The organism is Thalassobellus sediminis, assembly GCF_044386045.1.
Lineage (GTDB): Bacteria > Bacteroidota > Bacteroidia > Flavobacteriales > Flavobacteriaceae > Thalassobellus > Thalassobellus sediminis.
The window spans coordinates 1,038,085-1,153,427 of record NZ_JBISCD010000040.1 but is presented as its reverse complement, the minus strand read 5'-3'; the positions used below and the strand labels follow the sequence as shown (position 1 = coordinate 1,153,427).

At 31.2% G+C, this 115,343-nt stretch carries 109 protein-coding genes (2 of these 109 only partly in view); 51 read left to right on the top strand and 58 right to left on the bottom strand.

Annotation, left to right across the window (positions count from 1 at the left end; translation table 11 throughout):
• A protein-coding gene (locus tag ACH5TW_RS11615; RefSeq protein WP_439336674.1) for a hypothetical protein crosses the window boundary here: on the bottom strand, positions 1 to 92 show its 5' portion. 316 nt of this gene lie to the left of the window's left edge; only the first 92 of its 408 coding nucleotides appear in the window; it begins with the start codon at positions 90 to 92; its stop codon lies off the left edge, out of view.
• A gap of 192 nt (positions 93 to 284) precedes the next feature.
• Here ACH5TW_RS11615 and ACH5TW_RS11610 point away from each other — a divergent pair, with 192 nt between their 5' ends.
• The 4 genes from ACH5TW_RS11610 (at position 285) to ACH5TW_RS11595 (ending at position 6,997) form a co-directional block, all read left to right on the top strand.
• The gene (locus ACH5TW_RS11610) at positions 285 to 1,001 is read left to right on the top strand and encodes a tRNA1(Val) (adenine(37)-N6)-methyltransferase (protein ID WP_439336673.1); all 717 of its coding nucleotides are present in this window, start codon (positions 285 to 287) and stop codon (positions 999 to 1,001) included.
• Between the two features lie 98 nt (positions 1,002 to 1,099).
• Positions 1,100 to 2,278 (top strand): acyl-CoA dehydrogenase family protein, encoded by a 1,179-nt coding sequence (locus tag ACH5TW_RS11605; protein ID WP_439336672.1) that lies wholly within the window; start codon positions 1,100 to 1,102, stop codon positions 2,276 to 2,278.
• Positions 2,279 to 2,487: 209 nt separating this feature from the next.
• On the top strand, positions 2,488 to 5,934 hold the full coding sequence (locus tag ACH5TW_RS11600) for a PPi-type phosphoenolpyruvate carboxykinase family protein (RefSeq protein WP_439336671.1): 3,447 nt from the start codon (positions 2,488 to 2,490) through the stop codon (positions 5,932 to 5,934).
• 160 nt (positions 5,935 to 6,094) lie between these two features.
• The gene (locus tag ACH5TW_RS11595) at positions 6,095 to 6,997 is read left to right on the top strand and encodes a metallophosphoesterase family protein (RefSeq protein ID WP_439336670.1); all 903 of its coding nucleotides are present in this window, start codon (positions 6,095 to 6,097) and stop codon (positions 6,995 to 6,997) included.
• On the opposite strand, the gene ACH5TW_RS11590 is transcribed toward ACH5TW_RS11595, so the two are convergent.
• Complete coding sequence (locus ACH5TW_RS11590; protein ID WP_439336669.1) at positions 6,994 to 7,323, bottom strand: 2Fe-2S iron-sulfur cluster-binding family protein; 330 nt, start codon at positions 7,321 to 7,323, stop codon at positions 6,994 to 6,996. The genes ACH5TW_RS11595 and ACH5TW_RS11590 overlap by 4 nt on opposite strands.
• Positions 7,324 to 7,558: 235 nt before the next feature.
• Here ACH5TW_RS11590 and ACH5TW_RS11585 point away from each other — a divergent pair, with 235 nt between their 5' ends.
• The 10 genes from ACH5TW_RS11585 to ACH5TW_RS11540 all read left to right on the top strand — a co-directional run bounded on the left by ACH5TW_RS11585 (position 7,559) and on the right by ACH5TW_RS11540 (position 17,863).
• Positions 7,559 to 7,987: a SoxR reducing system RseC family protein gene (locus ACH5TW_RS11585; RefSeq protein ID WP_439336668.1), complete on the top strand. Its 429-nt coding sequence runs from the start codon at positions 7,559 to 7,561 to the stop codon at positions 7,985 to 7,987.
• 5 nt (positions 7,988 to 7,992) lie between these two features.
• A complete protein-coding gene (locus ACH5TW_RS11580; protein WP_439336667.1) occupies positions 7,993 to 8,913 on the top strand; it encodes a Fe-S cluster domain-containing protein in 921 nt (306 codons plus the stop codon).
• On the top strand, positions 8,906 to 10,234 hold the full coding sequence (gene rsxC, locus ACH5TW_RS11575; protein WP_439336666.1) for an electron transport complex subunit RsxC: 1,329 nt from the start codon (positions 8,906 to 8,908) through the stop codon (positions 10,232 to 10,234). The genes ACH5TW_RS11580 and rsxC overlap by 8 nt, the downstream gene beginning before the upstream one ends.
• A gap of 2 nt (positions 10,235 to 10,236) precedes the next feature.
• A complete protein-coding gene (locus tag ACH5TW_RS11570) occupies positions 10,237 to 11,247 on the top strand; it encodes an RnfABCDGE type electron transport complex subunit D (RefSeq protein WP_439336665.1) in 1,011 nt (336 codons plus the stop codon).
• Between the two features lie 2 nt (positions 11,248 to 11,249).
• Positions 11,250 to 11,846, top strand: coding sequence for an RnfABCDGE type electron transport complex subunit G (locus ACH5TW_RS11565; protein ID WP_439336664.1), 597 nt, complete (start codon positions 11,250 to 11,252; stop codon positions 11,844 to 11,846).
• A gap of 5 nt (positions 11,847 to 11,851) precedes the next feature.
• A complete protein-coding gene (locus ACH5TW_RS11560) occupies positions 11,852 to 12,457 on the top strand; it encodes an RnfABCDGE type electron transport complex subunit E (protein ID WP_439336663.1) in 606 nt (201 codons plus the stop codon).
• A 3-nt stretch (positions 12,458 to 12,460) separates the two neighbouring features.
• The gene (locus ACH5TW_RS11555; RefSeq protein WP_439336662.1) at positions 12,461 to 13,036 is read left to right on the top strand and encodes an electron transport complex protein RnfA; all 576 of its coding nucleotides are present in this window, start codon (positions 12,461 to 12,463) and stop codon (positions 13,034 to 13,036) included.
• 107 nt (positions 13,037 to 13,143) lie between these two features.
• The gene (locus tag ACH5TW_RS11550) at positions 13,144 to 13,494 is read left to right on the top strand and encodes a 4Fe-4S dicluster domain-containing protein (RefSeq protein WP_439336661.1); all 351 of its coding nucleotides are present in this window, start codon (positions 13,144 to 13,146) and stop codon (positions 13,492 to 13,494) included.
• A 371-nt stretch (positions 13,495 to 13,865) separates the two neighbouring features.
• On the top strand, positions 13,866 to 17,396 hold the full coding sequence (gene nifJ / locus ACH5TW_RS11545; protein WP_439336660.1) for a pyruvate:ferredoxin (flavodoxin) oxidoreductase: 3,531 nt from the start codon (positions 13,866 to 13,868) through the stop codon (positions 17,394 to 17,396).
• Positions 17,397 to 17,488: 92 nt separating this feature from the next.
• On the top strand, positions 17,489 to 17,863 hold the full coding sequence (locus ACH5TW_RS11540; RefSeq protein ID WP_439336659.1) for a HEPN domain-containing protein: 375 nt from the start codon (positions 17,489 to 17,491) through the stop codon (positions 17,861 to 17,863).
• 78 nt (positions 17,864 to 17,941) lie between these two features.
• Here the strand turns inward: ACH5TW_RS11540 and ACH5TW_RS11535 are convergent, their stop codons facing one another.
• From ACH5TW_RS11535 to trmB, 5 genes are all read right to left on the bottom strand, one after another.
• Positions 17,942 to 18,187, bottom strand: a complete 246-nt coding sequence (locus ACH5TW_RS11535) for a NifU family protein (protein ID WP_439336658.1) — start codon at positions 18,185 to 18,187, stop codon at positions 17,942 to 17,944.
• 3 nt (positions 18,188 to 18,190) lie between these two features.
• Complete coding sequence (locus tag ACH5TW_RS11530; RefSeq protein WP_439336657.1) at positions 18,191 to 19,327, bottom strand: Mrp/NBP35 family ATP-binding protein; 1,137 nt, start codon at positions 19,325 to 19,327, stop codon at positions 18,191 to 18,193.
• 194 nt (positions 19,328 to 19,521) lie between these two features.
• Complete coding sequence (locus tag ACH5TW_RS11525) at positions 19,522 to 19,851, bottom strand: MGMT family protein (RefSeq protein WP_439336656.1); 330 nt, start codon at positions 19,849 to 19,851, stop codon at positions 19,522 to 19,524.
• Positions 19,852 to 19,853: 2 nt separating this feature from the next.
• The gene (locus ACH5TW_RS11520; protein WP_439336655.1) at positions 19,854 to 20,483 is read right to left on the bottom strand and encodes a lysine transporter LysE; all 630 of its coding nucleotides are present in this window, start codon (positions 20,481 to 20,483) and stop codon (positions 19,854 to 19,856) included.
• Positions 20,484 to 20,485: 2 nt separating this feature from the next.
• Positions 20,486 to 21,160, bottom strand: coding sequence for a tRNA (guanosine(46)-N7)-methyltransferase TrmB (trmB, locus tag ACH5TW_RS11515; RefSeq protein ID WP_439336654.1), 675 nt, complete (start codon positions 21,158 to 21,160; stop codon positions 20,486 to 20,488).
• 197 nt (positions 21,161 to 21,357) lie between these two features.
• On the opposite strand from trmB, the gene ACH5TW_RS11510 reads away from it, so the two are divergent.
• Positions 21,358 to 22,413, top strand: coding sequence for a glycosyltransferase (locus ACH5TW_RS11510; protein WP_439336653.1), 1,056 nt, complete (start codon positions 21,358 to 21,360; stop codon positions 22,411 to 22,413).
• On the opposite strand, the gene ACH5TW_RS11505 is transcribed toward ACH5TW_RS11510, so the two are convergent.
• Both ACH5TW_RS11505 and ACH5TW_RS11500 read right to left on the bottom strand, forming a co-directional pair.
• Positions 22,387 to 23,430 carry a sensor histidine kinase gene (locus tag ACH5TW_RS11505; RefSeq protein ID WP_439336652.1) on the bottom strand — a complete coding sequence of 348 codons (1,044 nt, stop codon included), beginning with the start codon at positions 23,428 to 23,430 and terminating at the stop codon, positions 22,387 to 22,389. The genes ACH5TW_RS11510 and ACH5TW_RS11505 overlap by 27 nt on opposite strands.
• Complete coding sequence (locus ACH5TW_RS11500; RefSeq protein ID WP_439336651.1) at positions 23,430 to 24,110, bottom strand: response regulator transcription factor; 681 nt, start codon at positions 24,108 to 24,110, stop codon at positions 23,430 to 23,432. The genes ACH5TW_RS11505 and ACH5TW_RS11500 overlap by 1 nt, the downstream gene beginning before the upstream one ends.
• A 294-nt stretch (positions 24,111 to 24,404) precedes the next feature.
• Here ACH5TW_RS11500 and ACH5TW_RS11495 point away from each other — a divergent pair, with 294 nt between their 5' ends.
• The 3 genes from ACH5TW_RS11495 (at position 24,405) to ACH5TW_RS11485 (ending at position 26,286) form a co-directional block, all read left to right on the top strand.
• Positions 24,405 to 24,749, top strand: a complete 345-nt coding sequence (locus tag ACH5TW_RS11495; protein WP_439336650.1) for a T9SS type A sorting domain-containing protein — start codon at positions 24,405 to 24,407, stop codon at positions 24,747 to 24,749.
• A gap of 73 nt (positions 24,750 to 24,822) precedes the next feature.
• Positions 24,823 to 25,803, top strand: coding sequence for a LuxE/PaaK family acyltransferase (locus ACH5TW_RS11490; RefSeq protein ID WP_439336649.1), 981 nt, complete (start codon positions 24,823 to 24,825; stop codon positions 25,801 to 25,803).
• A 36-nt stretch (positions 25,804 to 25,839) separates the two neighbouring features.
• Positions 25,840 to 26,286, top strand: a complete 447-nt coding sequence (locus ACH5TW_RS11485) for a YHS domain-containing (seleno)protein (protein WP_439336648.1) — start codon at positions 25,840 to 25,842, stop codon at positions 26,284 to 26,286.
• A 126-nt stretch (positions 26,287 to 26,412) separates the two neighbouring features.
• Here the strand turns inward: ACH5TW_RS11485 and tyrS are convergent, their stop codons facing one another.
• A complete protein-coding gene (gene tyrS, locus ACH5TW_RS11480; RefSeq protein ID WP_439337511.1) occupies positions 26,413 to 27,708 on the bottom strand; it encodes a tyrosine--tRNA ligase in 1,296 nt (431 codons plus the stop codon).
• A gap of 86 nt (positions 27,709 to 27,794) precedes the next feature.
• Here tyrS and ACH5TW_RS11475 point away from each other — a divergent pair, with 86 nt between their 5' ends.
• Positions 27,795 to 28,805 carry an NAD-dependent epimerase/dehydratase family protein gene (locus ACH5TW_RS11475; RefSeq protein ID WP_439336647.1) on the top strand — a complete coding sequence of 337 codons (1,011 nt, stop codon included), beginning with the start codon at positions 27,795 to 27,797 and terminating at the stop codon, positions 28,803 to 28,805.
• Here ACH5TW_RS11475 and ACH5TW_RS11470 read toward each other — a convergent pair.
• The 3 genes from ACH5TW_RS11470 to ACH5TW_RS11460 are packed head-to-tail and all read right to left on the bottom strand — an operon-like array spanning position 28,765 to position 31,396.
• Positions 28,765 to 29,325: a DUF4296 domain-containing protein gene (locus tag ACH5TW_RS11470; RefSeq protein WP_439336646.1), complete on the bottom strand. Its 561-nt coding sequence runs from the start codon at positions 29,323 to 29,325 to the stop codon at positions 28,765 to 28,767. The two genes, ACH5TW_RS11475 and ACH5TW_RS11470, sit on opposite strands and share 41 nt — an antisense overlap.
• Positions 29,322 to 30,668 carry a dihydroorotase gene (locus ACH5TW_RS11465; RefSeq protein ID WP_439336645.1) on the bottom strand — a complete coding sequence of 449 codons (1,347 nt, stop codon included), beginning with the start codon at positions 30,666 to 30,668 and terminating at the stop codon, positions 29,322 to 29,324. The genes ACH5TW_RS11470 and ACH5TW_RS11465 overlap by 4 nt, the downstream gene beginning before the upstream one ends.
• A gap of 5 nt (positions 30,669 to 30,673) precedes the next feature.
• On the bottom strand, positions 30,674 to 31,396 hold the full coding sequence (locus tag ACH5TW_RS11460; protein WP_439336644.1) for a polyprenol monophosphomannose synthase: 723 nt from the start codon (positions 31,394 to 31,396) through the stop codon (positions 30,674 to 30,676).
• Between the two features lie 119 nt (positions 31,397 to 31,515).
• Here ACH5TW_RS11460 and ACH5TW_RS11455 point away from each other — a divergent pair, with 119 nt between their 5' ends.
• Complete coding sequence (locus ACH5TW_RS11455) at positions 31,516 to 32,163, top strand: DUF4271 domain-containing protein (protein ID WP_439336643.1); 648 nt, start codon at positions 31,516 to 31,518, stop codon at positions 32,161 to 32,163.
• Positions 32,164 to 32,184: 21 nt separating this feature from the next.
• Positions 32,185 to 32,931 carry a uroporphyrinogen-III synthase gene (locus ACH5TW_RS11450; RefSeq protein WP_439336642.1) on the top strand — a complete coding sequence of 249 codons (747 nt, stop codon included), beginning with the start codon at positions 32,185 to 32,187 and terminating at the stop codon, positions 32,929 to 32,931.
• Between the two features lie 56 nt (positions 32,932 to 32,987).
• On the opposite strand, the gene pckA is transcribed toward ACH5TW_RS11450, so the two are convergent.
• Positions 32,988 to 34,604 (bottom strand): phosphoenolpyruvate carboxykinase (ATP), encoded by a 1,617-nt coding sequence (gene pckA / locus ACH5TW_RS11445; protein WP_439336641.1) that lies wholly within the window; start codon positions 34,602 to 34,604, stop codon positions 32,988 to 32,990.
• Between the two features lie 58 nt (positions 34,605 to 34,662).
• Positions 34,663 to 35,064: a DUF423 domain-containing protein gene (locus tag ACH5TW_RS11440; protein ID WP_439336640.1), complete on the bottom strand. Its 402-nt coding sequence runs from the start codon at positions 35,062 to 35,064 to the stop codon at positions 34,663 to 34,665.
• 111 nt (positions 35,065 to 35,175) lie between these two features.
• On the opposite strand from ACH5TW_RS11440, the gene ACH5TW_RS11435 reads away from it, so the two are divergent.
• Together ACH5TW_RS11435 and ACH5TW_RS11430 are read left to right on the top strand one after the other, a co-directional pair.
• A complete protein-coding gene (locus ACH5TW_RS11435) occupies positions 35,176 to 36,540 on the top strand; it encodes a saccharopine dehydrogenase family protein (RefSeq protein ID WP_439336639.1) in 1,365 nt (454 codons plus the stop codon).
• Positions 36,541 to 36,669: 129 nt separating this feature from the next.
• Positions 36,670 to 37,140: an Lrp/AsnC ligand binding domain-containing protein gene (locus ACH5TW_RS11430; protein WP_439336638.1), complete on the top strand. Its 471-nt coding sequence runs from the start codon at positions 36,670 to 36,672 to the stop codon at positions 37,138 to 37,140.
• 100 nt (positions 37,141 to 37,240) lie between these two features.
• On the opposite strand, the gene ACH5TW_RS11425 is transcribed toward ACH5TW_RS11430, so the two are convergent.
• Positions 37,241 to 38,782 carry a glycine--tRNA ligase gene (locus ACH5TW_RS11425; protein WP_439336637.1) on the bottom strand — a complete coding sequence of 514 codons (1,542 nt, stop codon included), beginning with the start codon at positions 38,780 to 38,782 and terminating at the stop codon, positions 37,241 to 37,243.
• A 381-nt stretch (positions 38,783 to 39,163) separates the two neighbouring features.
• Between ACH5TW_RS11425 and ACH5TW_RS11420 the strand changes: the two genes are divergently transcribed.
• The 5 genes from ACH5TW_RS11420 (at position 39,164) to ACH5TW_RS11400 (ending at position 43,265) form a co-directional block, all read left to right on the top strand.
• Positions 39,164 to 39,793 (top strand): class I SAM-dependent methyltransferase, encoded by a 630-nt coding sequence (locus ACH5TW_RS11420; protein ID WP_439336636.1) that lies wholly within the window; start codon positions 39,164 to 39,166, stop codon positions 39,791 to 39,793.
• A 91-nt stretch (positions 39,794 to 39,884) separates the two neighbouring features.
• On the top strand, positions 39,885 to 40,466 hold the full coding sequence (locus ACH5TW_RS11415) for a hypothetical protein (RefSeq protein ID WP_439336635.1): 582 nt from the start codon (positions 39,885 to 39,887) through the stop codon (positions 40,464 to 40,466).
• 17 nt (positions 40,467 to 40,483) lie between these two features.
• The gene (locus tag ACH5TW_RS11410; protein ID WP_439336634.1) at positions 40,484 to 41,575 is read left to right on the top strand and encodes a glycosyltransferase; all 1,092 of its coding nucleotides are present in this window, start codon (positions 40,484 to 40,486) and stop codon (positions 41,573 to 41,575) included.
• A 12-nt stretch (positions 41,576 to 41,587) separates the two neighbouring features.
• Positions 41,588 to 42,388, top strand: a complete 801-nt coding sequence (locus ACH5TW_RS11405; protein ID WP_439336633.1) for a glycosyltransferase domain-containing protein — start codon at positions 41,588 to 41,590, stop codon at positions 42,386 to 42,388.
• Positions 42,378 to 43,265 (top strand): hypothetical protein, encoded by an 888-nt coding sequence (locus tag ACH5TW_RS11400; protein WP_439336632.1) that lies wholly within the window; start codon positions 42,378 to 42,380, stop codon positions 43,263 to 43,265. The genes ACH5TW_RS11405 and ACH5TW_RS11400 overlap by 11 nt, the downstream gene beginning before the upstream one ends.
• Here ACH5TW_RS11400 and ACH5TW_RS11395 read toward each other — a convergent pair.
• The 5 genes from ACH5TW_RS11395 to ACH5TW_RS11375 all read right to left on the bottom strand — a co-directional run bounded on the left by ACH5TW_RS11395 (position 43,255) and on the right by ACH5TW_RS11375 (position 49,218).
• Entirely contained in the window at positions 43,255 to 44,553 is a 1,299-nt protein-coding gene (locus ACH5TW_RS11395) for an HlyD family secretion protein (protein ID WP_439336631.1), read from the bottom strand. The genes ACH5TW_RS11400 and ACH5TW_RS11395 overlap by 11 nt on opposite strands.
• Entirely contained in the window at positions 44,546 to 46,759 is a 2,214-nt protein-coding gene (locus ACH5TW_RS11390; RefSeq protein WP_439336630.1) for a peptidase domain-containing ABC transporter, read from the bottom strand. The genes ACH5TW_RS11395 and ACH5TW_RS11390 overlap by 8 nt, the downstream gene beginning before the upstream one ends.
• 129 nt (positions 46,760 to 46,888) lie before the next feature.
• Positions 46,889 to 47,140 (bottom strand): hypothetical protein, encoded by a 252-nt coding sequence (locus ACH5TW_RS11385; protein ID WP_439336629.1) that lies wholly within the window; start codon positions 47,138 to 47,140, stop codon positions 46,889 to 46,891.
• Between the two features lie 79 nt (positions 47,141 to 47,219).
• Positions 47,220 to 48,812, bottom strand: a complete 1,593-nt coding sequence (locus ACH5TW_RS11380) for a cysteine peptidase family C39 domain-containing protein (protein ID WP_439336628.1) — start codon at positions 48,810 to 48,812, stop codon at positions 47,220 to 47,222.
• 163 nt (positions 48,813 to 48,975) lie between these two features.
• Positions 48,976 to 49,218, bottom strand: a complete 243-nt coding sequence (locus tag ACH5TW_RS11375; protein ID WP_439336627.1) for a hypothetical protein — start codon at positions 49,216 to 49,218, stop codon at positions 48,976 to 48,978.
• 473 nt (positions 49,219 to 49,691) lie between these two features.
• On the opposite strand from ACH5TW_RS11375, the gene ACH5TW_RS11370 reads away from it, so the two are divergent.
• On the top strand, positions 49,692 to 50,369 hold the full coding sequence (locus tag ACH5TW_RS11370; protein ID WP_439336626.1) for a ComF family protein: 678 nt from the start codon (positions 49,692 to 49,694) through the stop codon (positions 50,367 to 50,369).
• A gap of 230 nt (positions 50,370 to 50,599) precedes the next feature.
• Complete coding sequence (locus tag ACH5TW_RS11365) at positions 50,600 to 52,210, top strand: Ig-like domain-containing domain (protein ID WP_439336625.1); 1,611 nt, start codon at positions 50,600 to 50,602, stop codon at positions 52,208 to 52,210.
• On the opposite strand, the gene ACH5TW_RS11360 is transcribed toward ACH5TW_RS11365, so the two are convergent.
• Both ACH5TW_RS11360 and ACH5TW_RS11355 read right to left on the bottom strand, forming a co-directional pair.
• Entirely contained in the window at positions 52,194 to 52,976 is a 783-nt protein-coding gene (locus ACH5TW_RS11360; RefSeq protein ID WP_439336624.1) for an amidohydrolase, read from the bottom strand. The two genes, ACH5TW_RS11365 and ACH5TW_RS11360, sit on opposite strands and share 17 nt — an antisense overlap.
• Positions 52,977 to 52,978: 2 nt before the next feature.
• Positions 52,979 to 54,124: a methionine aminotransferase gene (locus tag ACH5TW_RS11355; protein WP_439336623.1), complete on the bottom strand. Its 1,146-nt coding sequence runs from the start codon at positions 54,122 to 54,124 to the stop codon at positions 52,979 to 52,981.
• A 78-nt stretch (positions 54,125 to 54,202) separates the two neighbouring features.
• On the opposite strand from ACH5TW_RS11355, the gene ACH5TW_RS11350 reads away from it, so the two are divergent.
• Positions 54,203 to 56,293 (top strand): S46 family peptidase, encoded by a 2,091-nt coding sequence (locus tag ACH5TW_RS11350; protein ID WP_439336622.1) that lies wholly within the window; start codon positions 54,203 to 54,205, stop codon positions 56,291 to 56,293.
• A 46-nt stretch (positions 56,294 to 56,339) separates the two neighbouring features.
• Here the strand turns inward: ACH5TW_RS11350 and ACH5TW_RS11345 are convergent, their stop codons facing one another.
• The 6 genes from ACH5TW_RS11345 to ACH5TW_RS11320 all read right to left on the bottom strand — a co-directional run bounded on the left by ACH5TW_RS11345 (position 56,340) and on the right by ACH5TW_RS11320 (position 65,533).
• On the bottom strand, positions 56,340 to 58,109 hold the full coding sequence (locus ACH5TW_RS11345; protein ID WP_439336621.1) for a MutS-related protein: 1,770 nt from the start codon (positions 58,107 to 58,109) through the stop codon (positions 56,340 to 56,342).
• 77 nt (positions 58,110 to 58,186) lie between these two features.
• Complete coding sequence (locus tag ACH5TW_RS11340) at positions 58,187 to 59,758, bottom strand: hypothetical protein (RefSeq protein WP_439336620.1); 1,572 nt, start codon at positions 59,756 to 59,758, stop codon at positions 58,187 to 58,189.
• Between the two features lie 118 nt (positions 59,759 to 59,876).
• Positions 59,877 to 60,575 (bottom strand): zinc metallopeptidase, encoded by a 699-nt coding sequence (locus ACH5TW_RS11335; RefSeq protein ID WP_439336619.1) that lies wholly within the window; start codon positions 60,573 to 60,575, stop codon positions 59,877 to 59,879.
• Positions 60,576 to 60,730: 155 nt separating this feature from the next.
• The gene (ald, locus tag ACH5TW_RS11330) at positions 60,731 to 61,831 is read right to left on the bottom strand and encodes an alanine dehydrogenase (RefSeq protein WP_439336618.1); all 1,101 of its coding nucleotides are present in this window, start codon (positions 61,829 to 61,831) and stop codon (positions 60,731 to 60,733) included.
• A gap of 216 nt (positions 61,832 to 62,047) precedes the next feature.
• Entirely contained in the window at positions 62,048 to 62,299 is a 252-nt protein-coding gene (locus tag ACH5TW_RS11325; protein WP_439336617.1) for a SemiSWEET family sugar transporter, read from the bottom strand.
• Positions 62,300 to 62,560: 261 nt separating this feature from the next.
• The gene (locus ACH5TW_RS11320) at positions 62,561 to 65,533 is read right to left on the bottom strand and encodes a leucine--tRNA ligase (RefSeq protein WP_439336616.1); all 2,973 of its coding nucleotides are present in this window, start codon (positions 65,531 to 65,533) and stop codon (positions 62,561 to 62,563) included.
• Positions 65,534 to 65,746: 213 nt separating this feature from the next.
• Here ACH5TW_RS11320 and ACH5TW_RS11315 point away from each other — a divergent pair, with 213 nt between their 5' ends.
• From ACH5TW_RS11315 to ACH5TW_RS11305, 3 genes are all read left to right on the top strand, one after another.
• Positions 65,747 to 66,661, top strand: a complete 915-nt coding sequence (locus ACH5TW_RS11315; RefSeq protein ID WP_439336615.1) for a DMT family transporter — start codon at positions 65,747 to 65,749, stop codon at positions 66,659 to 66,661.
• Positions 66,662 to 66,744: 83 nt separating this feature from the next.
• Positions 66,745 to 67,623: a cell division protein FtsX gene (locus ACH5TW_RS11310; RefSeq protein WP_439336614.1), complete on the top strand. Its 879-nt coding sequence runs from the start codon at positions 66,745 to 66,747 to the stop codon at positions 67,621 to 67,623.
• Positions 67,624 to 67,695: 72 nt separating this feature from the next.
• Positions 67,696 to 67,950, top strand: coding sequence for a DUF3098 domain-containing protein (locus ACH5TW_RS11305; RefSeq protein ID WP_439336613.1), 255 nt, complete (start codon positions 67,696 to 67,698; stop codon positions 67,948 to 67,950).
• On the opposite strand, the gene ACH5TW_RS11300 is transcribed toward ACH5TW_RS11305, so the two are convergent.
• Entirely contained in the window at positions 67,951 to 68,985 is a 1,035-nt protein-coding gene (locus ACH5TW_RS11300; protein WP_439337510.1) for a glycerate kinase, read from the bottom strand.
• A gap of 173 nt (positions 68,986 to 69,158) precedes the next feature.
• Here ACH5TW_RS11300 and ACH5TW_RS11295 point away from each other — a divergent pair, with 173 nt between their 5' ends.
• From ACH5TW_RS11295 to ACH5TW_RS11285, 3 genes are read left to right on the top strand one after another with little or no spacing between them, the layout of a single operon-like run.
• Positions 69,159 to 69,953: an undecaprenyl-diphosphate phosphatase gene (locus tag ACH5TW_RS11295; RefSeq protein WP_439336612.1), complete on the top strand. Its 795-nt coding sequence runs from the start codon at positions 69,159 to 69,161 to the stop codon at positions 69,951 to 69,953.
• Positions 69,954 to 69,955: 2 nt separating this feature from the next.
• Positions 69,956 to 70,648: a tRNA pseudouridine(55) synthase TruB gene (truB, locus tag ACH5TW_RS11290; RefSeq protein WP_439336611.1), complete on the top strand. Its 693-nt coding sequence runs from the start codon at positions 69,956 to 69,958 to the stop codon at positions 70,646 to 70,648.
• 51 nt (positions 70,649 to 70,699) lie between these two features.
• Positions 70,700 to 71,416: a hypothetical protein gene (locus tag ACH5TW_RS11285; protein ID WP_439336610.1), complete on the top strand. Its 717-nt coding sequence runs from the start codon at positions 70,700 to 70,702 to the stop codon at positions 71,414 to 71,416.
• On the opposite strand, the gene ACH5TW_RS11280 is transcribed toward ACH5TW_RS11285, so the two are convergent.
• Positions 71,400 to 72,017, bottom strand: coding sequence for a thioredoxin family protein (locus ACH5TW_RS11280; RefSeq protein WP_439336609.1), 618 nt, complete (start codon positions 72,015 to 72,017; stop codon positions 71,400 to 71,402). The two genes, ACH5TW_RS11285 and ACH5TW_RS11280, sit on opposite strands and share 17 nt — an antisense overlap.
• Positions 72,018 to 72,121: 104 nt before the next feature.
• Here ACH5TW_RS11280 and ACH5TW_RS11275 point away from each other — a divergent pair, with 104 nt between their 5' ends.
• Complete coding sequence (locus tag ACH5TW_RS11275; protein WP_439336608.1) at positions 72,122 to 72,685, top strand: DNA-3-methyladenine glycosylase I; 564 nt, start codon at positions 72,122 to 72,124, stop codon at positions 72,683 to 72,685.
• A gap of 29 nt (positions 72,686 to 72,714) precedes the next feature.
• Here ACH5TW_RS11275 and aat read toward each other — a convergent pair whose 3' ends face one another.
• Positions 72,715 to 73,338, bottom strand: coding sequence for a leucyl/phenylalanyl-tRNA--protein transferase (aat, locus tag ACH5TW_RS11270; protein ID WP_439336607.1), 624 nt, complete (start codon positions 73,336 to 73,338; stop codon positions 72,715 to 72,717).
• Positions 73,339 to 73,473: 135 nt separating this feature from the next.
• Entirely contained in the window at positions 73,474 to 73,851 is a 378-nt protein-coding gene (locus ACH5TW_RS11265) for a DUF3127 domain-containing protein (RefSeq protein WP_439336606.1), read from the bottom strand.
• Positions 73,852 to 74,156: 305 nt separating this feature from the next.
• Here ACH5TW_RS11265 and ACH5TW_RS11260 point away from each other — a divergent pair, with 305 nt between their 5' ends.
• Positions 74,157 to 75,359, top strand: a complete 1,203-nt coding sequence (locus ACH5TW_RS11260) for a sensor histidine kinase (RefSeq protein WP_439336605.1) — start codon at positions 74,157 to 74,159, stop codon at positions 75,357 to 75,359.
• Positions 75,349 to 75,702: a hypothetical protein gene (locus ACH5TW_RS11255; RefSeq protein WP_439336604.1), complete on the top strand. Its 354-nt coding sequence runs from the start codon at positions 75,349 to 75,351 to the stop codon at positions 75,700 to 75,702. The genes ACH5TW_RS11260 and ACH5TW_RS11255 overlap by 11 nt, the downstream gene beginning before the upstream one ends.
• Here the strand turns inward: ACH5TW_RS11255 and ACH5TW_RS11250 are convergent.
• Positions 75,697 to 76,086, bottom strand: coding sequence for an HIT family protein (locus ACH5TW_RS11250; protein WP_439336603.1), 390 nt, complete (start codon positions 76,084 to 76,086; stop codon positions 75,697 to 75,699). The genes ACH5TW_RS11255 and ACH5TW_RS11250 overlap by 6 nt on opposite strands.
• Positions 76,087 to 76,203: 117 nt before the next feature.
• Positions 76,204 to 76,677 (bottom strand): transcription elongation factor GreA, encoded by a 474-nt coding sequence (greA, locus tag ACH5TW_RS11245; protein ID WP_439336602.1) that lies wholly within the window; start codon positions 76,675 to 76,677, stop codon positions 76,204 to 76,206.
• Between the two features lie 146 nt (positions 76,678 to 76,823).
• On the opposite strand from greA, the gene ACH5TW_RS11240 reads away from it, so the two are divergent.
• On the top strand, positions 76,824 to 77,261 hold the full coding sequence (locus ACH5TW_RS11240; RefSeq protein ID WP_439336601.1) for a Rieske (2Fe-2S) protein: 438 nt from the start codon (positions 76,824 to 76,826) through the stop codon (positions 77,259 to 77,261).
• A gap of 10 nt (positions 77,262 to 77,271) precedes the next feature.
• Here ACH5TW_RS11240 and pnuC (ACH5TW_RS11235) read toward each other — a convergent pair whose 3' ends face one another.
• From pnuC (ACH5TW_RS11235) to pnuC (ACH5TW_RS11205), 7 genes are all read right to left on the bottom strand, one after another.
• The gene (gene pnuC / locus ACH5TW_RS11235) at positions 77,272 to 77,844 is read right to left on the bottom strand and encodes a nicotinamide riboside transporter PnuC (RefSeq protein ID WP_439336600.1); all 573 of its coding nucleotides are present in this window, start codon (positions 77,842 to 77,844) and stop codon (positions 77,272 to 77,274) included.
• Entirely contained in the window at positions 77,844 to 78,620 is a 777-nt protein-coding gene (locus ACH5TW_RS11230) for a 2OG-Fe(II) oxygenase family protein (RefSeq protein ID WP_439336599.1), read from the bottom strand. Before ACH5TW_RS11230 ends, pnuC (ACH5TW_RS11235) begins: the two co-directional genes overlap by 1 nt.
• Positions 78,621 to 80,753 carry a TonB-dependent receptor gene (locus ACH5TW_RS11225; RefSeq protein ID WP_439336598.1) on the bottom strand — a complete coding sequence of 711 codons (2,133 nt, stop codon included), beginning with the start codon at positions 80,751 to 80,753 and terminating at the stop codon, positions 78,621 to 78,623.
• Positions 80,754 to 81,012: 259 nt separating this feature from the next.
• Positions 81,013 to 81,420 carry an alternative ribosome rescue aminoacyl-tRNA hydrolase ArfB gene (arfB, locus tag ACH5TW_RS11220; RefSeq protein WP_439336597.1) on the bottom strand — a complete coding sequence of 136 codons (408 nt, stop codon included), beginning with the start codon at positions 81,418 to 81,420 and terminating at the stop codon, positions 81,013 to 81,015.
• Between the two features lie 2 nt (positions 81,421 to 81,422).
• The gene (locus ACH5TW_RS11215) at positions 81,423 to 82,970 is read right to left on the bottom strand and encodes a DUF4301 family protein (protein WP_439336596.1); all 1,548 of its coding nucleotides are present in this window, start codon (positions 82,968 to 82,970) and stop codon (positions 81,423 to 81,425) included.
• Positions 82,970 to 83,536: an AAA family ATPase gene (locus ACH5TW_RS11210; protein ID WP_439336595.1), complete on the bottom strand. Its 567-nt coding sequence runs from the start codon at positions 83,534 to 83,536 to the stop codon at positions 82,970 to 82,972. The genes ACH5TW_RS11215 and ACH5TW_RS11210 overlap by 1 nt, the downstream gene beginning before the upstream one ends.
• The gene (pnuC, locus tag ACH5TW_RS11205) at positions 83,497 to 84,129 is read right to left on the bottom strand and encodes a nicotinamide riboside transporter PnuC (protein WP_439336594.1); all 633 of its coding nucleotides are present in this window, start codon (positions 84,127 to 84,129) and stop codon (positions 83,497 to 83,499) included. Before pnuC (ACH5TW_RS11205) ends, ACH5TW_RS11210 begins: the two co-directional genes overlap by 40 nt.
• A 248-nt stretch (positions 84,130 to 84,377) precedes the next feature.
• Between pnuC (ACH5TW_RS11205) and ACH5TW_RS11200 the strand changes: the two genes are divergently transcribed.
• The 3 genes from ACH5TW_RS11200 (at position 84,378) to ACH5TW_RS11190 (ending at position 92,301) form a co-directional block, all read left to right on the top strand.
• Positions 84,378 to 86,585, top strand: a complete 2,208-nt coding sequence (locus ACH5TW_RS11200; protein ID WP_439336593.1) for a rhamnogalacturonan lyase family protein — start codon at positions 84,378 to 84,380, stop codon at positions 86,583 to 86,585.
• 72 nt (positions 86,586 to 86,657) lie between these two features.
• Positions 86,658 to 89,498: a DUF8487 domain-containing protein gene (locus ACH5TW_RS11195; protein ID WP_439336592.1), complete on the top strand. Its 2,841-nt coding sequence runs from the start codon at positions 86,658 to 86,660 to the stop codon at positions 89,496 to 89,498.
• A 28-nt stretch (positions 89,499 to 89,526) separates the two neighbouring features.
• Positions 89,527 to 92,301, top strand: a complete 2,775-nt coding sequence (locus tag ACH5TW_RS11190) for a beta-galactosidase (protein WP_439336591.1) — start codon at positions 89,527 to 89,529, stop codon at positions 92,299 to 92,301.
• Here the strand turns inward: ACH5TW_RS11190 and ACH5TW_RS11185 are convergent.
• Complete coding sequence (locus ACH5TW_RS11185) at positions 92,291 to 93,025, bottom strand: phosphoglycerol geranylgeranyltransferase (protein WP_439336590.1); 735 nt, start codon at positions 93,023 to 93,025, stop codon at positions 92,291 to 92,293. The genes ACH5TW_RS11190 and ACH5TW_RS11185 overlap by 11 nt on opposite strands.
• A complete protein-coding gene (locus ACH5TW_RS11180; RefSeq protein ID WP_439336589.1) occupies positions 93,026 to 93,652 on the bottom strand; it encodes a 4'-phosphopantetheinyl transferase family protein in 627 nt (208 codons plus the stop codon).
• 135 nt (positions 93,653 to 93,787) lie between these two features.
• Here ACH5TW_RS11180 and ahcY point away from each other — a divergent pair, with 135 nt between their 5' ends.
• The gene (gene ahcY / locus ACH5TW_RS11175) at positions 93,788 to 95,104 is read left to right on the top strand and encodes an adenosylhomocysteinase (RefSeq protein ID WP_439336588.1); all 1,317 of its coding nucleotides are present in this window, start codon (positions 93,788 to 93,790) and stop codon (positions 95,102 to 95,104) included.
• A gap of 226 nt (positions 95,105 to 95,330) precedes the next feature.
• On the opposite strand, the gene ACH5TW_RS11170 is transcribed toward ahcY, so the two are convergent.
• The 3 genes from ACH5TW_RS11170 to ACH5TW_RS11160 are packed head-to-tail and all read right to left on the bottom strand — an operon-like array spanning position 95,331 to position 97,225.
• A complete protein-coding gene (locus tag ACH5TW_RS11170; RefSeq protein ID WP_439336587.1) occupies positions 95,331 to 96,101 on the bottom strand; it encodes a hypothetical protein in 771 nt (256 codons plus the stop codon).
• 6 nt (positions 96,102 to 96,107) lie between these two features.
• On the bottom strand, positions 96,108 to 96,908 hold the full coding sequence (locus tag ACH5TW_RS11165; protein ID WP_439336586.1) for a hypothetical protein: 801 nt from the start codon (positions 96,906 to 96,908) through the stop codon (positions 96,108 to 96,110).
• Between the two features lie 44 nt (positions 96,909 to 96,952).
• A complete protein-coding gene (locus ACH5TW_RS11160) occupies positions 96,953 to 97,225 on the bottom strand; it encodes a hypothetical protein (RefSeq protein WP_439336585.1) in 273 nt (90 codons plus the stop codon).
• A gap of 165 nt (positions 97,226 to 97,390) precedes the next feature.
• On the opposite strand from ACH5TW_RS11160, the gene ACH5TW_RS11155 reads away from it, so the two are divergent.
• A complete protein-coding gene (locus ACH5TW_RS11155) occupies positions 97,391 to 97,864 on the top strand; it encodes a DUF1569 domain-containing protein (protein ID WP_439336584.1) in 474 nt (157 codons plus the stop codon).
• Positions 97,865 to 97,915: 51 nt separating this feature from the next.
• On the opposite strand, the gene ACH5TW_RS11150 is transcribed toward ACH5TW_RS11155, so the two are convergent.
• The 5 genes from ACH5TW_RS11150 to ACH5TW_RS11130 all read right to left on the bottom strand — a co-directional run bounded on the left by ACH5TW_RS11150 (position 97,916) and on the right by ACH5TW_RS11130 (position 103,201).
• Positions 97,916 to 98,932: a phytase gene (locus tag ACH5TW_RS11150; RefSeq protein ID WP_439336583.1), complete on the bottom strand. Its 1,017-nt coding sequence runs from the start codon at positions 98,930 to 98,932 to the stop codon at positions 97,916 to 97,918.
• Between the two features lie 9 nt (positions 98,933 to 98,941).
• Positions 98,942 to 101,761, bottom strand: a complete 2,820-nt coding sequence (locus ACH5TW_RS11145) for a TonB-dependent receptor (RefSeq protein ID WP_439336582.1) — start codon at positions 101,759 to 101,761, stop codon at positions 98,942 to 98,944.
• 232 nt (positions 101,762 to 101,993) lie between these two features.
• On the bottom strand, positions 101,994 to 102,254 hold the full coding sequence (rpmA, locus tag ACH5TW_RS11140) for a 50S ribosomal protein L27 (RefSeq protein ID WP_072400165.1): 261 nt from the start codon (positions 102,252 to 102,254) through the stop codon (positions 101,994 to 101,996).
• A gap of 42 nt (positions 102,255 to 102,296) precedes the next feature.
• Positions 102,297 to 102,932, bottom strand: a complete 636-nt coding sequence (rplU, locus tag ACH5TW_RS11135; protein WP_439336581.1) for a 50S ribosomal protein L21 — start codon at positions 102,930 to 102,932, stop codon at positions 102,297 to 102,299.
• Positions 102,933 to 103,009: 77 nt separating this feature from the next.
• Positions 103,010 to 103,201 carry a hypothetical protein gene (locus tag ACH5TW_RS11130; RefSeq protein WP_439336580.1) on the bottom strand — a complete coding sequence of 64 codons (192 nt, stop codon included), beginning with the start codon at positions 103,199 to 103,201 and terminating at the stop codon, positions 103,010 to 103,012.
• Between the two features lie 432 nt (positions 103,202 to 103,633).
• Between ACH5TW_RS11130 and ACH5TW_RS11125 the strand changes: the two genes are divergently transcribed.
• The 3 genes from ACH5TW_RS11125 to ACH5TW_RS11115 are packed head-to-tail and all read left to right on the top strand — an operon-like array spanning position 103,634 to position 107,515.
• Positions 103,634 to 104,974 carry a M16 family metallopeptidase gene (locus tag ACH5TW_RS11125; protein WP_439336579.1) on the top strand — a complete coding sequence of 447 codons (1,341 nt, stop codon included), beginning with the start codon at positions 103,634 to 103,636 and terminating at the stop codon, positions 104,972 to 104,974.
• A 12-nt stretch (positions 104,975 to 104,986) separates the two neighbouring features.
• Positions 104,987 to 107,065 carry a M16 family metallopeptidase gene (locus ACH5TW_RS11120; protein ID WP_439336578.1) on the top strand — a complete coding sequence of 693 codons (2,079 nt, stop codon included), beginning with the start codon at positions 104,987 to 104,989 and terminating at the stop codon, positions 107,063 to 107,065.
• Positions 107,066 to 107,125: 60 nt separating this feature from the next.
• Positions 107,126 to 107,515: a heavy-metal-associated domain-containing protein gene (locus ACH5TW_RS11115; protein ID WP_439336577.1), complete on the top strand. Its 390-nt coding sequence runs from the start codon at positions 107,126 to 107,128 to the stop codon at positions 107,513 to 107,515.
• Positions 107,516 to 107,585: 70 nt separating this feature from the next.
• Here the strand turns inward: ACH5TW_RS11115 and gldD are convergent, their stop codons facing one another.
• From gldD to mutY, 4 genes are all read right to left on the bottom strand, one after another.
• Positions 107,586 to 108,170: a gliding motility lipoprotein GldD gene (gene gldD / locus ACH5TW_RS11110; RefSeq protein WP_439336576.1), complete on the bottom strand. Its 585-nt coding sequence runs from the start codon at positions 108,168 to 108,170 to the stop codon at positions 107,586 to 107,588.
• On the bottom strand, positions 108,170 to 109,474 hold the full coding sequence (locus ACH5TW_RS11105; RefSeq protein WP_439336575.1) for a gliding motility-associated protein GldE: 1,305 nt from the start codon (positions 109,472 to 109,474) through the stop codon (positions 108,170 to 108,172). The genes gldD and ACH5TW_RS11105 overlap by 1 nt, the downstream gene beginning before the upstream one ends.
• Before the next feature lie 56 nt (positions 109,475 to 109,530).
• Positions 109,531 to 109,977, bottom strand: a complete 447-nt coding sequence (locus tag ACH5TW_RS11100; protein ID WP_439336574.1) for a single-stranded DNA-binding protein — start codon at positions 109,975 to 109,977, stop codon at positions 109,531 to 109,533.
• 90 nt (positions 109,978 to 110,067) lie between these two features.
• A complete protein-coding gene (mutY, locus tag ACH5TW_RS11095; RefSeq protein ID WP_439336573.1) occupies positions 110,068 to 111,108 on the bottom strand; it encodes an A/G-specific adenine glycosylase in 1,041 nt (346 codons plus the stop codon).
• Positions 111,109 to 111,248: 140 nt separating this feature from the next.
• On the opposite strand from mutY, the gene ACH5TW_RS11090 reads away from it, so the two are divergent.
• Entirely contained in the window at positions 111,249 to 111,539 is a 291-nt protein-coding gene (locus ACH5TW_RS11090) for an HU family DNA-binding protein (protein WP_439336572.1), read from the top strand.
• A 352-nt stretch (positions 111,540 to 111,891) separates the two neighbouring features.
• The gene (locus ACH5TW_RS11085) at positions 111,892 to 113,439 is read left to right on the top strand and encodes an Rne/Rng family ribonuclease (RefSeq protein ID WP_439336571.1); all 1,548 of its coding nucleotides are present in this window, start codon (positions 111,892 to 111,894) and stop codon (positions 113,437 to 113,439) included.
• Positions 113,440 to 113,503: 64 nt separating this feature from the next.
• Here ACH5TW_RS11085 and ypfJ read toward each other — a convergent pair whose 3' ends face one another.
• Together ypfJ and ACH5TW_RS11075 are read right to left on the bottom strand one after the other, a co-directional pair.
• On the bottom strand, positions 113,504 to 114,406 hold the full coding sequence (gene ypfJ, locus ACH5TW_RS11080; protein WP_439336570.1) for a KPN_02809 family neutral zinc metallopeptidase: 903 nt from the start codon (positions 114,404 to 114,406) through the stop codon (positions 113,504 to 113,506).
• A gap of 59 nt (positions 114,407 to 114,465) precedes the next feature.
• Positions 114,466 to 115,343, bottom strand: the 3' portion of a protein-coding gene (locus tag ACH5TW_RS11075; protein ID WP_439336569.1) for an NADP(H)-dependent aldo-keto reductase. It continues 160 nt past the right edge of the window; the window shows 878 of its 1,038 coding nt (coding positions 161–1,038); the start codon falls outside the window, past its right edge — the gene reads right to left on this strand; the stop codon is at positions 114,466 to 114,468.

The following is a 115,343-nucleotide window of genomic DNA, read 5'->3' as shown; positions in this document are numbered from 1 at the left end:
TCAAGCTCTTTTTCTTTAAAAAAAGTTTTTAAATTAACATCTGGAACATCACCTTGCATTTTAGAAAATATTTTTCCGACTTGTTGATTCATTAAAAATAAATCATTCAACTTCATTAAAATTTTATCATATTGTTTTATCCCCAAAACTATTCAGTATTTTATAATTAGACGTTTAATATACGTTAAAAACAACCTAAATTGGATGTCTTTAGTATATTATTTAACATAATTTATTCAGTTTTAACATTTTATTTTTACTATTGCGTAATTTACAAAAAAATCATGTCTAAAAAACCTTTTCTGTTCAAAAAATTCGAAATATACCAAGACCAATGCGCTATGAAAGTTGGCACAGATGGTGTATTACTTGGCGCATGGTCATCTATAAAACACAACCCTTTTTCTATTTTAGATATTGGTGCAGGCACAGGTATTTTAGCTTTAATGCTTGCTCAAAGATGTGATGCAGAACTTATAGATGCTATTGAAATTGATGATAGCACTTACGAACAATGTGTTAATAATTTTGAACAATCGCCTTGGGGAGATCGCCTTTTTTGTTACCATGCTTCACTAGAAGAATTTACAGAAGAAATTGAAGACAAATACGATCTTATTATTTCAAATCCGCCATTTTATTCTGAAGATTTTAAAACAGAAAACACACAACGTGATTTAGCCAGATTTAACGATGCTATGCCTTTCGAACATTTAATTGAGAGTGTTTCAAAACTATTATCTGAAGATGGTGTTTTCTCGGTAATCGTTCCTTTTAAAGAAGAAATTCCCTTTATAAAATTAGCTTCAAAACATAATCTTTTACTTAATAAAACACTCCATATCAAAGGCAATCCAAATTCAGAAATTAAACGAAGCCTTTTGGAATTCTCTTTCCGCGAAAGCGATGTAAACATTAATGAGTTAATTATTGAAACAGAACGTCATCAATATACTGAAGACTACATTAACCTTACCAAAGATTTTTATTTAAAAATGTAACTAAATCGGTAAAGATTAATTAAATTTGAGAGGATATAGCGATATTTTTGTCAAAAAAACAAAGGATTATCCCATTAAAACCTTTTAATTTAATCTAGATGAAACCAGATTTATTTGAAGCACCAGATTATTATAATCTTGACGAATTATTAACCGATGAGCATAAATTAGTTCGTGATGCTGCTCGCGAATGGGTAAAACGTGAAGTGTCTCCAATTATAGAAGACTATGCTCAAAAAGCTGAATTCCCAAAACAAATTATAAATGGTTTGGCTGAAATTGGTGCCTTTGGACCATATATTCCTATGGAATATGGAGGTGCAGGCTTAGATCAAATTTCTTATGGTTTAATTATGCAAGAAATAGAACGAGGTGATTCTGGTATCCGTAGTACAGCTTCAGTACAGTCTAGTTTAGTTATGTATCCTATTTGGAAATATGGCAATGAATCCCAACGTCAAAAGTATTTACCAAAATTAGCTAGTGGCGAATGGATGGGTTGTTTTGGTTTAACTGAGCCAGATCATGGTAGTAATCCAAGTGGGATGGTTACTAATTTTAAAGATATGGGCGACCATTATTTATTAAATGGTGCTAAAATGTGGATTAGCAATGCTCCTTTTGCTCAAATTGCAGTGGTTTGGGCTAAAAATGAAACTGGACGTATTCATGGGTTGATAGTAGAACGTGGAATGGAAGGCTTTACTACACCTGAAACTCATAATAAATGGTCGCTAAGAGCAAGTGCCACTGGCGAACTTATTTTTGATAATGTTAAAGTACCTAAAGAAAATTTATTACCTAACAAATCTGGATTAGGAGCACCGCTTGGTTGTTTAGACTCTGCGCGCTTTGGCATTGCTTGGGGAGCTATTGGCGTAGCCATGGATTGTTATGACACCGCTTTACGTTATAGCAAAGAACGTCTGCAATTTGGAAAACCTATTGGTCAATTTCAACTGCAGCAAAAAAAATTAGCAGAAATGATTACAGAAATTACCAAAGGACAACTTTTAACTTGGCGTTTAGGTGTTTTACGTAATAACGGAAAAGCAACTTCTGCTCAAATATCTATGGCTAAACGTAATAATGTAGACATGGCTATAAACATTGCTAGAGAAGCTAGACAGATGTTAGGTGGTATGGGAATTACTGGCGAATATAGTATTATGCGACATTCTATGAATTTAGAAAGTGTTATTACTTATGAAGGCACACATGATATTCACTTATTAATTACGGGTCTTGATATTACTGGATTAAACGCTTTTAAATAATTTGCTTTTTATTATAAATTAATACTTACTGGTATTAGACTTACATAACTAATACCAAACATCTAACTTATTCTGTTTTTTATAAGATTAATACCATGTCCAAAAAGACATAACAACTAAAATTTATTCAATAACTGACTTTCGACAGGTTTTTAAAATAATTCATGACTTAAATTTGGCTTTTATATAAAAAAACAACCTTTTTAATCATGCAAGAATCAAGGAAAAATATTGTTCAGTTTATTAATTTACAGTTAGCTGCACTAGATCAGCCTATTTTTAAAGACAACGAGGAAAGTGACGAAAAATTTTGTGATCCAAAATTTGAGTTACTTACCACAGGATTAATAAAAAGTATCCGTGAAAAATCAAGATTATTGGCAGATCATCATTGTCCTGCAGATTCTAGAATTCAGAATTTTATTGATACCTATTTAAAAGAAGTTTCAATTAATAAATCATTCAAAATACCTAACAACACATTAATATTATCTAAAAAAGGCCATGCTAGAGAGGTTAGCTTACCTCCTAATGGAAATCTATTTAAAAGTAATTTAGTTACTTCTAACAGAGTAAAACAAGGTATTTTAAACAACCCTTTACACGATAAAAGAACAACAAAAGGCACCTTTCATATTGTTGAGGGACCACTACCAGTTCCTTTAGACAAAAAAGAGGTGCCTAAAATTACTTTTGCTCACCTTTTAAATTCAGCATTTAACCCTTCTGAGGAATTAAAAATATTACCATTTACTGCCAATCAAGAAGAAAAGGCAAAAACAATGGTATCCATGTTATTAAGACCAACTGTTTGCCCAGAAGTACCTAATTTAATTTCTAAAAAATCATTAGAAGTTCGTTTTTTTGCTCCTGGAAATCTAGTTAGTAATTTAGATTTTGTTGAATCTATTTTCGGAAACGCTGGCAACCCTAATTTAGCTTTAAATGATGCGGCATTAGACACAGAACACTGGACTGGGCATACAGGTTGTATTGTTTTAGCACCTCAATTAATAACACTAAAAAAGAAAGATGTAGGGTTACCACATTTTAATGATGCAACTGAGCGTCAAAAACGTGATGGCATGTGCTGGAAAGATGTCAACGAATTATATAATGATGGTGGCGCTTTCAAAATTACTTGTAGAGATGATAGGGGTATTGTAATTACTCTAATTGCAGATAATTATTATGGGTATTCAAAAAAAGAAATAAAAACACAAATTAGTTATTCAGCTAATTTATTTGGCTTAGTTGAAGAAGAACATGCTGGTGGTGCAATGGCTTTTGCTAGAAGAGTAATGGGAGATACTTTAGACGGTAAAGATTACTTCGAATTTAATGGAAGTAAACACACTTTTGAAGGTGTTAAAACACTGTTAGGAGATAAGATTGACATCATGCCTGAAAATTATGCTGTAGATAAGAAATATCCAAACATTATATACATTCCAGAATTTTCATATGTAAACACAAACACTAATAGTATTACATGGAAACATGGTGGCAAAGACCAAAAACTAACAATATCTCCATACAAAACATATGTTCATCCAACTGGAAACAAATTCAGATTAGAAAAACATAAAAGCATTAATTTATGGCGAATAGTTGACACATTTGCCGAAGGTGTTTTTTGTCACAAACCTTGTACCGTTTCTGGTGGTGGTAAATCCGAAATTTCAAAGTCTATGCAAAACGCTATTACTTATAGTACGTTTAACATACATAATATTGATGAAGACTTTAAAAAAGCAGATGAAATAATAGAATTTAACTATTCTTCTCGTTGGAAAATTAAAGACCCAAATAGACCAAAGTCTAGACATTTTTTAAGTGAAGACAGAACATTAAGCTCTGCAGTAAAACTATTAACGCCTTCAAAAGAAAACTCAGATGAATTTAACGAATTTTTAAACAACATTCCTGTTCATATTAGATCCTTAGTATTATTTGTAAAACGACTTTACAGACAAGCACATGGTTCTTTAAACTGGAAAGATTATATGTCTGTTGAAATTATTAATGGACAAAAAGGCACAGGTCTATTGCATAATAACACCCCTGTTGTCGGTAGTTATGTGCGTATCGGTTTTAATCAAAAAGGAAACTGGATGTTAAACAAATTAAGATCTGATTTTTCTCCTTGTGAAAAAATTCAAACCGAAGATGATATTACTGCATCAATAACATTACCAAGAGATCTAATATCAAACTTAAATCCAGAATTTAGTAACAAAAGTGTTAAAGTACTAACCAACTGTGAAGCACATTTATTCCAAAGACCCGACGAGGCTGTTATAAGAGGCTATGATAAAAATGCAGAGTTAGATATTGTTTCTAATGGTCGTTTTTTAACAAATTATGAATTATTAAAAAAGCAAGATGCTACTGCTATTTATGAAGACACAATAAACTTCGATAAATATACACAACCAGTAAAAGACTTTATTACATCTATTGTAAACAGTGATAATGAAGAAGAATATTTTGTTCTACCATCGCATACTAGAATTGTAAATGGCGAACCTACTGCAAACCCTCGCTATTTAGAACCCAGTAGACATATTAAAGAAACTGAGGAAAGTTATTTAGCTGATACTGGTGTACGATTATTAAGAAAAATAAAAATAGATGAACCAGTAGTTCATATAGTAAATGCTGTTCTTCCAGGAAGAAGAAACAACCCTGTTGATAAAGCCGCTGGTATTCGTCCATTAGCAGTATACAATCCAATTCATTACCAAGAAACTCCAGAATTGTTTATGGACTTTATTTGTAGCCTAACAGGTAAGTCGCCATCAACTACAGGAGCAGGTTCTGAAGGCGCTTTAACAAAAGCACCATTCAATATGCTAACGCCTACTACAGATTTAAATAACGCCTTATTATCTCATATTTTAACAGAATCTAATGGATTTAGTACTGCTGCTGGATATGTTGGTGCAGAAAATAAAATAGACCATGATATTAGTTTACTTATTCCAGAAATTTGGGCACGTTTGGATCCAAAAGATAGAGACCCAATAAAATTAATACAAAATGGCTCTTTAGAAAAACTTGAAGATTTTGAATACAATGGAAAAACCATTTTAGCAAGTCGTTTAGGTTACAGAATTACCAAAACATTTTCTTTAAGATGCTTAAACCGTTTATTTGACGAGCCTACAGCTGTTTTTAATGAAAAAATGTTAAAACCAGAATTACAAGGTTTAGAAGATTATGTAGATGGCATTAATAATATTGTTGAAGCTCAAGAAAAAGTAGCAAAAAGCTATTTTGAAGATGGTAGTATTGAATCTGCTATTCCACCATTAAAAATTTTATTACACATTATGACTTATGGCACATATGAAGGAAAAGATATTAGCGACCCAGAATTGCGCAAATATTTTGATAGAGACTATGTAATTAATAGTGATTGGTATAAAGAACGATTAGCATTAAAACAGAAAAAAGACATTTCTTTTTACGATTCTCAAATAGCATATTTAGAAGCATTTATGGCAAACCCAAATAATGAAGCTTTAGTATCTGAAATGAAAATAAATGAGCGTTTACAATCTGTAAAAGAAAGCTACAACGATGTTAAATCGAGTGATTATTTAAATCGTTTAGTAGGAACTATTGGAGCTGATCCTTTATATTGTAAATAAAACAAATAGTAAGTTTTTCTTAATCCTTAAAAAGCGTTTCAAATTGAAACGCTTTTTTGTTTACATTTACTTTATGTTTTCATGTGCTTAATATTTAATGTTTCTCAAAGTGCATTTGCGACATTCATTAAATTTTTATCTACATTATAATATTTTAGTTATGAATGTTTCATCGAAAAAAAGATTAGATAACGCCTATAAACATGCCAAAGTCATTGACTTTGATGATGCTAGCAAATTCATTTTATTTAGTGATTGCCATCGAGGTGATAATAGTTTTGCAGACGATTTTGCAAATAATAGAAATATTTATTTTCATGCATTAAAGCATTATTATGCTGAAGGGTTTCAATATTGCGAAGTTGGTGATGGTGATGAATTATGGGAAAACATTGCATTCAGCTCTATTCTAAATGCACATAAAAATGTGTTCATGCTTATGAAACTATTTCATAAAGCAAATAGATTACACATGATTTGGGGAAACCATGATATGGTTTACAGAAACCCAGATTATGTAAAAAAACATTTATCTACTTATTTTGATGCAAAAACAGGTGAAGATGTCGAACTTTTTGGAGACATTACATACCATGAAGGCATCATTTTAAAACATACTAAAACCAATCAAGAAGTATTTTTAACACATGGACATCAAGCCGATTGGTGGAATTTCTTATTCTGGAAATGGAGTCGTTTTATGGTACGTATTCTATGGAAACCCTTAAACGTTATGGGAATAGCAGACCCTACAAGTCCTGCAAAAAACTACAAAGAACTTATTAAAGTAGAACGTAGAACAAAAAAATGGATTTCTGAAAACAACAACTTACTAACCATTGTTGGGCATACTCACCGACCTCGATTTCCAGAACCTGGAGACATTGCGTTTTTTAACGATGGTAGCTGTGTTCACCCACGAAGTATTACAGGTATTGAAATTGAAAATGGAACCATTTCACTTATAAAATGGCATATTGCAACTAAAGATGACGGCACACTTCAAATTGTAAAAACACTACTAGAAGGCCCAAGAAAATTATTAGACTATAAAAAACTCTAACTCTCAGGAGCAAGCTCTACTTCAAGACCTTCCATTTCTGGTGTCATTTGTATTTGGCAACCTAAACGAGAATTGTCTTTAACATCAAAAGCTTCAGAAAGCATGGCTTCTTCATCATCACCCATTTCTGGCAACTCAGTATCACTAGTTACGTAACATTGACAAGAAGCACACATTGCCATACCACCACAAACTCCAATAGTGCCTTCTGGGGCTAATTCATAAGACCGTACAACCTCCATAAGGTTCATAGCCATATCTGTTGGCGCTAGCAAAGTATGTGCTACACCATCTCTATCTGTTATCTTTATTGTAATATCTGACATTCAAAAATTTTAAGTGGCAAAAATAAGTAAATAATTTCAATTAAACTATTAATCCTACTAAATTAGTAGACAATTGAATTATCAACAAAAACAATACCTCCGAAGCAATTTGTAAATATTTTTTTAGATTAAAATTAATAATTCTTCAATATCAAAGCTAACATAAGTCATAAAATTACCTAAGTCAATAGATTAATTTTACAATATGAATTTCTTAAAATAATGAAATGTATTTATGAATTCTCAATCATCAAATAAAAACACATTTACCCACGCTGGTGTTGTCTCTAAAATTGCAGATGAATCTATTGTGGTTTCCTTAGAACAAAACGTTCATTGCGAATCTTGTCGAGCTAAGGCTGCTTGTGGTATTTCAGAATCTAATACTAAAAACATTGAAATAGCAAACCTTGATGATTGTTATAAAATTAATGAACCTGTTCGTGTTGCTTTAAAAAAAGCACTTGGTTTTAAAGCCGTGTTTTGGGCTTATGTTTTTCCATTTATATTAATGTTTTTCACGTTAATAATTGCATCTATTTATTTAAAAGAATGGATAGCAGGACTGTTATCACTTGCCATATTAATCCCTTATTATTTAACGCTCTACTTTTTAAAAAACACATTAAAAAGTGCCTTTAAAATTTCCATAATAAAAATATAATTAGCATGTCTGAATCCGTTTTAAATAGTGTTTTCTTATTAGCTTCCTTGGGTATCATTGCAGCTATTGTACTATATGTAGTTTCTAAAAAATTCTATGTTTATGAAGATCCTTTAATAGGAGAAGTTGATGAGTTATTACCAGCTGCCAATTGTGGTGGTTGTGGCTCTCCTGGTTGCAAAGCTTTCGCCGAAAAATTGGTTAGCTCTGATGATATTTCAGATCTTTTTTGCCCTGTAGGAGGCAACGATGTTATGAAAGAAGTAGCTACCGTTTTAGGAAAAGAAGTTACAGAAAAAGATCCTACTCTTGCTGTTTTACTCTGTCAAGGCAGTTGTGAAGTACGACCAAAAACCACCGAATATCAAGGCCCTAGAAATTGCGCTATCTCTGCAATGATTTATAGTGGAGAAACCGATTGCCAATATGGTTGTTTAGGCGATGGCGATTGTGTAGCTGTCTGTAAATTCGATGCCATGTACATGGATGAAACTACCGGACTCCCCGTAATAATCACAGATAAATGTACGTCTTGTGGTGCCTGCGCTGAAGCCTGTCCGAGAGACATTATTGAAATGCGCCCTAAACATAAAAGAGATTTAAAAATATTTATTGGCTGCTTGAATCAAGACAAAGCTGGTATTGCAAAAAAATCGTGTGCAGTGGCTTGTATTGGATGCTCTAAATGTGAAGATATTTGTCCTAAAGACGCTATAGACATGTCTAACAACTTAGCATATATAGATTCTGTAGCCTGTACGTTATGTAGAAAATGTGTGGATGTATGTCCTACGCATTCCATTATAGAAACAAATTTCCCGAAGAAAAAGGTTAAGAAAGTTGAACCAAAAGTTGAAAAGGTAAAAAAGGTTGAACCTATAGCTAAAGCAAATGTTGAATCTGATAAACTAAAGACCGATGCTTAAAACATTTCCAAAAGGCGGTATCCATCCTCCAGAAAATAAAATAACATCATCAAAAGGCATTAAAAGAATGACGGTACCTAAAATTGTATATGTACCCATATCTCAACATATTGGTATACCTGCCGAAATAATTGTTAATGTTAAAGACAAAATAGAAAAAGGGCAAGTTATTGCTAAATCTGGCGGATTTGTTTCTTCTAACATACATACACCTGTTGCAGGAACAGTTACTAAACTAGATAAAATAATAGATACTAGTGGCTACAAAAAACAATGCATCGTAATTAGAACAGATGCCAAAAATGAAACTAATTTTGAAGACATAAAATACCCTTTAAAAAAAGAAATTACTCTAGGGTCTGAAGACATATTACAAAAAATCAACGATTATGGTATTGTTGGTTTAGGAGGGGCTACATTTCCTTCGCATGTAAAACTAACCGTGAAAGAAGGCGCTGTTTTAGATCACCTCATTATTAATGGTGTAGAATGCGAACCTTACTTAACAGCAGACCATCGTTTAATGCTTGAAAAAACTGAAGAGATTATTGTTGGTATTCATCTTTTAATGACCGCTTTAAAAATTAACAAAGCCATTATAGGTATTGAAAACAACAAAAAGGATGCGATAAACATCTTTAAAAAACTAACAGAAAACGATTCTAAAATTCAGGTTGCTGCTTTACAAGTTAAATATCCTCAAGGAGGCGAAAAACAACTAGTAAGCGCCATATTAAATAGGGAGGTTCCTAAAAACGGATTACCATTAGACGTTGGCGTTGTTGTGCATAACGTAGGAACTATTTTTGCGATTTATGAGGCCGTTCAGCACGATAAAGCATTAACAGAACGTGTTGTTACTATTACAGGAAAAAAACTAGAAAACGCCTCTAACTACTGGGTAAAAATAGGCACACCTATTAAAGATTTAGTAGCAGAAATTGGTGGTTTACCAGAAGGTACTCGTAAGATTATTAATGGTGGACCAATGATGGGAAAAGCAATTAAAAACTTAGACGTTCCTGTTACTAAAGGCACTTCAGGAATCTTAGCTATTCATGAAGATGAAGCTAGCAGAGGTGAGCCCAAAAACTGCATTCGTTGTAGTGAGTGCGTGAACGTATGCCCTATGGGATTAGAACCTCATCTACTAATGAATCTTTCAGAAAAAGGGATGTATGAGAAAGCATCTTATGAAGATATTATGACCTGTATAGAATGTGGTTCATGCAGCTACGTTTGCCCTTCACATAGACCATTATTAGACTATATAAGGTTTGGAAAAAATATTGTTAAAAAGTTAAATACTACTAAAAACTAACTATGAGCAATCAACCCATAATTGTATCTGCATCTCCGCATGTACACTCAGATAGAACGTCTAAAAAACTCATGTATGATGTGGTTATCGCATTAATACCAGCGTTCTTAGTTTCTTTATATGTTTTTGGAATTAGCGCATTAATAGCAACATCGGTAGCCATTGCTTCCTGTATGTTGTTTGAATATGTTATTCAAAAATATCTTTTAAAAACAGACGTCACAATTACCGATGGTTCTGCATTAATTACTGGTATTCTACTAGCTTTCAATCTCCCTGCTACCTTACCTATTTGGATGATTATTGTTGGTAGTTTAATTGCTATAGGCGTAGCAAAACTATCCTTTGGTGGCTTAGGCTTTAATATTTTTAATCCTGCCTTAGTAGGTCGTGTATTTTTACTCGTATCATTCCCAGTACAAATGACCATGTGGCCAACAGCCATAGAAAACAACACGACACTTGTAGACGCTGTTACAGGAGCAACACCGTTAGGCATTATAAAAGAAGGCTTGCAATATGGAGAAACAATGACTGAAATTGGTTCTAAAATACCTTCAGCTATCGACATGTTATTTGGTTTTACAGGAGGTTCTTTAGGAGAAATGTCGGCAATTACCTTACTATTAGGAGGCTTATATTTAATTATTAGAAAAGTTATTACTTGGCATATTCCTGTAACACTATTAGCTTCTATGGCAGTTATAACCGGTATTTTCTGGTTTATAAACGCAGAGCAATATACCAACCCAATAATTCATTTACTATCTGGTGGTGCCATTTTAGGAGCCTTTTATATGGCAACCGATCTGGTTACAAGTCCTATGACAAAAAAAGGCATGATTATTTTCGCTATTGGCATTGGGTTAATTACAGTTTTAATACGGCTTTTTGGCGCCTACCCTGAAGGTATTTCGTTTGCTATTTTAATAATGAATGCCTTTGTGCCATTAATTAATAAATATTTCAAACCTAGAAGATTTGGTAATAAAATAAAATCTAAAATCGTGTAATTATGAGTAAAAAAGAATCAACATTTCTAAGCATGGTGGTATCTCTTTTATTGATAACACTCATTTCAGGATTCGCCTTAGGCTTTGTAAACGATTTAACTATTGACCCAAAAGCAAAGGCTAAATTAGAGAAAAAAGTAAATGCTATAAAACTGGTATTACCAGAATTTGACAACAACCCTGTTGAAGATGTAAAAAAAATTAAAACAGCAGTTGCCAAAGATAGTGTTGAAGTTTATCCTGCTTTTAAAAACAACCAATTTGTTGGCGCTGCTGTTATTAGTTATTCTGAAAAAGGCTTTAGTGGTTTAGTAAAAATCATGGTAGGCTTTAAAGCAGATGGCGCTATAAAAAACATTGCGGTTTTAGAACAAAAAGAAACCCCTGGATTGGGAACAAAAATGAAAGACGAATCGTTTTTAAGACAATTTAGAGATAAAAACCCTGATACTTTTAACTTAAAAGTAAAAAAGGATGGTGGAGATGTTGATGCTCTAACTGGCGCAACTATTTCTTCTAGAGCCTTTAGTGAATCGGCTAAAATGACTTACGATATTTTCGTAAAAAACCTAGGTGTTATCAACCAAACTAAAAATTAAGAATTATGGCTGAACAACTAAATCAAAAGCAAAATTTCTTAAAAGGAATTATTAAAGAAAATCCCATTTTTGTGATGCTATTAGGTATGTGTCCTACACTGGGTGTTACCTCATCGGCATTTAATGGTTTGGGCATGGGAGTTGCTACTTTGTTTGTATTATTAATGTCTAACATTGTAGTTTCATTAGTTAAATCTCAAATACCAAGTAAGGTTCGTATTCCTGCATTCATTATTATTATAGCGTCTTTTGTAACTATTGTTGAAATGGTTTTAGAAGCCTTTATTCCTTTTTTATATGAACAATTAGGTATTTTTATTCCCTTAATTGTAGTAAACTGTTTAATACTAGGTAGAGCTGAAGCTTTTGCATCTAAAAACAATGTTTTAGCATCTATTCTTGATGCCTTAGGCATGGGATTAGGCTTTGTGTTAGCCTTAACTGTGTTAGGTGCTGTACGCGAAATATTTGGTAGTGGCAGCTTATTTGGGTTAAGTTTTGTACCAGAAAATGCCAATACCTTTATTCTCTTTATTTTGCCTCCTGGTGCTTTTATTGCTTTGGCATATTTAACCGTTATTTTCAACAAACTAACTTCTAAAACAATTTAAGATATGGATTATGTAATTATACTTATAGCAGCCGTATTTGTAAACAATATTGTATTATCACAATTTTTAGGTATCTGCCCGTTTTTAGGGGTGTCTAATAAAGTATCAACCTCTATTGGTATGTCTGGTGCCGTTTTATTTGTAATGACGATTGCCACAACCGTTACCTATCTATTACATCAATATGTTTTAGTGCCTGCCGGATTAAACTATTTAAGAACCATTACGTTTATTTTAATTATTGCAGCTTTAGTGCAAATGGTAGAAATTATGCTTAAAAAAGTAAGTCCGTCGTTATATCAAGCATTAGGGGTTTTTCTGCCTTTAATTACAACTAACTGTGCTGTTTTAGGGGTTGCCATATTAGCTTTAGGTTTAGATAATGGCAGCTTATTAAAAGCTGTATTTTTTGCTGTTTCAAACTCGTTGGGTTTTGCTTTAGCTTTAATTGTTTTTGCTAGTATTAGAGAACAGCTAGAACTTGCTAACATCCCAGAAGGCATGAAAGGAGTTCCTATTAACTTATTAGTTGCAGGACTTTTATCTTTAGCTTTTTTAGGATTTACGGCTTTGGTTTAATACTACTGTGCTTTTAAAAAAAATTAAATATATTTTTAAACGTGACAAAAGTCATATTTAGATCCTAAAATGGAAAGTACTTTTACTGCATCTAATACAATTATATTATGGCAATTATTATAACTGAAGAATGTATTAACTGTGACGCTTGCCTTACTGAATGTCCTAATAATGCAATCTATGAGCCCGATCAAGAATGGGCATATTCAGAAGAAACTGAATTAAGCGGAACTATTACACTTCCAAATGGAGAAGAAGTAGACGCAGATGAAATGAACGAACCATTATCTGATGAGTTCTATTTTATAGCACCAGATAAGTGTACAGAATGTAAAGGATTTCATGATGAACCACAATGTGCTTCAGTATGTCCTGTTGACTGTTGTGTTCCAGATGAAAAATATGTAGAAAATGAAGCTGCCTTACTAGAAAAGAAAGCTTGGTTACATGCAGAGTAATTTTTACAAAACCATATTTTAAAGGTTAACTCCCCTAATTTCGTGATAATTTCAAAACGTTCAACAAACTAAAAAAATTATACTTTATAAAAAGAGGGTTTCATACTATTTGAAATCCTCTTTTTTTATGAATTATCTTCAAAAAAAAGCATATTTATTTCCTTTTCTAATAATTATTTATTCATCATATGATAATTATCATAGTCTAAATGTGATTCTAGTCATAATTTTAACCAGTTGTTTTAATGACTAAAGGTTTTCTTTTGTGTAAAATATTAATGTTTTAGTAATCGATTACATCTTACACAGAAAACATTACTAAAAAGCCTTATAAAGACAATTTTATTTAAAAATAAGATAATAACATTATTATGAAAAAAAAATTTCCAAAATTAATTTGCGATGCTAATGAGGCTGTTGCTAGAGTAGCTCATAAAACCAATGAGGTCTGTGCAATTTACCCTATTACACCTGCATCTCCTATGGGCGAACATGTAGATGTTTACAGCTCGAAAGGAGAAAAGAATATTTGGGACAATGTTCCAAGAATTGTAGAAATGCAAAGTGAAGGTGGTGCTGCTGGAGCCGTTCATGGTTCATTACAAGCTGGAGCTTTAACTACAACTTTTACAGCTTCACAAGGACTTCTTCTTATGATTCCTAATATGTATAAAATGGCAGGTGAATTATTACCTTCTGTAATACATGTAGCTGCAAGAACTATTGCAACACATGCACTTTCAATCTTTGGAGACCATTCTGATGTTATGGCTGCAAGACAAACAGGATTTGCTATGTTATTTGGTGGTTCTGTTCAAGAAGCGCATGATATGGCTTTAATTGCGCAAGTAGCTACATTAAAATCTAGAATTCCTTTCCTTAATATTTTTGACGGATTTAGAACATCACATGAAATTTCAAAAATAGATTCAATTACTGATGATATTATTGAAGCGATGATGCCTGAAGACAAAATTTCTGAACACAGAAGTCGATCATTAGACCCAGACAGTCCTGTAATTAGAGGAACATCTCAAAATCCAGATGTATTCTTCCAAGCTAGAGAAGCTGCAAATACGTTTTACGATAAAGTACCAGAAATTGTAGAAGAAACCATGAATGAATTCTACGAACATACAGGTCGTAGATATAGTTTATTCTATTATGAAGGACATCCTGAAGCAGAACGTTTAATTATACTTATGGGTTCTGGTGAAGGCGCAGCAAGAGAAGCCGTTGAAGCTATGATAAATAACGGAGAAAAAGTAGGTGTATTATTTGTTCGTTTGTTTAGACCATTCTCAATAAAACATTTTGTTGATGCAATTCCAGACACGATTAAAAAAATTGCAGTTCTTGATAGAACTAAAGAACCTGGTAGTGTTGGCGAACCTCTTTATCAAGACGTTGTTACAGCATTTAATGAAAGTGATAAAGACATGCCTCTTGTTGTTGGTGGACGTTACGGATTATCTTCTAAAGAATTTACACCTCAAATGGTTAAAGGTGTTTATGATGAATTATTAGATGATAAACCTAAAAACCACTTTACCGTTGGTATTAATGACGATGTTACTTTTACAAGTTTACCAATTGATACTACTTTTAACATAGAACGAAATACTATTAATTGTATGTTCTACGGTTTAGGATCTGATGGTACTGTGGGAGCCAATAAAAACTCAATTAAAATTATTGGAGACACTACAGATAACTTTGTACAAGGTTACTTTGTGTACGATTCTAAAAAAGCAGGGGCACAAACCATTTCTCACTTGCGTTTTGGACCAAAACCAATATACTCTTCATACTTAATTGATAAAGCAGATTTTATTGCGAGTCATCAATATAAGTTTGTTAAGAAATATAATATGGTTGCCGATTTAAAACATGGCGGCACCTTCTTATTAAACTCACCATATTCTAAAGATGAAATATGGGCGCACTTACCTAAGCGAATTCAAAAAGAATTAATTGATAAAGAAATTAATTTCTATGTTATTGATGCCACAAAAGTAGCAGCCGAATCTAATCTTGGTAAGCGTACAAATACGGTATTACAAACATGCTTCTTTGCTATTTCTGGTATATTACCAAAAGAAGAAGCTATTCAAAAAATTAAAGACGCAATTGTAAAATCGTATTCTCATAAAGGAGAAAGCATCGTTCAGATGAATTTTACAGCGGTTGATAATTCGCTTGCTAATCTTGAAAAAGTAGCATATCCAAAAGAGGTTTCTAGCGAAAGACCTTTAGAAACTGCTATGACAAATGCTCCTGATGGATTTGTAACTGAAGTATTAGAAAAAATACTAGGTGGATTTGGAGACGAATTACCTGTAAGCGCATTCCCTGTTGACGGAACCTTCCCTACAGGAACTACAAAATATGAAAAAAGTGGTATTGCAGATACTGTACCTGTTTGGGATGATGCAGATTTATGTACACAATGTAATAAATGTGTTGTTATTTGTCCACATGCAGCCATTAGAGCAAAAGTTGTTACAAATGAAACCTTATCAAACGCACCAGCATCTTTAAAATCGGCTGCTGCAAAAGGAAGTCCTTTTAATAAAAATGAAGAGTCTTACGTACTTCAAGTATCGCCTCAAGACTGTACAGGTTGCGACCTTTGTGTGGCTGTTTGTCCTGCGGTAAGCAAAGAAGATCCAGACTTTAAAGCTATCAACATGCATAAAAAACTGCAAGTTGAAACAGTAGAAGATGCAAACTGGGATTACTTTATTGATTTACCAGATTATAATAGAGAAGCATTGCGTATTACAAATGTAAAAGGATCTCAATTCTTGGAGCCTTTATTTGAATTCTCTGGCGCTTGTTCTGGATGTGGAGAAACTCCATATGTTAAATTACTAACCCAACTGTATGGTGATAGTATTTTAATAGCAAATGCTACAGGATGTTCTTCAATATATGGTGGTAATTTACCAACAACACCTTACACAACCAATAAATTTGGTAGAGGTCCTGCTTGGGCAAATTCACTATTTGAAGATAATGCTGAATTTGGTTTAGGTATGAGATTGGCTTTAAGTAAGAAACAAGAAATTGCTGTAAACTTATTAAAGTCTGTTGAAAATGAAGTTGGAACAGAATTAGTAGATGCAATTCTTAATAATCCTGAAAGTAATGAAATAGAAAAAGCTGAGAATTTCAGAAATCTAGACATCTTAAACGAAAAACTAGCGAGTATCGATAATAAGAATGCTAAAAAACTATCTCATCTTACAGAGTATTTGCGTAAAAAATCTGTATGGATTTTAGGTGGCGATGGTTGGGCTTATGATATTGGTTTTGGCGGTGTAGATCACATCTTAGCATCTGGAGAGAATATCAATATCTTAGTAATGGATACTGAAGTATATTCTAATACAGGTGGTCAAACATCAAAAGCAACACCTTTAGGAGCCAGCGCAAAATTCTCTGTATCAGGAAAACTTACCAGTAAGAAAAGTTTAGCACTACAAGCAGTTTCTTATGAAAATGTGTATGTAGCTCAAATTGCTATTGGAGCGAAAGACCTTCAAACACTTAAAGCTATTGAAGAAGCAGAAGCATTTCCTGGAACATCTATAATTATTGCTTACTCACATTGTGGAGAACATGGTTATGATTTGTCTCAAGGGGTTTCTCAGCAAGAAAAAGCTGTTGAGAGTGGCTACTGGCCATTATTTAGATTCGATCCTTCTAAACCACAAGGCAAGAAGTTTAGATTAGATTCTAAAGCACCTTCAATTCCTCTTAAAGACTTTATGTATAATGAAACACGTTTTACTAGAGTTGTAAAAGAAAATGAAGAATTAGGAGCTCAACTTCTTGAACAAGCTCAAGAAGAAGTAAATTCTAAATGGGAACGTTTAGAAATTTATAGAGATATGTAAAGATCTCTTAACTAAAATAATATTCCCCATGTTGCATACTGTAACATGGGGAATTAAAATATAAATAAATATTAACTACAAACACACTTGTTATGGAAAATGATGCCAGTAAACTATTTGTAAATGCGGCTCAAAAACTAAATCAAGCTAATAAAGAGCTATACAAACCTGAAGAAGATATTGTAACTTATTTAGTTTGCAAAAACTCTCAATATGCTATTGAAAATTATTTAAAAGGGTATCTTTTAAAAAATGAAGTTGCTACTAGTGAAGACGAAACGATAGAAAGTCTCTATAAAAAATGTAAAAAAATCAATAAAAAATTTGAAAAAGTGAGCTTAACAGGTTTTGATTGTAAAGCGCTTGATCTAGATTCTAGATACTGCAATGAGATTTCAAAAGTTAATAATTGCTTTGATATTGCAGATAGCTTAGACACTTTTTTAAGAAAAGAAAAAATTATCTAAGCTCTATTATATTTTGCTTTAGTGCAAATGATTTTTAAGTTAATCAGCACTAAGCTATTTTTAAAAATTAAAGCGTTTTTAAGCTACTATATTAACAACGCTCTCTATTTGTGGCACATACTTTTTAATGGTCATTTCCACACCAGATTTTAGCGTCATTTGATTTACGCTACAACCTACACAAGCACCTTGTAACTGCACCTTAACTAAGGTATCATTTTCTTCTATAGATAATAGAGAAATATCTCCGCCATCACTTTGTAAAAACGGACGAATTTCCTCTAGTGCTTTCTCTACATTTAATCTAACTTCTTCTGCTGTCATTTATTATTTTTTAACTGCTGAACACCCAGCCATAGTTGTAATTTTTATAGCTTCAGTAGGTGGTAAATCATCGTTACGGTTTACAACTTCCTGAACTACGTTTTGTGTTATTTTTTCAAAAGCTTGCTCTAACGGCGTTGCTGTTTGTAAGGCTGCTGGACGACCAACATCACCTGCTTCTCTAATACTTTGTACCAATGGTATTTCTCCTAAAAATGGTACTTGTAAATCTTCTGCTAAATTTTTAGCACCTTCTCTTCCAAATATATAATATTTATTATCAGGAAGTTCATCTGGTGTAAAATATGCCATATTTTCTATAATTCCTAATACAGGCACATTAATGCTGTCTTGTTGAAACATAGCAACTCCTTTTTTAGCATCGGCTAAAGCTACATTTTGAGGTGTACTAACTACAACAGCTCCTGTTATTGGAAGTGATTGCATAATGCTTAAATGAATATCACCTGTTCCTGGAGGTAAATCTAAAAGTAAAAAATCAAGTTCTCCCCAATGTGCATCAAAAATCATTTGATTTAAAGCTTTTGCTGCCATAGGCCCACGCCACACAACCGCTTGATCTGGTTGTGTAAAAAACCCAATAGACAATACTTTAACACCGTAATTCTCTACAGGCTTCATTTTAGATTTTCCTTCTACATTAACAGCTAAAGGTTTTTCTGCCTCAACATCAAACATAATAGGAATTGATGGCCCGTAAATATCGGCATCTAATACACCAACATTAAAGCCCATTTTAGCTAAACTAACTGCTAAATTTGCTGTAACTGTAGATTTTCCAACACCACCTTTACCTGATGCTACAGCCACTATATTTTTTATTCCAGGAATAGGGTTTCCTTTTATAACATTTGCTTTTGGTTTAGCAGGCGCATCTACCTTTACATTTACTGTTATTTTAGCTTTTTCATAAACCAAATTATGTATGGTTTTTAAAATATCTACTTCTGTACGCTTCTTAGCTTGTAAGCTAGGATTCTTTATAGTAATATCTACAATAACCTCATCACCAAAAGTAACTACGTTTTTTACAGCACCACTTTCAACCATATTTTGTCCTTCACCAGGTACTGTTATAGACTCAAGAGCTTTGAGTATATCTTGCTTACTTAATTTCATCTTTATTCTTATTTGTTCAAAATTAAAATCATCACGCTAAATCTATCTTTCAGCAAACAATTTAGATTTGTTCTAAAGTACAAATATACGCTGAAAAGTTAATATTTTAAAGCAGATTTATTGAAATGATTGATAAAGATATATGCTTTCTTTATGATATAAACTGATTTAAATCATTGTCTAAAAATTAAAGTTTATAACTCTTTTAAAGGATCCCAAAAAACAGTATCAAAATTTTGAATTTGATTTTCGATAACTTCTACACCTTCGCTTTCTAGAAGTTGTTGCATAAGGTTTGTTCCGTCAAAATGATGCTTACCAGTTAACAAACCCTTTCTATTTACTACGCGATGCGCCGGTACATCTTTATTATGTGAGCCATTCATAGCATAACCTACCATACGAGCACTTCTGGCTGCCCCTAAATATTTAGCAATAGCGCCATAGCTTGTTACACGTCCGTAAGGTATTTGTTTTGCAACTTCAAAAACCTTATCAAAAAAGTTTAATGTTTTTTGTTGCATGGCTACATTTCTTTAATAATATTAATCAATGTTATTATAGATATAATACCTGTAATACTTCCAATGAGGTAATTCATGCTTTTTTGGGAAGCAATAGGTTTATCTTTTATTTTATGAAAAAAGAACATATACACATAAAGCATAACAAAAGTTCCCATGGCGGCTCCTGAAATGTATGCGATGATACTTATTTGACTAAAATCTAACCATCCAAACGATGCCAAAGTAATGGTCATATACGCTTGATAAGGAATAGGAAACACATTAATTGCAGACAAAAAGACCCCTTGAAAAAAACGACTTTTCTTGCTTTTTATTTGAGGATCAACAAGCTCTTTAGATTCTTTTTTAGCTATAAGTAAAAAATAGATGGTTATTAAAACGAAAATAACTAAAGCCACACGTTGAAGAATATCGACAATCTCTAAATGGCTACTTAAATATCTTGCAAAAATGGCCGCAACATAAGTTTGAATCAATACAACAACGCAAACACCTATTGAAAACACAACACCTCTAGCATGCCCTTCTTTTAAACTAATTTTAGCAGCAGTCATATTTAATAAACCTGGTGGAATAACACCTACTAATGCTATAACGAGCCCTAAAAAAAAGATAACAGTTATATTCAAACCTATTTAATTTTAAACCGAATATACGTAATTGGTTTGTTTTGCTCTAAATATTGCGATTCGTAAAAGGTTTGAATACTTGTAACTTCCTCTGGGCTTCCTTCTTGTTTATACACATTATGATTAGCATATAACACTTCATGCCCTGCACCGTGTAACAAACCAAGTGTATAGCCATGCATAAACTCGCTATCGGTTTTTAAATTTACTACGCCATCTGGTTTTAAAATGGTTCTGTATCGTTTTAAAAACACCTCATTCGTCATTCTGTGCTTGGTACGTTTATATTTTATTTGCGGATCGGGAAATGTAATCCAGATTTCATCTACTTCATTTTCGCCAAAAGCATGATCGATAAGCTCAATTTGAGTACGTAAAAAAGCAACATTGGGTATATTGTTTTCAATAGCGGTTTTAGCACCTCGCCAAAAACGTGCTCCTTTTATATCAATACCAATAAAATTTTTATTTGGATATTTTTGAGCTAATGCGACAGAATACTCTCCCTTACCACAACCTAATTCTAAAACTAAGGGATTATCGTTTTTAAAAACTGTTGATCTCCAATTTCCTTTTAAATTGAAATTTGAATCTACTAATTCTTCTCTTGTTGGCTGAATAACATTAGAAAAAGTTTCGTTTTCTCTAAACCTCCTTAGCTTATTTTTACTTCCCACAGCTTCTTAATTATTTTATTTTATTGAAATAATAATTATTTGGTAAAATTAAGGAAATATACGAGAGTGTTTATATCCTTATCTTTGAAATTACCAAAAAATTGCGTGAGGGATTGAACAATTGTTGGAGCTCCTCGCAGAGAGCGACTTGTGAAAGCCCGACCATGCCTTAGCATGGACACGCCATAACTATAAAAATGAAAAAAAGAATTTTAGTAGCACCTCTAAATTGGGGATTAGGACATGCAACTCGATGCATTCCTATTATTAAAGCATTAATTGATAATAATTACATCCCTGTTATTGCTAGTGATGGTGTTGCACTTTCGCTTTTAAAAAAAGAATTTCCAAATCTTTCATCGGTTGAACTACCTTCTTACAATGTTACCTATGCTAAAAATGGTAAGTTTTTTAAATTAAAAATGATTAAAGATTCTCCTAAGCTTATTAAAGCGATAAAAGCTGAAAAAAAAGCAATAAAACATATTATTGATAACAAGGGTATTGATGGTATTATTTCTGATAATAGATTGGGGGTTTATAGCAAAAAAGTGCCTTCGGTTTTTATTACACACCAATTGAATGTTTTAAGTGGATCTACGACTTGGTTTAGCACTAAAATTCATGAAAAATTTATTAAAAAATTCAATATTTGTTGGGTTCCAGATACCGATGGAGTACTTAACCTAAGCGGCAAATTAGGGCATATTGATAGCTTTGAAATTCCTTTAGAATATATAGGTCCTTTAAGTCGATTTGAAAAAAAGCAAACACCAATTATTAATAATGTTATGATTTTACTTTCTGGCCCTGAACCACAACGTACTTTGCTTGAAGAAAAATTACTGTTAGAATTTAAAAATTATAAAGGCAACGTTGTTTTTGTTAAAGGCATCATGGAAGAAGAACAAAGCATCCAAATTCTTGGAAATATAACTCTCTATAATTTTATGACTTCAGAATTATTAGAAAAAACGATAAACGAAAGTGCTTTTGTTATTTCGAGATCTGGTTATACAACAGTTATGGATTTAGCGAAACTTAACAAAAAAGCCTTTTTTATTCCAACTCCTGGACAGTTTGAACAAGAATATTTAGCAAAACGACTTACAGAATTAAGCTTAGTACCAAGCTGTAAACAAGAAGATTTTACTTTAAGTAAAATAAAAGAGGTTAATGCTTACGAAGGTTTAAAAGCTTTTGATTTTAAAACTGATTTTAAAAAATTATTCCGCCTTTTCGAGGGTAAATGAAAACTCGCTACCCACACCATACTCGCTTTCTACATAAATTTTTTCGTCGTGAGCTTCAATAATGTGTTTTACAATAGATAAACCTAAACCAGAACCTCCTTCTTTACGCGATCCACTTTTATCTACGCGATAAAAACGTTCAAATAAACGTGGTAAATGGTCTTTTTCAATACCTTCTCCATTATCTGTTACCCTAACAATAACTTTGTTTTTTATTAGGTTTTCTATACTTATTTCGGTGGTTCCTTTGTCTCTTCCATATTTTAATGAATTTACTATTAAATTCACTAATACTTGCTGTATCCGCTCTTTATCAGCTTTTACTAAAACTGGTTCAGCATAATTCATATCAAAAGTTAATGTAATATTTTTTTTGCTTGCTTTCATTTCTAGCATTTCAAAAACACTTTTCACTAACTCAATAATATCAAAATTTTCAGTATTTAAACTTAAATCACCAACTTCTAGCTTGGTTATCATGTCTAAGTCTTTTATAATATAACCTAGTCTGTCAATACCTTTACTAGCTCTTTCCAAATATTTTTCTCGTAGGTTTTTATTATCCATGGCGCCATCTAACAATGTTAAAATATAACCTTGAACCGTAAATAAAGGCGTTTTTAATTCGTGTGATACATTCCCCAGAAACTCTTTTCTATATTTTTCTCGTACTTTAAGTGTTTCAATTTCAATTTTTTTAACGCGGGCAAACCTATCTATTTCTTGGGTAAGAGTTCGCATATCTGTAGTTATAGCACCTTTTGATATGCTGGCAGATTCTAAAAGTGTTAAATCATCGTATATTTTTTTTACTCGTCTGTATATAAAACGTTCTACCCTATATTGAATTAAAAGAAAGGAGAATAAATAGGTTGCTATAAAAATAACAAATGGCATCCACCATATAAGCTCAAAAAAATAATATAAAAAAACGCTCATTAAGAGCGTTATATATAGTGTAATATAAAACGAGGTTTTTATTGCAAACCGATATGATTTTTTAAATTTTGTCTGCATTATTCAACAAACTTATAGCCCACTCCTTTTACTGTTTTAAAACTATCATCACCTAATTTTTCACGAAGTTTACGAATATGCACATCAATAGTTCTTCCTCCTACTACAACTTCGTTACCCCAAACTGCATCAAGAATTTCATCGCGTTTAAACACTTTTCCTGGTTTAGATGCCAACAAAGATAATAATTCAAATTCTTTTCTAGGAAGCACAATTTCTACACCTTTAGACGTAATTTTATATTCGTCTCTATTAATTTCTAGAGAACCAATTTTTACCGTATCAACAACGTCTTCTTCTTTAAAACGACGTAAAAGCGCTTTTACTTTACTAACTAAAACCTTTGGTTTTATTGGTTTTGTAATATAATCGTCTGCACCAGCATCAAAACCTGCTACTTGAGAATAATCTTCACCTCTAGCAGTTAAAAAAGTTACTATGGTATTTTTTAAATCTGGATTTTTTCTAATTAATTCACAAGCTTCAATACCATCCATTTCTGGCATCATCACGTCTAATATTATTAAATGCGGTTGCTCTTTTTTTGCTTTTTTAACACCTTCGGCTCCATTTTCGGCAGTAATGACTTGATATCCTTCATTAGATAGATTATAACCAACTATTTCTAAAATATCTGGCTCATCATCAACTAATAATATTTTAATATCCTTTTTTTTCATCTGTATACTTATTACTTTTTAAGGTGAGATAATATTTTTAATTAATCATCCCTTTACTGTAATTAAACTTTAAATTTGAATACTTCATTATCAAATAATTAAAGTAATTAGCCAAATTTTAAGTCAAAGATAAAGCTAATAACAAGATTTAATTTAAACCTCTAAGATAAATAACATTAAGATAACAAACAACTTACATAGATTTAATGTTTCGACATATAGCACAAATCTTTAACACTTTTTTGGCATCACTTTTGCTGTATTTTTATACCTTTATATAACGTAATAGAAACTATGAAGAAAAACTACTTTTTTACTTTAATATTTGCTTTAACACTTTTGATTTCCTTTCAAGGATTTTCTCAAAACAGTGTTAGCAATACGTCTGCAGTAAAGCAAAATATTGAAAAGTTATCTATATACCCTAATCCCGTAACTAATGGTAAAACATTTATCTATATTACATCTAAAAAGAATTTAACCAAAAAAGTTGAGTTTTTTAACGTACTAGGAAAACAAATTTTCTCTATAATACTTACAGGTAAAGAATTAAACATTTCAAGACTAAGTAAAGGTGTTTATGTTTTAAAAATTACTGAAAACAATATTAGTGAAACACGGAAACTTGTGATTAAATAATTTAATCATACTTTATAATATTTAGAGCGCTACCTATTGGTGGCGCTTTTTTATTTTATCTATTTTTGTTGATATGATAGAAAGTAATTCGATATTTAATATTAAGACCGAAACCGAATTTAATGATTTGGCTTTACAAGTCTTTAATTATCAATTTAAAAACAATAAAGTGTATCGATCTTTTTGCGATTTATTGTACAAACATCCTAGTGATGTTAAAACTATTAAAGACATCCCATTTTTACCCATTCAATTTTTTAAGACCAAAGACATTTTAAGTTCTAATAAATCTGTACAAATAACCTTTACTAGCTCAGGAACTACTGGAAGCGAAACAAGTAAACACCACGTAACAGATTTAAACATATACAAACAAAGCTTTTCTAAAAGCTTTCAACAATTTTATGGCAACATAAAAGATTATGTTATTCTAGCTCTATTACCTTCTTATTTAGAGCGGGAAGGCTCTTCTTTAATATATATGGCAGACGATTTAATTAAGGAATCTAAACATCCTGAAAGCGGATTTTATTTAAATAATATTTCTGAGTTAAAAGACAAACTTATTAAGCTAGATGCTGAAGGTAAAAAAGCACTTTTAATTGGTGTATCTTTTGCTTTATTAGATTTGGTTGAAACCTATAAATTCAACCTAAAAAACACCATTATTATGGAAACAGGTGGTATGAAAGGTAGAAGAAAAGAATTGATACGTTATGAATTACACCAGCAACTAAAACAAGGTTTTGGTGTTGAAGCTATACATAGCGAATATGGTATGACCGAACTATTAAGTCAAGCATACTCCAATGGAAATGGTGTTTTTAAATGCCCTAACTGGATGCGTATATTAACACGCGATACCGAAGATGCTTTAAGTATTAATCCCTTAGAAAAAGCTGGCGGTATAAATGTTATTGATTTAGCTAATATAAATTCTTGTTCTTTCATTGCCACACAAGACCTAGGTCGTGTTAATAAAAATAGAGCCTTTGAAGTTATTGGTAGGTTCGACAATTCAGATATTCGAGGCTGTAATTTAATGGTTCTGTAAGTAACTCATTTATTTTAAGACTCATTATAAAAAATTATGAAGCGTCTTATTCTATTATTACTACTAGTCTCCTCAGTCGCATTTTCACAAACTACAGATTATAACACTAAAAAAGGATTTGTTGCCAATGGTTATGATGTTGTGGCCTATTTTAACAATAAAGCCTTAGAAGGAAACAAAACCTATACAACTAAACATGATGGTGTACACTATAAATTTGTTTCAAAAGAAAACTTAAATACATTTAAAGAAAGCCCTGAAAAATTTATTCCACAATATGGAGGCTATTGTGCTTATGCCATAGCTACAAAAGCTAATAAGGTTTCTATAAACCCAAAAAGCTTTGAAATAAAAAAAGGTAAACTCTATTTGTTTTATAATGCTTGGGGCACAAATACTTTAGAATTATGGAAACAAGAAAACAGCGACACTTTAATAAAAAAAGCTGATAAAAACTGGAACCAAATAAAATTAAAAAAATAAAATATTTTCTGTAAGTTTTTAAAAAACATTACGACCAAACCAATAGCTAAGAAAAAGAAGAATTAATTTTTAGTTGGTTGGTTAGTGTAACGCCTGATTTCTCTTAAAAATCAGGCGTTATTTTTTTTATACTAAACGCAATACAAAATAATTTTTCTTACCTCTTTGAAGTAATACAAATTTATTATTGATTAAATCTTTTGAAGCAATAGTATAATCTTCTCTTACTTTTTCTTTATTAACTGAAATAGAATTTTCTTTTAATGCACGTCTTGCTTCACCATTCGATTTTAAAAAACCGCCTTTTTCTGCTAAAGCTGCAATAATATCTAATCCGTTTTCAATATCAGACTGCTCAATTTCAGTTTGTGGTACGCCATCAAAAACATCTAAAAACGTTTGCTCATTAAGTCCTTTTAAATCATCACTAGTCGATTTTCCAAAAAGAATAGCACTTGCTTTTATAGCATTATCTAAATCTTCTTTAGAATGAACCATTACTGTAATCTCTTCAGCTAAACGCTTTTGCAAAACACGTAAATGAGGCGCTTCTTTATGTTCTTCTATTAAAGCATTAATAGTGTTTTCTTCTAAAAAAGTAAAAATCTTAATATACTTTTCTGCATCTTCATCACTAGAATTCAACCAATATTGGTAAAATTTATAAGGCGATGTTCTGTTAGCGTCTAACCAAACGTTTCCGCCTTCTGACTTTCCGAATTTAGAACCGTCAGATTTTGTAATTAACGGACAAGTAATTGCAAATCCTTTTCCGCTACCTACTCTTCTAATAAGTTCTGTTCCTGTTGTAATATTTCCCCATTGGTCGCTTCCTCCCATTTGGATAGAGCAATTCTTCTCTTTATATAAATGAAGAAAATCATAACCTTGAACAAGCTGATAAGTAAACTCCGTAAAACTCATACCTTCTGAAGATTCTGATGAAATTCTATTTTTAACAGAATCTTTCGCCATCATATAGTTTACAGTAATATGCTTTCCAACATCGCGAATAAATTCTAGAAATGAAAAGTCTTTCATCCAATCGTAATTATTCACTAATAATGCTGCATTTTCAGCATCGCTTTCAAAATCTAAAAAATGTGCTAACTGCCCTTTTATAGCTTCTTGATTATGACGAAGCGTTTTTTCATCTAACAAATTACGTTCATTAGATTTTCCTGAAGGATCACCAATCATTCCTGTAGCTCCACCAACCAAAGCAACTGGCCTGTGTCCACAACGTTGATAATGCGCTAATAACATGATAGGTACTAAATTCCCAATATGTAAAGAATCGGCTGTAGGATCAAACCCCACATAAGCACTTCGCATGCTTTCCATTAAGTGTTCTTCAGCTCCAGGCATCACTGTATGTATCATGCCTCTCCAAGTTAATTCTTCAACAAAATTCTTTATCATCATTAAATCTATTTAGTAATCTTTGGCAAATATAAAAATACGTATAGAATTACTAATGCATAATCATTATTTATTACTTTAGTTGCATGATTTTAGTAACAGGAAGTACAGGTTTAGTTGGCGCACATTTACTCTATAAATTAGCTTTTAACAAAGAAAAAGTTAGAGCTATTTACAGAAGCAAGCATAAACTAAATCATGTTAAAAATGTATTTTCTAGCTATACTACAGATTATGAGACTCTTTTTAATTCTATTGAATGGGTAGAAGCCGATATTTTAGACATCCCTTCTTTATCTGATGCTTTTAAGGATATTACTTATGTATATCATTGTGCAGCATTTGTGTCTTTTGAACCAGATAAATACCAGATTTTAAGACGAACCAATATTGAAGGCACTGCTAATATTGTTAATTTTTGCATTTCAAATAATATTAAAAAATTGTGTTATGTAAGTTCTATAGCTACTATTGGAAACACTTTAAACAATGCGCCTATTACTGAAAAAACAGAATGGAACCCAGAAGTAGACAATAGCGTTTATGCTATAACAAAATATGGTGCCGAAATGGAAGTTTGGCGGGCTACACAAGAAGGTCTTAACGCTGTTATTGTAAATCCTGGTGTTATTTTAGGCCCTGGTATTTGGCATTACGGAAGTGGTAGCTTATTTAAAAAAGCGCATAAAGGTTTAAAATATTATACTTCGGGAACTATTGGACTTGTTGCTATTGAAGATGTTACCGCCATTATGATACAACTTTTAAAAAGTGATATTGTAAACGAACGTTTTATTTTAGTTGCCGAAAATTGGACTTACAAACAGTTTTTACAAACCTTAGCAAAATCTGTTAATGCAAATATGCCTAAAAAAACAGCTTCAAAAAACTTATTAAAAATAGCTTGGAAACTAGATTGGTTAAAAAGTAAAGTAACTGGTAAACGCAGACAGTTAACAAAACAAATTGCATATTCACTATGTTCTGAAACTAATTACAATAGCAATAAAATAAAAACAACTATTGATTATACTTTTAAAGATATCAACAAAAGTATTACTGAGATTGGGAATCTTTACTTGAAACAGGAGAAATAAGCTTTTCTTCAACTTTAAATTTCTTTTCCAAAAGAATTTCTTTTAAAGAATCCTTTTTCATTATTAATCTTAAAGAATCTTTAACACTAATGTTTGTTATAGAATCTAAAGCTTTAACTTTCATCAAAGCATCCAAAGAATCTTTTACTTTTTTCTCTTCTTCTTCTTTCAACTCTAAGTCTTCATAAATCTTTTTTAGTTCCTCCAAACTATCTTTTACTTTTTCATAAATCTCTTGATATTCTTTAATATGAAACGCATAATAATCATTACTTAAAGCAAACTGCAAACTATCAATATTATGTTTTTCAAAAACATAGGTGCTACGATTAATACCAGAATCCCTCAATACTTTTCTGTTTTTATTATTTGCAGATGCTAACAATTTAACATCAATAAGAACATCAACCATTTTGCCTTTAGAAATTAAGTTTTTTGGCTTATCTGGTGTTTTAAATTGGTAACAAGCTGTAGCTAATAAAAGAATTGTAAAACCTAATATGAATCGTTTTAAAATCATCTATTAAAAGTTAATCGTTTAGCAGCCTTTACATCAGAAACCTTAGCATTTTGATATACTAATGCACCATTTAAAAATGTATGTGTAATTCTAGATTTAAAGGTTGTAGCTTCAAAAGGCGACCATCCACATTTATAAAGAATATTATCTTTTGTAACAGTCCATGGGTTATTCAAATCTACTAAAATCAAATCGGCAAAATAACCTTCTTTTATATAACCTCTTTTCTCTACTTGAAATAATATAGCTGGGTTATGACACATTTTTTCTACTATTTTTTCTAAAGAAATTTTTCCTTTATGATACATTTCTAACATTGCAGGTATAGCATGTTGTACTAATGGCCCTCCAGAAGGCGCACTTGTATAAACATTATTTTTTTCCTCAATAGTATGTGGTGCATGGTCTGTTGCAATAACATCTATTCTATCGTCTAATAAAGCCTCCCATAATTGGTCTCTATCTTTTTCTGTTTTTACTGCAGGATTCCATTTAATAAGTGTTCCTTTTTCATCATAATCTTTATCGCTAAACCACAAATGATGTATACAAACTTCGGCAGTTATCTTTTTATCTTTTAAAGGAATATTATTATTAAACAAATTCGTTTCCTTTCCGGTTGAAAGATGAAAAACATGTAATCTTGCACCTGTTTTCTTTGCCAATTCTATAGCTTTTGAAGATGACAAGTAACAAGCCTCTTCACTTCTTATAATTGGATGATATTTTACAGGAATATCATCACCATATTTGTCTAAATGTTCTTGAAAATTCTTTTTTATGGTTGCTTCGTCTTCACAATGCACCGAAATAACCATATTGGTACTTTTAAATATTTTTTCTAATATTTCTGGATCATCAACCAACATATTCCCTGTAGAAGACCCTAAAAACAATTTTAAACCAGCGACCGCTTTTGGGTCTACTTTCAAAATCTCTTCTAAATTATCGTTCGTTCCACCAAACATAAACGAATAATTGGCAAACGATGTTTTAGAGGCAATTTCAAACTTTTCTTCTAGTTTTTCAACTGTAGTAGTTTGCGGATTGGTATTTGGCATTTCTATAAACGACGTTATACCTCCTGCAATGGCTGCTCTAGATTCTGTTTCTATATTTGCTTTATGAGTTAAACCTGGCTCTCTAAAATGCACCTGATCATCAATTGCTCCTGGTAATAAATATTTACCTTCGGCATCAATAACATGTACATCGGCAGATTTTGCACTTATAGAATCGTTAATCTCCTTTATATATTCTCCTTCAATTAATATGTCGCCATTAAAAACAGAACCTTCGTTTACAATGTTTACATTTTTAATTAGAATCGTTTTTTTCTTCATAATTTCTACTTTGTAATAAGACTTTTAAGCTTCATTGATATCACTCCAAAAATAGCTTCTGAAATAATACCTGAACTTAATTTAGACTCTCCTCTTGTTCTATCAGTAAATATAACTGGTACTTCTTTAATTATAAACTTTTTTAAATAGGCTTTAAACTTCATTTCTATTTGAAACGCATAGCCTATAAACTTAATTGCATTTAAATCTATTGTTTCAAGCACATTTCTTTTATAACAAACAAAACCTGCTGTGGTATCATGAATTCTCATGCCTGTAATAATACGCACATACTTTGATGCTAAATAGGACATCAACACACGGTTCATTGGCCAATTAACAACATTAACTCCTGTTACATATCGAGAACCTATAGATAAATCGGCCCCATCTATATGACAAGCATTATATAACTTTTGTAAATCATTAGGGTCATGTGAAAAATCGGCATCCATTTCAAAAATATATTGATAATTTTTATTTAAACACCATTTAAACCCGTGAATATAAGCTGTTCCTAATCCTGATTTCTCTTTACGCACTTCTAAAAACAACCTATCTTCAAATTCATTTTGAAGCTCTTTTACTTTTAAAGCTGTTAAATCTGGAGAATTATCATCAACAATCAAAACATGTATAGCTTCCGATTTAGATAAAACTGCTCTAATAATAGCTTCAATATTCTCTATTTCGTTGTAAGTTGGAATGATAGCAACAGTATCTTGCATACTTTAATCTTGATAAAACACATTATTTTCAACAAATGTACATCATTTAAAAGATTTTTTTTTCTAAATATTCCTTAATAATGTAGCGTTATTGTTAATATTTATAATAATTTTATGCTATGATTCGCGATGTTTCTTCAAATGAATTGTTTACTATCCTAATCCTCCTTGGTATTGTTATTATAGCAGTAGCTAAGTTAGTAGCTCCTAAGCGCTTTGAAGATTTTTTATTTGTTATAGGAGATTTTAAGTATCTTAAAATTTATTCTAGAGAACAAAAGTTTTTTGACACATTTGATGCTTTATTATTTATAAACTTAATTATTTCATTATCTATTTTTGGTTTTATTCTTTATCAACACACAACAGGTGTTAAAAATATAGATGCTAATTTAATTTTTAAATTAACTATTGGCATTGGCTCGTTTATTTTAATTAAAGTACTTTTAGAACGCCTAATAGGAAGTCTTTTTGAAATTGATAAATTAATAGACGCATATCTTTTTCAAAAAATAAGTTATAAAAATTACTTAGGCCTTATATTACTTCCATTAAACGCCCTTTTACTTTTTAGTTTTAAAAACTCATTAAATTTAGTTTATATAATCATTATTCTTATTTTAATTGTAAACATAATCGGACTAATTACATCCTTTAAATCGAATGAAAGTTTAATAAAGAACAACTTTTTTTATTTTATTTTGTATCTTTGCGCTCTTGAAATCTCACCTTATATCATTTTATACAAGGTGTTTATTGACAGATAAAGAACAAAACTACTTGTGCTTATGAAAGTGAAAACCATTTTAGTATCTCAACCTGAACCCAAAATTGAGAACTCTCCTTATTTCGATTTACAAGAAAAACAGAAGGTTAAAATTGATTTCAGACCATTTATTCATGTTGAAGGTGTTTCAGCAAAAGACATTAGACAACAAAAAGTAGATTTACACAATTACACTGCTATTATTTTAACTAGTAGAAATGCGGTAGATCATTTTTTTAGAATTGCTGAAGAAATGCGTTTTAAAGTACCAGATAGTATGAAATATTTTTGTCAATCTGAAGCAGTTGCTTATTACTTACAAAAATATGTAGTTTACAGAAAACGCAAAATCTATGTTGGTAAGCGTACATTTTCGGAACTATCTCCATTAATAAAAAAATACAAAGACGAAAAATTCTTATTGCCAAATACAGATAAAGTAAAGCCGGAAGTACCTAATACTTTAGATGCTTTAGGTGTCGATTGGAAACAAGCAACATTTTACAAAACTGTAGTAAGTGATTTATCAGATTTAGCAGATGTATACTACGATGTATTAGTATTTTTTAGCCCTTCTGGAATAGAATCGTTATTTAAAAACTTTCCAGACTTTAAACAAAACGAAACTAGGATTGCTGTTTTTGGAAACACTACTATTAAGGCTGTTGAAGACAAAGGATTGCGTGTAGATATTGCTGCACCAACACCTGAAACTCCTTCAATGACTATGGCTTTACAAAAATATATTGAACAAGCTAATAAGAAGTAATCTTATTCTAAATATAATTAAAAAGCCCGATTTCATTTAAAATCGGGCTTTTTGTTTTAATGTGCATAACGTTGCGGGCCGCCACGTCTAATTTCTTCACTACAATGCATTTCAAACTTTTTAAAGTTTTCTCGAAAAGCATTGGACAATTTAAAAGCTGTTTTATAATATGCTTCATCGTTATTCCAAGTGGCTCTCGGACTTAAAACACTAGTTGGCACACCAGGACAAGATCTTGGTTGCGCAACTCCAAAAACAGAATGTATATGATAAGTATCATAGGTATATAAACCCAAATCGCCATTTAAAACGGCGTTAATCATAGCACGTGTATATTTTAGCTTCATTCTAGTTCCTACGCCATAAGAACCACCTGTCCAACCTGTATTTACCAACCAAACATTAACACCAGATTCTGTCATTTTCTTGCTTAACATTTCGGCATATTTAGAAGGATGCAATGGCATAAAAGGCGCACCAAAACAAGCTGAAAAAGAAGGTACAGGCTCTACAACACCTGCTTCGGTTCCTGCAACTTTAGCTGTATAACCAGATATAAAATGATAAGCAGCCTGACTTGGTGTTAATTTAGAAATTGGAGGTAATACTCCAAAAGCATCTGCTGTTAAAAAAAAGATGTTTTTAGGGTTTTTACCAATTGAAGGCACCTTAATATTTTCAATATGATTTATAGGATAACTTACTCTTGTATTTTGAGTTATAGACGTATCTTCAAAATTTACATGGCCATTTTTATCTAAAATAACATTTTCTAAAATAGCGCCTTTTTTAATAGCATCATAAATTTCTGGCTCGTTATCTCTAGATAAATTAATCACTTTTGCATAACAACCACCTTCAAAATTAAATACCGAGTTTTCATTAGTCCAACCGTGTTCATCATCGCCAATTAAACTTCTATTCGGGTCTGTAGACAGTGTTGTTTTTCCTGTACCTGAAAGCCCAAAGAAAATGGCTGTATCGCCATCTTTACCTACATTGGCACTACAGTGCATAGGCAACGTATTTTTAAGTACAGGCAATATAAAGTTTAAAGCAGAAAAAATACCTTTCTTAATTTCGCCAGTATAACCTGTACCTCCAATTAAGGCAATTTTTTTAGTAAAATTTAAAATCGCAAAATTATGTTGACGCGTACCATCAACTTCAGGATTCGCCATAAAACCTGGTGCATTAACAACGGTCCACTCTGGATCAAAAACTTTTAGTTCATCTTCTGTTGGACGCAGAAACATATTATATGCAAACTGGTTACTCCAAGGATATTCGTTTATAACACGAATATTCAACTTATAATCTTTATCAGCACAAGCGAAACTATCTCTAACAAAAACTTCCTTTTCAGAGAGATAAGCTGTTACCTTATTATATAAAACATCAAAAGCATCTGCTTCAAACGGAATATTAATATCACCCCACCAAATAAGATCTTTTGTAACATCATCTTTTACAATAAATCGATCCATTGGAGAACGCCCAGTAAATTCACCCGTATTAACTGCTAAAGCCCCAGAAGATGCCTCAACACCTTGTCCTTTTTCAATAGCAATGCTATGAAGTTGTTCAGGAGACAATTGATATTGAACCTTCGCATTTTTAATACCATACTTTTCTAACGAAATCGTTGTAGTAACTTGATTGTTGTTTTCCATATTTATGCTATTATTTTAATTATATCACAAAATTATGATATTTATATTAGATTATCCTTTAAGAAACATTGTTTTTAGGTTTAATTTTTAAGAAATTCACAAACAACAAGCCCCATGCTATAATTAAAAACAGACCACCTATTGGCGTCATAAAACCTATAGTTTTAAAATCGAAACTTGACAATGAATTTGTTGCTAAACAATAAATTGAACCTGAAAACAAAATTACACCTAACAATACAAAATAGAATAGGATTTTTTTATCTTTTACTAGCACATTTGACACATTCCCAATAAATAATAGTAATAGCGCATGATACATTTGGTAACGCACACCTGTTTCAAAAGTTTTTTGGGCTTCAATTGGAATTAATTCTTTTAAAGCGTGAGCACCAAAAGCGCCCAAAACAATACTCATTAAACCTAAAGCTGCTGCTGTAATCAAGATAGTTTTATTCATAATAATTATATTATTCTCAACAAAATACCAATACATTTATTAAATTCACAAAATAAAATCATAATCGGATTTCTTATTGATATTTAACAAAACTAATCAACAAAACTCAATATGCGAAAAATTTTAGTCATTGGTTCTGGAAAATCTACTTCTTATCTTTTAAAATATTTATTAGATAAATCAACTTCTGAAAACCTTCATATTACTGTTGGTGATATAAATATTGAGAATGCTAAAAAACTCATATCAGATCATAAAAATGCAACCGCAATTTCATTTGATGTATTTAATGAGAAAGTACGTAATGAAGCTATTAAAAACACTGACATAGTGATTTCTATGTTGCCAGCAAGATTTCACATAGAAGTTGCTAAAGACTGCGTTTTATATGGAAAACACATGGTTACAGCCTCTTATGTTAGTAAAGAAATGCAAGCTTTAAATGATGAAGCCATAGCAAAAGGTATTGTTTTAATGAATGAAATTGGAGTAGATCCAGGTATAGACCATATGAGTGCTATGCAAGTTATAGATCGTATTAGAGACAATGGCGGAAAAATGATTTTATTTGAATCGTTTACAGGGGGTTTAGTTGCTCCAGAAAGCGATAACAACTTATGGAATTACAAATTTACTTGGAACCCAAGAAATGTGGTAACTGCAGGACAAGGTGGTACTGCTAAATTTTTACAAGAAGGTACTTATAAATACATTCCTTATAACCGTTTATTTAGGCGCACAGAATTTTTAGACATAGAGCATTTTGGTCGTTTTGAAGTTTATGCTAATCGAGATTCTTTAAAATACCAAAGTATTTATGGTTTAGAAAATGTGCAAACGCTGTATAGAGGCACCATGAGACGTGTTGGATTTAGTAGAGCTTGGAATATTTTTGTAACACTTGGTATGACTGATGATAGTTATACTATTGATGATAGTGAGAACATGAGTTACCGTGATTTTATAAATGCATTTCTAACTTATAGTCCTTTTGACTCTGTTGAATTAAAATTAAGACACGCCCTTAAAATAGATCAAGATGATATTGTTTGGGACAAACTCGTTGAACTTGATATTTTTAATGCAAAAAAAAGAGTCGCATTAAAAAAAGCTACACCAGCACAAATACTTCAAAAAATATTAATGGATAGCTGGACACTTGCTGAAGATGATAAAGACATGATAGTTATGTACCATAAATTTGGCTATGAAAAAGATGGTAAAAAACATCAAATAGATGCTAATATGGTTGTTGTAGGTGAAAATCAAACATATACTGCTATGGCTAAAACGGTAGGTTTGCCAGTTGCAATAGCCACAATTGCAATTTTAAATGGAAAAATTAAAGCTACAGGTGTGCAAATCCCTATTAAAAAAGAAATTTACCAACCAATACTAGAAGAACTCGAAACTTTTGACATTAAATTTAACGAAAAAGAAGTTCCGTATTTAGGCTACAACCCTTTAAATAATTAATAACACATTATTCTTTTTTTAATTCCTTTAGAATCAAAAAAACACTTCGAATAATCATTATTATAAAAAATAGTTTCAAATTAAAATCAAATAACTACTTTTGTGTTCTAAATTAAAACAATTTATTACATGAAATCCAAAACGAAAGTTATTACTATTGACGGTATAGACAAAAAAATACTACGCACTTTAATGGAAGATGCAAGAATACCAATTTTAGAAATAGCTAGAAATGTTGATATTTCTGGAGCTGCCATTCATCAAAGATTACGTAAACTTGAAAAATCTGGTTTAATTTCTGGTTCTAAATTTGTTATTAACCCTAAAATATTAGGCTACGAAACTGTTGCTTTTATTGGAGTTTATTTAGATAAAGCAATACAAAACCCTGAAGCTATAAAGCAACTAAAGAAAGTGCCTGAAGTACTAGAGTGCCATTACACTACTGGCAACTGGAATGTTTTAATTAAAATACTTTGTAAAGACAATGCGCATTTAATGCATTTACTTAATAATGACATACAAACTATTTCTGGTGTTTCAAGAACAGAAACGTTTATTTCATTAGACCAACAAATTGACAGACAAATAACTATATAATTAACATTATTATTTATAGCAAAAATCCCAAACAATCATTGTTTGGGATTTTTGTTTTTATGAGATACTGAAACAAGTTCAGCATAACAAACTAAGCTAGCTACATTTTCATTAACCAAGAACGCACATCTACTTCTTGCTTAATAATACCTCTTAAATCTTCTATTTTAACACGTTGTTGCTCCATAGTATCCCTATGACGAATAGTTACCATATTATCTGTTAACGTATCATGATCTACAGTAATACAAAACGGTGTTCCGTTAGCATCTTGCCTTCTATAACGACGTCCTACAGCATCTTTTTCATCATAAACAACATTGAAATCCCATTTCAGGTCATCAATAATTTTACGAGCTACTTCTGGTAAACCATCTTTTTTAACCAATGGTAAAATAGCCGCTTTTACTGGTGCTAATACACTTGGTAATTTTAAAACCGTTCTTGTCGTTCCATTTTCAAGTTCCTCTTCTTGTAAAGAATTTGAAAATACCGCTAAAAACATACGATCTAAACCTATAGACGTTTCTAACACATACGGTGTGTAACTTTTATTGTCTTCATGATCGAAATATTGTAATTTCTTTCCTGAATATTCTTCGTGTGCTTTTAAATCGAAATCGGTACGAGAATGAATCCCTTCTAATTCTTTAAAACCAAATGGGAATTTAAATTCAATATCGGCAGCAGCATCAGCATAATGCGCTAATTTTTCATGGTCATGAAAACGATAATTATCAGCACCCATACCTAAACTTAAATGCCATTTCATTCTGGTTTCTTTCCAATGGTTGTACCATTCTACTTGCGTACCAGGTTTAATAAAAAATTGCATTTCCATTTGTTCAAACTCACGCATTCTAAAAATAAACTGTCTTGCAACAATTTCATTTCTAAAAGCTTTTCCTGTTTGCGCAATACCAAACGGAATTTTTTGACGACTTGTTTTTTGTACATTTAAAAAGTTAACAAAAATACCTTGTGCCGTTTCAGGACGTAAATATAAATCCATTGCTGTTTCAGCAGAAGCACCTAGCTTTGTACCAAACATCAGGTTAAATTGCTTAACATCTGTCCAGTTTTTACTTCCTGTTAACGGATCGGCAATTTCTAACTCTTCAATAAGTGCTTTCACATCGGCTAAATCTTCATTTTCTAAAGATTTCCCCATTCGTGAAAGTATCGTATTTATTTTTTCTTGATACCCTACAACACGTCCGTTTGTAGCAAGAAATTCTTCTTTATTAAAAGCCTCACCAAAACGTTTTGCTGCTTTTTTAACTTCCTTATCTATTTTAGCTTCAATTTTAGCACAATAGTCTTCAATTAAAACATCGGCTCTATAACGCTTTTTAGAATCTTTATTATCAATTAACGGGTCATTAAACGCATCAACGTGTCCAGACGCTTTCCAAGTAGTTGGATGCATAAATATAGCGGCATCAATACCCACTATATTTTCATTCATTTGTACCATGGCTTTCCACCAATAGTCACGTATATTTTTCTTTAATTCTGCGCCGTTTTGTGCATAGTCATAAACTGCACTTAAACCATCGTATATCTCACTACTTTGAAATACATAACCGTACTCCTTTGCATGCGATATTACCTTCTTAAATTTATCATCTTGATTTGCCATGGTGCAAAAATAAAAAACCACTCGAAACAAAAGGTGTTCTTTGTTAAAAATTAAATACTCAAGTCTTTATTTTTTTTTGCAATTAAATACTCTGTTGATTTGAAAACGTTTATCTCTAAAATTTAGAATACTCTTTTGAGTCAATAACTAAATATAATAAATCTTTCACACCATAATATATTTAAAACACCAAGTTAAATATCCTAATAAAACTATTCTATTTAAAGTTTTTTATTCTAAATGGCTCTATGACTCTGAAAGATTATAAAAAACACAAAGTATAATCAATTTTATAAGTTTTTTTTTCTTATAATTGTAAGACAAATACTCTAAATTATATCAGTTCAGTTTTTAAACTTCAATAAATAAATTTTAAATTACATGAAAATGATCAAAGAGACTGCTTACCAAATTAAAAAAAGCAGGACGTTAATTAATCGTTATTTTAAAAACAAATTTGGATTAGGTAAAAGTGATTATTCTGAAATTACAAGATATTCTGGAACAAGTTTTCCTTTTGGCAAAAAAGAAACAATTGTTTTTATAGAAAAAATTTGCCCTGATAAAAACAGTAAAATTCTTGATGTAGGTCCGGGACAAGGAACTTATTTTAAGTTATTAAAGGAAAAAGGATATAAATATTTTGATGCTGTTGAAATATATCAACCATATATTAAAAAATTTGAGTTAAAAAAAATGTATCAAAATGTTTTTCATTGTGATATAGTTGATTTTAAATATGATGAGCATTATGATATTATAATTATGGGAGATATCCTTGAGCACTTAAAAATTAAAAGAGCTAAAGATGTCATTACGTATGCAAAAGAACATAGTGATTTACTAATAGCGGCAGTCCCTTATCAAATGAAACAAATTGGCTCCCAATTAGATGGCAGTGGCGATCATAGACAAGCAGATTTAACTAGAGAAATATTTTTAAAAAGATACCCTGGATTTAAGTTACTTATAGACAACAAACTACTTGGTGTTTTCTATCATCTAAAATAGAAAAAGTTGTATTTATGTAAAACAAATTTCTTCTAAATAAATAGTCAAAGTCTTTATTCTAAAAATTAATCGTAATTAAAATATATAATAAATGAGCAATCAAAAAGAAGAAAATGATTCCGATTTACTTTTGCAGTTTTTGACCAACTCTTTTAGTCAAATAAATTATAAGTATAAGCTAAATAGATTTTTTTCTGAAGATATACTTAGTTTTAACTCTTTAGGCACATTAATATATAACTACCCATATATACCATTCACTAGAGGTTCATTAAGACCTTTTTGTTTAAATCATATTATCAATGATATAATCATTAACGATAGAAAGCAAATTATAGAGTTTGGCTCTGGAATAGCAAAAATCCTTATTGGCAGGCTAATTAAAAAGAATAATCTAGATGCTACATTAACATCTATTGAGCATGATTTAGAATGGTTCAAACTGTTATACAAAATACTGTCGAAAGAAAACCTAAACAATGTTATGCGTATTTGTTATGCTCTAATAAAGAAAAATTCTACATCTTTTGATGAAGCCATTAGGAACGCCAAACAATATGTTATTAAATTTTGGGAAGAAGAATTATCTATAAGGTTTAATTATTCTTGTAATACGTTAGCATATTATTATAATGGTTCTTCATTTTTTACTGAACCATATGCATATTATTAATATAATTACTTTCATTTATGTCATTTACTAAAGGAATAACAGTATTAATATCTACATACAATGGAGCTAAAAACCTTCCTGAAACATTGAGACATTTAGCAATTCAAGAAATCGATAATAATATTCCTTGGGAAATAATACTAATTGACAACGCTTCAACAGATAATAGTTTACAAGTGGCTCTAAAAACTTGGAATAAACTTAACAACAGCACAGCATTTATAACAAATAACGAACCTAAAAAAGGTAAGGAAAATGCCATTGACAAGGGGCTTGAAATAGCTAATTACCAATACGTTGTTATATGTGATGATGATAATTGGCTAGAAAAAAGTTATCTACAACTAGCCTATGAAATTATGTCAAAAAACGAAGATATCGGTATGTTGGGAGGGCAAGGCATTCCTGCAAAGCATTTAGATTTACCCGATTGGTTTTCGGGTATGAAAACATATTATGCGGTTGGACAACAAAGTTTAATAAGTGGAGAAATCAAACATTATCATCCAAAATCCCGATTTATTTGGGGAGCAGGCTCTGTAATTAATATGAAGGCCTATTGTTTATTAAAAAAATGTAGGTTCGAGCGTGTTCTTACCAATGAATCTGAAGGAAAAATTGCTCGATCTGAAGACCTTGAACTTTCTCTTGCTATTTGGTTAACAGGTCATAAATTATGGTATGACAGAAGACTTATTTACGAACATGCATTATCACAAGATAGGCTTACTTGGAATGCATTAATACATATTATAAAAATATCTGCACCTGCCTATCATGTTATAAGGCCATATGATATATTTATATTTACTGGAAAAGAAAACGCACCAAAAAAAAGTTATTGGATCGATTATATAATATTTTCTTTTAAAAATTTCAAAAAACATTTTAATTCGCCTAAAGATATAATAACCATATTCTCCATAATTTTTGGAAATCATAAGCAAACTACAAATTACGCTTTACAAGTTAGAGTCTTTTATCAATTTTTAGGCATGGTAAAGCTTTGGAAAAAATATAATCATAATTTCAAAAAAATTAAGCATCTACAAATAAGACTTAGCGAAACAGTAGAAAACTACGATCAAAAACTACTTAATTGTCAATAAAAAAATCTTATAATGAAAGTAATTACAGTAATAAACGACGTTAACGATATAAATTTCAACCTCTTAAGACTCTCTTGCATGCTAAATGGGTTAGAATTAGTTGTTCTTGTATCAAGTAGCAAGGTATTCAACACAAGAAGAATCAAGGATGAACTTCTTTACGATTATTTATCTGATGATAGTATTGATGACAATCAAATTATTCTTTTCACTGATGGCACTGATGCATTATTCACTGCTGGTGAAGTTGAGATTATAGAGAAATTCAATTCTTTTGATAAAAAAGTGATTTTTTCTGCAGAAACAGGTTGTTGGCCAGATTCTAATTTAGCAAGCCAATATCCAGATAACGACAATAAAACACCCTATAAATACCTTAATAGTGGCGGATTCATTGGCAAAGCCAAACTTATAAAAGAATTATTAGAAGATAATGATTTTGATTTAGAAAACTTCCCTTTTAGTAATCAATATTTATGGGCAAAACGCTATTTGAAGCATAGAGATAAAATTGCTTTAGATTTTAATTCTGAAATTTTCTGTGCTTTTTTTACTGACATTGGAGAAAAACACCTCCCCAATTCTGAAAACAATGATTTTTCTAAATTTTATATTAACAAAAAAAAATGGTTCAATGAAAACTTTGAATTTGTTGATGATAGACTAAAAAATAATTTCACACAAACGTTACCGTGTCATTTACATTTTAATGGAACAGCTAAGTTTTTAATTGACCAAGACATACATGATATGGTTTATTCGAAAATAAAAAACTATATACCTGTTCAGTATTATTTTGAGCATGAAGAATAGATTAGATAAGATTGAAAAAAAAATTAGTATGAATGAAAATCATGTTTGGTTTACTTCAAGTTTTTTTTATGATATAAAAAAATGGCATCTTGTTTTAGCAGAAATTGAAAACTTTATATTATATCTAAAAAAAGACGAATTTATTTATTACCAAGCATCATTAAACTATATCCCAGTATGCAATATTCAATTTGCTATATTATGTAAAGACGAGCATATTATGGATAAAATTGGTAGACATTTTTTTGAACACTTTACTAAATTCAAAGAAAAAAATAGGCCTCAAAAATACATCTTTGAAGTTAAAGGCATTGGAATACCATACCCCACTAATACTTTTCAGATTGGCTTATATTCAATCCCTTATAGTAAAAATGGCCTTTCCGCATATAATATTCAAGAGAATTTAACACTATTAATGTTTTCAGGGTTAAAAACTGAAGAATTCACACAAGAAGACATCCATACATTAGCAATATATGCTACTATAACTCTCGGAAAAGCTATTATCCATTTTAATCAACAGGTTGCAAAAAGTATGTTTATAAACATACAAAATGATTATTTTTCGCATGGTCAATCTATAAAAAATGTCTTTCCTGAAGAATATAATGAAATATTAAACCTTACGAAAGAATTACTATCTGTTGAAGATATTAAAAATGAAGAGCCGTGGCTGGCAGATTGGTTTGAATTTTGTAAAACTTATATTAATAAATACCTGAATAACCAATTAGAAACAATTCAATTAGAAAACAAAATTAATGAAGTGTATATTAACAAAATTAACCTTATTGTAAATCAATTGGGGATTCAAACAGAAACAAGCACTACATTACTTAGTCTGGTTAATTGTTCTTTAACATTTAATACTTAAAAATATCCTTAAACTTATAAAACAGCCTTTCAGCAACACTTAAATTTTCCGTTACTATTTCTGCATTACCTAATAGCTCTTGAGTAAACTTAAAACGCTTATTATAAGCCGTTTTAGTTCCGTTTGGTAATGATATGTACACCGTATAATTACCTTCTGCATTTGGAGAAATAGAAAAATTAGTTACCTTACCTATTAACATACCATATTGTTGATATGGAAAATTATCTAGCTTAATAAATACTTTTTGCCCAACAACTACTTTCCCCGCATTTTGTGCTGGTATAAGAAGTTTACCAACTAAAACAGAAGTATCTATTGGCAAAATTGAAAAAACAATACTTCCTGAGTTTACAAATTGATTTTCCCCCCAATAATCTTGAAAACTAATAACACCATTAATTGAAGACGTTAAAACATAATTATATTCCCAATTCCTAATAGCTTCTTTAAGCACATCATATGATTGCACTAAATTTTTTAAGAACTTAGTATTGTCTTCTTGTTCATTAATACGGGTGCTTTTTAATGTTTGATTAGCAGAAGAAATAGCCTCAGTCATTTGAGAAATAGAAATAGCCATAGCACTAATACTCTTTTGCATTTGAATAAACTCTAATTGTTTTAACTCATAATCTCTTTGAGAAATAATACCTTTCTTAAACAGGTATTTATCACGTTCAAAATCTGTTTGCTTTAGTTTGTGTTCTTGCTCTAATAATTTTTTTTGAGCTTTTTGACTTCTCAATCTATTTTTTAATTCTTGAAGAGAAACTTTGTTTCCTCCCAACTGATTTTGATAGGGATCTAAATCTTTTAATAAATAGTAATCTAAATAACTTTTTTCAAAACTAAAATAGGCAGAACTAATATCTCCTAATACCATATAGGCTGTTTTTTTAAAAGGAAATTTAAACGTTTTAACATTGAAAGGAAGTGTATCAACGATACTTTTTAAAATATACACATCGTTAAAATTTGCTGTATTTTTTATAACAGCTAATTTTTGATTAATGGTTACGGTATCACGATTTTTAATAAATATTTTCTCTAATGCCCCAGAGTATCTCGAAATTACTTTTTCTGTTGGATGCTTCGTTGTTACTAATACTTTTGCAGTAACAAAATCAGGGTATTCAATCATGAAAGAAAGCGAAACTATAATACAAACAAACATAAAAATGAGTGTAATACCCCATCTTACAATCCATGAAGGCGGATTAGATAAAATTTCCTGTACTTCTTCGGACCGTAATTCTAAATTGTTCTCTTTTGTCTTTTTAGGCATTTTTTGTACTGCTTAATTTTTCTAACTCTAATTGATTTTTTACTAAACTATAATAAGCACCTTTCTGGTTAAGTAATTCAGTATGCGTACCTGATTCTATTATCATACCTTCATCAACAACCACAATTTGGTCAGCATTTTTAACAGTACTCAAACGATGGGCAATAATAACAGCTGTTTTATCTTGAAAAAACGCATTCAAATTTTCCATAATTATCCGTTCATTCTTTGCATCTAAAGCAGAAGTAGCCTCATCAAAAAATAAAATATCAGGATTTTTGTATACGGCCCTTGCTATAAACAACCGTTGCTTTTGCCCTGTACTCATTCCAACACCTTCATTACCTATTTTAGTATTAAAACCTACAGGCAACGATTGAATAAAGTCATATATATTAGCAACTTTAGTTGCCTTTACTAGGCGCTCTTGGTCTATAGTATCCTCTCCAACAGCTATATTATAGGCTATAGTATCGTTAAACACATAGCCTTCTTGCATCACAACACCACAATTAGCCCGCCATGCTCTATGCGAAATAGCATTTAAATAATGTTCTCCATATAAAACAGTACCTTTCTCTACGTCATAAAATTTTAATAAAATTTTCATTAAGGTTGTTTTACCACTGCCACTCGCACCTACTATCGCTGTAATTTTGTTAGCAGGTACACGCATACTTAATCCCTTAATGACATGCTCGTCGCTTCCAATATATCTAAACGTAATATTATTGACTTCCAGATTTTGGTTAAGTTTAATATTAGATATTAAGTGTTTTTCTTTACTTTCCTCATCGTCTTTATCGTGAATTTCACCTAAACGCTCTAAACTTATTTTTGCATCCTGGGTTGCTTGAATAAAACCTACCAATTGTGTTATAGGCCCATTTAATTGCCCAATAATATACTGAATAGATAGCATCATACCCAATGTAATAGAGCCTTCTATAACCAATAAGGCAGAAGTAAAGGTTATAAATATATTTTTAGACTCATTAATAAAAGATGACCCCACCCCTTGTGTTTGCTCTAAGGCCAAACTTTGCATAGAGACTTTAAAAAGGCGTGCTTGTACATATTCCCATTTCCAACGTTTTTGTTTTTCGGCATTATTCATTTTTATTTCTTGCATACCATTTACAAGCTCTATAACCGTACTTTGCTCTTGGCTTGACTGAGAAAAACGCTTATAATCTAGTTCTTTTCGTCGTTTTAAGAAAAATAAAATCCAGAGAATATAAATAATACTACCAAATGCAAATATGAAAAATATAGATGTGCTATAATAAATAAGAACAACTCCAAAAACAAATAAGCTTACCATAGAAAAAAGCGTATTTAAAGTAGAACCCGTTAAGAGCTTCTCTATTCGGCTATGGTCATTTATTCGTTGCATAATATCTCCTGTCATTCTAGTATCAAAATAAGCTATAGGAAGATTCATTAGTTTAATAAAAAAATCAGATACTAATGATATATTTATGCGTGTACTTAAATGTAATAATATCCAACTTCTAAAAACATCAACACTCACACGGCCAAGAAACAACATTAATTGTGCAATTAAGACTACATATATAAAACTAATATCTTGATTTTGTATACCTACATCAACTATACTTTGTGTTAAAAAAGGAAAAATAAGCTGTAATATACTACCAACTAATAAACCAATAATAAGTTGCAGTAGTAAATTTTTATACTTAAATAGATATTGAAATAGGAATCTAAATGATTTTTTATCAGTTTCTTCCCAATCTAGTTTTTTAAATTTTGGAGTTATTTCTAACAATAAGGCTATCCCCTCTTTACTGTCTTCAGTGGCATTATTGCCAATCCATCGTTGTATAAATTCATCTTTAGTATAAGTAATTAAACCATAGGATGGATCTGATATATAAACCACATCATCCTTAATTTTATACACCACTACAAAATGGTTTTTATTCCAATGGACTATAAGTGGTAACGGAGCTTCTTTTAACTTGTTAAAATCAAATTTTACACCTAAAGATTTAAACCCAATAGTCTCGGAAGCATCACTTAATTTAAGCAGATTACTTCCAGCTCTGGTAGTTTCAGATAAATCGCGTATTTCTTGTAAAGAAATAAGTTTGCCATAATATTTGGCTACAATACGTAAACAAGTAGGACCACAGTCTTTACTGTCTGGTTGTTTGTAAAAAGGGAAGGTTTTATTGCGCAATTTAAGTTAAATACTTTGTGTTAAATTAAATAATTTATAAAGTTTGCAATGCTTCTTCATAAAAATAATATTAAAAGGGCAGTAAAAATATTTACTTACTGCCCCTTAAACTTTTTTGACCAGATCATATTAGATCATGGCACAGGCAAAAAGAGATTGACCAGATGGACAACTAGTTGCAGTACCAGTATACACACATGGACTACAATTGAAAAGATCATTGTTGTAACAACACGCGTAATAACCATCACCATAACCACCACCAAACACAGTTTTAAGCTGGTTGCGTTGAAGCATATCACTAGCTCCTAAATTCAGTTTTTTTAAACTTAATTTTTTCATAATAAAAAAAATATTAATAATTATATTTGCCCCGAGCATTTAAAGACCATCAAGGTTTTGGTCTGCCTTTCGCGAAAAGGGTATTGTTCGTGCCCAAAGTGTATGCTTTGGGCTTTTTTTAAATTAAAACATCTGTTAAATCTTCAATTGTATATTCTTTAGGTAATTCGTAACCATTAATAAAAAGAGTAGGGGTATGAATTATGTTTTCAGCTTTACACCAATTTCTCATGGCTTCTATTTTATTGTTTTGCAACTCTAATTCACCGTTCATAGGGTATTTACTGGCAAACGTTTCATAATCTTTTTGGTCTGCCAAGTACCAATCATCCAAAGCCTTTTGAGTTTTCTTTTTATTCCCTAAGCTATCAATGGCTAAAAAATGACTTACAGGTTTAGCTTTTAAATCGTTAGCATCACTGCTTACTGTAAATAATACTTGCAGATTTATAGTACCCTTTTTTACCAAATCTTCTAAAATAGGATGTGCTTTGGCACAAGGACCACAGTAAGGATTACAAACTTTAACCACAAGGTATTTGGCATTTTCATTTGTAATGGAGATGCCCAAACCATCTAAAGGTGTTCCTATTTTTCTGGATTTTGACAATAAACCTTCCAAAACATTCGGGTTGCTTTTTATTTTTTTAAGTCCGCGCTTATGTAAATTAGTTTCTTTTTCTTGTTCTAATAATGGTTTTATTAGTTTCCAAGTCAATATGGGTATTAAAAATAATGCTAGTAAAAGAGGAATCGTTTCTAATTGCAAATTTGAACTGTAAAAGTTTCCAAAAAACGAAACAAGAATTTCTGAAACCAATACTGTTTGGATAATGATGCAAAACTTACACCATTGCTTAATAACTATTGCTTGATAATACACTGAAATGGCTATTATTGGTAAAGACACAAAACTAATTAGTGCTAAAATTGATAATGATGGAATTGAAAAACTTGAAATTAATAGAAAAAAGAATGAGCCAAAAAAATAAGAAAAACTTAACTCACTCAAACTAAAAGTACCTTTGAACAGTTTGGCATGTTTAGAATTTAAAACCGAATTGCAATTTATTTTTTGACTGCTTCCAGTGCAAAAATTTTGTAAGGTTGGGTTGTATTGATCTACATCGAACCATAATAACAAACCTCCAACAATTAAACCTGTTATTTTTAAAAGGGTATATATCGCAGTAAAACTTGATGATATTAATGTAGCGTTAGACTCCGAATTTATAAAACTTATTGCCACCCAACCCAAAATAAATAAAACTATAGATACTTTTAGTCCCTTTAAAATATTGGATGATAATAATTTTTTGTCAATATCAATTTCTTTAGACTCTGTTGATGTTTCAGCTAACAAACAGATTCCTGTCCATGATTTAAGGAAATCCTCCTTTAAAGTTTTTACAAGTTTACTTTTATCATCATAATACTCAACTTCATTTGCTAGTACCTTTTTTAACACAAAAAATACATGCGTTCCCTGTTTTTTTACTTGCACAATACAAGGCAAAGGCATGTTATTTAGTTTTTCCTGATCAATTTTAACAGCTAACGTTTCAATATTATATTTTTCTAAAGTATCTGAAATAGCTAGTAAACTTGGATGTTCTGGGTGGGATAGAATACTATCTTCTAAGTACTTTTTTGTATTCTTAACATTAAGAGTGTTTAAAAGTTTTCTTGTAGCATTTACGCAATTATCCATAAAATAATAATAATTTTCAACTTAAACATTTAAAAGACTATTAAGTTTTTTAGTCTGCATTTCACGAAAAGGGTATTTTTGTTTATAAAGTGAATATCTTTTCGCTTTTATATTCATTTGGAATATTTATCGCTTTAAGATAAATATTAGTTTTCATTTATAATTAACATGCTCCTTGGCAACTCATATTTGCTACATTACTCCCATATGCTTGCCGACAATGATAAAGAGTTGGATAGCAATCCCCTAGACATAATGGACCAATTACTTGTCCATTAGATTTTATACATAGCACAAGAATATTACCACTACCTCCCTCATATCCACCAAACACAGATTTTATCTGACTTTTTTGAAGTATATCTTTAGCTTCTATGTTTAGTTTTTTTAAACTTAATTTTTTCATAATAAAAAATTTAATAATTATATATTTGACCTGAATCTTTTAAAGACTATCAAGTTTTTTTAATCTCCATTTCAATAAAAGGATATTGTTCTTGAGCAAAGAGAATTCCATTTTACTTTTATATTAATTTTGAATGCTTTCAAGTTTATTTTCAGCATTATAATATTTAACATATCAAAAAACGCAATCGATTGTTTTATTAAGCATTAATTATTTAATTTTAACCTTATTTATGCTGTTTTTTATTTTAAAATAAAAATTTATTGATGCTAAATGTAAGAATTAAATTCTATTATTATAAGTAAATATGTTAAATTTTAAAAAAAATTCTTGTATTAATTACGTAAAAAGCTACATTAATAGTTGTTTTTATTTCTAATGAATTGATTATAAATAAGCCTAAAAAAGAAAACTAGAGTAATTAACTCATCCATTATGTTTATTTTACTTTATAAATTAACTTAATAATACACATGCTCAAATCTATACTAAATCTATTCTTCCCAAAAGTTTGTTATGCTTGTCATAATTTATTGAATGATAATGAAGACACCATTTGTATAGATTGCCGGCATGATTTACCAATAACCAACTTTCATTTTAATGATAACGATGCTGTAAAAAAAGTGCTTTATGGACGAGCAAAGATTGAAAATGGCACAGCTCTTTTCAGATTTGAAAAAAAAGGTTTAGTACAGCAACTCATTCACGGTTTAAAATATAAAGGCTATGAAAATATTGGATTTGTTTTAGGAAACTGGCTTGGTGGTGAACTTAAAACACTTGAACCCTATAAAAATATTGATGCTATAATTCCTGTTCCGCTTCATAAAAAGAAACTTAAAAAACGAGGTTATAATCAAGTTACTAAATTCGGACAACAACTTGCTGAATGTTTAAATGCCGACTATAAAGAAGATGTATTAATCAAAATAACAAATACAAAATCGCAAACCAACAAAGGTCGTTTTTCCCGTTGGACTAATACCGATGAATTATTTGCACTGAAGAATATGGAAACTATAAATAACAAACATATTCTATTAGTAGACGACATTATTACTACTGGAGCAACCTTAGAAGCTTGTATTTTAGTTTTAAACCAAACAAAAAACATAAAAATAAGTATTGCAACTATGGCAATAGCTTAAATAAGATTGTCGTTATATCTATAAACACACATCATACATTAGAAAATCTATTACATATTAAAACTACTTCAAAATATATCACCCCCTACTTCTTTAAGTTTATCCATAGCGGTGCTATGCAAAAACTTATAAGAAGTCATATTTTATTGTATTTTTAATCTTCATGACGACTTTCTAATGCTTGATGTGTGTTAAAAATTATGTAGGTTTGTGCAAAAGTATTATTGGTAATGTATAAGAAGCTTTCAAATTTTATTTTAGCCTTTTCTATTGGGCTTGTTTTTGTTAACTGTGCAAACCGTGGCACTCCTGAAGGCGGACCTAAAGATCTAGACCCTCCTGTTATAGTAAAAGCAATTCCTGAAAACTATTCTACACAATTTAGTGATAATGAAATAAAAATTTATTTTGACGAGTATGTTAAAATGAAGGACTTACAAAAGCAACTTATTATTTCGCCTCCAATGGATACACCTCCAGAAATTACACCTATTGGTAGTGCGAGCAAATATATTACTATTAAAATACACGATACCTTAGAAGCTAACACCACTTATGCTTTTAATTTTGGAAACAGTATAGTAGATAATAATGAAGGAAATCCCTATCCGTATTACCGTTATGTGCTTTCTACAGGAGATTACATCGATTCACTTACTGTTAAAGGTCAAGTTGTTGATGCGATAAAAAGACAACCAGAAACCTTTATAAATGTTGCACTTTATGAAGTTGATTCGACTTTTTCCGATTCTATTGTATATAAAGAAAAACCAAAGTATATAACCAATACATTAGATAGTCTTACAACTTTTTCTATTGAAAACATTAAGGCAGGAAAATATATGTTGATGGCTTTAAAAGATGGTAATGGCGATAATAAATTTCAGCAAAAAACAGATCAAATTGCATTTTATAAAGATTTTATAGAAGTGCCAACCGATTCGCTTTATACTCTTAAACTTTTTTCTGAAGATTTAGATTTTAATGCCTCTAGACCAATCTTAGATGCTAGCGAAAAAATTACTTTTGGTTACGAAGGTGACTATAGAGGCATGACTATTGACATTAATTCTGAAGTACCAGATAATTTTAGTTACCGCATTACCAAAGACGAAAAAACAGATTCCCTTTACTATTGGTACAAACCTAAGTTAGAAGTAGATTCGCTTCTTTTTACAGTTTCTAATAGCAAGAATAAATTCAAAAAAGATTATACAGTTAAAATAAGAGATAAGAAACGAGATTCTCTAACCTTAAAGGGTATTTTACCTACTGGTTCTGAAGACCCATATAAAATAAGAGGAAGCGTCCCTTTTATGAGTTTTGATGATTCTAAAATTAGTATAATGGATAAAGATTCTTTAAACGTTGATTTTTCCACAGAATTTGACACCATAAATAATACCTACGCTATAAACTTTAAAAGAACCGAAGAGAATAGCTATAAAATACAAGTACTACCAGAAGCTTTTACTGATTTTTTTGAAACTAAAAATGATACATTAAATTATTCTGTTACTACTAAAGAAAAATCAGATAGCAACTTAAGGATTTATTTAAAAAATGCCGTTTACCCAGTTATTGTTCAGCTAACCGACAAAGATGGAAAAGTGAAATTAGAACAATATGTAACTAAAAACAAACCAGTTGACTTTTTTCACATTCAGCCTGGGAAATATTATTTAAGGGTTGTTTTTGACTCCAATGGTAATAAAAAATACGATACAGGTAATTATCTTAAAAAAATCCAACCCGAACGTGTAAGCTTTTATCAAGGACAGCCAGATGACGATATAAGGGCAGGTTGGGATGCTGTTTGGACTTTTATATTATTAAATTAAAATCGTCTTTATCATTTAAAAACTTAAGCTTACTTCTGTAAGCTTCAACGTGTCTTTTTTCTAGAGTAACAAGTTCAATTTGCTCTGTATTGGGTGTGAAATTTGTTTGTATGTTACCTAAAACATCGTACACTGCAGAGTGTCCTGAATATTCCATATTTACACCATCAACACCTACTCTATTCACGCCAATTACATAGCTCATATTTTCAATAGCACGCGCTTTTAACAAGGCATTCCAAGCAGAAATTCTAGGCTTTGGCCAGTTGGCTACATATAATAGAACATCATAATCTTCAACATTTCTTGCCCAAACAGGAAATCGTAAATCGTAACATACAAGCGGGCAAATTTTCCAACCTTTATATTCGATAATTACTTTTTCATCTCCTGCCGAAAACACTTTATCTTCACCCGCAAGAGTAAACGTATGTCGCTTATTATAATGTGTAATTTTACCAGAAGGTTCTACAAAAAGGAGTCTATTATAAAACCTATTTTCTTCTGAAATAATAAAACTTCCAACAATGGCGGCATTTGCTTTTAAAGCTTCTTTTTGCATCCATAAAACGGTATCACCATGCATAGTTTCAGCAACTTTGGAAGCATTCATAGTAAAAGCCGAAGTAAACATTTCGGGGAGGACGATAACATCGACAGAATCAGAAATAGACTTTATTTTTTCTGAAAAGTTCAACCGATTTTGTTCAGGGTTTTCCCAAACTAAATCAGATTGTACAAGTGCTATTTTAAGTTGATTTTCCATAATTAAATAGTATTTAAAATATCTGCTGCTCGCTTTAAGGTATCATCCTTTTTTGCAAAACAAAATCGGAGGACATTATTATCTAAACTATTTATATTAAAAACCGACAACGGAATTGAAGCTATACCAAATTCAGTAGTTAATCGTTTTGCAAAATCAACATCATATTCATCAGTAATACTAGTATAATCTAACACTTGAAAATAAGTTCCTTTTGAAGGTGTAAATTTAAATCTAGAATCTTTTAATAAACTTAAAAACAAATCTCTTTTTTTCTGATAAAAAGCAGATAAATCTAAATAATGCTTTGGTTCTTGCATATAATCTGCAATGCCTTTTTGTGTTGGGTTATGAATACAAAACACATTAAACTGATGTACTTTTAAAAACTCTTTCATGAGCTCTTTTGGCGCACAACAATAGCCAATACGCCACCCTGTATTATGAAATGTTTTACAAAAAGATGCCACCACAAAACTTCTAGATTTCAATCCAGGAAACAAACACGCGCTCTGATGTTTTTCATTATCAAAAATCATGTGCTCGTAAACCTCGTCACTCAATACAATAATATTAGTATCCTTTGTAATGGCTTCCAATTGCAACATATCTTCTCTAGAAAACACGGTACCTGTAGGGTTATGAGGTGAGTTAATAATAATCATTTTAGTACTACTATTAACCTTTTCTTTTACGTCCTTCCAATCTACTTTAAAATTATTAGAAGCTTGCATTTGAATTGGGATAACTTTCCCTCCATTAAGTTCCACTGCTGGCTGATAACTATCATAAGCTGGTTTAAAAACAATAACCTCATCATTAGGTTTTACAAATGTTGTGATAATGGTAAAAATAGCTTGTGTGGCACCTGCTGTTACAGTAATATCTGTTTCTGGATGATAACTTGTACCGTAAAGTAAATCAAATTTTTTAGCAATTGCTTCTCTTAATTCTAAATCACCCTTCATTGGCGCATAGTGATTATAGCCCGAGTTCATAGCTTTATTCACTAAGTCTATTAATTTCTGATCGCTATCAAAATCGGGAAAACCCTGAGATAAATTTATTGCATCATGCTCTGTTGCTAAAGCACTCATCACAGAAAAAATAGTTGTTCCAATATTAGGGAGTTTAGAAATATGCTGCATTTTATGTTAAATAGAACTGTAAATTTACAATAATAAATAAATGCTTTATATATTTGATTACATTCAATTTACTACACTATGAAATATATTAAAATCATTCTGTTTTTTATAAGTATTAATATCTCTGCTCAACAAGGAGGCATGTGGATACCTTCTCTTTTAGAAGGTTTAAATGAAGACGAAATGACTAGTCTTGGAAGCAAACTAACAGCTAAAGACATTTACGATGTTAACAATTCAAGCTTAAAAGATGCTATTGGCCATTTTGATGGTGGATGCACTAGCGAAGTCATTTCACCTAACGGGTTACTTTTAACAAATCATCATTGTGGCTATGGACAAATACAATCACATTCTTCTCTTGAAAACGATTATTTAAAAGATGGTTTTTGGGCTATGAACCTTGATGAAGAAATACCTAACAAAGGTTTGTATGTAGAATTTATTGTTAGCATTCACGATATTACAGAAGATATTTTAAAAATGGTTAACGATGAAATGACTGAAAAAAACAAACAATCTGTAATAGCTAAAACAAGTAATGATATCATGAAAAACTGGCCAAGAGAAAGCTGGCACGATGTTAAGGTTAAATCATTCTATAAAGGCAATCAGTACTTTTTATTTGTTACAGAACGTTTTGAAGATATTCGTTTGGTTGGTGCACCCCCAACAAGTATTGGTAAATTTGGTAGCGATACAGACAACTGGGTTTTTCCAAGACATACGGGCGATTTTTCAATATTTAGAATTTATGCCGATGAAAATAACCATCCTGCAAAATATAACAAGAACAATAAGCCATATAAACCAAAGCACTTTTTACCAATTTCTTTAGATGGTGTTGAAGAAGGCGATTTTACTATGGTATTTGGTTTCCCTGGTAGAACTAACGAATATTTACCCGCTGTTGCTATAGAACATATAACAAAAGAATTTAATCCAACAAATATTGCTATTCGTGAAGCTGCTTTAAAAGTAATTGATGCAGAAATGAAAAAAAACGATGAAGTACGCATTAAATACGCATCAAAACAAGCAAGTATTGCAAATGCTTGGAAAAAATGGATAGGCGAGAATTTAGGAATTGAAAAAAGTAATGCCGTAGCAAAACGACAAGGTTTTGAGGCAACATTCATTAAAGCTTTAAAAGAAAAAGGTTTGGAGGATAAATATGGATATATTCTTCCTGAATTTGATCGTTTGTATAAAGATTTTGCTCCTGTAAATATTAAGCGCCGTAATTTTATTGAAGTCTTTTTAGTTACCAATGAATTAATGCAAATGCTATTTAGATCTTATCAATTTGAGCAAGCTATAACAGCAAATCCAGATAATTTAGAAAAAGGAAAAGCTAGTTTAATTGACGATTTAAAAGGTATTCATAAAAATTATGATGTGGCTGTAGACAAAGGTGTTTTTAAAGCTGTAATGCCATTTTATAATAGTAATATAGATTCTAGTATATATGACAATACTGCGTTTACTAATTTAGATAACGCTTTAAAATTATTAGAAGGTTCTAATATTAAAGACATCGTTAAAAAACTGAACAAAGATGCTGCTTATCAATATGCAAAACCAATCATTAACGAGTTTTTCAATACTGTTAATAATGAATTTATTGAAAAAAACGAACCTATTACTACCTTACAAACAGCATATATGACAGCTTTAATGGAAGCTTTACCAAACGAACGCTATTTCCCTGATGCCAATAGCACCCTTAGAGTTACCTACGGACAAGTACATGGTTATTCTCCAAGAGATGCTGTACATTATAATGCTGTAAGCTATTTAGATGGCGTTATAGAGAAATACATTCCTGGAGATTATGAATTTGATGTTCCTAAAAAATTACGTGATTTATATGAATCTAAAAATTATGGACAGTATGCAGATAAAAACGGCAAAGTTCCTGTATGTTTTTTAGGAACGAATCATACAACTGGCGGAAACTCAGGAAGTCCAGCTATTGACGCACATGGAAATCTTGTAGGCTTAAATTTTGATCGTGTTTGGGAAGGCACAATGAGTGACATGAACTACGACCCAGATATTTGTAGAAATATTATGGTCGATTTACGTTATGTTCTTTTTATAATTGATAAATATGCCGAAGCAACACACCTAATTGATGAAATGGTTTTGGTGCATCCAAAAAAATAAACCTCTTAATTTAGTTTTTGTTTAATCTTCGAATTAATTTCGAGGATTAAACAATATTCATCTTCTTCAATAAGAACGATGCATTCATATTTTGACAAATACCTGTTTTCAAAGTATAATCAAAATGAAGCTCATCATTAATAATTTCGGCATCAAAATAATAGTTTTTCACATCATCAAGTTCTTTTTCAATTTCACATAAACTCAAATCATGCGTTGCAATAATTCCTGTAGCATTTGAAGCAACAAGTTTTTCAACAAACTTGCGAGAACCAATAGCTTTATCGGTGCTATTGGTACCTTTTAAAATTTCATCTAACACAATAAAATAAGGCTCTTTTTGAATGGCATCTACAATGTATTTTAAACGTGTTAATTCTGAAAAGAAATACGAACTATCATCGGTTAACGAATCTGTAGTACGCATGCTTGTAATTAACTTAACCGGCGCATATTTGCTGGTCTTTACACAAACAGGCAAGCCAACATTCGCCATAACAATATGTAAAGATACGGTACGCAAAAACGTACTTTTTCCAGCCATGTTTGCGCCTGTAACAATAAAAAACTGTTCGTTATCAATTATTAAATCACTATCAACACGCTTGGTTTTATTTAGTAACGGATGTCCTAAACCTTCTGCTTTAATTACAGCACCTTTTTCTATGTTTGGAAACACAAAATCAGGATGGTTAAAAGTAAAGTTTCCTAAAGAATTATAAGCATCAAAAAACGACACAACTTCAAACCAATCAGCTACTTTATTAGCATGTTGCTTAATCCATTGCTCTATGTGATAACTATTTTTTAAATCGGACAAAAACAAACCGTTTCCAAAAATGGCAGAGATAAAATTATTTCTATTATCTAAGGCATCCAACGATTTGGAAAAATCTTTAAAAATAGCAGATGCTTTTTTTCCTTCTTGTTGAATTTGTTGTTGCTTTCCTTTTAATAATTCTGAAAAAAATGATTCTTTTTCAATCAAATTTAAAAGTAATGCATATTGTTTAAAAGTCTCTTTTACCTTATCTGTATTCGAAGCTAGAGAATTTATTTTTTTAAGATAACATCCAGTAACACCCAATCCAACAAGCAACCAATAGCCAATTAAAGCTTGATGTGTAATGACGTTTAAAAATATGAGTACGAATATAAGTAACGACATTATAGTAAAAACTAACGGCATCCATTTCATTATTTTGGGCAAAAACGTTTTATGATTTTGTAACCAACCTATAATTTTGTTCGCAGGTATTTCTACAGAAACCAAACTCGATGTTGCCGTATAATGTTGTCGCCATTCTGGTTTAGAAGCAAGTTCTTTTATAGCTTCTTGACGTAATACAATACCATCAACATCATTTGCTTTTAAAACATCGGCTAATTTTTGAGTGCCTTCATTAATACGTGTTCTATTTATAAACTGAAAAAAAGAACCACGTCCAAACAAATCTATATCTAAACTATAAAAATGATTAGGGTCTTGAAACTGCAAGCCATCATTTCGATCATGAAAATCGCCCGAAGCTATTTTAATTTCATCTTCATTAATAGCTACCAAAGCTTCATTAAATTGTCTTTCTGCTTTAACATCGTTATACTTTGATAACAAAAACAAAAACACAGCAATACCAACAACAGCGATAAAAACCGCCACTTGCCATTGACTAAAAGTTACATAAACACCAAAAGCAGCAATAATAAAAGTTAACAATCTTAACGTACTTAAGGCTGTCATTTTTTTGTACAACTTTCGCACAGCCTGATTATAAGATTCTAAATGTTTTTTATAGTATGATAAAGGGGTGCTCATGTGCTGTTTTTATTGAATTGTAAAGAAACAAAAAAGCCTTGAAAAATTTTCAAGGCTTTTTTGTTTTTTCAGTGAAATCAGATTTTTATTTTTAAAATCCTAGTATTCTTTTTCTTTTTCCCTGATAATGTTACAGTTTGTTTGTTTAAGTTAATCACACCATCATTTACTTTATAGTACACTTTAGAATCTTTATCATCTATTAATTTTTTAAAATCAATCGCTCCATCTTTATTAATACTAATCATATAAAGATTAGATTTTTTAGCATTTGTCTGTCTAAAAGCAATTCTATCTTGACTTAATTTCTTAATATTATCAGAACAGTTAATAAAGAAATAAGAAGATTCACCTACAGGAATAGATGTAAAAGAACTATTAGCAAATCCTGTTTGTGCTTTGTTAATATTTCTTGCCCATTTTAATCCTCCATCTTTATCAAGCCGTAAACTAATTATATCATCAAAATGGTAAACTGTACGAGTAGTCATAGCTCCAGTACTTGACATTGATGTATATACAGTAATATAAAATTCTTCAGCATTAACAACAATATCTCCATTTTCCATTATATAAACACCTTTGAAATCTATATTACGAACTCCTTTTTCTTTTTTTCTTTTCTTTTTATTCTCTTTGTCTCCATATTTATCTGTCATAAATTCTTCTGAAAACGCTGTGAATTTTTGGTTTTCCATTTCTAAACTTTCAGAATTAAGATTAAATAAACAAACACCATTAGATCTAAATTCATCTTTTTTTCCATAAAAACCAACACATGCTAACCTATCTTCTCCTTTAATTAATTCAAGTGAAGAAATAAATTTATCAGCATTTTTAAAACTAACCTGCTGCTGTCCTTCTGCATTTACCTTAAATAACTCGAAATGATAATTCGCTTTTCCTTTTTTCTTTGTTCTTCTTGAATCATTTTCAAAAGATTTTCCTAAAAAATAAACAGTACCATCTTTACCATCCACATCAATGCTATTGTATTCAAAGAGCATATCTTTAATATCTTTCTTTATCAGTTTTTCAAAAACTTTTTCAAAATCACTATTAAAGACAAAAACTTTATGAGTTTCTTTATCCTTATCTTTAAAATCAAAATTTATTACAAAAAACGCTTTATTGGCAGACAAAACTACCTCCCCCATATGATCTCTATCTACCTGAGAAAGATTACTACCAAAAAAAGGAAAAAATATTGCCCCAAAGTATTTCTGCATATTATCTTCTGAAAAAGAGATTAATTCTTTCTTACTAAACTTTAAATCATCAAGATTTGCCGAAACTGAATTAAAAACAATTCTGTCTTCCTTTTTTTTATAATCAAATTCAATTAAATGTAATTGACCATCTTTAATAAAAGCATTCTTTATATGATTATCTTCAACATCATACTCAACCTCTTTTAAAAGCCTAAGGTTAGTATCAAAATGTTGAATGTAGTATCCTTTTAATTTTTGCATCATACCCCCTCTATATGATCGTATAGTTATAATTTCACCATTTGAATCTTCCAAAGAAAATAATAATGAACTATTCTTTTTTGAATCTTTGAAAATTTCACTTTTAACCATTGATACATCTTGCGAATATATATTGCAAGTGAATAAGAATAAAATAAATAAAGCAGTTGTTTTCATTAAATGTTATATTTTAAGACACAAATATAAGATAATACACATGCTTGGCAGCAAAAAAAAGCTGGTAAAAGTTAACTTTTACCAGCTTTTTTTTATTTATATAATTTTTTCTAAGAAATTAATCTCTTCCTCCTGCAAACACTCTAAATCCCCAATATACTAACTGAGCAAGTGAACCAATAGCCGCTACTAAATAAGTTCTTGCAGCCCATTTAAGGGCATCTTCAGAACCCTTATATTCTTCTTGAGATACCATGTTTTTGTTTTTTAACCAAGCTAAGGCTCGATTACTAGCATCGTATTCTACAGGTAACGTAATAAAACTAAACAAGGTTGCAAAACCCATCATTACTAAACCGGCAATAGCAACCCAGTAACCTAATCCAATTCCTGCTGCTGCGCCTAATGCAAGACCACCAATAACAATCCACATAGACATACCCGAAGTCACACTCACTACAGGAACCAAAGCCGAACGCATTGTTAACCATTGATATGCTTTAGCATGTTGTACCGCATGTCCACATTCATGTGCAGCTACAGCCGCAGCCGCAGCGTTACGTTGATTATAAACGGCTTCACTTAAATTTACGGTTTTATTTTTCGGGTTATAATGATCGGTTAAACGTCCAGGTGTAGAAATAACCTCAACATCTCTAATACCGTGATCTGCTAACATTTTTTCAGCAATTTCGGCACCACTCATACCATTACGTAAGTGTACTTTTGAGTATTTTTCAAACTTACGTTTTAAAGTACTACTTACTAACCAGCTTATTAAAGCAATACCTCCTAATAATATATAATATACTAACATTTTAAATCTATTTAAGTTTTTAATTACAAACTAAATATAACAAAAATAAAGCCATTATTAATTAAATGATAATATGTCAGTAAATTAAAAAGTGAGGAACCTAAATTAGGAACCCCACTTTAAAAACACTTAAGTGTCAACCAAAAAAATTATTATTATGCTTCAGCAAATTCTAAATCGAATGCCTCTGCTATTTCTTTATAAACAATTTCTCCTTTAACAATGTTTAATCCTTTTGCTAAAGGGGCACTATTTTCACATGCTTTTTCCCAACCTTCGTTTGCTAACTTAATAACATAAGGCAATGTTACATTTGTTAATCCCATTGTAGATGTATAAGGTACAGCTCCTGGCATATTTGCAACAGAATAATGAACCACCTCATCAATAATATATGTAGGATCTTGATGCGTTGTTGGCTTCGTTGTTTCAAAACAACCACCTTGATCTACAGCCACATCTACCATAACAGTACCCGGACGCATCTCTTTAAGCATATCTCTTGTAATTAATTTAGGTGCTTTTGCTCCTTTAATTAATACACCACCAATAATTAAATCGGCATCAACAATATGTTTTCTAATATTATATTCACTAGAAAATTCACTAACAACATTATTAGGCATCACATCACTTACGTAACGTAAAGCTTTCATATTAATATCTAAAATATGAACACTAGCTCCTAATCCCGAAGCCATACGTGCTGCCTGAAGTCCTACAACACCTGCTCCTAAGATTAAAACTTTAGCAGGAGGCACTCCTGGTATACCACCTAGCAAAATACCACGACCTTTAATTGGTTTTTCTAAAAATTTCGCTCCTTGTTGTACAGACATACGCCCTGCAACTTCAGACATCGGAATTAATAAAGGTAAAGTTCCATCGGCATCTTCAACCGTTTCGTAAGCAATACAAATAGCATTACTCTTAATCATAGCATGTGTAAGCGCTTCACTTGATGCAAAGTGGAAATATGTAAACACAACCTGATTTGGTCTAATTAAATCATATTCCTTCTCAATAGGCTCCTTTACTTTAACAATCATTTCAGCAGTAGCATATACTTCTTCAATAGTATCAAGTATAGTTGCACCAGCTTTAATATAATCATCATCTAAAAAACCACTATTAAAACCTGCATTTGTTTGTATATAAACAGCATGATTTCTTTTCGTTAATTCAAACACACCAGAGGGTGTCATCCCCACTCTGTTTTCATTATTTTTAATTTCAATAGGAACACCAATTTTCATAAGAAAGAGATATTTATTAAGTTAGTTTTAATTTTTAACAAAATTAAAATAAATGATTCAAATCTGAAGTCAATAATTTATTTTATTTGAATTATTGTTATCAAATTTAACATTTATTTAATAAATACACAACATATACCAGCTTACTAGGAATTCATTGAATATTCCATAATAACAGAAAAACTCATAAATAAGCTAAAAACAGCCTTTTACAGTCTAACGTTTATGGTATTTTATTTTAAAATAAAGTAATAAAAAGGAAGAAACAATAGTAATACTATTTGCAAAAATCATGGACGGACTTTCTTTTAAAATCCCATAAATTAACCAGCCAACAATGCCAATAAAAAAGATTATTAGCATAGGCAAAGACAAACCGGAAACATCTTTGGTTTTCCAAGTTTTATAAACTTGGGGTAAAAAAGCAGCTGTTGTTAAAATAGCAGCAATAAATCCTATTATTTCCATGTTATTTATATGTAATACTTGAGTGAAAATTATTTGGGCGTTACCCTATATCCTGAATTAAGTTCAGGAACAGGTCGGGCTTTTCGTTAAAAGTTTTGGCTCGATACACGCCTCGCCAAAAGCTACCACTGCAATCCCTAACGCAAAAAAACCAATAACATTTGTCATTTCGAACGAAAAGAGACATCACGTAATCAAATGTGTAATTAAATTATGTGATGTCTCAATCGCAGCTCTTGTTTACATGACAAGACACTATTATTAACCTACTATATTCACAATTTTACCAGGAACAACAATTACCTTTTTAGGTGTTCTGCCTGCTAATTGTTCTTGCGTTTTTTCGTTTGCCATAACCGCAGCTTCAATATCGTCCTTACTCATATCCATTGGTAATTCCATCGTAAAACGCATTTTACCATTAAATGAAATTGGGTAGTTTTTACTGCTTTCTACTAAATGACTGGCATCAAATTCTGGAAACGGAGCTGTTGTAATAGACGCGTTATTTCCTAACTGATTCCATAATTCTTCAGCAATATGTGGTGCATACGGCGAAATTAAAACCAATAAAGGTTCTAAAATGTCTTTACTTGTACATTTTTGAGCCGTTAACTCATTAACAGCAATCATAAAAGTGGACACCGATGTATTGAAAGAGAAATTCTCAATATCTTCCTGTACCTTTTTAATAGTTTTATGCAACGTTTTTAAAGCATCTTTTGACGCTGCATCTTCGGTTACTTTTAAACCATTATCATTGGCATATAATTTCCAAAGTTTTTTAAGAAACGAATGCACACCTGTAATACCTGCGGTATTCCAAGGTTTGTATTGCTCTAATGGCCCTAAGAACATTTCGTAAAGACGAAGACTATCTGCTCCGTAATCTTTTACAATATCATCTGGATTAACAACGTTGTATTTAGATTTTGACATTTTTTCGACTTCGCGACCTACTTTGTAAAAATCCTCTAACTGTAGAATATCAATAACTTTATCATCCTTCTTTTTGTTAGGATATTTCCATTTTATAAATTCTTCAATTACCAAATTATCAGAATTATCAATTGCATGAACAGGGACAATAGTTTTATTTACACTAAAAGTTTCTTCAATAATATCATCTTCATTTATTTTATGAAACTCATAACTAAGAATATTTTTTTGACGTAAAAGAGACTTGTATTCGTCAGTCAATTCTCCATCGCTCTTTGTCGCATCAATTGGAACAAAATAAGTTGTTGCCTTTGTACCAGTACCAGATGGCATATTAAACTTAATTACGCAAATTGCCATATTTATATATCCACTAGTCCCCAAAATCATACCTTGGTTAATCAGTTTTTTTGCAAACTCATCAACAGGCACCACCCCTTTATCAAACAAGAATTTTTGCCAAAAACGAGAATATAACAAGTGTCCTGTAGCATGCTCGCTTCCGCCAATGTATAAATCGACATCTTTCCAATAGTTAAGCGCTTCTTGACTTGCAAATGCTTCGGTATTTGTAGGATCCATATAACGGTTAAAATACCAAGAACTTCCTGCCCACCCTGGCATCGTATTCAACTCTAATGGGTGAATCATTTCATTATCGATAAGATCGTTGCTAACTACTTTATTATTTATGGTATCCCAAGCCCAAACAGTGGCATTTCCTAATGGTGGCTCTCCTGTTTCGGTTGGTAAATATTTTTCTACTTCTGGCAATTTAATTGGCAAATGCGCAGCATCAATCATTTGCGGCATCCCATCAACATAATACACAGGAAATGGCTCACCCCAATAACGCTGGCGACTAAAAACAGCATCACGCAAACGGTAATTGGTTTTCCCTTCACCTTGACCTATTTGTTCTAATTCGTAAATAGCACGTTTGGTCGCTTTTTTGTAATTCATTCCGTTAAGGAAATCACTATTACCAATAACGGTTTTCTCTTTGTCTGAAAAAGCAGATTCTGAAATATCAACGCCTTCAAAAATATTTATAATCGGGATATTAAAATGCTTTGCAAATGCATAATCTCTTTCATCACCACATGGTACCGACATAACAGCTCCTGTACCGTAACCTGCTAACACGTAATCGCCAATCCAAACCGGAATAGGTTCTTTTGTAAACGGATGTACTGCATACGCTCCCGTAAATGCCCCCGAAATGGTTTTTACATCGGCCATTCTATCACGTTCACTACGTTTTGCTGTTGCTAAAATATAAGCATCAACTTCCGCTTTTTGTTCTGGTGTTGTTATTTGCGATACTAATTCGTGTTCTGGCGCTAAAGTCATGAAACTAACTCCGAAAATAGTATCAGGTCTTGTTGTAAACACATCAATAACGGCATCGCTTTCATTAACTTTAAAAGTGACAGACGCCCCAACAGATTTCCCTATCCAGTTACGCTGACTTTCCTTTAAAGAATCTGTCCAATCAATCGTATCTAAACCTTGAAGTAAACGTTCTGCATAGGCAGAAATTCGCATACTCCATTGGGTCATTTTTTTTCTTATTACAGGATGGCCACCACGTTCTGAAACACCGTTAATTATTTCATCGTTTGCCAAAACTGTTCCTAGAGCAGGACACCAGTTTACCTCAGTTTCGGCTAAATAAGTTAATCTATATTGAAGTAATATTTTTTCTTGTTTTACGGTATCAAAACCATTCCAATCTTCGGCAGAAAATGATTCAATATCATCATCGCAAACGGCATTTACTTTTGAGTTTCCTTCCGAAGCAAATATTGCTTTTAGCGTTTCAATAGATTCTGCTTTATCAGTATCATTATTATACCAAGATTCAAACAATTGAATAAAAATCCACTGTGTCCATTTATAATAACTTGGATCACTTGTACGCACCTCACGAGACCAATCGAATGAAAAACCAATTTGATCTAATTGACGACGGTATGTTTTTATATTTTCGGCAGTTGTAACTGCTGGATGTTGCCCTGTTTGAATGGCGTACTGCTCTGCAGGTAAACCGAAACTATCATACCCTTGCGGATGTAATACATTAAAACCTTGATGACGTTTGTAACGTGCATAAATATCGGATGCTATATAACCCAACGGATGCCCAACATGTAAACCTGCTCCACTTGGATAAGGAAACATATCTAACACATAAAACTTTGGTTTTTCGCTGTTGTTTTCGGCTTTAAAAGTTTCGTTTTCTGCCCAGTATTTTTGCCATTTGGCATCTATGTCGTTGAAATTGTATTGCATCTATATCTTCAAATCTGATTTGCTATTACAAGTACATCTCTATTATTTGTAATAACGAAAATTAAAAGTGCAAATTTACGCTTTCTATATAAAACAAAAAGGCTTTGTTTCTAATTAATCCTATTACTCTTAAACAGGAAATAATTAATACTTAATTAAATTTTGATTGGCACTCATTTTTGTAATTTCGCAGCTTATTAAAAACGTATTTGCTTGATAAAAAACACAACCAAAGCGCATTTAGCTTTACTGGGCGCCAATATAATTTATGGTGCTAATTATATTATTGCCAAAGGCATTATGCCTGATAAAATTGGTCCAACTGCGTTTGTATATATCAGACTTGCATCTTGTGCGCTTTTATTTTGGATTCTGAAACTTGCCTTTGTTAAAGAAAAAGTTGCTAAAAATGATTTTTTAAGACTCGCCTTTTGTGGCTTCGTTGGTGGTGCAGCAAACCAATTGTTGTTTTTTCATGGTATTAATTTAACGTCGCCAATTGATGCTTCTATAATAACAACCTCAACGCCATTGATTGTTTTGTTTTTTAGTTATATCATTTTAAAAGAACGTATTACCAAAAACAAACTATTAGGTATAACCATTGGTGGTATTGGAGCAATCTGTTTAATATATTATGGTAATGACTCTAAAGGAACAAGTTCTGTTTTAGGCAACTTATTGGTACTATCTAATGCTTGTTGTTACGGACTATATTTGGTTATGGCTAAAACGTTAATGAGGAAATACAACCCTATTACCGTAATAAGTTGGGTGTTTTTATTTGGGTGCATTTTTGCGTCTCCTTTAGGCATTCCTGCTTTTTTAAATACCAATTTTGAAACTTTTACACTAAACACCTATTTAACTATTGGCTACGTAGTTTTATTTACAACCTTTTTTGCTTATCTATTTAATATTTACGCCCTTAACAACGTATCTCCTTCAGTAACTAGCAGCTACATATATCTGCAACCTGTTATTAGTTTTTTAATGGTAAGTGTTCTCGCCTATGTTTTTATGCAAAGTGAATATGCTCAAGATATTAACCTTATAAAAATATTAAGTTGCATTGTTGTTGCAAGTGGTGTTTATATTATTAGCAAGCCTGAAAAAAAATCAATTTAAAACAATATTGAAAGTTTAAGCGTTGTTATTTATACAGTATTAGAATACTTTGTTATTTTTACGTTATTAATCCAAATTACTTTATGAGTTCATCATTTGAAAAACATCAAAAACGCAGACTTATTTCATCTTACTTTTCAGTAGTATTAAGTATTGCTTTGGTATTGTTTTTATTAGGATTACTAGGTATGCTGGTGTTAAACGCAAAAAAAGTATCCGACCATTTTAAGGAGCAAGTAGTACTTACTATCTATTTAAAAGATTCTGCTAAAGAAGTTGAAACCAAACAACTTGAAAAAAGCTTAGCGATGTCTGATTATGTAAAATCTACCGAATACATATCAAAAGAACAAGCTGCAGAATCAATGAAAGCAGAAAACGGCGAAGATTTTATGGATTTTGTAGGCTATAATCCTTTACAGAATTCTATCGATGTGCATTTAAAAGCAGACTTTGTAACGTCTGACCAACTTGAAAAAATTTCGGCAGAGGCAACTTCTAAAAACTTTGTTGATGAAGTGGCTTATGATAACGATTTGGTAAATTTAATGAACGATAATGTTAAAAAAATAAGTTTCTGGGTATTGGTTATAAGTGGTATTTTTACCTTAATTGCTGTTTTACTTATAAATAGCTCTATAAGATTAGCCGTTTACTCCAAACGATTTACTATAAAAACCATGCAAATGGTTGGCGCTACCAAACAATTTATTCGTCGCCCATTTGTTTGGAAAAGTGTCCGCTTAGGTATTATAGGTGCTATTTTAGCTTTAATAGGTATGGCTATTGTTTTATATTATTTAAACCAAACATTTACAGAGCTAGAGTTATTAAGCAACCCTGTTTTAATAGGTTTGCTTTTTGCTTTTATATTTGCTTTAGGCATTATTATTACTTGGATTAGCACACATTTTGCAACCCAACGTTTTTTAAATTTAAAAACAGACGACCTTTATTATTAGATATTTTATAATAGCCTTAACGTAAATTTTTAAATAAATCCGTTAATTTGCAACACTACTTTTATATAAATCATGGGAGAAAAAAAACAAAAAGACGCTACAAAACCCGTTTTTGTATTCGGAAAGAAAAACTATAAATTTATGTTTATTGGTTTAGCATGTATTGCCCTAGGATTTATATTAATGTCTGGTGGCGGTAGTGACGACCCTAATGTTTTTAATCCTGAAATTTTTAGTTTCCGTCGTATTCGTTTGGCACCAATGGTTGTTCTTATTGGCTTTGGCTTTCAAGTATATGCCATTTTATTGAATCCTGATAAGAAGTAATTAACTTATCTTTTCGGCAAACTTAGCTGCCAATATTTTTACATAATCAAATCCGTTTTGCATAGCATCATCTAAATTTTTTGAATGCTTTAATACAGCATCAGCATAGTTTATTCCTAATTTATTAATGCTATTTTCATCAAAATCTATAGCGCCACAAAAAGCAGCTACTTTTATATTTTTCGCTTTCGCGGAAGTAATAACACCTTGAATTGTTTTTCCCGAAAGGGTTTGAGAATCTAATTTACCTTCACCAGTAATAACCCAATCGGCTCCTTCAATTTGCGCATCAAAATTAGCAAGCCCCTTAACTAATTGAATTCCCGATTCTAAAGAGCCATTTAAAAATACTTTTGATGCTATTCCCATACCTCCTGCTGCACCTGCACCTTTTACTAATTTTGCATCTACAGCAAAGGTCTTTTCAATGATTTTAGAAAAATCTTCTAACCCCTTATCAAGCATTTTAACAGCTTCTTCTGAAGCTCCTTTTTGAGCTGCATACACATAAGCAGCACCATTTTTTCCGTATAAAGGGTTTGTAACATCGCATGCTATATTAAACTTTATACCCCTCAATTTATAATGCACTTTACCAAAATCTATAGCATCAATTTTAGACAAATTAGCGCCTATTGGTTTTAGCTCTTCTCTATTTTTATCTAAAAAACGATATCCTAAAGCGGTTGCCATTCCAATACCGCAATCGTTAGTTGCACTCCCGCCAATACCTAAAATAATTTTAGATGCGCCTTTATTAATGGCATCTAAAATCATTTCTCCTGTTCCCAAAGTGGTTGCATTTTTACAATCAAATTCATCTTGCTTTAATAACTTGACTCCAGAAGCTTCTGCCATTTCTATAAAAGCTGTTTTAGAGTTTTGAGAATATAAATACGACGCTTCGATAGGTTGAAAAAACGGATTGTTTACATTCACTTTTACAACAGTTCCTTTTAAATAATGATTCATCACATCAATAGTACCATCTCCACCATCAGCTAATGGCAATTTTAAAATAGTTGCATTAGGAATAATAGCTTTAATACCTACTTCTACAGCATTAAAAATTTTAATGCTGTTAATGAATTTTTAAATTTATCTGGAGCTATTACTATTTTCATTGATTGAATACCTTGTTTCTAAAATAACACTTTATTCTTTATTTAATTACAACAATTGTAGGAGTATTTTAATATTTTTGCGTCATGGATATAATAGACTCAATCATTCTTGGTATTATTCAAGGACTTACTGAATTTTTACCTGTATCATCTAGCGGGCATTTAGAAATTGGAAAAGCTATTCTTGGCGATAATTCTGTGCCAGAAGAAAGTCTTCTTTTAACAGTAGTTTTACATTTTGCAACAGCCTTAAGTACTATAGTTGTTTTTAGAAAAGATATTTTAGACCTAATAAAAGGCGCTTTAAAGTTTAAATGGAACGAGGACTTAGAATTCATATCTAAAATAGCGATCTCAATGATTCCAGCCGTAGTAGTTGGATTGTTTTTTGAAGAGCAATTAGAAGCGCTTTTTGGCGGTAATATTCTACTTGTTGGTGCTATGCTAATAATTACAGCTATTTTATTATTTTTAGCTGACAAAGCAAAAGATACAGACAAAAAAGTGTCTTTTAAAAACGCCTTTGCAATAGGCATATCTCAAGCTATTGCGATGCTTCCAGGTATTTCGCGTTCTGGAGCAACTATATCTACATCGGTTTTACTTGGTAACGACAAAACTAAAGCAGCACGATTTTCATTTTTAATGGTAGTACCCTTAATTTTTGGCAAGATTGCTAAAGATGTTTTAAGTGGCGATTTAACTTATGATAGTGGAAATTTTACGTCGCTTTCAATAGGATTCGTAGCCGCCTTTGTTGCTGGTTTATTTGCATGTACTTGGATGATATCTCTTGTTAAAAAGAGTAAACTCTCATATTTTGCCATTTACTGTGCTATTGTTGGTATTATAGCTATTGGTTATTCTTTAATGAATTAAAAATGAAAACTGCCGAAGACTACCTATCCGGACACGTTCTATTAATTGACAAGCCTCTTAATTGGACCTCTTTTCAAGTGGTTAATAAACTACGTTGGGAAATCCGTCAAGCTTTCAATATAAAAAAAATAAAAGTAGGTCATGCTGGCACTTTAGACCCTTTAGCTACTGGGTTATTAGTTATTTGCACTGGTAAAATGACCAAACAAATTGACACGTTTCAAGGTCAAATAAAAGAATACACTGGCACTATTGTTTTAGGAAGCACTACACCTTCATACGATTTAGAATCGGAGATAAACGAAACCTTTCCAACAGCACATATTACAGACGATTTAATTCATAAAACAACAGCACAATTTACAGGAGAGATTCAACAATTTCCGCCCGTATTTTCAGCATTAAAAAAAGACGGAAAACGTTTATACGAATATGCTAGAGCAGGAGAAACTGTTGAAATAAAATCTAGAACCGTTTCAATTTCAGAATTTGAAATCACAAAAATTGATGGTTTAAATATAGACTTTAGAGTGGTTTGTAGCAAAGGTACTTACATACGCTCATTAGCAAACGATTTTGGCAAAGCCTTAAACTCTGGAGGACATTTATCGGCTTTACGTCGCACAAAAATTGGTGATTTTAATGTTACTAATGGTGTATCTATTGAAGCCTTTATCAAGTCTCTTAAAGGCTAAGTTTTTTAAATTTACGTATATTCATTAAATATTTGCTATAAATAAATCGATTTGAACCTAACAAATCAACATAAAGCCCTACTCATAACGCTTCTTATTACTGGAACCGTGATGCTGTCTGTTTTCAATTTAAGCTTAAAACAGCACAATGAATTAGCTTCTGAAAGTTATTATGAAATTGAACCTGAAAAAGAACTAACCAAAGAAGAAGTTAAAACACTAGAAGCTATAGAAAAATTAAACGCTAGTAAAGCTGAAACCAACAAAGCCTTTAATGAAACTCAAAAAAGCAAACACTTTGCGCAAGCCTATAAACTAATTGCGCCTCCAGAAGATTATGTTCCTAGAGAAAGCAATACAATGGAAAGCAAAGAAGCTTATACAAAAACCTATGAGCCAACGGATGTTTCTAAAGTAAATAAAGATGAACTTTCTTCTTTTGACAAAGTCAATGATTTATTAAAAAAACAAAAAGAAGCTAGTAACAATTCTAAAAGTACCATAAGCTTTTCGTTAACAAATAGAACAAAAGTACATATTCCCATACCGGTTTACCTTTGTGAAGTTGATGGCAAAATTGTTATAAATATTACTGTAAACAATAAAGGAAGTGTTGTAGATGCTTATGTAAATACATCTTCAAATTCTACAAATGAATGCTTAATTGAGCATGCTTTAGATTATGCAAAAAAATCTCAATTTAGTGCAGATGCATCAAAAAAATCTCAAATAGGGTCTATCACATTTTATTTTATTGGCAAACATTAGGTTCTAACTGACAAAGCATTTCGGTAACATCCTGTATAATATTTTGTCCTTTATCATCATTATACCAATGTTGTAAATCTTCTTTAAAAGCTGAGGTTAATTTACCATTTTCAGCCTTAAATCTACTTACATAGCTTGCTGCTTCACTTGGTCGTGGTCCGTAGGTATTTAAAACTTCACCTGTTTCATCATCAATCATAATTAATTTAGGAACAGAACGCGTACCATGAGTTAAAAAAGCATCCATTAACTCCTTATTCTCATCGCGAGTCACAATTTTCATTTCAATATAAGAACTCAATTCAGAGATCTTATTTATTGCAGGCAATATATGTGCTGCATCTCCACACCAACTTTCGGTAATAACTAACCAAGTAATATGATGACGAAATTCGTTAATCTTGCGTTTTGAAGCTTCCGATATTTTTATGGTTTTATCCCAACGCTTCATACGTTTATCATTAAGCTTTGTATAGTTTGCTAATGTTTTTGTTTTTTCATCTCCTGTATTCGACTTCTCATCCACTAAATACTTAACCAACTCTCTGTAAGCCTGATAAGATATGCCTTTTTGCAAACTAGTTTCTATAATTGAGCTCATAATATAATTTATTTTGGATTACACAAAATTAGTATCTTGGTGTTTTAATTAAGATGACTTTTGTCATGCTTTATTTTAACTCCTTACATTTTAATAAAATTAACATGGAAAAACATAGATGCAATTGGTGTAAAGGCGATGCTTTATATGAAGCATATCACGATAAAGAATGGGGCGTTCCCGTTTATGATGATGCCACACTTTTTGAATTTTTAATTTTAGAAACCTTTCAAGCTGGCTTAAGCTGGATAACTGTTTTACGTAAGCGTGAAAACTTTAGAATGGCCTTTGATAATTTTGATTACAAAAAAATAGCGACCTACCAACAAGACAAAATTGATTCGCTTTTACAAGATGCAGGTATTATAAGAAATAAATTAAAAGTAAATGCGACTGTTACCAATGCACAAGCCTTTATGAAAATACAAGATGAATTTGGCAGTTTTAGTAAATATATTTGGAATTTTGTTGATGGCAAACCCATAAAAAACAAATATAAAACCATGCAAGATGTACCTACAACAACAGCTATAAGTGATGACCTAAGTAAAGACTTAAAAAAACGCGGATTTAAATTTGTTGGCTCTACCGTTGTGCATGCACATATGCAAGCTACTGGCATGGTGAATGATCATATAAAAAGTTGTTTTAGGTATGATGAGGTTTGATTTTTAAATTTGGTAATACTCAATTACTTTCACAAATACTCCAAAAATACTTCTCTAGAAATCTCTTCAGCACCTAAGCTTTCTAAATGATTAGTGTACACTTGGCAATCAACAAGTTTATAATTGGTGTTTTGAATAAACGTTATAAAACCCACTTTGCTAGCATTACTCACTTTAGCAAACATACTTTCACCACAAAAAACTTGGTTACCTAAATCAATACCATAAAGTCCACCAACAAGTGTATCGTTTCTCCAAACCTCAACAGATTTGGCATAGCCTAATTCGTGTAATTTCACATAAGCATCAATCATATCGTTGGTTATCCAAGTACCAGCTTGCCCATCTCTTTTAGCTATAGAACATTCTTCTATTACCCTTTTAAAAGCTTTGTTAACTGTTACTGTAAAATCTTTATTACGCAATACTTGTCTCATACTTTTAGAGACTTTTAATTTCTCTGGAAACAATACAAAACGCGGATTTGGAGACCACCATAAAATTGGCACTTCTGTTTCAAACCAAGGAAAAATGCCCGATTTATAAGCCAACAATAAACGCTCTACAGATAAATCGCCTCCAATAGCTAGAATGCCATCTTCAGTAGCTTCATTTACATCTGGAAACCATATGTTTTTTGTTAAATAATGCATCTTTTAAAAGTAAAAAACCTCAACATTTTTAAAATATTGAGGTTAAATTTTAGACCCTTACGGTTTTGGATTCTTTAAGAAATCAAAAAATCCACCTTCCCTCTAATTAGTGAAGGAGTTTTAGTGTCGTATTTATTAAAACGGTAAATCGTCGTGATCGTCTTCTTTTAAATCGCCTGCTGGTTCAAAAGCATCTGCTGGTGGTACTGGTGGCATATTTCCTCCAGAAGCTTCAGCTTGTAATGCTTCAATTCTCCATCCTTGTATAGAATTAAAATATTTAGTTTCTCCTTGTGGATTAACCCATTCTCTACCTCTTAAATTGATGCTTATTTTTACTTGTTGTCCTTCTTTATAGCTATTCAACAACTCAGTTTTATCTTGTACAAACTCCACCATTATATGTTGTGGGTATTGTTCTTCTGTTGTTACAACAACTTCTCTTTTTCTAAACCCATTACTACCAAAAGTTTGAGTTTCTCCTACCATTTTAATTCTTCCTTGAACTTCCATTTATTCCTATTTATATCTATTAATACTATTTTAAAATTAACTTTTTTTAACTTAATAATATTATTCAATTTGTATTTAAACTGAACAAAAACTACAAGTAAAAAAAATAAAATTAGTAAATCTGAACCAAATAAAACCGTCTATTTAACTAACACACAAGGTTTTTACACCTAATAAGGTTATTAAACTTTTTTATTTTGAACAAATGTAACTATTATGTTCTTCAACTAAAAACTGATTTACTAACAACTTGAACAATAATATTAACAGATTTGCATTATATTACATAATTAATTAATACCACCATGATTTTGACCAAAAATAGTAATGTATTTAAATGGGTTATTATTGTTGCTTCTTTTGCTATAGTATCTCTAATTTTATGGAATACTTATGTCTTTTTTCAACATTTTAAAAAAGAAGAACGTATAAAAATGAAAACTTGGACTTATGCTTACAATGAATTTTCAAAAAATCTTTTCACCCCTAACCAAGAAATTAATAAAATAGCTCAAAAAATAGTTCTAGATTCTACCGTAACATCACCAATGCTACTTATAGATTCAGAAAACAACATTATAAGCTACCGAAATATTAATGGGTATGATCTTTTAAAAGATTCTACTCAAGAAAACTTAGATTCTATTTATGTTTATAAACATTCAACTAAATTAATTAAAAAGTTTAATTCGGAAAATGAACCTTTAATTCTTCAGGGTTTAAACCTAACACTTCACTACGGTAACTCACCGCTTATAAACAAGCTAAAATATTATCCATTAGCACTACTTCTTATTGTATTTTTATTTGGTGCCGTTATCTTCTTTTTTTACAGTAGCAATAAAAATGCCATCCAAAATAAACTTTGGTCTGGTATGGCAAAAGAAACAGCGCATCAAATTGGTACCCCTTTATCTTCCTTAATTGGATGGACAGAAATTTTAAAAACAGAAAATGTAGATCCAGATTATATTATTGAAATGGAAAAAGATATAGACAGGCTACAAACTATTACCGAACGTTTTAGTAAAATTGGCTCCATTCCTGTTTTAGAACCATTAAATATTATTGAAGAAACTATAAACTCCTATGATTATTTAAAATCGAGATCTTCTAAGCTAGTAGATTTTAAAATTATAATACCTGAAGGAGATATTATTGTAAACCTTAATAAGCAACTATATAGTTGGACCATTGAAAACTTAGTAAAAAATGCTATTGATGCTATGAAAGGTCGTGGCAAACTTACCGTAGAAATTTCGCAACTAGAAAACAATATAAAAGTAAGTGTTAGCGATACAGGGAAAGGTATTCTTAAAAAAGATTTTAATAGAATATTTGACACGGGTTATACCACAAAAAAACGAGGTTGGGGCTTAGGATTATCGCTTACAAAACGTATTATTGAAGATTTTCATGATGGTAAAATAAAAGTTTTACAATCTGAAATAGGAAAAGGAACCACCATACAAATTGCCTTAAAACGTGCTATAGAACATGCAGGATAAGCTTATACTTATAAAAGAAGTTCATTTAAAAAACAATTGCCCCGAATGCTATAGTAAAGAAGGCTTGATATTAAGCTTTAAACAGCGATTTATTGAAACTAAATTTAAGAAGTCTATTACTACAGAAGTTAAACATGAAATTGACTGCAAAACTTGTAATACTAGTATTTATCCTGTACAATGGACTGATGATATTGAACGTGTAGTTGCATATCAGAAAAAAGCGTTTGTTCCTAAAAAAGCATCTACCTTTTTAAAGAAAGCATCATGGATTGTTATTAGTTTAACAGTTACAATAATTATTTTAACTATTATATCTATAATACTTTATACAAATTTATAATTGTGCTTTTATAGCTTCAGCTGTAGCTTTAAATTCTTCTACAGTCAACGCTTCTTTTTTAATAAAACGAGCATCTTCCATAGTATGCAACGGAATTAAATGTACGTGCGCATGTGGCACCTCTAAACCAATTACAGTAACTCCAACTCTATTACAAGGAATTGCTTTTTCAATTGCAATAGCAACCTCTCTAGAAAAACTCATAATTCCATTATAAGTAGTTTCATCTAGATCGAAAATTTTATCAACTTCCTTTTTAGGAATACAAAGTGTATGCCCTTTACTATTTGGGTTAACATCTAAGAATGCTAAAAAATCATCCGTTTCGGCAATTTTATAACAAGGAATTTCGCCATTAACTATTTTTGTAAAAATTGAAGCCATAATTAAGTTGAGAGTTAGAATAGCTGTAAATATAAAAGATTCCTAATAATATTAATTAGGAATCTTAATTAGAATTTTATGATATTTAAATAGATTCTGCCTTCGCAGGAATAATAACTATCTAGAAATTTCGACAATATCAAATTTCATTACTCCATTTGGTACTTGAATTTCGGCAACATCGCCAACAGATTTTCCTAATAAGCCTTTACCAATAGGAGAGTTTACAGAAATCTTTCCTGTTGCTAAATCTGCCTCACCATCAGCAACCAATGTATAGTTCATTTCCATACCGTTAGTTTGGTTTTTTATTTTCACCTTAGATAATACTAATATTTTAGACGTATCCATTTGAGATTCATCAATAACACGAGCACCTGCTAAAGCATCTTCAAGTTTAGAAATACGCATTTCTAACATTCCTTGTGCTTCTTTGGCAGCATCATATTCGGCATTTTCACTTAAATCACCTTTATCTCTTGCTTCTGCAATAGCTCTTGAAGCCTTTACACGTTCTATATCTTTTAGTTGTTTAAGCTCTTCTCTTAATTTTTTTAATCCTTCTGGTGTATAGTATGATACTTTACTCATAACTTCATCGTTATATTTAATAATAAAATGCTGAACGAGTCCAGCATAAAAAAAATCCCGTATAAACGAGATTGAATAACAAATATACAAAAAAAACAACTCAGTTTACTTTTTGTTGTAAATTGCAAATCATATTTTTATAAGTCATGAAATCTATATTATTTACTCTTAGCCTTATCTTTTTAGTTGCTTGTAGCAAGAATGATGATATTAAACCAAACCCGAATATTCCTAATATTAATTTTAATACTGGTAACTTAGTAAATATTAATTTACCAGAATATAGTCAGCTTCAATTCTCAGGCAATCATGAAATTCTAAATTCGTATGGTTTAAAAGGTGTTGTTCTTTATTATATTGGCGGAAATCAATATTCAGCCTTTGAATTAACAGACCCTAACCATGTTCCTAGCTCATGTTCTAAATTAAATGTTGAGGGAGTTATTGCAACTTGCGGTTGTGATGATGGTAATAGTTACGATATTTTAACAGGGTCAATGAGAGAAGGCACTAATGGAGGCTATACTTTAAAACCCTATCGTGTTGAAGTTGCTGGCAATATTATTCGAGTTTTTAACAATTAAAAAAAGCGAATCATCCTTCTGTTTGATTAGCTATTTTCTTTTTCCATTTCTTATAACCTACAAATGAAAATACGGTATAAATAACTGTTAAACCTGTATAAAGACTTAAGTTTCTATTGAAATACAAGGCAATGGTTACAAAATTTATAACAATCCAAAATTTCCAAGCTCCAAGCTTTTTTTTAGCTTCTAAATAACTAGCTATAAAGCTAAAAACAGTTGTTTGTGCATCTAAATAAGGCATTTTAGCATCGGTATAATTATCAAAACAATAGCCTAAAATAATAGCCAATAGTTCTCCTAAAATAATTAAATACAAATAGGTGCTTATTGAAAAATCTGTTACTTTAAATTCGTTGTTTTCTTGAATGGCTTTTTTCCAATAAACAAAACCATAAACACCAATAATAACATAATAGATGTATAAAATAGATTCGGCATATAAGCCCGTTCTATAAAACAACAAAATACTAAATAGCGATCCTAATACGCCAAATAGCCAACAAATAATATGTTCTTTAATTAAAAAAAACAAATAAGCTAAACCTAGTATTACAGCTATAAGTTCTAAATAAAAATCCATTAAAATAGTGCTAAGTAATTTTTAAAATAAGATTCGCTTGTAAACTGTAAATCATTAAACTCTATATCCTGAAATGGCTTAGGTAAAGAGAAAAAAGCAAACGAAAAACGTTCTTTATTAACTGCTGTAAAATCTACTTGATGCTCTAATGCTTTGTATTTTCCTTTGGTTAAAAACTCTAATAAATACCCAGGAAAGACAACAATATTTTGACTTGCATGTAACGCTTCTTTTTTATTACTAAAGTTTTGATATGAAAACCCATCAGCTGAACCAAAAACAAAAACGGTAAATAATGACACGTCTTTATGTTTAGATAGCCTTAAAGGCGTGGTAACCTCTGTATCTACTTTAGGATAAAAATTACAAGATACCATGTGCCCTATAGAATCTTCGTAAAATGCTTTTAAGCCTTCTATTTTTAGTTGCTCAATAACATACAGCTCTATGGTTTTTATTTTTGAAATTAGCGTCTTCCAATCATTCTGTAAAAAAGCATGAAACTCTTTTGGAAAAAGCACTTGCTTAGAAAATTCTGAAAGCACAAAAGAATGTAACAAATCGGTATCATATTGATTGATACTATCGTTTTGCCCTAAAAAAGAATAGCCATCAAAACCACAATTATAATACGTTTGAAGAAATTCTTTTTTATAAAATTCAGGCTGTTTTAGAAAATTTTTAAACGCAGCCTTTATAGTTGTATCTGAAGATTTTGGGATAGTTGTTTCAACTATCCCAAAATAATCTTCAAACATGTTTTCTTTTACAAACATTTAAAACTTAAAAGTAGCTCCTACTAAAAAGTTTGTTGTTGCTTGTGGGTAGTAGCCTGCACCTTCAATAGTTGTAGTTACTCCTGCATTAGACCAAGTATCATCATAAGTATAATAATATCCGTTAGAAACATATTCTTTACCAAACACATTATTAACTATACCAGATAATAGTATTGATTTAAATATTGATTTTGGTTTTATTTCGTAAACTACATTAAAATCATTCACGAAATAATCATTTAATTTTGATGCGTTAGAATCTACATTTCCCATAAATTGTTCTCCAACGAATTTACTTAAAAAAGATAATTGTAAGTTTTCCACAGGAAAAAAGTTAAGTGCATTTCCTATTACTAAATCTGGTGAAAAAGAAATGTTAGTATTTCCTAAATTAACCAAACTACCATCAATTGATGATGTAAAATCTTTATTCTTATTACTACTTACTGCAATATTTGTTGAAGTACTGAAAGATTTACAATATTGAATATTAGCATCTACTTCTAATCCTAACCTATAACTCTTACCACTAGTTGCTCTTATTGGGCTTCCAACATCATCAAGTTCTCCGGTTAATACTAATTGATTTTTATAAAACATATAATACAAGTTTGTACTTATATGAGCTTTACTCGTGTTATAACGCCACCCTAATTCAATATCATTTAGAGTTTCATTTTCGGTTACTCCAGCTTCAAAATCGTCACGGTTTGGTTCTCTATTTGCTCTTGCATACGATGCATAAAAACTACTAGTCTCAGAATTCTTATAGGTTAATCCTGCTTTAGGATTAAAGAAATTAAACTTAGCATCTGTAATAAAAGAAACTCTATCAGAATTCAACCCATTGGTTTTATAACGTACAAAACGTCCTTGTAAATCAATAAAACCTGTTAAATTATCAACTACTTTAAAAGTTGCTTTAGAAAAAACACTGAAATCGTTTTTAGTAGCATCGCCTTCATAATACCTATCTCTAATATTAGTGTTAGGAGTTAAATTACTTCCCCAAATAACCTCACCAAAATGATCACCTGAATAAGTATTATATGAAAGTCCTGTAATAATTTCAAAAGCATTTTTCTTATAAGTTACATTGGCATTAATTACATAAAAATCATTATCTAACCATCTGCGAACAATAACATCTGAATCATCTTCAATTAAATTATTAAAATCTGAAGCTGTTTCTTCTGGTTTGTACTGTTCAAAATACCCTTTTCCTTTTGTATAGTTTAAACCTAAGTTAGTAGACCAATTATTATCTAAACGCTCATTCCAATGCAATTGGTAATGATCTTGCCAATAATTATCAGTTTCATTTTCATAAGTATATGGGTTTTGACGACGATCTTCTTTTAATTCATCGGCAGTTAATCCAAACCAAGATTGATACGTATATTCCTGACCACCAAATGATAAAGCTTTAATTAAAGTATTGCCATCTTTATAAACTCCTTGAAGAAAATATGATTTTAAATCTGTAAAGGCTCTATCTACATAACCATCAGAATCTATCTTTGAAAAACGTCCTGAAATTTCAAAATGGTTATTTAACAACCCTGTACTTAATTTCACAGTATGTTTACGTGTATTATAGCTACCAAAACTATTAGAAATTTCGCCAGTAGCTTCTTTAGAAAACGCATCTGTAAGCAAATTTAAACTCGCACCGAAAGCACCCGAACCATTCGTTGATGTTCCTACACCACGTTGTAATTGTAAACTTTCAGTTGATGATGCAAAATCACCTAAATTAACCCAAAATGTACCTTGACTTTCTGGGTCGTTATAAGGAATTCCGTTAATTGTTACATTAACACGTGTAGCATCTGTACCACGTACACGAATACCAGTATACCCAACTCCTGCTCCGGCATCACTAGTTGTAACGACAGATGGTAAATAGTTAAGTAAAATAGGAATATCCTGTCCTAAATTGCGCTTTTCTAATTGTTCTTTTGTCACATTAGAATGCGTAATTGGAGAATCTGCGTTTACACGCACTGCATTTACTAAAACCTCATCTAGTTTTTCTGTTTTAGTTGAATCTTGTTGTACTTGATTTTGTTGTGCATTTGCACTGACTGATAACACTAATAGTGTTAAAAAAAGAAATAAATTTTTCATACGATTATGAATTATAATCGAATAAAAAGAGGTAATTATTCTTAGTTATTAATAAATTAATTTTTGAAGCACATGCTTCGTTTCCATGAATTCAAGCCTACACCAAATATGGTATAAATTAGAACTCGATTTCCTAAACAGCATTACCTGTTCTAGGTTCAATGGGTATGATCTCAGCCGATAATAGGCACCCCTTTTTTGAGAACGGTGCAAATGTACTAACGAATAATTGATAATCAATTATTATTTATCAGTTTTTTTAATCTAAATTAGGTTTCCTTCTATTTGCTTTTTTTTCAGATAGATTACGTTTATTTTTCAATCGTTTTTTAATGACTGATTTAGGGATTTTTGTAGGTACACGTTTTTTAGGGATTATTAATCCTATTCTTATTAAGTTAAAAAACCGTTTAATTACTAGCTCTTTATTTTTATGCTGACTTCTACCTTCTCCGCATTGTAAAATTAAAACACCTTCTTTTGTTAATCTATTTTGAAGCTTATTAAAAAGACGCTGTTTTTGTTCTTCTTTAAAAACTGAAGACTCCTTTAAATTAAAAACCAACTCTACTTTTGAAGCGACTTTATTAACGTGCTGACCTCCTGCCCCAGAACTTCTAATAGCTTTAAAGGTTAACTCTTTTAATAAGGCTTCAGTATTAAACATGTTTACGCTTGATGCGGATCTTTAAGTAGATCGTTTACCGTTTTTACAGGGTTAAAAGTTTCTAAAGGCACCTCTACAAATATAGAATTCCAATACGCCATACTTCCATTCCATAGTCCAGGAAGCTCTAATGCTTTAATATCAATACCGTTTTGCGTTTTCATGGTTATAAAAGCAGCTTCAGGATCTACAAAATCTAAAAGATTAAACTTTTCTCCTTTATAATTTTTAACACCACAAACTAAATCTGTTGGATTGAAATGGGTCGCATTTTTAACAATATCTGCTTGTTCATTATTATCAATATCTATTTGAGCAAACTCAACGATTTGTAATGAAATGTTGCCGTTTTCGTCTTTTACCCAAAACGGACCACCACCAGGTTCTCCTTCATTTTTAACCATTCCGCAAACACGAATAGGTCTGTTTAAATTATCTTTTAAATAATTTCTTTTTGCTTCGGAAGCGAAATCATCAAACTCTGTATCAATTGAAACATTTAATTTATTAGATAAAAACATAGCTATTTTTAGCATGTCATTTTCAGAAACCAAATCACTATCTAGTTGATTTAAAAACTTAAAAGCCTCTTCTTGAATTTCAACAAGAACACCTGCAAGTAATTTTTTGTATTCTGAAACTTCAATATTAGTGTTAGCAACAACAATATTATCTATGTTTTTTATGAAAACAAGATCGTTATTCAACTTATTTAAATTTTCTAATAACGCGCCATGACCAGCTGGTCTAAATAAAATAGAACCATCTTCATTTCTAAAAACTTCTCCATCATTTTTTAATGCTACAGTTTCTGTCGCTTGATTTTGATAAGAATATGACACATTAAAAACCGTATTTGTTTTTTGCTCTAAATCAGTCTTAATTCTACTTAACTCCGAATTAAAATAATCGTGATGTTGTTCTGAAACCGTAAAATGTAAATTAGATTTCTTATTAGAAGATGCATATAAAGTAGATTCAAACAAATGCTCGTAAAAAGCAGTTACTACTTGATTGTCATATTTATGAAATGGCAACAAACCTTTTGGTAAAAAACTATAATTTAAACCATCTACATTCAACATCGTTTTTACTAACTCAAAATACTGCTCACTTTTTGATAAACTTTCAAAACTAGAATTTGATGCTTTTACTTTTGCAATTACTTCGCTATAAAAAGGAAATGCCTCTAAATTAGAAATAAAGGTTTTTATTAATGTATCTTTTTGTCTTTCAGTATAATCATCTATACTTTCATTTGAACCATCAAAGTTTTTTAAAAACTGAAATAAAAATTTAAACATACGTGTTGCTGCACCTGAAGCAGGCACAAACTTCACAATAGATAATTCATTTTGTTTCGCATTATACAGTTCTATAAGGGCTTTTATTTCATCCTCATTAAAAGACGCTATCCCTTTCCCAATAGTAGCTGCTTCAATTAGGTTAGAATAAGACATACCATTTTTAATACGACTTATTTGAGCATTAACTTGTTCTTGTGTTATTCCTTTATTTTCTATTTGTTGAATATCTTCTTCAGTAAACATTAATTATTTTTTAATAGTAAATCAATATGTTTAATTGCTAATTCTAAACGTTCTTTTTTATTTCCTTTTAATAACACATAAGGCCTTTTATTTACAACCAATGCTTCCTCAAAAGCTTTAAACATTTTTTCTCTAAGTGCTGGTTTATCACGCAAATCATCAGCTTCCCAAGGCGTGTCAATATAGGTTAAAAAATACAAATCGTACGTATTTTCTAACGCATGCTTTTCAAGTACAGAATCACAACTCCCAGAGTAATAAGCTTCAGAATACACTTTGGTTTCTAATAAATCGGTATCACAAATTAAAACTGTATTTGTTTTTTTTGCCAATTCATTTTCAAGTTTTATTTGACCTTCTGCAATGGGTAACAAATCATCGACTTCAAATGTTTTTCGCTCATTATTCCATTTATCTTGAAGATACTCTCTCGCAAACTCAGGTACCCAACTAGAATTATAATGTCTAGCCAATTGCCTAGACAAAGTTGTTTTACCTGTTGATTCAGGACCAAACAAAACTACTTTTACACAATTTGCAGATTCTTGTTTATACTTTTCTTCCATGTTAAATAACCAAATACAGCTATTACTGTAAACACTAAATATTGTAAACTTGTAAATGTAAATCCCTTATGAAAATATAATGGAACTGAAATTAAATCACCTACAATCCAAAACATCCAATTCTCTAATTTTCTCTTTGCCATAAGCCACATACCTACAAAAAACACAGCGGTAGTAAGCGTATCAACATATGCGACCCAACTTGTCCATTTATCAAATACATTGTAAACTAAATAAACAAAAATAAGTGTAGCTAAAAATATAGCTACACTTATTTTTTTCTCGTTAAACGACATTTTTGAAATTGGAGTTACATGGTTTTCATCAACTTTTCGTGTCCAAATATACCAACCGTAAAGGCTCATAATAAAATAGTAGGCATTTATCATCATATCACCTAACAACTCCCACTTAAACAATAAATAAACAAAAATAACAGTACTAATTATCCCAGTTGGAAATACTAAAATATTATTTTGTTTTGAATACCATACAGATAAAAAACCAAAGATTACCGCTATTATTTCAAGCACAATATCTATTGTTTCATATATTGAATATTGTCCAAATAAAAAATCGAAAAAAGAATTCATAGTTGTATCTCTCTAACTGTAATATCTAAAATGAAAATTTTTTTATTCAAGCTCAAAAATTAGTCCTAAATATACTGTATCTTAGATGAAGAGAGAAATATACTTAGGCTATTAATTAAACTTAGTTCGAATTAAGAGTTAACAAAAATTACTTTTTAATAATTTATAAGCAGGATACAACAGGATAGAGTTTTTAAATGTAAAATATACATTTGATAGCATCCAAAAACCATGCTAAACTATTTAAAATGAATAAGATATTACACACAAATAAAACAGAAACAATTTTGATAAACCTCTTCAAAAAGAACCTACTTCTTTTGGTATTTATATTGTTTTCCTTAACAACTATAGCTCAAAGGCAAATGGAAGATTTAGACCGAGGTGTACTTCCTATTAGAATTAGTAGTAATACCGTTTTAGTAAGTTGGAGAATTTTAGGAACAGAATTTACAAATGCTTCCTACAATGTTTACAGAGGCTCAACAAAATTAAATTCAACACCAATTACTGGCGCTAGTAACTTTGCAGATAATACCGCATTTTTTCCGGGTTCATATAGTGTTGCCGCAGTAATAGATGGTGAAGAACAATCGCTTTCAGTACCCGTAGAACCTTGGGATAAAATTTACAAAAAAATACCTATTTCTGCTCCAACTGGAGGAACAACACCAGACAATGTGACTTACACCTATGACGCAAACGACGCATCTGTTGGTGATTTAGATGGTGATGGTCAGTATGAAATTATCCTTAAATGGTATCCAACAAACGCAAAAGATAACGCTCATAGCGGATATACTGGAAATACTATTTTGCAAGGCCTAGAAATGGATGGAACCGTTTTATGGACAATTAATTTAGGAAAAAACATAAGATCTGGATCGCATTACACTCAATTTATGGTGTACGATTTAAACGGTGATGGAAAAGCCGAATTAGTATGTAAAACAGCAGACGGAAGTACTGACAGTGAAGGAACCATTTTAGGAAATGAAAATGCTGACTACCGTAACAGTAATGGCTATGTTTTAAGCGGCCCTGAATATTTAAGTGTTTTTTCTGGTGAAACAGGAGCTTTTATTAATACCGTAGATTATATTCCTGCAAGAGGTAGTGTTTCTAGCTGGGGAGATAATTATGGAAATAGGGTCGATCGTTTTTTAGCATGTGTGGCTTATCTTGATGGTGTACACCCAAGTGTAGTATTTTGCAGAGGATACTATACTCGTACGGTTTTAGCGGCATGGGACTTTGATGGCACAAACTTACAAAACAAATGGGTATTCGATTCTAATACAGCCGGTAGTCAATACGAGGAGCAAGGAAATCATAGTGTAACTGTTGGAGATGTTGATCAAGACGGAAAAGATGAAATAATTTACGGTTCTTTAACTGTTGATGATGATGGAACACCTTTCAATTCTACTGGTTACAAACATGGAGACGCTAGTCATTTAGGCGACTTTAATCCAAACAGTCCTGGTCTAGAATATTTTACTTGTCATGAATCAGCAGGATATAGTAGAAATACTCCTCTTGGAAACTTTGGAGCTTTTCATACTAATGTGATTCCAAAAACCGATTTTAGAGGAAACCAACTAGGAGAAATATTTTGGCAAGTAAATCAAAATAGTGGAACAGCAGATATTGGCAGATGTTTAATAGCCGATATTGACCCAAACTATCCTGGAGCTGAAGCATGGGCATCTGATGGCACTGGAATACACGATGTAAACGGAAATGTAATTTCAACAACTTACCCAACCACAGCAGGTAATGGTGCTTCCTACAACATGGCTGCTTGGTATGATGGCGATTTATCAAGAGAGCTTGTAGATAGAACTGTAATTACCGAATGGAATGGTAGCGGAACTAGTCGAGTTTTAACAGCATATAATTATGATGGACTTGAATTAGCTAGTAACAATAGTTCTAAATCAAATCCTTGTTTAATTGCAGATATAATTGGTGATTGGAGAGAAGAAATTATTTGGCGTGCATCAAACAACACATATCTTGTAATAATGTCTTCTAAAGACATGCCAACAGAACGCATCTTCACCTTAATGCATGACCCTGTTTACAGAACTAGTATTGCTTGGCAAAATGTAGCATATAACCAACCTGCCCATACTGGTTTCTTTTTAGGTACTGATATGCCAGTTCCTGCGGCTCCAAATATTTATTTAGCTAATGAAACTTTATCTGTTGATGCTAAAGAAATAAATAGTTCAAAAATAAAACTATACCCTAACCCTACTTCAGGAAAAGTTTATATAAGTGGAGCAAATAATGGAACTATTAATGTTTATAATAGTATTGGTAAATTATTGCTTCAAAAACAAGCTAATAATATTAAAAGTGTAGATTTAAAAGGATATACAACGGGACTTTATTTTATAAAAATTAAAGATGAAACTGGTATTCATGCATTTAAAATATTCTTAAAATAAGTACTCTAAATAAAAAAAAGAATATTCATTTTATTTACTATTCTAAATTCATAATTAAACAACTTTTTACCAATGTCAATAAAACCATTACTAACCTTTTTTTTAATTTTTTCTCTTTTTCAATGCACTTCACCTACTAAACAAATTAATTTAGAAGGAAATTGGTCGTACAGACTAGACAAAGAAAACGTTGGTTTAAAAGAAAAATGGCAAACTCTTAAATTCAAAGACACCATTCAACTACCAAGTTCTTTAAGAGATAAAGGCATTGGAGACAATCCAACATTAACAACCGAATGGACAGGAAGCATATACGATAGCACCTGGTTTTTTAATCCAGCAATGCGTAAATACAGAAAAAAAGACAGCTTAAAATTTCCGTTTTGGTTAACACCCAACAAACATTATGTAGGTGCAGCTTGGTATCAAAAAGACATTATAATTCCAGAAAAATGGAACAACAAAACCATAGGTTTAGAATTAGAAAGACCACATTGGCAAACACAGGTTTGGATAGATACAGTTTATGGTGGTTCTCATAACAGTTTGTCGGCATCTCACCAATATACTTTTAACCAAAACATAAAACCAGGAAAGCACACAGTAACTATTCGTGTGGATAATGCCATTAGAGATTTAGATGTTGGAATTAATTCTCATAGTATTTCAGACCATACACAAGGAAATTGGAACGGTATTGTTGGAAATATGGTTTTATACCCAATCAATGAATACAAAATTAATCAACTTAAAATAACACCTAATCTTGGCGATAAAAATATTCAAGCTAAAATTATTCTGAACAAAAAAGCTCAGAAAAACATTCAAGTTTCTATTAAAATAAATGGACTCAATCATGAGCATAGTTTAAAACCTTCGTCATTCATATTTGAAAATGAAACAAGTGAGCTTTCAATTAAAACCCCAATGGGTGATGATTTTAAAACTTGGAGCGAGTTTGACCCAAACTTATATAACATTGAAGTCACTATAGAAGATAAAGGTGGTATTCAAGATGCAAAAGAAGCTATTTTCGGAATGCGAGCATTCACTATAGAAGATAAACATTTTAAAATAAATGGCACTCCAATATCTTTAAGAGGCACTACAGAATGTAGCGTATTTCCATTAACAGGTTATCCGCCAACAGATGAAGCTTCATGGACGCGTATTTATGAAATATGTAAATCATTCGGATTAAACCACATGCGTTTTCATTCGTATTGCCCGCCAGAAGCTGCCTTTATAGCAGCAGATAAAGCGGGGATTTACCTTCAAGTTGAAGGTCCGAGTTGGGCAAAATATTCTGTGAGTTTAGGAAATGGCAAACCCATTGACACCTATTTAATGGAAGAAACAAAACGCATTATTGATACCTACGGAAATCACCCGTCGTTTTGTATGATGGCTTATGGAAATGAACCTTCAGGAAATTATGTGCCTTATTTAGAAAATTGGGTAAGTCATTTTAGAACCTACGATCCGCAACGTGTATTTACAGGAGCTTCCACTGGTAGAAGTTGGTCTATTATTGAAAATAGCGATTTTATTGTACGCTCTCCACCTCGTGGTTTAAACTGGAAAAACGAACAACCACAAAATACATTTGATTATAGAGACAAAACTGAAAACCAAAACAGGCCTTATGTTACTTTTGAAATGGGACAATGGTGTGTGTACCCTAATTTTGATGAAATTAAAAAATATACTGGCCCGCTAAAAGCAAAGAATTTCGAGCTTTTTCAAGAAAATTTAAAAGATCATCATATGGCAGATCAAGCACATGATTTTTTAATGGCATCTGGAAAACTACAAGCATCTTGCTACAAGCAAGAAATTGAAGCGACGTTAAGAACGCCTAATTTAGCAGGCTTTCAGTTGTTAAGTTTAAACGATTTCTCTGGTCAAGGCACTGCTTTAGTTGGCGTTTTAGATGCTTTTTGGGATGAAAAAGGATATGTTTCTGCTAAAGAATTTAAATCGTTTTGTAATGATGTTGTGCCACTTGTAAGACTTCCTAAATACACCTTTTATAATAATGAAACTTTAACAGCTAACGTTGAAGTTACCAATTTTAGTGGTGAAGCCTTAAAAGATTCAAACGCAAAATGGGAATTATTAGATAAAACAAATTCAATCCTTCAATCTGGCAATTTAAATTCAGAAGCTATTCCTATTGGAAAATGCAATGAACTTGGTAACATTAATGTTCCATTAAATTTTGTAACAAAGGCTTCAAAATTAACTTTAAAAGTCCATGTTGGAAACTACACAAATCAATGGCATATTTGGGTATATCCAAAAACTGAGGCGAAAGTTGATACTAACAATATCTACATCACCAAAAGTTTAGATACAAAAGCAACTCAAATTTTAAAACAGGGCGGTAACGTATTATTGTTAGCGGCAGGTAAAGTAGAAAACGGAAAAGACATTATACAATACCAAACTCCTGTTTTTTGGAATACCTCTTGGTTTAAAATGAGACCTCCACATACAACTGGTATTTTATTAAAAGACAAACACCCTGTGTTTAATGATTTTCCAACAGATTATTATGGCGATTTACAATGGTGGGAAGTTGCAAACAGACAACAAATCATGAATCTTGAAAATTTTCCTGCTAATTTTAGACCCATTGTTCAACCAATTGATACTTGGTTTTTAAACAGACGATTAGCAATGCTATTTGAAGCACATGTAGGCGAAGGAAAACTAATGGTTTGCAGTATTAATTTAGATGAAGTTAATAACAACCAACCTGTAGCAAAACAATTATACAAAAGCATTATAAACTATATGAATTCAAATGATTTTAAACCTAATGACACGATTTCATTAGACATTATTAATGAGTTATTTGAAAAGAAAGAACGAGAAGTATGGAATTCTTATGTAAAAGAGAATCCATAAATAGCATCACTTAAAGATTTTTAATTATATGAAATTTCGCTTTCATTATATTCTCCTTTTATTATTATCAACAGTGTCTGGAAATGGTCAAACCATTACTATTGATGCACAAATTGAACCCCCTAAAATTATTGAGAATAGTTTAAAAATGGGTAACCCAGGACTTGCTGGAAAAGAAATTACTATTAACAACAAGTTCTTATCATTAGCAGGAAAACCTATGATTCCTGTTATGGGAGAAATTCATTTTTCAAGATGTAATCCTGATAAGTGGGAAGAATTAATTCTAAAAATGAAAGCCAATGGTATTACCATTATTTCTACTTATGTTTTTTGGATTTATCATGAAGAGGAAAAAAGTGTTTTTAATTGGAACGGCAGTAAAAACTTAAAACACTTTATAGAGCTTTGTAAAAAACATGATGTTTGGGCATATCCACGTATTGGACCTTGGTGTCATGGCGAAGTTAGAAATGGCGGATTACCAGATTGGATTGTAAACCAAAAAACTTTTAAACCACGAACCAACGATGCCAAATACCTAGAACATGTTGACCATTGGTATCGTGAAATCTCAGAACAATTAAAAGGTCTTTATTACAAAGATGACGGTCCTATTATTGGAATTCAATTAGAAAACGAATATTGGAGAGGAAAAGGAGGCGAAAAACACATCATGACTTTAAAAAATATGGCTTTAAAGTATGGTATGGATGTACCTATGTACACTATTACTGGCTGGAGAAATACCTCTACACCAGAAAATGAAGTGATTCCGCTTTGGGGTGGTTACCCTGCTGCACCTTGGAATACCGATATTAAAAAAATAAAATCTAATGCCAGCTATGTGTTTAACAAACCTATAAACGATCAAAGTATAGGTAACGAAGCTAGTACTGCTAAATACAAACCAAATTACTCGTTATACCCTTACTTTACTTGCGAATTAGGAATTGGCAACCAAATTTCAGAACACAGAAGACCTATTTTAAATCCTATTGATGGTGTTACTATTGCAACATCTAACGTGGCTTCTGGAAGTAATTTACCAGGATATTATGTATTTGCAGGCGGGTTAAATCCTGTTGGAAAACATACCACATTACATGAAGAAAGGTATGAATCTGGCTATTGGAATGAATACCCTATTATATCTTATGATTTTCAAGCGGCCATAAGAGAAACTGGTGAAATAGCATCAGCATATCATAAATTAAAACCTTTACATTATTTCTTGTCGGAGTTTGGAGAGCAACTTGCTCCCATGACACCTATTATTCCTTTAGATAATAACAATCCAGATAATTTACAATACGCATTAAGAGTAAAAGATAATAGCGGATATTTATTTGTTTCAAATTATTATAGAGGGTATAAAAAGTCTACAAAGCAAGATGTTCAATTTCATATTAAATTAAAAGAAGGAGATATTAAAATGCCATCTTCACCAATAAAAATAGAAGATAGCACTGTTTTTATATGGCCTGTAAATCTTAAAATGGGACATAACATACTAAAGTATGCTACAGCACAACCCATTTGTAATATTGAAAATAAGAAAACTGAAGATTGGTATTTTAAAGAATCTAAAAACATAAATACCGAGTTTTTATTTGATTCAAAAAACATTGAAACAATTACTATTAATGGTAGAAAACAAGAAAAAACGAATAATATTTATTTCTTAAAGTCTATTAAAACAGGTCTAAACAATCCTATTATTATTAAAAATACTAATGGTTCAGTAAAGCGTGTTTTTGTATTATCAGAAAAGCAAATGGACACTTTTTGGTATTTAAAAAGCAGAAACAAAACCTATGCTTTTCTCTCTACAGCCAATTTAACAATGGATAAAAATGAAAATATAAAAGTATTTTCAACTCATGAAACCGATCAAGTTATAGCATTAAACAGCGCCTTAAAATTATCAGGAAAAACTAAAAACGGCTTTAAATACTACACCATAAAAAACGAGAATAAGCACATCAATTTTAAGCTTGAAAAAGTCGATTTAATTAATGAAGCAAAATGGCTTCAAATTTCACCAGAACATTATAAAGGCAAAAATGAGATGTATCACAAACAGTTTTTTAAAGCATTTAAACTTGAAAATACTGCCGATATTAAAAAAGCTACTTTTCATTTTCTAGCAGAAGAAACATGTATAATTCGTATCAATGGCAAATGGCTAAACCAAAACATAGCTATTGAAAAAACTAACGAATTAGACTTTACAGGTTATTTAAAAAAAGGAGAGAATGACATCCTATTAGATTTTCCTTATTTAAAAAACAAAAAAGCCTTTGTTGGTGTTTTAGAAGTTGAATTCTATAACGCAAACAAAATATGTATTCCAACAGATATAAGCTGGCTAAACACAGAACAATACAAAATTCCTGCGCCTTGGGATACTGTTCGCAATAAAACAAAACCTGTAATAACAGAAAAACCAATACAATTTAAAGATTTTGGTTTTACTCCTTATCGCTATCAACTTACTTTAAACAAAGATCAAGTAGACGCATATAAAAATGTGTATTTAAGAATCAATTATTCTGGCGATAAAATAACATGCTATTCTGGTAAGAATTTGGTTGCAGATAATTTTAATAATGACACCACTTGGTCTATCAATCTAACAGATATTACATTAAAAAAAGACACACCTCTTATTTTTGAAATTGAACCTTTTAAAAAAGATCCTAAAATCTATTTTGATAAACAACCAGATTTTACTAAAACAGGTATAAACACTTTAGAAATAAATCCAGAATTCTCAACCCGTTTAGAAATTAAAAATTAGACGATTTTATTGAATTAAAAAACGATTCATCGTCTTCAAAAGCAGTTCCAATAACTACCAAATTAGCTCCTGCTTTGTAGGCATCTTCTAATTGTTGTTTACAACGAATACCACCACCAACAATAAGCGGAATTTTTAGATTTTCTTTTACACGAGTAATAATATTTTCGTCTACAGACACTTTGGCTCCACTACCCGCTTCTAAATACACGAGTTTCATACCTAAAAGCTCACTAGCTTTTGCTGTATCAACAATATCTTGAATATTATCTCTTAACATGGGCTTTGTTCCTGTAACACGCTCTACAGCTGTTTCCTTTCCGCTTTCTATTAAAATATAACCTGTTGGAATGACTTCTAAACTTGTGTTTTTCAATTTAGAAACCGCTTCTACATGTTTCCCAATTAAATACTCGGAGTTTCTACCAGAAATCAAACTTAAAAACAAAATAGCATCAGCTTCGTTAGTAATTTGCGTAACATCTCCAGGGAATAAAACAATTGGTAAGTTGCTGTGCTTTTTAATTTCGGCTACTAAAATTTCAGTCGCATCATCATCTACAGTACTACCTCCAACAAAAATATGAGTAGCTATAGATGCATTTACTTTTTCAATAAATCGACTGGTAGTTTCAATAAAAAACTTATCAGGATCAATTAAAACAGCGAGTAATTTTTCGCCATTTAAAATCGATTCGTTTATATTTTCATAAACCGTTTTCATTTAAGCAATGGCGTAAGCACAGGTAAAGCCTTCAAACTCTATAAACTGAATATCATAACGGTGCTTTTCAGTTTCATAGTCAATCCAAGCATTTGTTTGTTCATCAATTAATTCAAACGGAATAACCAAACAGTGCTTTTTAAAGCTTAATCCAGGTGTAGCAAACAACTTGTACAACGATTCTTTAACACACCAAATGGCAGTTAACTTTTTTATATAATCGGTGTCGTTTTCATTTAAATAATCAAACTCATAACCAATAAATTTATGAGCGATAACATTTATTTTATCACGTTGTTTTTCAACATCAATACCAACAATTAAATCGCTAATAATAACTGCCGAAAAATTAAACGAATGCGTAATAGAAATTTGCTTTCCATCTTTTAAATGAGGTTTGCCATTTTCATCATAAAACAAATCGGCATCAGTATATCCAAAAGCTCTTAATAAATGACGCACACTTAAAAACCCGCGTTGGTGCAATTCACTTTTCATACCTAAAACACGCTCTAAACTTTTCGGGTTTAATGAAATAGGCTGCATTAAATCATCGAAAGACTCATCTATCTTCCAGATTTTAACAACAGTTTGTGAATTTGGTGTAATGGTTTTATAAAGTGGCATTTAATATTCTAAATGTTATTAGTTATCTTTGCACCGCCTATGGCATTGTAAACATTTTTGATAAGCGAATTTAACTATTTTAAATACGAATGCAAAGATGTTTTCATTTTATAAAATTGAAAAAGAAAAATTAATATGAGCACAAAAACAATTCCTTTCGTTGCTAATAAAGTAAAAGACATATCGCTTGCCGATTGGGGAAGAAAAGAAATAGAATTAGCCGAAGCTGAAATGCCAGGACTTATGAGCCTTCGTGAAGAGTACGGAGCATCTCAACCTTTAAAAGGCGCTAGAATTGCAGGATGTTTACACATGACTATTCAAACTGCGGTGTTAATTGAAACTCTGCAAGCTTTAGGAGCTGAAGTTACTTGGAGTTCTTGTAACATATTTTCTACTCAAGATCAAGCTGCTGCTGCCATTGCTGCTGCAGGAACTGCGGTTTATGCATGGAAAGACATGACCGAAGAAGAATTTGATTGGTGTATTGAGCAAACCTTATTTTTTGGTGAAGACAGAAAACCTCTTAACATGATTCTTGATGATGGTGGCGATTTAACGAATATGGTTTTAGATAAATATCCAGAATTATCTGCTGGAATTAATGGTTTATCTGAAGAAACAACAACAGGTGTTCACAGACTTTACGAGCGTGTAAAAAACGGAACATTAAATATGCCTGCTATTAACGTAAACGATTCGGTAACAAAATCTAAATTCGATAACAAATACGGTTGTAAAGAATCTGCAGTAGATGCGATTCGTCGTGCTACCGATATTATGTTAGCAGGAAAACGCGTTACTGTTTGTGGTTATGGCGATGTTGGTAAAGGTACTGCCGCTTCTTTTAAAGGTGCTGGAAGTATTGTAACCGTTACAGAAATCGATCCTATTTGTGCACTTCAAGCGGCTATGGACGGTTTTGAAGTTAAGAAACTAGAAACAGTTATTGGTAATACAGATATTGTAATTACAACAACAGGAAATAAAGATATTGTTCAAAGTCGTCACTTCGAAGCTTTAAAAGACAAAGCTATTGTTTGTAACATTGGACATTTCGATAACGAAATTGATATGGCTTGGTTAAACGAAAACCACGGTCATACCAAAAACACTATTAAACCTCAAGTAGATAAATATACTATTAACGGAAAAGATATTATCATTCTTGCCGAAGGACGTTTAGTAAACTTAGGTTGTGCTACTGGTCACCCAAGTTTTGTAATGTCTAACTCATTCACAAACCAAACCTTAGCACAAATAGAACTTTGGACAAATGCTGATGCTTACGAAAACAACGTTTACATGTTACCAAAAGCATTAGACGAAAAAGTAGCAAAATTACACTTAGCAAAAATTGGTGTTGAGCTTACCGAGCTTCGCGAAGATCAAGCAAGTTATATTGGTGTTACTGTTGATGGTCCATACAAGCCAGAACATTACAGATATTAATTTATCATTCTCATGAAAGTGGGAATCTCATAAATTGAAACTACATTATAAATTAAATCCCAAGCAGTCATGTTTGGGATTTTTTATTTGGGCGTTACCACAAGGGTCGGGCTTTATTCGTTGGTTAATATCTTAAAATATTGAACTCATGAATATAAATATTTCACTACTCGCTTCCTCCTACCGTCGGCGAGTTCAAACAGACCGTTCAATCCCTAACGCAAAACTACCACCCAGTCACCAATAAGCGTTTCGCTCCCTTAATTCCACATTTCTGATAATAATTATACGCATTAGCAGCCCGTGCTCTAATTTGTGAATCCGTTTCATTTAACACCCAACCATCAAGAGCCCATTTTAAAGTATAAGCTTCGGGCGCCATTAACCCAGTAGTCCAAACTAAAGGATTTACTCCAGTTTGTTCTAAATAAGGTTTAAAATATGATTTGCTAACACATGCCAGAATTATAGCATCTCTTTTTTCTGTATTAATAGGCTTAAATTCTCCCGCGACATCAAACTCCATTAATCCGTCATGACCGATATATGCTAATAAATTTGAGTCGCCACCAAAAGCTAATGTTTGTTGACCATTAGCAATAGTAAAACCATCTCTCCCAGCAGTAGCTTCTAAAAATTCTTTAGTAGTATTTTTAATAAATTTACCATCATAAGCATCTGCCAACAAATAAATGTTTGCTGTTTTATGCTTAAACAAAATACGTTCTAAAATATGTGTTTCGGGTTTTAATGTCTCCGATATAAATACCCAATCTTTACTTCGTTTAAAATAACTCTTCACACCAAACATCGCTCCCCAATACAAATTATTTTTAACATCTTGTCCATTACCCAATTTTACGGGTACAGGAACAATACCTTGATTAACATTATCGCATAAAGCCACAAAGACATGAATTGTTTTTGGAGTTGAATTGGTTTGACTAAAACAAAAGCACAAAGGAAATACTAAGAATATAATAAGTATGTTTTTCATTTAAAATTAGCTACTTGGTATAATTAACGCTTCGTTTAAAATCCATTTTTTAACCAGCTCTCTATTTGTTGTTATTTCTGCAAAAACATAAAACTGAGAACCGAAACAAGGGGACTTTTCAGCTAACTCAATCATTACTTTATCATCATAATAACTAGAATGTAAAAAATAAAGTTCTTTGTCTTTAATTAAAACATATCCAACATGATTGTCTAATCCTATAAAATAAATACCTTCAGAATAAAAACCGTTTAATTTCTTCTTTAAAGCCTTAAAAGAAACATTAGAAAACATTTGAAGCTTGCTCTTTGGTTGCAAAACTTGAGCTTCAATTAATCCTGCTTGCTGAGCCATTTTATATCTATTAAGATTGAAACCTAAATGCTTTAATGTTGTAGAAACAAAATAACCACAAGCTATATCTCCTTGATTCGGAATGTTTGTATATCCATTAAAATCCCAAGTGGTACCATACCAATGCGGAACAATATCGTTTATTAATTTTGTGTATAAATAACTAGACGCACTATCTATTGCTTTTTCAGAATTACTTTCTAATAATTTCTTAAAATAAACTCTATCATTCTTTAAATGATTTTTAAGTAAATTGTAGTCTCCTCGTTTTTTGAAATTTATATGTAGCTTATTAGAATCTAAAGCCTCATAATTCTCTGATACTTCATTAAGAACTTCAGAATCATTAATTGAGCCCAATAAATGCTTTTCTTCTTTTGGAGATTTGCATCCAAGTATCAAAAATACTAATAAAAGGAAGTAGAGTTTTTTGAGCATATTATATTCTTTCATATAATAACTCATTTTTAAGATGTAATAGTATATTAAGATAATAATTAATCAACCAAATCCTCTTCGAAATACCACCACAAGCTAGAATCAATAGACGCTTTCATTTTATTAATATCGGCGTCATCTTTTAAAAAGATAGTAATATTTTCATCAGCACGATTTCGCCCCATACTTTCTCTTATTTCAATGAGTTCTATTTCATTAAAATGCTCTAAATGGTTTTTTATTCTGGTATCTAAAGACTCGTCACTCAAGAAAATCTTGATAGTTTGCTTCTTTGGGGAATTTCTAATTTCAGATCTAAAAGGAAGTTGCATAAAAATAATTTTTAAGTGAAACAAAATTTAAAACTTAAAGAATTCACTGGGCTTTTACCTTGTGATTTCCTTTGAAATTGTCTTTCCCGTAAAGTCGGGAATCTAAACGCAATAGCCTAAGTTAAGAATTTTATTAATATCTTTTGAATTTAAATTCAATAAATAATGGCGAATAAACAAATAGACACTTTAAATATCTTATTAAATCAGTTAGAAAAACACATTCCTTTTAAAGACAAAAACAACACTTTAATTTCAAAATCTAATGTTGGTTGGCAGTTAGATCATACTATAAAAGTTATTAATGCTGTTTCGTCTGTATTAGCAAAAACAGACCCTAAAAAATATAAAAAGAACTTTAACTTACGCCGAACGATTCTATTTGCATTAGGCTATATTCCTAGAGGTAAAGCTAAAGCTCCAAAAACTGTTTTACCACCAAACACTATTTCAACTCAAGATTTAATCAGTCAACTAGAAACGGCAAAAAAACAAATTGAAAGCATAAAAGCACTTCCAAAAAACGCTTATTTTATACATCATATTTTTGGAATGCTTACTAAAAAACAAACATTACGTTTTTTAGAAATACACACAAAACATCATTTAAAAATTGTAAATGATATTTTAAATCAATAAAAAAGCCCTCACTAAAATAGCAAGGGCTTTTAATATTTATAAAGAAGACTATTATTCTAGTAATTTAAGCTTTGCTAAATCATGAAAATAAAAGTTTCTATCGTTGTTCATAGATACAAATAAACCATTAGGAAATGTAGCCCCAAGAGCTTTTGTAGTAACGTCGCAACCATCGGTTTCTGTGGTTCCTAAATTAATCTCTTTTATAAAAGCATTTGTTTTTAAATCGAAAACATTAAACGTATTTGATTGCTGATTAGACACAATTAAAAATCCTTTGTCCTCATATTTAGCAATGGCTATACCTTCTATATCTTGTTTAAAATGTTCGCCTCCAAAGCAATAAATTTCTTTACTTCCCATAGATGGTTCTGCATAATATTTACGAATGCAGTGCTTTTCATCAGAATAATACACTATACCATTCTCATCATCAACAGCTATAGCTTCTATTTCCTTTTTACCACTAAATGCTCCAAACTTTCTAACAAAATTAGCATGTACGCCTAAACTATCTGAAACCAATTCATATTGATACAAATACCCTTGTTTAGGCCCTGCTTTTCTTCCAACAATAGCATAAAGTACTTCTGTTTTTGGAGATTTGTAAAGCGTAATTCCCATGGGCAAGTTAAACTCTGGCTCGGTAGCATCAGTAAATACTTTAAAGCCACCACCATCTAATGGTTTCATGTCTGGAACCGAAAACAAACGTATTTGATTAAGTTCTCTTTCGGTAAAAGCAATCACATCTACTTTAGTAGAATCATTCAACTTAAAACCATATTCTAAATCGACATTATTTGGTCTTTTTATATTTGTAATGCTTTTATCTTTAAGAAGCTTTCCTTTTAAATCAAAAGCATAAATACCACCATCAGTGTTTTTATCGGTTCCAAAAACAATACTTTTTGAGGCATCTTTTGGGTTTACCCAAATAGCAGGATCATCGGTATCATGAGGCGTTTGGTCTGTTATAACCGTAGCTACTATTTCTGGTAATTTAGCAACGCATCCTAAAAGCAACACGGTGATACCAAAAACAATATTCATTTTTAATTTACTCATTTTAAATGCTTATTTTTTCTTGAACAAATCATACTTTAAACCAAATGTAAGACGTCTTCCGTAGTACTCCATTTGCATGGTTCTAGCTTTAACACCTTGGAAATAACGTAACGGTTGGTCTGTAATATTGTTTAATGAAAAGTAAGCACTAAAACCATTTCCTATTTTGTAAGATCCGTTAAAATCTACCAAAAATTGCTCGCCATAGTATCTATCTTCAAAAGCATTTCCGCCTATTTCATCAATATAAGAATCTGAATAGTTTGCAGATAAACGTAAGCTTAACCTGTTACTTGTATATGCTAAAGATCCGTTAACCATATTTGGAGCAGTACCTGGTAAATCTAAATCGGTTCTTTCGTCTCCATCTTCATTTCTTATACCATCTGCGCTAGATGTTAAATACGTATAGTTTAACATGATGCTAAAGTTTTTAGCAAATCCAGGTAAGAAATCTAACTGACGTTGGAAACTAACCTCTGCACCAAAAATACTAGCATCGTCTCCATTTTGTGGTTGAAACACATCAAAACCTGTAGTATCAGTACCGTATTGATCGCTAGTTGTTTTTGTTCTATTTGTATAAATAAAGTTTTTAATACTTTTTTGGAATACACCACCAGACAAAATCCCAACACTTTTAAAATAATGCTCAGCCATTAAATCAAAGTTCATAGATGTTGTTGCACTTAAATCTGGGTTTCCAATAACTATTTCTTCATCATCATTTACAACATCTATACTAGGAACAATATCTTTATAGTTAGGCCTTGCTAAGGTATTTGTCCATGCGAAACGCAAAACCGTTCTATCACTTAAATTATATTTGAAATGCACACCAGGTAAAACATGTACATAATCTTTTTCTTTAGTAATGATTCCTAACACATCTTCTTCATCTTCAATTTGATTACCCGTTGCTTTAGTTTTTGTACCTTCTACTCTTAAACCAGCTAATACAGTAAACTTATCAGATAACTTTTGATTTGCCATAACATAACCAGCATATACTTGCTCTTTTACTGTATAGTTTTTTCTAAGGTATTCACTAGGCTCATCTTTCTCTTCAAATAAAGAGGCATTTTTTAAATCTAAGCTTCCTAAAAAATTATTATCTACAAACTGTCCAGCACCATATTTTTTTCCAGCTAAGTAATCTGCATCTGTTTGGTCTACTAAAGGCAATGCTATTAAATCATCGAAAGCAGAGTTTAAAGGATCGTACTCAAAAAAGTTGTTGTTTCTTTCTTTATCTTTAATTTTAGAACGTGCTCCAAACTTAATAAAGCCATCATTGGTGTTAAAAAAGTTTACAGGTAATTTAAAATTCACAAACGTATTAAAATCTTTTTCGTCAGTAAATTGATTTTCTTCTGTTATTTCTTTTAAACTAAATTCGCTAAAAGCTACATCGGCCGCATTTACAGGCGTTAATAACGGAAATTCTGTATTACTTAAATCATCATTTAAGGCGATGTCTTTTGCTCTATAAGAAATATAACGTTCGTTTAAACGCTCTTCTGATGCTTTAGAAAAAGAAGTCATCCAATCCATTTCTAGCTTACCTAATAAATGGTTACCACCTAAGCTGTAGTTTTGCATACGTTGGTCTTCAAGACGTCTATTTTTATTTCTGTCATTATCAATACCACCTTTTGTTTGTCTATCAATTTCTCCTGTATAACCTATAATATTATTTGAAGCATCTAATTCTGCTTCAATACTTTTGTATCGTAGCCTATATCTATTTTCTCTATCGTCTCTCCAGTTGTACATCGTTTTTAAATACATGGTATTATTAGCATCAAAAGCATAATCGAAATTAGCCGAAAAACTACGACGAATACGTTCTACTAAATAAGTTCTTATATCAGATTCTCCAATATAAGGTTTCACTTCTACGTCATCACCATCAATATTTTCAGCTTCATTTGTCCATTCAGCTTCTACGTTATCCGATCCAAAATCGTTATCGTTAATAGATGTTGAAAGCATCCATCCAAATTTTTTGTTTTCAGATTTCCCTCCAACTAAAAATGATCCGTTAAGGATTTTTTTATTAGTTATAAAGTTAACACCCGAACCAAGTGTAGCAGACATTCTAAATCCGTTAGGAGATGTTCTTGTAACTAAGTTAACAGATCCTCCTAAAGCATCAGCATCCATATCTGGTGTTACGGCTTTGTTAACTTCTATAAGTTGAATCATGTCAGATGGAATTAAATCCATTTGCACATTTCTGTTATCACCTTCGGCAGAAGGAATACGACTTCCGTTTAAAGTAACCGAGTTTAATTGAGGTGCTAAACCTCTAATAATAACATTACGCGCTTCTCCTTGATCTACTTGCATAGTGATACCAGGAATACGTTTTACAGCATCTCCAATATTAGCATCTGGAAATTTACCAATTTGATCGGTAGATACAATATTGGTAATATTTTGTTTGTTTTTTTGTGAGTTTAAAGCTTTTGCTTGTCCACTATTAAAACCGTTAATAACAATATCGTCTAGAGATAATGCTTTAGAATGAATAGTTATTGTAACAGTTGCTGTTTTACCATCTTGTACTAAAACATCTATTTTAGCATCTTCGTAACCTAAATACTTAACTGTAATTGTTTGATTTCCTGCAGGAACTTCTTGTAATAAAAAATTTCCATCAACATCTGAATAAGTTCCTTTGTTTAAAGACTCAATTAAAATGTTACTAAAAGGGACTTGCAGACCATCATTGTCTATAACAACTCCTTGTACATTACCTTCTTGTGCAAAAGTTAAAAAAGATATCATTGCAATTAACAATGATAATACGTAATTTTTTTTCATGATTTTTGTTAGTTATTTATATTGAGCGAAATAACAAAATCAATGAAGCAAGAGTTTTAAGTGATTTTTAAATTAAAGTTATCAATCAGCCTAAAAGCAATTGAACTTTACACCTAATTAACATTAAAAAAACTTTAGATAAGCATACAGGATATTTATAAATAAATTTAGACAACAAAAAACCCTTCCTGTTTCCAGAAAGGGTTTTAAACTTTTAAAAGAAAATTATTTCCTAAGCTTCAAAAGGCTCAATAGAAACATAAGATTTGTTATCTTTTTTCTTTGTAAATTTTACAACACCATCAACATAAGCGTGTAAAGTGTGATCTTTTGAAGAATATACATTCTCACCTGGGTGATGTGTATTACCTCTTTGTCTTACAATGATATTTCCAGCTAATGCAGCTTGTCCACCAAAAATCTTAACGCCTAAACGTTTTGATTCTGATTCTCTACCATTTTTCGAACTTCCGACTCCTTTTTTATGTGCCATTTTATTTCGATTTTATATTGTTAAACTTAAGAAGTTAAGCAATTACGCTTTACCTCCATCTAATTCGTCTTGCCATTTTTTAAGCTCATCCCACTTACCATCAGCAGCTAATTTAGCTTGTGCTGGCCATGTGTCAGTTACGTGATTTCCACGAACTCCTGCGATGATTTCAGAAATAGCTTCTGGTTTAGATTTAGCTAAATCAGCATATGTTGCAATACCTGCAGCAGCTAATGTTTCAGCTATTTTTGGACCAATACCTTCTATTTTCTTTAAATCGTCTGCTTTTGCTGTTGATTTTTTAGGAGCAGCCTTTTTAGGTTCTGCTTTTTTAGTTGCTTTTGCTGGGGCAGCTTTCTTAGCTCCAGAAGCAGCAATACTTTCAATTACAATTTCGGTTAAAGACTGACGGTGTCCGTTTTTTACACGGTAACCTTTACGTCTTTTCTTTTTGAAAACTATAACTTTATCACCTTTAAGGTGCTTTAAGACTTTTGCTCCTACTTGAGCTCCGTCTATAGCCGGGGCGCCTACAGTTACATTGTTACCATCATCTAAAAGAAGAACATTATCGAAAGCAACTTGCTTTCCTTCTTCTGTTTGTAAACGGTTAACAAAAACTCTTTGGTCTTTAACAACTTTAAATTGTTGCCCTGCTATCTCTACAATTGCGTACATAGCGTAACGTTTTTATTTATTAATTTTGTTCAAAAATGAGTGCAAATATACAGCTAAATAATTAATCTACAAACGTTTTATTTGTTTTGATTAATATTTCTGTTGTTTTTAAAAAGTTGCATAACAACCAGTGTAGAAACTAAAGTTGTTGCAAATCCCATAATAGCAACTATAAAAGCAATTAAACCTTCGTTTATATTAAAACCTCCATTCATAGAATCTAATAACTGAGGTAAAAAATCAGAGTTAATTTCGGTAGAATAAAGCAAGAAAAACTGTAAATAATATAGTAGCAATAGCTCCAGAAGTAACACCTATTTTAAAACCTTCTCCATATGAAAAAGCATCTGCATCTTCTAGCTTGCTTAAACGAACAACTTCGTATATACCAAAAGCAGTAATAACGGCATTAAAAAAACTAAAAAAAGGGTTTGTATGTAAATTAAAAAGTGCTAAAATTAAAAAATAAGAATTAAAACAGCACTTGTAACAAGTCCAAACCGAAGAGTAAGTGATAATTTTTTCATGTTTATAAGTCTTATTTGTATTTCAATTTCGTAAAAAAATTAATAAAAAACACTATTTTAAGTACTAAATTTTCAAATTATAATGTTAATTAGGTATTAAAATTTAAACCATTCACTCCAATACCTATTAAATTATCATATATTTAATTTTTAAATATAAAATACTCTATCAAGATGAAAAAATACTTATTCACGCTAGTTTGTTTATCCATTAGTCTACATTTTGTTTATGCACAAAAGGTGGATTTTGAGGAAATGGATTTAGAAAACGGCCTACACGTTATCTTACATCAAGATAATACTGCTCCAGTAATAACAGTTGGATTTATGGCAGACGTTGGAGGAAAAGATGCTGGCGGCAATAATAATCCTGAACGAACTGGTTTTGCTCATTTTTATGAGCATCTATTAGCTTCAGCAACTACAAAGAACATTAAAAAAGGAGAATGGAGAAAACTCCGAGCCTCTCGTGGCGGCCAAGGTAACGCCAACACATCAATTGACAGAACATATTATTACCAAACATTTCCATCTAACAATCTAGAATTTGCTATTTGGATGGACTCTGAACGGTTATTACATCCAATTATTAATAAAGATGCTGTTGACACCCAAAATGAAGTAGTAAAGGAAGAAAAACGTTCGACATATGACAATAGACCTTACGGTCAGTTTTTATTCGTTCTAAGTGAAAATTTGTTTGAAGTCCACCCATACAGATACAAGAACATTGGAGAAATGGAGCATCTTGACGCTGCCTCAGTTGAAGAATTTCAGGATTACTATGATAAGTATTATGTGTCAAACAATTTAGTTTTAGTAGTAGCAGGAGATATTGATATTCCTGAGACAAAAAAGCTTATAAAAAAATACTATTCGGCTATTCCAAAAGGCGAAAAAATAGTTCGAGACTTTCCAAAAGAAAAACCGATAATTCAATCGAAAAAAATTACAACATATGATCCTAATATTCAAATTCCTGGTATTATAGTAGCATATAGAACTCCTGGTTTCAAAGAGCGAGATGCTTATATATTTAATATGGTTTCTGCATACTTAAGTGATGGCAAAACCTCCAAATTATATAAAAAAATAGTTGATGATAAAAAAATGGCTCTTCAGATTGGAGCTCTAAATATTGAGCAAAAAGATTATAGTATGTATGCCATATACGGCTTACCTTCAGGAGATATTCCTCTTGAAGATTTGTTAACAGAAATAGATGAAGAAATTGTACTAATGCAAAATGAATTAATCTCAGAAAAAGATTATCAAAAACTTCAAAATAAATTTGAAAACAGATTTGTAAATTCTAACTCGAGTGTTGAAGGTATTGCAAATAGTTTAGCAAGATATTACCTATTATACAATGATGTTAATTTGATAAATGACCAAATTAACATTTACAGATCTATAACTAGAGAAGAAATTCAAGCAGCGGTTAAGAAATTCCTTAACCCAAATCAAAGAATTATTATAGACTATTTACCAGAAATTAAAGAAAATAAAATTTAAAAAAATAGATAAATGAAAACCAAAATAATTATTATAATAAGTATTTTATTTTTTTCTATTGGACTTCATGCACAATTAGACAGGTCCAAACAACCAGAACCAGGACCAGCTCCAAAAATACAATTACAAACCCCAATGGAGTTTACTTTAAGTAATGGTTTAAAGGTAATGGTAGTAGAAAATCATAAATTACCCCGTATATCTTATAACTTAACTATAGACAATGTACCAACTGTTGAAGGAGAAAAAAAAGGCACATCTAATCTTCTTGCAGTTTTACTTGGAAACGGTACTACCTCCATTACTAAAGATGCTTTTAACGAAGAAATAGATTTTCTTGGTGCCAATTTAAATTTTAACTCTTCAGGAGGTTATGCAAGTGGGCTTTCTAAATATTCTGAACGCATTTTAGAATTAATGGCAAAAGCAACTATTAACCCTTTATTTGACGAAAGCGAATTTAATAAAGAAAAAGATAAACAAATTGAAGGATTAAAAGCAAATAAAAAAAGTGTTGATGTAGTTGCAGGTCGATTAGCACTAGCTCTTTCTTATGGAAAACATCATCCAAGTGGTGAGTTTATTACTGAAGAAACTTTAAATAATATAACATTAGATGATGTTATAAAATATTACCAAAACAGCTTTAATCCTGAAAAAGCTTATTTGGTTATTATTGGAGATGTAAATTTTAAAAAGATAAAAAAGCAAGTTCAAAAACATTTCAAATTATGGAAAAAGACTCCTGGAACAATAGAAGCTAAAATGCCAATAGAAAACCCAAATGTAGAGAACACCCAAATTAATTTTATTGATATGCCTAATGCAGTGCAATCAAACGTTTCTGTAATGAACACTACTAAATTAAAAATGAGTGATCCAGACTTTCATTCAATATTAATTGCAAATCTTATATTAGGAGGAAGTGCAACAGGATATTTATTTAAAAACCTAAGAGATACACACGCATATACATATGGCTCGTATTCCGGTATCAATTCTAACGAATATGTTTCTCGATTTAGAGCAAGCGCTAAAGTAAGAAATATAGTTACAGACAGTTCAATTGTAGAAATCCTTAATGAAGTTAAACGAATAAGAACTGAAGATGTAGACCCAATAGTTTTGGCAAATGCCAAAGCTCAATATGTTGGAAGTTTTGTTATGGCATTAGAAAAACCACAAACAATGGCTCAATATGCCCTTAATATTAAATTGAACAATCTTCCACAAGATTTTTATTCAACTTATTTAGAAAAAATAAATGCAGTTAGCATCGCAGATGTTAAACGAGTTGCCAATAAACATTTTAAAGTTGAAAATGCTCGCATAGTTGTTGTTGGAAAAGGAAGTGAGGTTATAGGAAATCTTGAAAAAACAGGCATCCCTATTAAGTACTTTGATAAATTTGCTAACCCTACAGACAAACCTGAGTTTACCAAACCTATACCAGACGGAATTACAGCACAAACTGTATTAGAAAATTACTTTACTGCTATTGGAGGAAAAACAAATGCACAAAACGTAAAGACTATTTTAATGAATGCTGATGTTACTATTGAAGGAGCTCCTTTTACTCCAAAAGCAGAACTAAAAATTATGTCTCCAAACAAACAATCAATGGAAATGACAGTTGAAGGAATGGGGGTATTAATTAAGCAAAAATTTGATGGATCGAATGGTTACATGGAACAAATGGGACAAAAAAAGGAAATGACAGAAAAAGAAATTGCAGTAAAAAAAGAGGAAAATTCTATTTTCCCTGAATTATATTATGACGCTTCAAAAATTAGCTTAGAAAGCATTTTAACTATTGATGGTAATGATGTTTATAAACTAAAAGTTAATCAAGGAATTGATCCTTCATTTAGATATTACAATGTTAAAACAGGGCTCCTGTCTAGCGTAGAAACAACTTCTGAAATACAAGGTCAACCTACATTATCTATTGTTAATTATTCCAATTATTCTGATGAAGGAGAAATTAAATTACCGTTTACTCAGGCAATAAAAACTGGTCCACAAACTATTTTAATGAATATTACTAGTGTTAAAATAAATGAAGGTGTTACAGATGCTGATTTTAAGTAAAACATAATGAACAAAGAACAATATTTAGTAATTTTGCAATCAACTTAATACTTTTAGATAATGGATACATTAAAAAATATAATACTTTTTACAGCTATAAGTTTAATAACTATTAGCTGTAAAAACGAAACCAAAGCAGAAATTAAAACGGTTGAAGTTGAAACTGAAACAATAAAAGAATTAGACCCTAATGCAACATATGCAAAAGCAGAATTTACAATTAACGGTATGACTTGTGCCATGGGTTGTGCAGCAACTATTGAAAAGAAAATTGCTAAAATGGATGGTGTAAAATCTGCTAAAGTAGATTTTGATAAAAAATTAGCTATGGTTGAATATGACAATGCTAAAGTAACACCTGCTTCTCTTGAAGAAACAGTTACTAAAGTTGGAGATAGTTACAAAGTAGCTGATATGAAAACGGTTGGTAATTTTTCATATACCAATTAAACTATTTCTAAATAAATCAGTTTACGAGTTTAAACATAATAAAAAAGCTTCACTAAATAGTGAAGCTTTTTTATTTCCATTTTATAGTTTCCATAATATGCCTTATATCTTTTTCTAAATAGTTTATTGACGGCAAAATAGAATCGTATTTAGTTTTTACATTAAAATATAAAGAACCCGTTACAAAATGATTCACACTATCAGTTACATAAAATTGTGCTGGAGAAGCTACATCTCCTATGACTTCTGAAAATTGCCCATATACTTTTCGTTCTTTATTCTCATAAGGAAACACAGGTATTTCATCAGCCTTAATCATATGCTTTTGTGTAAAATTCTGAGCATCTCGTATATAATTTTTTAAATTAATACCATTATTATCTTCTATAGGTTTATAGGTTAAAAACAAAGTCGCTTTAAGTAACGGATATTCAATATTTAAACCATAGCTTTTTGCTGTAGTTCTAACTTGCTTTGAGCCTACTTTTGTTGCTAATAAATTGGTTTCAAAAACAAAAGGTAGTTCTAAATTTGATTCAATATATTTTGCTTGCGGATAATCTAACCTTAAAAATGCTTTAGGTTTTGGCACATAATTGTCTTCACAAGAAAAACAAGATATAATAATCAATAAAATACAAAAATTCTTAGCCATTATGTTATTGTGAATTTTACTAATTTAATGCGTTTTTTATCTAAAGCTTCAATAGTAAAAACGTAATTTTCAAAATTTATTTTACTATTTAATTTAGGGAAACTTCCTGAAATTTCAAGAACAAAACCAGCAACAGTTTCTGCTTCGCCTTTATTTTCTTCAAAAACAGAAACATCTTCTTCTTTTATAATTTTATAAAAATCTTTTAAAGCTGTTTTCCCTTCAAACACATAATTATTATTATCTAATTTAGAATACATTAAATCTTCATCATCAAACTCATCACTAATATCTCCTACAATTTCTTCAATAATATCTTCTAAAGAAATTAATCCAGATGTACCTCCATATTCATCAACTACAACTGCTAAATGCACCTTTTTTTCTTGAAACTCTGCCATTAAATCATCTAACTTCTTATTCTCTGGCACAAAAAAGGGTTCTCTAATTAAACTTCTCCAATCAAACTGTTTCCTATCTATAAAAGGTAACAAATCTTTCACATAAAGAATTCCTTTTATTGTATCTATATTATCTTCATAAACGGGAATTCTAGAATAGCCATTTGCAATTATTTCAGGCATTATATCGGTATATTTTTGTTCAATATTAAGCGCAAAAATATCTATTCTAGGACGCATAACCTGCTTTGTATCTGTATTACCAAAAGACACAATACCTTGTAAAATCTTGTGCTCTTCTTTTGTTGTATCTTCTTCACTCGTTAATTCTAGTGCTTGAGATAATTGGTCGACACTTAAATTAGATTTTTGCTTCCCTAATTTCTTATGTATAGCTATCGTAACACTTCTCATAGGCATACTTATAGGCGACAACAAAACATCTAAAACCCTTAAAGGATATGCCATAAAACCAGCAAACTTTAAATTGTTTCTACTCGCATAAATTTTAGGCAAAATTTCTCCAAAAAGTAAAATTAAAAAAGTAACAATTATAACTTCTAAAGTAAATTGAAGAATAGGGTTTTCTATAGATTTAAACAAAACACTTCCCAAATACGCAAATAAAATTACGATAGCAATGTTAATAAAGTTATTAGCAACTAAAATAGTGGCCAATAATTTTTTAGGACGTTCTAATAATTTTGAAATAATTTGAATACGTTTTGATTTTGCCTCTAAACCAGCCTCAATATCTGTTTTTGAAAGCGAAAAAAGAGCTACTTCAGCTCCAGAAATAAGAGCAGAACATGCTAAAAGCAAAAATAATAACACATATCCAAATGCAAATGAAAAATCAATTGCTAATAAAAGAGGTTTAAAACTCGCGGGGTCAGGATCCAATTACTATAAGTTTAGTTAAACAAAAGGTGTTAGATACAACATCGAACATATTATTATTAAAATGGAAGATCATCATTTTCTTCTGCAGCAGGTTCGCTAGTTGCCTTTTGGTTAGTAGCAGGTTTTTGAGCTACTGGAGCAGCAGAATCATTATTTTCACTTTCTTTTTTAGTTGATAGAAAAGTAAAATCTGTACATTGAATTTCGGTAGAATATCTATCGGCACCTTTATCATCTTGCCATTTTCTAGTTTTTAAGCGTCCTTCAATATAAACCTTATCGCCTTTACTTAAATACTTTTCACAAATTTCGGCACCTTTATTTCTAACCACAATATTATGCCATTCGGTATTTGAAACTCGCTCATTAGTTTGCTTGCTAACGTAAGTTTCATTTGTTGCCAAAGGGAAACGACCAACGCAGCCACCACCTTCAAAATAATGCATTTTCACTTCATCTCCCAAATGCCCAATTAGCATCACCTTATTTAATGTTCCAGACATAACTTTTGTTTTTTAAAGACAGCAAAAGTAAAGAATTGCTTTCCATTTGTTTAAAATTAATAAAAAAAAGTGATTTGCAACTAATCTATTCTAAAAATTAAAACTTTCTATAAAATTACCAATTAGTATTGGGACTGGGTAACCATGAATTTCATCAATTAATACACCTTTTTGCTTAATTTCTTCTACATTAATAATCCAAAATTTAGTATACAAATGCTGATGTGATAATTTATGAATAATTGCGTCCTTGTTATATAGCACTAATTCAAAAGATGCGTTACGTAATAAATCATGTTCAACAATTAAAGGTTGTAATAATGTTGCGTCTACTTCTTTTTCTGTTTCAACTAACGGAAACTGATATAAATTTCGCCAAATACCTTTTCCTTCTCGTTTCTCAAGAATAGTTTTTTCGTCCTTTGAAATAAAAACTAAAAAATTGAAATATTTCTTTTTCGCCTTCGCAGATTTAATTTTAACAGGCAAATCACTAATCTTATTTTTATTAAAGGCAATACAACCATTTTGAAACGGACAAACAGAACAATCTGGACTTTGAGGTTTACATTGCGTAGCACCAAACTCCATAATAGCTTGATTAAACTCTGCAGGGTTTTTATGATCAATTAATTCTTGAGCCAATTGTTTAAACTCTTTGGAGCCTTTTGATGAATTAATGGGCGTATCAATTCCAAAATAACGCGCTAACACTCTATAAACATTACCATCAACTACTGCTGTAACTTCATTAAAACAAATAGAAGCAATGGCACTTGCAGTATAATCACCTACACCTTTTAACTTTAATAAGTCTTTATAGTTGTTAGGAAATTCACCTTTTAATTCATTTGCTACATACTTAGCACTCGCATGTAAATTTCTAGCACGCGAGTAATAACCAAGTCCTTGCCAAAGTTTTAACACATCGCTTTCATTAGCAGTCGCAAGATCGAAAACAGTAGGATATTTAGTAACAAAAGCTTCATAATATGGTAAGCCTTGTTTCACTTGTGTTTGCTGTAAAATAATTTCAGATAACCAAATGTAATACGGATTATTCGTTTGCCTCCATGGCAAGACACGCTTGTTAATTGAATACCAACGAATTAGTGTTTTTGAAAATATCATTAATTGAATAAATAGGGTGAACAAAAATAAACGTTTATATTCTTAAATTTTAATGAATTAGGTTTGAAATATTGAATATTTAATTCCTATATTTGCATCCCTTTAAATTATAGATAGTAACCTAAAAATAAAATATTAAAATGACGAAGGCGGATTTAGTAGCGAAGATTTCTGATAAGTTAGGAATTGAAAAAGGTGATGTTCAAGCAACTGTTGAAACATTTATGGAAGAAGTAAAAACTTCTTTAGAAGGTGGTGATAATGTTTACCTAAGAGGTTTTGGAAGCTTTATTATTAAAACTAGAGCTGAAAAAACTGGTAGAAACATTTCTAAAAATACCACAATAAAAATACCTGCTCATAATATTCCTGCATTTAAGCCAGCAAAAGTTTTTGTTGAAGGCGTTAAAACAAATGTAGACGTTAAGTAAAACATTAAAATAAATTATTAATTTAAAAAACTCCAATGTATGCCAAGTGGTAAAAAACGTAAGAGACATAAGGTAGCAACGCATAAGCGTAAAAAACGTAGACGTGCTAACCGTCACAAGAAGAAAAAATAAACCACAAAAGAGTAGTTAGATTAACTACTTTTTTTGGTTTTAAAAACAAAACGTTCTTTGAAATGAGTTCATGAAAAAATTTCACACTTAGTTAAATAAGTGCTTTTTGAGCTCCACGGATTTAAAAAAATCCTGTGAAGTCTATTAATTAAGAAATTCGTTAATAGGTAAATAATGTATAATCCATCTGTACTTAATTGTATGGATAAAAATTAACTAAATGGATAAAGAATTGATCATTAGATCTAGTTCCGGAGAAGTTGATTTTGCCTTATTAAAAGATGGAAAACTTATTGAATTACAGAAAGATGAAGGAGTGAATAACTTTTCGGTTGGTGATGTGTTTATAGCCAAAATAAGAAAAGCTGTTCCTGGTTTAAATGCTGCATTTGTAAATGTAGGATATGAAAAAGATGCTTTTTTGCATTATCATGATTTAGGACCAAAACTTCCTTCTCTTTTAAAGTTCACAAAAAGTGTAAGCGCAGGTAAACTAAAAGATTTTTCTTTAAAAAATTTCCCATTTGAAAAAGATATTGATAAAGACGGAAAAATTTCTGATGTCTTAAAATCAAATCAATCGCTATTAGTACAAATAGTAAAAGAACCAATTTCTACCAAAGGCCCTAGAATAAGCTCAGAGCTTTCTATAGCAGGTAGATATATTGTTTTAGTCCCTTTTTCTAATCGTATTTCTATTTCTCAAAAAATAGAAGACAAAGAAGAAAAAGACCGATTAAAACGATTGGTAAAAAGTATCACACCGCAAGGTTTTGGTATTATTGTTCGTACTGTAGCACAAGGCAAAAAAGTAGCAGAGCTAGATAAAGATTTACAAAATTTGCTTAGTCGTTGGACGGCAATGTGTAAAAAGCTACACAAAGCACATCATCCTAGTAAAGTATTAGGAGAAATGAATAAAGCCTCGTCAATTTTACGAGATATATTTAATGACACCTTTACAGGAATTACTGTTGATGATGAAGAGCTTTACATTCAAATTAAAGATTATTTGCAAGAAATTGCACCAAAAAAAGAATCAATAGTAAAATTGTATCAGTCTAAAATTCCTATTTTTGAAAAATTTGGGATTGAAAGACAAATTAAAACCTCGTTCGGTAAAACCGTTTCTATGGCAAAAGGTGCGTATCTGGTAATAGAACACACTGAAGCACTACATGTTATAGATGTAAATAGCGGTAATAGATCCAATAAAGCCAACAGTCAAGAGGATACAGCATTAGAAGTTAATTTAATAGCAGCTACCGAAATGGCGCGTCAATTACGTTTACGTGATATGGGCGGTATTATTGTGGTAGATTTTATAGATATGACTAATGCCGAAAACAGGCAAAAACTTTTCAATCATCTTCGTGATGAAATGAAAGATGATAGAGCCAAACACAAAATATTACCTCCAAGTAAATTTGGATTGATACAAATAACAAGACAACGTGTTCGCCCAGAAATGAACATTAAAACACGCGAGGAAAATCCTGATGTGATTATTAATGGCTCTGAGGTTGAAGCACCAATAGGAATTGTGCAAAAAATTACACACGACCTTGACCAACTATTAAAAAAAGACTATAAAAAGCTGACTTTAAACACACATCCTTTTATAGCAGCCTTCCTAACAAAAGGCTTTCCATCGATACGTTCTAAATGGTTTTTAGAACACAAAAAATGGGTTAAAATATTACCAAGAGACGCTTACACGTACTTAGAATATCATTTTTTCGACAAAGATGGTAATCAAATTAAATAATTTAAAAAACCCGCAACTATTAAAGTTAGCGGGTTTTTTTCATACTTATAAAAAGATATATATACTATAATGACGTAGCATTAAATGTATCTCCTTGCGATAAATCGCCCGTTTCAAATCCTTTTTTAAACCATCTCATACGTTGTGCAGAAGTTCCATGTGTAAACGAATCTGGAACCACTCTACCTGTAGATTGTTTTTGTAATCGATCATCGCCAATAGCATTGGCAGCATTTAAAGCTTCTTCAAGATCGCCAGTTTCCATCATGCGAGTCATAGTTTGTGAATGGTGCGCCCAAACACCTGCTAAAAAATCAGCTTGTAACTCCAAACGCACTGAATATTTATTATATTCAACCTGAGTAACCTGTCCTCTTAATCGTTGTACTTTTTCAGATATTCCCGTAATTCTTTGAATATGATGACCAACTTCGTGAGCAATTACATAAGCCTGAGCAAAATCTCCTGGAGCATTCATACGACGTTCCATATCATCAAAAAAGCTTAAATCTAAATATAATTTCTCATCGCCTGGACAATAAAAAGGACCTGTAGCACTTGAAGCTGAACCACAAGCAGAAGATACTGAACCTGTAAAAAGCACCAATGTTGGTTCTCTGTAATTATCTAAAAGCTTATTCCATACATCTTCTGTATTTGCCAAAATTGTCGCGCTAAAATCTGCTAATTCTTGATCTTTTGCACTTGCAGTATATGGTGCAGAAGATTCGGTTTGTACTGCCCCACCACTTAGTAAAGTACTAATTAAAGACAAAGGGTTTTTACCCATTATTAAAGATATCACCAAAAAGGCCCCTGCAATATACAGTCCAACTTTTGAAAAAAGGATTTTAATCAATGGCCCTAATAACATAGGATTAAACCCGCCAATTCCTTGACCAGAACTACTTCTTTGCCCTCTACGGTCTTCAACATTAGAACTTTGCCTTTTACCTTTCCATTTCATATTAATATCTAATTTACAAGTTGTTTTTTATTTAGCTCTCCTAACAAATTCTCTAAACATTAAGAAGCCGGATTAGGAATTGTATCGTGTACTTCATTTATTTGAGACACAATCTCTTCGCTTAAAGTCACATTAACACTTCCTATATTCTCTTTAAGTTGCTCTAAACTCGTAGCACCAATTATATTACTGGTTACAAAAGGTTGTTGTGTAACAAATGCTAAACTCATTTGTGCTAAAGTCATATTATTATCTTCTGCAATTTTTAAATAGCGCTTTGCAGCTTCGGTACACTGCTCGCTACTATATCGTGCAAACCTTGGAAACAACTTTAATCTAGCATTATCTCCTGCAATACCTTTAATATATTTTCCTGAAAGCACTCCAAAAGCCATTGGAGAATAGGCTAACAAACCTATATTTTCTCGCAAAGACACTTCTGCCATATCGCCTTCAAAAACTCTGTTTATTAACGAATAGGCATTCTGAATGGTTATGAGCTTTGGTAAATCGTGTTTTTTAGATTCTTCCATATAACGCATGGCTCCCCAAGCTTTTTCGTTAGACATACCTGCATAACGAATTTTACCAGCTTTAATCTGTTCTTCTAAAGAATGAAGGACTTCATTAAAATTATCTTTCCATGGATCGTTTGGATTATGCTTATAATCTCGTACTCCAAAGGTGTTGGTTTGTCGCTCAGGCCAATGTAATTGAAACAAATCGATATAATCTGTTTGCAATCTTTTTAACTCATTATTTATAGCGTCGTTTATAGAGCTTTTACTAAAACCTGTAGTACGAATATGTGCTGTATAATCGCCAGGTCCAGCAATTTTTGATGCAATAACAACCTTGTCTCTATGACCAGTTTTCTTCAACCAAGTTCCAATAATTTTACTTGTAGCACCTTGTGTTTCAGCAGTTGCTGGCACTG

Excerpts from the sequence above, each read along its gene's own strand:
- ACH5TW_RS11610 (WP_439336673.1), top strand. The coding sequence starts at position 285 with ATGTCTAAAAAACCTTTTCTGTTCAAAAAATTCGAAATATACCAAGAC.
- ACH5TW_RS11605 (WP_439336672.1), top strand. The coding sequence starts at position 1,100 with ATGAAACCAGATTTATTTGAAGCACCAGATTATTATAATCTTGACGAA.
- ACH5TW_RS11600 (WP_439336671.1), top strand. The coding sequence starts at position 2,488 with ATGCAAGAATCAAGGAAAAATATTGTTCAGTTTATTAATTTACAGTTA.
- ACH5TW_RS11595 (WP_439336670.1), top strand. The coding sequence starts at position 6,095 with ATGAATGTTTCATCGAAAAAAAGATTAGATAACGCCTATAAACATGCC.
- ACH5TW_RS11590 (WP_439336669.1), bottom strand. The coding sequence starts at position 7,323 with ATGTCAGATATTACAATAAAGATAACAGATAGAGATGGTGTAGCACAT.
- ACH5TW_RS11585 (WP_439336668.1), top strand. The coding sequence starts at position 7,559 with ATGAATTCTCAATCATCAAATAAAAACACATTTACCCACGCTGGTGTT.
- ACH5TW_RS11580 (WP_439336667.1), top strand. The coding sequence starts at position 7,993 with ATGTCTGAATCCGTTTTAAATAGTGTTTTCTTATTAGCTTCCTTGGGT.
- rsxC (WP_439336666.1), top strand. The coding sequence starts at position 8,906 with ATGCTTAAAACATTTCCAAAAGGCGGTATCCATCCTCCAGAAAATAAA.
- ACH5TW_RS11570 (WP_439336665.1), top strand. The coding sequence starts at position 10,237 with ATGAGCAATCAACCCATAATTGTATCTGCATCTCCGCATGTACACTCA.
- ACH5TW_RS11565 (WP_439336664.1), top strand. The coding sequence starts at position 11,250 with ATGAGTAAAAAAGAATCAACATTTCTAAGCATGGTGGTATCTCTTTTA.
- ACH5TW_RS11560 (WP_439336663.1), top strand. The coding sequence starts at position 11,852 with ATGGCTGAACAACTAAATCAAAAGCAAAATTTCTTAAAAGGAATTATT.
- ACH5TW_RS11555 (WP_439336662.1), top strand. The coding sequence starts at position 12,461 with ATGGATTATGTAATTATACTTATAGCAGCCGTATTTGTAAACAATATT.
- ACH5TW_RS11550 (WP_439336661.1), top strand. The coding sequence starts at position 13,144 with ATGGCAATTATTATAACTGAAGAATGTATTAACTGTGACGCTTGCCTT.
- nifJ (WP_439336660.1), top strand. The coding sequence starts at position 13,866 with ATGAAAAAAAAATTTCCAAAATTAATTTGCGATGCTAATGAGGCTGTT.
- ACH5TW_RS11540 (WP_439336659.1), top strand. The coding sequence starts at position 17,489 with ATGGAAAATGATGCCAGTAAACTATTTGTAAATGCGGCTCAAAAACTA.
- ACH5TW_RS11535 (WP_439336658.1), bottom strand. The coding sequence starts at position 18,187 with ATGACAGCAGAAGAAGTTAGATTAAATGTAGAGAAAGCACTAGAGGAA.
- ACH5TW_RS11530 (WP_439336657.1), bottom strand. The coding sequence starts at position 19,327 with ATGAAATTAAGTAAGCAAGATATACTCAAAGCTCTTGAGTCTATAACA.
- ACH5TW_RS11525 (WP_439336656.1), bottom strand. The coding sequence starts at position 19,851 with ATGCAACAAAAAACATTAAACTTTTTTGATAAGGTTTTTGAAGTTGCA.
- ACH5TW_RS11510 (WP_439336653.1), top strand. The coding sequence starts at position 21,358 with ATGAAAAAAAGAATTTTAGTAGCACCTCTAAATTGGGGATTAGGACAT.
- ACH5TW_RS11505 (WP_439336652.1), bottom strand. The coding sequence starts at position 23,430 with ATGCAGACAAAATTTAAAAAATCATATCGGTTTGCAATAAAAACCTCG.
- ACH5TW_RS11500 (WP_439336651.1), bottom strand. The coding sequence starts at position 24,110 with ATGAAAAAAAAGGATATTAAAATATTATTAGTTGATGATGAGCCAGAT.
- ACH5TW_RS11495 (WP_439336650.1), top strand. The coding sequence starts at position 24,405 with ATGAAGAAAAACTACTTTTTTACTTTAATATTTGCTTTAACACTTTTG.
- ACH5TW_RS11490 (WP_439336649.1), top strand. The coding sequence starts at position 24,823 with ATGATAGAAAGTAATTCGATATTTAATATTAAGACCGAAACCGAATTT.
- ACH5TW_RS11485 (WP_439336648.1), top strand. The coding sequence starts at position 25,840 with ATGAAGCGTCTTATTCTATTATTACTACTAGTCTCCTCAGTCGCATTT.
- tyrS (WP_439337511.1), bottom strand. The coding sequence starts at position 27,708 with ATGATAAAGAATTTTGTTGAAGAATTAACTTGGAGAGGCATGATACAT.
- ACH5TW_RS11475 (WP_439336647.1), top strand. The coding sequence starts at position 27,795 with ATGATTTTAGTAACAGGAAGTACAGGTTTAGTTGGCGCACATTTACTC.
- ACH5TW_RS11470 (WP_439336646.1), bottom strand. The coding sequence starts at position 29,325 with ATGATTTTAAAACGATTCATATTAGGTTTTACAATTCTTTTATTAGCT.
- ACH5TW_RS11465 (WP_439336645.1), bottom strand. The coding sequence starts at position 30,668 with ATGAAGAAAAAAACGATTCTAATTAAAAATGTAAACATTGTAAACGAA.
- ACH5TW_RS11460 (WP_439336644.1), bottom strand. The coding sequence starts at position 31,396 with ATGCAAGATACTGTTGCTATCATTCCAACTTACAACGAAATAGAGAAT.
- ACH5TW_RS11455 (WP_439336643.1), top strand. The coding sequence starts at position 31,516 with ATGATTCGCGATGTTTCTTCAAATGAATTGTTTACTATCCTAATCCTC.
- ACH5TW_RS11450 (WP_439336642.1), top strand. The coding sequence starts at position 32,185 with ATGAAAGTGAAAACCATTTTAGTATCTCAACCTGAACCCAAAATTGAG.
- pckA (WP_439336641.1), bottom strand. The coding sequence starts at position 34,604 with ATGGAAAACAACAATCAAGTTACTACAACGATTTCGTTAGAAAAGTAT.
- ACH5TW_RS11440 (WP_439336640.1), bottom strand. The coding sequence starts at position 35,064 with ATGAATAAAACTATCTTGATTACAGCAGCAGCTTTAGGTTTAATGAGT.
- ACH5TW_RS11435 (WP_439336639.1), top strand. The coding sequence starts at position 35,176 with ATGCGAAAAATTTTAGTCATTGGTTCTGGAAAATCTACTTCTTATCTT.
- ACH5TW_RS11430 (WP_439336638.1), top strand. The coding sequence starts at position 36,670 with ATGAAATCCAAAACGAAAGTTATTACTATTGACGGTATAGACAAAAAA.
- ACH5TW_RS11425 (WP_439336637.1), bottom strand. The coding sequence starts at position 38,782 with ATGGCAAATCAAGATGATAAATTTAAGAAGGTAATATCGCATGCAAAG.
- ACH5TW_RS11420 (WP_439336636.1), top strand. The coding sequence starts at position 39,164 with ATGAAAATGATCAAAGAGACTGCTTACCAAATTAAAAAAAGCAGGACG.
- ACH5TW_RS11415 (WP_439336635.1), top strand. The coding sequence starts at position 39,885 with ATGAGCAATCAAAAAGAAGAAAATGATTCCGATTTACTTTTGCAGTTT.
- ACH5TW_RS11410 (WP_439336634.1), top strand. The coding sequence starts at position 40,484 with ATGTCATTTACTAAAGGAATAACAGTATTAATATCTACATACAATGGA.
- ACH5TW_RS11405 (WP_439336633.1), top strand. The coding sequence starts at position 41,588 with ATGAAAGTAATTACAGTAATAAACGACGTTAACGATATAAATTTCAAC.
- ACH5TW_RS11400 (WP_439336632.1), top strand. The coding sequence starts at position 42,378 with ATGAAGAATAGATTAGATAAGATTGAAAAAAAAATTAGTATGAATGAA.
- ACH5TW_RS11395 (WP_439336631.1), bottom strand. The coding sequence starts at position 44,553 with ATGCCTAAAAAGACAAAAGAGAACAATTTAGAATTACGGTCCGAAGAA.
- ACH5TW_RS11385 (WP_439336629.1), bottom strand. The coding sequence starts at position 47,140 with ATGCTCGGGGCAAATATAATTATTAATATTTTTTTTATTATGAAAAAA.
- ACH5TW_RS11380 (WP_439336628.1), bottom strand. The coding sequence starts at position 48,812 with ATGGATAATTGCGTAAATGCTACAAGAAAACTTTTAAACACTCTTAAT.
- ACH5TW_RS11375 (WP_439336627.1), bottom strand. The coding sequence starts at position 49,218 with ATGAAAAAATTAAGTTTAAAAAAACTAAACATAGAAGCTAAAGATATA.
- ACH5TW_RS11370 (WP_439336626.1), top strand. The coding sequence starts at position 49,692 with ATGCTCAAATCTATACTAAATCTATTCTTCCCAAAAGTTTGTTATGCT.
- ACH5TW_RS11365 (WP_439336625.1), top strand. The coding sequence starts at position 50,600 with ATGTATAAGAAGCTTTCAAATTTTATTTTAGCCTTTTCTATTGGGCTT.
- ACH5TW_RS11360 (WP_439336624.1), bottom strand. The coding sequence starts at position 52,976 with ATGGAAAATCAACTTAAAATAGCACTTGTACAATCTGATTTAGTTTGG.
- ACH5TW_RS11355 (WP_439336623.1), bottom strand. The coding sequence starts at position 54,124 with ATGCAGCATATTTCTAAACTCCCTAATATTGGAACAACTATTTTTTCT.
- ACH5TW_RS11350 (WP_439336622.1), top strand. The coding sequence starts at position 54,203 with ATGAAATATATTAAAATCATTCTGTTTTTTATAAGTATTAATATCTCT.
- ACH5TW_RS11345 (WP_439336621.1), bottom strand. The coding sequence starts at position 58,109 with ATGAGCACCCCTTTATCATACTATAAAAAACATTTAGAATCTTATAAT.
- ACH5TW_RS11340 (WP_439336620.1), bottom strand. The coding sequence starts at position 59,758 with ATGAAAACAACTGCTTTATTTATTTTATTCTTATTCACTTGCAATATA.
- ACH5TW_RS11335 (WP_439336619.1), bottom strand. The coding sequence starts at position 60,575 with ATGTTAGTATATTATATATTATTAGGAGGTATTGCTTTAATAAGCTGG.
- ald (WP_439336618.1), bottom strand. The coding sequence starts at position 61,831 with ATGAAAATTGGTGTTCCTATTGAAATTAAAAATAATGAAAACAGAGTG.
- ACH5TW_RS11325 (WP_439336617.1), bottom strand. The coding sequence starts at position 62,299 with ATGGAAATAATAGGATTTATTGCTGCTATTTTAACAACAGCTGCTTTT.
- ACH5TW_RS11320 (WP_439336616.1), bottom strand. The coding sequence starts at position 65,533 with ATGCAATACAATTTCAACGACATAGATGCCAAATGGCAAAAATACTGG.
- ACH5TW_RS11310 (WP_439336614.1), top strand. The coding sequence starts at position 66,745 with ATGAGTTCATCATTTGAAAAACATCAAAAACGCAGACTTATTTCATCT.
- ACH5TW_RS11305 (WP_439336613.1), top strand. The coding sequence starts at position 67,696 with ATGGGAGAAAAAAAACAAAAAGACGCTACAAAACCCGTTTTTGTATTC.
- ACH5TW_RS11295 (WP_439336612.1), top strand. The coding sequence starts at position 69,159 with ATGGATATAATAGACTCAATCATTCTTGGTATTATTCAAGGACTTACT.
- truB (WP_439336611.1), top strand. The coding sequence starts at position 69,956 with ATGAAAACTGCCGAAGACTACCTATCCGGACACGTTCTATTAATTGAC.
- ACH5TW_RS11280 (WP_439336609.1), bottom strand. The coding sequence starts at position 72,017 with ATGAGCTCAATTATAGAAACTAGTTTGCAAAAAGGCATATCTTATCAG.
- ACH5TW_RS11275 (WP_439336608.1), top strand. The coding sequence starts at position 72,122 with ATGGAAAAACATAGATGCAATTGGTGTAAAGGCGATGCTTTATATGAA.
- aat (WP_439336607.1), bottom strand. The coding sequence starts at position 73,338 with ATGCATTATTTAACAAAAAACATATGGTTTCCAGATGTAAATGAAGCT.
- ACH5TW_RS11265 (WP_439336606.1), bottom strand. The coding sequence starts at position 73,851 with ATGGAAGTTCAAGGAAGAATTAAAATGGTAGGAGAAACTCAAACTTTT.
- ACH5TW_RS11260 (WP_439336605.1), top strand. The coding sequence starts at position 74,157 with ATGATTTTGACCAAAAATAGTAATGTATTTAAATGGGTTATTATTGTT.
- ACH5TW_RS11255 (WP_439336604.1), top strand. The coding sequence starts at position 75,349 with ATGCAGGATAAGCTTATACTTATAAAAGAAGTTCATTTAAAAAACAAT.
- ACH5TW_RS11250 (WP_439336603.1), bottom strand. The coding sequence starts at position 76,086 with ATGGCTTCAATTTTTACAAAAATAGTTAATGGCGAAATTCCTTGTTAT.
- greA (WP_439336602.1), bottom strand. The coding sequence starts at position 76,677 with ATGAGTAAAGTATCATACTATACACCAGAAGGATTAAAAAAATTAAGA.
- ACH5TW_RS11240 (WP_439336601.1), top strand. The coding sequence starts at position 76,824 with ATGAAATCTATATTATTTACTCTTAGCCTTATCTTTTTAGTTGCTTGT.
- pnuC (WP_439336600.1), bottom strand. The coding sequence starts at position 77,844 with ATGGATTTTTATTTAGAACTTATAGCTGTAATACTAGGTTTAGCTTAT.
- ACH5TW_RS11230 (WP_439336599.1), bottom strand. The coding sequence starts at position 78,620 with ATGTTTGTAAAAGAAAACATGTTTGAAGATTATTTTGGGATAGTTGAA.
- ACH5TW_RS11225 (WP_439336598.1), bottom strand. The coding sequence starts at position 80,753 with ATGAAAAATTTATTTCTTTTTTTAACACTATTAGTGTTATCAGTCAGT.
- arfB (WP_439336597.1), bottom strand. The coding sequence starts at position 81,420 with ATGTTTAATACTGAAGCCTTATTAAAAGAGTTAACCTTTAAAGCTATT.
- ACH5TW_RS11215 (WP_439336596.1), bottom strand. The coding sequence starts at position 82,970 with ATGTTTACTGAAGAAGATATTCAACAAATAGAAAATAAAGGAATAACA.
- ACH5TW_RS11210 (WP_439336595.1), bottom strand. The coding sequence starts at position 83,536 with ATGGAAGAAAAGTATAAACAAGAATCTGCAAATTGTGTAAAAGTAGTT.
- pnuC (WP_439336594.1), bottom strand. The coding sequence starts at position 84,129 with ATGAATTCTTTTTTCGATTTTTTATTTGGACAATATTCAATATATGAA.
- ACH5TW_RS11200 (WP_439336593.1), top strand. The coding sequence starts at position 84,378 with ATGAATAAGATATTACACACAAATAAAACAGAAACAATTTTGATAAAC.
- ACH5TW_RS11195 (WP_439336592.1), top strand. The coding sequence starts at position 86,658 with ATGTCAATAAAACCATTACTAACCTTTTTTTTAATTTTTTCTCTTTTT.
- ACH5TW_RS11190 (WP_439336591.1), top strand. The coding sequence starts at position 89,527 with ATGAAATTTCGCTTTCATTATATTCTCCTTTTATTATTATCAACAGTG.
- ACH5TW_RS11185 (WP_439336590.1), bottom strand. The coding sequence starts at position 93,025 with ATGAAAACGGTTTATGAAAATATAAACGAATCGATTTTAAATGGCGAA.
- ACH5TW_RS11180 (WP_439336589.1), bottom strand. The coding sequence starts at position 93,652 with ATGCCACTTTATAAAACCATTACACCAAATTCACAAACTGTTGTTAAA.
- ahcY (WP_439336588.1), top strand. The coding sequence starts at position 93,788 with ATGAGCACAAAAACAATTCCTTTCGTTGCTAATAAAGTAAAAGACATA.
- ACH5TW_RS11170 (WP_439336587.1), bottom strand. The coding sequence starts at position 96,101 with ATGAAAAACATACTTATTATATTCTTAGTATTTCCTTTGTGCTTTTGT.
- ACH5TW_RS11165 (WP_439336586.1), bottom strand. The coding sequence starts at position 96,908 with ATGAAAGAATATAATATGCTCAAAAAACTCTACTTCCTTTTATTAGTA.
- ACH5TW_RS11160 (WP_439336585.1), bottom strand. The coding sequence starts at position 97,225 with ATGCAACTTCCTTTTAGATCTGAAATTAGAAATTCCCCAAAGAAGCAA.
- ACH5TW_RS11155 (WP_439336584.1), top strand. The coding sequence starts at position 97,391 with ATGGCGAATAAACAAATAGACACTTTAAATATCTTATTAAATCAGTTA.
- ACH5TW_RS11150 (WP_439336583.1), bottom strand. The coding sequence starts at position 98,932 with ATGAGTAAATTAAAAATGAATATTGTTTTTGGTATCACCGTGTTGCTT.
- ACH5TW_RS11145 (WP_439336582.1), bottom strand. The coding sequence starts at position 101,761 with ATGAAAAAAAATTACGTATTATCATTGTTAATTGCAATGATATCTTTT.
- rpmA (WP_072400165.1), bottom strand. The coding sequence starts at position 102,254 with ATGGCACATAAAAAAGGAGTCGGAAGTTCGAAAAATGGTAGAGAATCA.
- rplU (WP_439336581.1), bottom strand. The coding sequence starts at position 102,932 with ATGTACGCAATTGTAGAGATAGCAGGGCAACAATTTAAAGTTGTTAAA.
- ACH5TW_RS11125 (WP_439336579.1), top strand. The coding sequence starts at position 103,634 with ATGAAAAAATACTTATTCACGCTAGTTTGTTTATCCATTAGTCTACAT.
- ACH5TW_RS11120 (WP_439336578.1), top strand. The coding sequence starts at position 104,987 with ATGAAAACCAAAATAATTATTATAATAAGTATTTTATTTTTTTCTATT.
- ACH5TW_RS11115 (WP_439336577.1), top strand. The coding sequence starts at position 107,126 with ATGGATACATTAAAAAATATAATACTTTTTACAGCTATAAGTTTAATA.
- gldD (WP_439336576.1), bottom strand. The coding sequence starts at position 108,170 with ATGGCTAAGAATTTTTGTATTTTATTGATTATTATATCTTGTTTTTCT.
- ACH5TW_RS11100 (WP_439336574.1), bottom strand. The coding sequence starts at position 109,977 with ATGTCTGGAACATTAAATAAGGTGATGCTAATTGGGCATTTGGGAGAT.
- mutY (WP_439336573.1), bottom strand. The coding sequence starts at position 111,108 with ATGATATTTTCAAAAACACTAATTCGTTGGTATTCAATTAACAAGCGT.
- ACH5TW_RS11090 (WP_439336572.1), top strand. The coding sequence starts at position 111,249 with ATGACGAAGGCGGATTTAGTAGCGAAGATTTCTGATAAGTTAGGAATT.
- ACH5TW_RS11085 (WP_439336571.1), top strand. The coding sequence starts at position 111,892 with ATGGATAAAGAATTGATCATTAGATCTAGTTCCGGAGAAGTTGATTTT.
- ypfJ (WP_439336570.1), bottom strand. The coding sequence starts at position 114,406 with ATGAAATGGAAAGGTAAAAGGCAAAGTTCTAATGTTGAAGACCGTAGA.